At 64.7% G+C, this 115,343-nt stretch carries 106 protein-coding genes, 1 tRNA gene, 1 rRNA gene and 1 riboswitch (1 of these 109 running past the window's edge); of the genes, 61 read left to right on the forward strand and 47 right to left on the reverse strand.

The genetic code is table 11. The features are described 5' to 3' along the window. The 19 genes from rrf to CH306_RS20870 form a co-directional block, all read left to right on the forward strand. Positions 1-97, forward strand: a 5S ribosomal RNA gene (rrf, locus tag CH306_RS20780); the annotation flags it as partial. 72 nt (positions 98-169) lie between these two features. Continuing rightward, a complete protein-coding gene (locus CH306_RS29365; RefSeq protein ID WP_094647851.1) occupies positions 170-1,051 on the forward strand; it encodes a hypothetical protein in 882 nt (293 codons plus the stop codon). Continuing rightward, entirely contained in the window at positions 1,048-2,037 is a 990-nt protein-coding gene (locus tag CH306_RS29370; protein ID WP_045195017.1) for an HAD-IIA family hydrolase, read from the forward strand. The genes CH306_RS29365 and CH306_RS29370 overlap by 4 nt, the downstream gene beginning before the upstream one ends. Positions 2,038-2,114: 77 nt before the next feature. Further along, on the forward strand, positions 2,115-2,357 hold the full coding sequence (locus CH306_RS20795) for a hypothetical protein (protein WP_032398198.1): 243 nt from the start codon (positions 2,115-2,117) through the stop codon (positions 2,355-2,357). A 1-nt stretch (position 2,358) separates the two neighbouring features. After that, a complete protein-coding gene (locus CH306_RS20800; protein WP_032398197.1) occupies positions 2,359-3,180 on the forward strand; it encodes a TlyA family RNA methyltransferase in 822 nt (273 codons plus the stop codon). Beyond that, positions 3,177-4,142, forward strand: a complete 966-nt coding sequence (locus tag CH306_RS20805) for an NAD kinase (protein WP_045195018.1) — start codon at positions 3,177-3,179, stop codon at positions 4,140-4,142. Before CH306_RS20800 ends, CH306_RS20805 begins: the two co-directional genes overlap by 4 nt. Positions 4,143-4,144: 2 nt before the next feature. Then, positions 4,145-5,914, forward strand: coding sequence for a DNA repair protein RecN (recN, locus tag CH306_RS20810; RefSeq protein ID WP_179272730.1), 1,770 nt, complete (start codon positions 4,145-4,147; stop codon positions 5,912-5,914). A gap of 84 nt (positions 5,915-5,998) precedes the next feature. Then, complete coding sequence (gene steA, locus CH306_RS20815; RefSeq protein WP_032398510.1) at positions 5,999-7,183, forward strand: putative cytokinetic ring protein SteA; 1,185 nt, start codon at positions 5,999-6,001, stop codon at positions 7,181-7,183. Next, on the forward strand, positions 7,180-8,127 hold the full coding sequence (locus tag CH306_RS20820) for a copper transporter (RefSeq protein WP_032398509.1): 948 nt from the start codon (positions 7,180-7,182) through the stop codon (positions 8,125-8,127). The genes steA and CH306_RS20820 overlap by 4 nt, the downstream gene beginning before the upstream one ends. Before the next feature lie 150 nt (positions 8,128-8,277). After that, positions 8,278-10,011, forward strand: a complete 1,734-nt coding sequence (locus tag CH306_RS20825) for a CTP synthase (RefSeq protein WP_032398195.1) — start codon at positions 8,278-8,280, stop codon at positions 10,009-10,011. Further along, complete coding sequence (locus tag CH306_RS20830; protein ID WP_032398194.1) at positions 10,008-10,640, forward strand: NUDIX domain-containing protein; 633 nt, start codon at positions 10,008-10,010, stop codon at positions 10,638-10,640. The genes CH306_RS20825 and CH306_RS20830 overlap by 4 nt, the downstream gene beginning before the upstream one ends. 5 nt (positions 10,641-10,645) lie before the next feature. Then, positions 10,646-11,560: a site-specific tyrosine recombinase XerD gene (gene xerD, locus CH306_RS20835; RefSeq protein WP_032398193.1), complete on the forward strand. Its 915-nt coding sequence runs from the start codon at positions 10,646-10,648 to the stop codon at positions 11,558-11,560. Between the two features lie 146 nt (positions 11,561-11,706). Continuing rightward, positions 11,707-12,633: a ParA family protein gene (locus tag CH306_RS20840; protein WP_371828399.1), complete on the forward strand. Its 927-nt coding sequence runs from the start codon at positions 11,707-11,709 to the stop codon at positions 12,631-12,633. Beyond that, positions 12,630-13,466, forward strand: coding sequence for a segregation and condensation protein A (locus CH306_RS20845; RefSeq protein WP_032398191.1), 837 nt, complete (start codon positions 12,630-12,632; stop codon positions 13,464-13,466). The genes CH306_RS20840 and CH306_RS20845 overlap by 4 nt, the downstream gene beginning before the upstream one ends. Beyond that, positions 13,463-14,146, forward strand: a complete 684-nt coding sequence (gene scpB, locus CH306_RS20850) for an SMC-Scp complex subunit ScpB (RefSeq protein WP_045195024.1) — start codon at positions 13,463-13,465, stop codon at positions 14,144-14,146. Before CH306_RS20845 ends, scpB begins: the two co-directional genes overlap by 4 nt. Positions 14,147-14,158: 12 nt before the next feature. Further along, entirely contained in the window at positions 14,159-15,352 is a 1,194-nt protein-coding gene (locus tag CH306_RS20855) for a pseudouridine synthase (protein ID WP_094629403.1), read from the forward strand. Continuing rightward, positions 15,352-16,035: a (d)CMP kinase gene (cmk, locus tag CH306_RS20860; RefSeq protein WP_094629404.1), complete on the forward strand. Its 684-nt coding sequence runs from the start codon at positions 15,352-15,354 to the stop codon at positions 16,033-16,035. The genes CH306_RS20855 and cmk overlap by 1 nt, the downstream gene beginning before the upstream one ends. Further along, positions 16,032-17,480, forward strand: coding sequence for a ribosome biogenesis GTPase Der (gene der, locus CH306_RS20865; RefSeq protein ID WP_032398188.1), 1,449 nt, complete (start codon positions 16,032-16,034; stop codon positions 17,478-17,480). The genes cmk and der overlap by 4 nt, the downstream gene beginning before the upstream one ends. A gap of 85 nt (positions 17,481-17,565) precedes the next feature. Beyond that, a tRNA-Pro gene (locus CH306_RS20870) sits at positions 17,566-17,639 on the forward strand. A gap of 338 nt (positions 17,640-17,977) precedes the next feature. Here the strand turns inward: CH306_RS20870 and CH306_RS20875 are convergent. Next, positions 17,978-19,252 carry a GGDEF domain-containing protein gene (locus CH306_RS20875; RefSeq protein WP_032398187.1) on the reverse strand — a complete coding sequence of 425 codons (1,275 nt, stop codon included), beginning with the start codon at positions 19,250-19,252 and terminating at the stop codon, positions 17,978-17,980. Between the two features lie 789 nt (positions 19,253-20,041). Here CH306_RS20875 and CH306_RS20885 point away from each other — a divergent pair. Beyond that, a complete protein-coding gene (locus CH306_RS20885) occupies positions 20,042-20,464 on the forward strand; it encodes a phosphate acetyltransferase (protein WP_094647853.1) in 423 nt (140 codons plus the stop codon). Between the two features lie 50 nt (positions 20,465-20,514). On the opposite strand, the gene hydA is transcribed toward CH306_RS20885, so the two are convergent. Genes hydA through CH306_RS20905 form a run of 4 tightly spaced genes read right to left on the reverse strand, consistent with a single transcriptional unit; the run spans position 20,515 to position 24,400 of the window. Then, the gene (gene hydA / locus CH306_RS20890) at positions 20,515-21,903 is read right to left on the reverse strand and encodes a dihydropyrimidinase (protein ID WP_094647990.1); all 1,389 of its coding nucleotides are present in this window, start codon (positions 21,901-21,903) and stop codon (positions 20,515-20,517) included. Then, positions 21,900-22,286, reverse strand: a complete 387-nt coding sequence (locus CH306_RS20895; protein WP_094647854.1) for an allophanate hydrolase-related protein — start codon at positions 22,284-22,286, stop codon at positions 21,900-21,902. Before CH306_RS20895 ends, hydA begins: the two co-directional genes overlap by 4 nt. A gap of 13 nt (positions 22,287-22,299) precedes the next feature. Continuing rightward, positions 22,300-23,448 carry an NAD(P)/FAD-dependent oxidoreductase gene (locus CH306_RS20900; RefSeq protein ID WP_094647855.1) on the reverse strand — a complete coding sequence of 383 codons (1,149 nt, stop codon included), beginning with the start codon at positions 23,446-23,448 and terminating at the stop codon, positions 22,300-22,302. Next, on the reverse strand, positions 23,438-24,400 hold the full coding sequence (locus tag CH306_RS20905) for a dihydrodipicolinate synthase family protein (RefSeq protein ID WP_032398170.1): 963 nt from the start codon (positions 24,398-24,400) through the stop codon (positions 23,438-23,440). The genes CH306_RS20900 and CH306_RS20905 overlap by 11 nt, the downstream gene beginning before the upstream one ends. Positions 24,401-24,572: 172 nt before the next feature. Here CH306_RS20905 and CH306_RS20910 point away from each other — a divergent pair, with 172 nt between their 5' ends. The 5 genes from CH306_RS20910 (at position 24,573) to CH306_RS20930 (ending at position 30,324) form a co-directional block, all read left to right on the forward strand. Further along, entirely contained in the window at positions 24,573-25,577 is a 1,005-nt protein-coding gene (locus CH306_RS20910) for a LacI family DNA-binding transcriptional regulator (RefSeq protein WP_094647991.1), read from the forward strand. 206 nt (positions 25,578-25,783) lie between these two features. Next, positions 25,784-26,644, forward strand: coding sequence for an ABC transporter substrate-binding protein (locus CH306_RS20915; RefSeq protein WP_094629409.1), 861 nt, complete (start codon positions 25,784-25,786; stop codon positions 26,642-26,644). A 30-nt stretch (positions 26,645-26,674) separates the two neighbouring features. Beyond that, on the forward strand, positions 26,675-27,415 hold the full coding sequence (locus CH306_RS20920; protein ID WP_094629410.1) for an amino acid ABC transporter permease: 741 nt from the start codon (positions 26,675-26,677) through the stop codon (positions 27,413-27,415). Then, positions 27,412-28,200 carry an amino acid ABC transporter ATP-binding protein gene (locus CH306_RS20925; RefSeq protein ID WP_303396066.1) on the forward strand — a complete coding sequence of 263 codons (789 nt, stop codon included), beginning with the start codon at positions 27,412-27,414 and terminating at the stop codon, positions 28,198-28,200. Before CH306_RS20920 ends, CH306_RS20925 begins: the two co-directional genes overlap by 4 nt. Positions 28,201-28,332: 132 nt before the next feature. Then, complete coding sequence (locus CH306_RS20930) at positions 28,333-30,324, forward strand: TerD family protein (protein WP_094647856.1); 1,992 nt, start codon at positions 28,333-28,335, stop codon at positions 30,322-30,324. 57 nt (positions 30,325-30,381) lie between these two features. On the opposite strand, the gene CH306_RS20935 is transcribed toward CH306_RS20930, so the two are convergent. Further along, entirely contained in the window at positions 30,382-30,792 is a 411-nt protein-coding gene (locus tag CH306_RS20935) for a RidA family protein (protein ID WP_094629412.1), read from the reverse strand. A gap of 79 nt (positions 30,793-30,871) precedes the next feature. On the opposite strand from CH306_RS20935, the gene CH306_RS20940 reads away from it, so the two are divergent. Both CH306_RS20940 and CH306_RS20945 read left to right on the forward strand, forming a co-directional pair. Continuing rightward, positions 30,872-31,240, forward strand: a complete 369-nt coding sequence (locus CH306_RS20940) for a winged helix-turn-helix transcriptional regulator (protein WP_094629413.1) — start codon at positions 30,872-30,874, stop codon at positions 31,238-31,240. Between the two features lie 92 nt (positions 31,241-31,332). Continuing rightward, on the forward strand, positions 31,333-31,797 hold the full coding sequence (locus tag CH306_RS20945; protein WP_032398164.1) for an SRPBCC family protein: 465 nt from the start codon (positions 31,333-31,335) through the stop codon (positions 31,795-31,797). 21 nt (positions 31,798-31,818) lie between these two features. Here CH306_RS20945 and CH306_RS20950 read toward each other — a convergent pair whose 3' ends face one another. From CH306_RS20950 to CH306_RS20990, 10 genes are all read right to left on the reverse strand, one after another. Then, on the reverse strand, positions 31,819-32,391 hold the full coding sequence (locus tag CH306_RS20950; RefSeq protein WP_143545351.1) for a hypothetical protein: 573 nt from the start codon (positions 32,389-32,391) through the stop codon (positions 31,819-31,821). Beyond that, positions 32,391-34,238, reverse strand: a complete 1,848-nt coding sequence (locus tag CH306_RS20955; protein ID WP_256981225.1) for a DEAD/DEAH box helicase — start codon at positions 34,236-34,238, stop codon at positions 32,391-32,393. The genes CH306_RS20950 and CH306_RS20955 overlap by 1 nt, the downstream gene beginning before the upstream one ends. 154 nt (positions 34,239-34,392) lie before the next feature. After that, entirely contained in the window at positions 34,393-35,211 is an 819-nt protein-coding gene (locus tag CH306_RS20960; protein WP_094647858.1) for an Fpg/Nei family DNA glycosylase, read from the reverse strand. A 43-nt stretch (positions 35,212-35,254) separates the two neighbouring features. After that, complete coding sequence (locus tag CH306_RS20965; protein WP_094647859.1) at positions 35,255-35,704, reverse strand: carboxymuconolactone decarboxylase family protein; 450 nt, start codon at positions 35,702-35,704, stop codon at positions 35,255-35,257. A gap of 709 nt (positions 35,705-36,413) precedes the next feature. Then, positions 36,414-38,477, reverse strand: coding sequence for an AMP-binding protein (locus CH306_RS20970; protein WP_032398500.1), 2,064 nt, complete (start codon positions 38,475-38,477; stop codon positions 36,414-36,416). Between the two features lie 186 nt (positions 38,478-38,663). After that, positions 38,664-40,268 carry an SLC13 family permease gene (locus CH306_RS20975; protein WP_094647860.1) on the reverse strand — a complete coding sequence of 535 codons (1,605 nt, stop codon included), beginning with the start codon at positions 40,266-40,268 and terminating at the stop codon, positions 38,664-38,666. Positions 40,269-40,352: 84 nt separating this feature from the next. Continuing rightward, positions 40,353-40,706 (reverse strand): alanine:cation symporter family protein, encoded by a 354-nt coding sequence (locus CH306_RS29855; RefSeq protein WP_373453985.1) that lies wholly within the window; start codon positions 40,704-40,706, stop codon positions 40,353-40,355. After that, complete coding sequence (locus tag CH306_RS29860; RefSeq protein ID WP_373453986.1) at positions 40,679-40,927, reverse strand: hypothetical protein; 249 nt, start codon at positions 40,925-40,927, stop codon at positions 40,679-40,681. The genes CH306_RS29855 and CH306_RS29860 overlap by 28 nt, the downstream gene beginning before the upstream one ends. Positions 40,928-40,938: 11 nt before the next feature. Further along, on the reverse strand, positions 40,939-42,273 hold the full coding sequence (locus CH306_RS20985; protein WP_094629418.1) for a flavin monoamine oxidase family protein: 1,335 nt from the start codon (positions 42,271-42,273) through the stop codon (positions 40,939-40,941). A gap of 30 nt (positions 42,274-42,303) precedes the next feature. Continuing rightward, positions 42,304-43,674: a serine/threonine-protein kinase gene (locus CH306_RS20990; protein WP_094647861.1), complete on the reverse strand. Its 1,371-nt coding sequence runs from the start codon at positions 43,672-43,674 to the stop codon at positions 42,304-42,306. A 150-nt stretch (positions 43,675-43,824) separates the two neighbouring features. On the opposite strand from CH306_RS20990, the gene CH306_RS20995 reads away from it, so the two are divergent. From CH306_RS20995 to CH306_RS21010, 4 genes are all read left to right on the forward strand, one after another. Then, entirely contained in the window at positions 43,825-45,078 is a 1,254-nt protein-coding gene (locus CH306_RS20995; protein ID WP_052683715.1) for an EAL domain-containing protein, read from the forward strand. A 92-nt stretch (positions 45,079-45,170) separates the two neighbouring features. Next, positions 45,171-46,715 (forward strand): alanine/glycine:cation symporter family protein, encoded by a 1,545-nt coding sequence (locus CH306_RS21000; protein WP_094647862.1) that lies wholly within the window; start codon positions 45,171-45,173, stop codon positions 46,713-46,715. Positions 46,716-46,835: 120 nt separating this feature from the next. Continuing rightward, positions 46,836-47,471 carry a GyrI-like domain-containing protein gene (locus CH306_RS21005; RefSeq protein ID WP_094647863.1) on the forward strand — a complete coding sequence of 212 codons (636 nt, stop codon included), beginning with the start codon at positions 46,836-46,838 and terminating at the stop codon, positions 47,469-47,471. Between the two features lie 13 nt (positions 47,472-47,484). Further along, positions 47,485-48,756, forward strand: a complete 1,272-nt coding sequence (locus tag CH306_RS21010; RefSeq protein ID WP_094647993.1) for an MFS transporter — start codon at positions 47,485-47,487, stop codon at positions 48,754-48,756. Positions 48,757-48,771: 15 nt separating this feature from the next. Here CH306_RS21010 and CH306_RS21015 read toward each other — a convergent pair whose 3' ends face one another. From CH306_RS21015 to CH306_RS21035, 5 genes are all read right to left on the reverse strand, one after another. Beyond that, the gene (locus CH306_RS21015; protein ID WP_094647864.1) at positions 48,772-49,194 is read right to left on the reverse strand and encodes a VOC family protein; all 423 of its coding nucleotides are present in this window, start codon (positions 49,192-49,194) and stop codon (positions 48,772-48,774) included. A 96-nt stretch (positions 49,195-49,290) separates the two neighbouring features. Then, positions 49,291-49,584, reverse strand: a complete 294-nt coding sequence (locus tag CH306_RS21020) for a transcriptional regulator (RefSeq protein WP_094629422.1) — start codon at positions 49,582-49,584, stop codon at positions 49,291-49,293. Next, entirely contained in the window at positions 49,581-50,000 is a 420-nt protein-coding gene (locus CH306_RS21025) for a hypothetical protein (RefSeq protein WP_094629423.1), read from the reverse strand. Before CH306_RS21025 ends, CH306_RS21020 begins: the two co-directional genes overlap by 4 nt. Positions 50,001-50,050: 50 nt before the next feature. Continuing rightward, the gene (locus CH306_RS21030; protein ID WP_032398153.1) at positions 50,051-50,341 is read right to left on the reverse strand and encodes a hypothetical protein; all 291 of its coding nucleotides are present in this window, start codon (positions 50,339-50,341) and stop codon (positions 50,051-50,053) included. Positions 50,342-50,360: 19 nt separating this feature from the next. Continuing rightward, on the reverse strand, positions 50,361-51,512 hold the full coding sequence (locus tag CH306_RS21035) for an NAD(P)/FAD-dependent oxidoreductase (protein WP_094647865.1): 1,152 nt from the start codon (positions 51,510-51,512) through the stop codon (positions 50,361-50,363). Between the two features lie 79 nt (positions 51,513-51,591). Here CH306_RS21035 and CH306_RS21040 point away from each other — a divergent pair, with 79 nt between their 5' ends. Beyond that, entirely contained in the window at positions 51,592-52,155 is a 564-nt protein-coding gene (locus CH306_RS21040; RefSeq protein ID WP_094647866.1) for a dihydrofolate reductase family protein, read from the forward strand. A gap of 17 nt (positions 52,156-52,172) precedes the next feature. On the opposite strand, the gene CH306_RS21045 is transcribed toward CH306_RS21040, so the two are convergent. Further along, positions 52,173-52,469, reverse strand: a complete 297-nt coding sequence (locus CH306_RS21045) for a DUF503 domain-containing protein (RefSeq protein ID WP_094647867.1) — start codon at positions 52,467-52,469, stop codon at positions 52,173-52,175. A gap of 102 nt (positions 52,470-52,571) precedes the next feature. On the opposite strand from CH306_RS21045, the gene CH306_RS21050 reads away from it, so the two are divergent. From CH306_RS21050 to CH306_RS21065, 4 genes are read left to right on the forward strand one after another with little or no spacing between them, the layout of a single operon-like run. Further along, positions 52,572-53,246, forward strand: coding sequence for a GntR family transcriptional regulator (locus CH306_RS21050; protein ID WP_045195076.1), 675 nt, complete (start codon positions 52,572-52,574; stop codon positions 53,244-53,246). Between the two features lie 57 nt (positions 53,247-53,303). Then, complete coding sequence (gene atzF, locus CH306_RS21055; protein ID WP_094647868.1) at positions 53,304-55,139, forward strand: allophanate hydrolase; 1,836 nt, start codon at positions 53,304-53,306, stop codon at positions 55,137-55,139. Further along, on the forward strand, positions 55,136-55,849 hold the full coding sequence (locus CH306_RS21060; RefSeq protein WP_045195078.1) for a cysteine hydrolase family protein: 714 nt from the start codon (positions 55,136-55,138) through the stop codon (positions 55,847-55,849). Before atzF ends, CH306_RS21060 begins: the two co-directional genes overlap by 4 nt. 8 nt (positions 55,850-55,857) lie before the next feature. Beyond that, positions 55,858-57,438: a regulator gene (locus CH306_RS21065; RefSeq protein WP_094647869.1), complete on the forward strand. Its 1,581-nt coding sequence runs from the start codon at positions 55,858-55,860 to the stop codon at positions 57,436-57,438. A 42-nt stretch (positions 57,439-57,480) separates the two neighbouring features. On the opposite strand, the gene car is transcribed toward CH306_RS21065, so the two are convergent. After that, positions 57,481-61,008 carry a carboxylic acid reductase gene (gene car, locus CH306_RS21070; protein ID WP_094647994.1) on the reverse strand — a complete coding sequence of 1,176 codons (3,528 nt, stop codon included), beginning with the start codon at positions 61,006-61,008 and terminating at the stop codon, positions 57,481-57,483. A gap of 341 nt (positions 61,009-61,349) precedes the next feature. Between car and CH306_RS21075 the strand changes: the two genes are divergently transcribed. Both CH306_RS21075 and CH306_RS21080 read left to right on the forward strand, forming a co-directional pair. Further along, entirely contained in the window at positions 61,350-63,146 is a 1,797-nt protein-coding gene (locus CH306_RS21075) for an acyl-CoA dehydrogenase (protein WP_094647870.1), read from the forward strand. Between the two features lie 27 nt (positions 63,147-63,173). After that, on the forward strand, positions 63,174-63,935 hold the full coding sequence (locus CH306_RS21080; RefSeq protein ID WP_032398146.1) for an SDR family NAD(P)-dependent oxidoreductase: 762 nt from the start codon (positions 63,174-63,176) through the stop codon (positions 63,933-63,935). A 6-nt stretch (positions 63,936-63,941) separates the two neighbouring features. Here the strand turns inward: CH306_RS21080 and CH306_RS21085 are convergent, their stop codons facing one another. From CH306_RS21085 to CH306_RS29170, 3 genes are all read right to left on the reverse strand, one after another. Beyond that, complete coding sequence (locus CH306_RS21085) at positions 63,942-65,204, reverse strand: cupin domain-containing protein (protein ID WP_094647871.1); 1,263 nt, start codon at positions 65,202-65,204, stop codon at positions 63,942-63,944. Next, positions 65,201-65,458, reverse strand: a complete 258-nt coding sequence (locus CH306_RS21090) for a hypothetical protein (protein WP_032398144.1) — start codon at positions 65,456-65,458, stop codon at positions 65,201-65,203. Before CH306_RS21090 ends, CH306_RS21085 begins: the two co-directional genes overlap by 4 nt. 103 nt (positions 65,459-65,561) lie before the next feature. After that, positions 65,562-65,720 carry a hypothetical protein gene (locus CH306_RS29170; protein WP_176459400.1) on the reverse strand — a complete coding sequence of 53 codons (159 nt, stop codon included), beginning with the start codon at positions 65,718-65,720 and terminating at the stop codon, positions 65,562-65,564. A gap of 44 nt (positions 65,721-65,764) precedes the next feature. Here CH306_RS29170 and idi point away from each other — a divergent pair, with 44 nt between their 5' ends. The 12 genes from idi to gcvP all read left to right on the forward strand — a co-directional run bounded on the left by idi (position 65,765) and on the right by gcvP (position 76,322). After that, a complete protein-coding gene (gene idi / locus CH306_RS21095; RefSeq protein WP_094647872.1) occupies positions 65,765-66,373 on the forward strand; it encodes an isopentenyl-diphosphate Delta-isomerase in 609 nt (202 codons plus the stop codon). A 27-nt stretch (positions 66,374-66,400) separates the two neighbouring features. Continuing rightward, on the forward strand, positions 66,401-67,036 hold the full coding sequence (locus tag CH306_RS21100) for an NUDIX hydrolase (protein WP_094638040.1): 636 nt from the start codon (positions 66,401-66,403) through the stop codon (positions 67,034-67,036). A gap of 60 nt (positions 67,037-67,096) precedes the next feature. After that, on the forward strand, positions 67,097-67,699 hold the full coding sequence (locus CH306_RS21105; protein WP_094647873.1) for a CDP-alcohol phosphatidyltransferase family protein: 603 nt from the start codon (positions 67,097-67,099) through the stop codon (positions 67,697-67,699). A gap of 65 nt (positions 67,700-67,764) precedes the next feature. Next, positions 67,765-68,580, forward strand: coding sequence for a DUF881 domain-containing protein (locus CH306_RS21110; RefSeq protein ID WP_256981226.1), 816 nt, complete (start codon positions 67,765-67,767; stop codon positions 68,578-68,580). Continuing rightward, positions 68,577-69,005 (forward strand): small basic family protein, encoded by a 429-nt coding sequence (locus CH306_RS21115; RefSeq protein ID WP_094629434.1) that lies wholly within the window; start codon positions 68,577-68,579, stop codon positions 69,003-69,005. Before CH306_RS21110 ends, CH306_RS21115 begins: the two co-directional genes overlap by 4 nt. A gap of 3 nt (positions 69,006-69,008) precedes the next feature. Further along, positions 69,009-69,758 (forward strand): DUF881 domain-containing protein, encoded by a 750-nt coding sequence (locus tag CH306_RS21120; protein ID WP_094647875.1) that lies wholly within the window; start codon positions 69,009-69,011, stop codon positions 69,756-69,758. Positions 69,759-69,799: 41 nt separating this feature from the next. Then, a complete protein-coding gene (gcvH, locus tag CH306_RS21125; RefSeq protein WP_045195096.1) occupies positions 69,800-70,204 on the forward strand; it encodes a glycine cleavage system protein GcvH in 405 nt (134 codons plus the stop codon). A gap of 213 nt (positions 70,205-70,417) precedes the next feature. Beyond that, positions 70,418-70,915 carry an oxoglutarate dehydrogenase inhibitor Odhl gene (gene odhI / locus CH306_RS21130; RefSeq protein ID WP_032398138.1) on the forward strand — a complete coding sequence of 166 codons (498 nt, stop codon included), beginning with the start codon at positions 70,418-70,420 and terminating at the stop codon, positions 70,913-70,915. Continuing rightward, complete coding sequence (gene ftsR, locus CH306_RS21135) at positions 70,912-71,649, forward strand: transcriptional regulator FtsR (protein WP_032398137.1); 738 nt, start codon at positions 70,912-70,914, stop codon at positions 71,647-71,649. The genes odhI and ftsR overlap by 4 nt, the downstream gene beginning before the upstream one ends. 89 nt (positions 71,650-71,738) lie before the next feature. Then, positions 71,739-72,212, forward strand: a complete 474-nt coding sequence (locus CH306_RS21140; protein WP_045195099.1) for a bifunctional nuclease family protein — start codon at positions 71,739-71,741, stop codon at positions 72,210-72,212. A gap of 397 nt (positions 72,213-72,609) precedes the next feature. Further along, positions 72,610-73,167 carry a MerR family transcriptional regulator gene (locus CH306_RS21145; RefSeq protein WP_052050517.1) on the forward strand — a complete coding sequence of 186 codons (558 nt, stop codon included), beginning with the start codon at positions 72,610-72,612 and terminating at the stop codon, positions 73,165-73,167. An 11-nt stretch (positions 73,168-73,178) separates the two neighbouring features. Then, positions 73,179-73,276, forward strand: a riboswitch (glycine riboswitch). Positions 73,277-73,469: 193 nt separating this feature from the next. After that, complete coding sequence (gene gcvP, locus CH306_RS21150) at positions 73,470-76,322, forward strand: aminomethyl-transferring glycine dehydrogenase (RefSeq protein WP_094647876.1); 2,853 nt, start codon at positions 73,470-73,472, stop codon at positions 76,320-76,322. 60 nt (positions 76,323-76,382) lie between these two features. On the opposite strand, the gene CH306_RS21155 is transcribed toward gcvP, so the two are convergent. From CH306_RS21155 to CH306_RS21200, 9 genes are all read right to left on the reverse strand, one after another. Then, positions 76,383-77,522, reverse strand: a complete 1,140-nt coding sequence (locus CH306_RS21155) for a metallophosphoesterase (protein ID WP_094647877.1) — start codon at positions 77,520-77,522, stop codon at positions 76,383-76,385. A 3-nt stretch (positions 77,523-77,525) separates the two neighbouring features. Beyond that, positions 77,526-79,187, reverse strand: a complete 1,662-nt coding sequence (locus tag CH306_RS21160) for a substrate-binding and VWA domain-containing protein (RefSeq protein WP_141214774.1) — start codon at positions 79,185-79,187, stop codon at positions 77,526-77,528. 67 nt (positions 79,188-79,254) lie between these two features. Beyond that, on the reverse strand, positions 79,255-81,429 hold the full coding sequence (locus tag CH306_RS21165) for a malate synthase G (protein ID WP_094647995.1): 2,175 nt from the start codon (positions 81,427-81,429) through the stop codon (positions 79,255-79,257). Between the two features lie 65 nt (positions 81,430-81,494). Beyond that, the gene (locus CH306_RS21170) at positions 81,495-82,406 is read right to left on the reverse strand and encodes a 3-methyladenine DNA glycosylase (protein ID WP_094629439.1); all 912 of its coding nucleotides are present in this window, start codon (positions 82,404-82,406) and stop codon (positions 81,495-81,497) included. Further along, positions 82,407-83,543 carry a hemolysin family protein gene (locus CH306_RS21175; RefSeq protein WP_045195106.1) on the reverse strand — a complete coding sequence of 379 codons (1,137 nt, stop codon included), beginning with the start codon at positions 83,541-83,543 and terminating at the stop codon, positions 82,407-82,409. It lies immediately after the preceding gene. Continuing rightward, positions 83,536-84,915, reverse strand: coding sequence for a hemolysin family protein (locus CH306_RS21180; RefSeq protein WP_094647878.1), 1,380 nt, complete (start codon positions 84,913-84,915; stop codon positions 83,536-83,538). The genes CH306_RS21175 and CH306_RS21180 overlap by 8 nt, the downstream gene beginning before the upstream one ends. 345 nt (positions 84,916-85,260) lie before the next feature. Beyond that, positions 85,261-86,697 (reverse strand): GuaB1 family IMP dehydrogenase-related protein, encoded by a 1,437-nt coding sequence (locus CH306_RS21190; protein ID WP_094647879.1) that lies wholly within the window; start codon positions 86,695-86,697, stop codon positions 85,261-85,263. Positions 86,698-86,708: 11 nt separating this feature from the next. Then, complete coding sequence (locus CH306_RS21195; protein ID WP_094647880.1) at positions 86,709-87,605, reverse strand: DMT family transporter; 897 nt, start codon at positions 87,603-87,605, stop codon at positions 86,709-86,711. Continuing rightward, positions 87,602-88,906 (reverse strand): DEAD/DEAH box helicase, encoded by a 1,305-nt coding sequence (locus tag CH306_RS21200; protein ID WP_256981227.1) that lies wholly within the window; start codon positions 88,904-88,906, stop codon positions 87,602-87,604. The genes CH306_RS21195 and CH306_RS21200 overlap by 4 nt, the downstream gene beginning before the upstream one ends. Before the next feature lie 145 nt (positions 88,907-89,051). On the opposite strand from CH306_RS21200, the gene CH306_RS21205 reads away from it, so the two are divergent. Further along, positions 89,052-89,522, forward strand: coding sequence for a DUF4262 domain-containing protein (locus tag CH306_RS21205; protein WP_045195115.1), 471 nt, complete (start codon positions 89,052-89,054; stop codon positions 89,520-89,522). A gap of 66 nt (positions 89,523-89,588) precedes the next feature. Here the strand turns inward: CH306_RS21205 and gndA are convergent, their stop codons facing one another. The 4 genes from gndA to CH306_RS21225 form a co-directional block, all read right to left on the reverse strand. Continuing rightward, the gene (gene gndA / locus CH306_RS21210) at positions 89,589-91,040 is read right to left on the reverse strand and encodes an NADP-dependent phosphogluconate dehydrogenase (RefSeq protein ID WP_094629442.1); all 1,452 of its coding nucleotides are present in this window, start codon (positions 91,038-91,040) and stop codon (positions 89,589-89,591) included. A 158-nt stretch (positions 91,041-91,198) separates the two neighbouring features. Then, positions 91,199-92,887 (reverse strand): DEAD/DEAH box helicase, encoded by a 1,689-nt coding sequence (locus CH306_RS21215; RefSeq protein ID WP_094647881.1) that lies wholly within the window; start codon positions 92,885-92,887, stop codon positions 91,199-91,201. 278 nt (positions 92,888-93,165) lie between these two features. Then, positions 93,166-94,122 carry a M56 family metallopeptidase gene (locus tag CH306_RS21220; protein WP_045195121.1) on the reverse strand — a complete coding sequence of 319 codons (957 nt, stop codon included), beginning with the start codon at positions 94,120-94,122 and terminating at the stop codon, positions 93,166-93,168. Positions 94,123-94,145: 23 nt separating this feature from the next. Then, a complete protein-coding gene (locus CH306_RS21225) occupies positions 94,146-94,562 on the reverse strand; it encodes a BlaI/MecI/CopY family transcriptional regulator (protein WP_032398122.1) in 417 nt (138 codons plus the stop codon). 200 nt (positions 94,563-94,762) lie between these two features. Here CH306_RS21225 and CH306_RS21230 point away from each other — a divergent pair, with 200 nt between their 5' ends. After that, positions 94,763-96,064: an alpha/beta hydrolase gene (locus CH306_RS21230; protein ID WP_094647997.1), complete on the forward strand. Its 1,302-nt coding sequence runs from the start codon at positions 94,763-94,765 to the stop codon at positions 96,062-96,064. Between the two features lie 92 nt (positions 96,065-96,156). Beyond that, a complete protein-coding gene (locus CH306_RS21235) occupies positions 96,157-98,724 on the forward strand; it encodes a bifunctional lysylphosphatidylglycerol flippase/synthetase MprF (protein ID WP_094647998.1) in 2,568 nt (855 codons plus the stop codon). Positions 98,725-98,733: 9 nt separating this feature from the next. Here CH306_RS21235 and CH306_RS21240 read toward each other — a convergent pair whose 3' ends face one another. From CH306_RS21240 to CH306_RS21250, 3 genes are all read right to left on the reverse strand, one after another. After that, positions 98,734-99,603, reverse strand: a complete 870-nt coding sequence (locus CH306_RS21240) for an ABC transporter ATP-binding protein (protein WP_094647882.1) — start codon at positions 99,601-99,603, stop codon at positions 98,734-98,736. Beyond that, complete coding sequence (locus tag CH306_RS21245) at positions 99,600-100,610, reverse strand: FecCD family ABC transporter permease (RefSeq protein ID WP_254923966.1); 1,011 nt, start codon at positions 100,608-100,610, stop codon at positions 99,600-99,602. Before CH306_RS21245 ends, CH306_RS21240 begins: the two co-directional genes overlap by 4 nt. Positions 100,611-100,693: 83 nt before the next feature. Beyond that, positions 100,694-102,169: a FecCD family ABC transporter permease gene (locus tag CH306_RS21250; protein ID WP_082322664.1), complete on the reverse strand. Its 1,476-nt coding sequence runs from the start codon at positions 102,167-102,169 to the stop codon at positions 100,694-100,696. Between the two features lie 181 nt (positions 102,170-102,350). On the opposite strand from CH306_RS21250, the gene CH306_RS21255 reads away from it, so the two are divergent. The 8 genes from CH306_RS21255 to CH306_RS21290 all read left to right on the forward strand — a co-directional run bounded on the left by CH306_RS21255 (position 102,351) and on the right by CH306_RS21290 (position 109,598). Further along, entirely contained in the window at positions 102,351-103,112 is a 762-nt protein-coding gene (locus tag CH306_RS21255) for a hypothetical protein (RefSeq protein ID WP_094647883.1), read from the forward strand. 224 nt (positions 103,113-103,336) lie between these two features. Further along, positions 103,337-103,798 (forward strand): PaaI family thioesterase, encoded by a 462-nt coding sequence (locus tag CH306_RS21260; protein WP_032398118.1) that lies wholly within the window; start codon positions 103,337-103,339, stop codon positions 103,796-103,798. A gap of 5 nt (positions 103,799-103,803) precedes the next feature. Beyond that, positions 103,804-105,084 carry a DUF6986 family protein gene (locus tag CH306_RS21265; RefSeq protein ID WP_179272732.1) on the forward strand — a complete coding sequence of 427 codons (1,281 nt, stop codon included), beginning with the start codon at positions 103,804-103,806 and terminating at the stop codon, positions 105,082-105,084. An 85-nt stretch (positions 105,085-105,169) separates the two neighbouring features. Continuing rightward, entirely contained in the window at positions 105,170-105,802 is a 633-nt protein-coding gene (locus CH306_RS21270; RefSeq protein ID WP_045195131.1) for an urease subunit gamma, read from the forward strand. Further along, on the forward strand, positions 105,802-107,523 hold the full coding sequence (locus CH306_RS21275) for an urease subunit alpha (protein WP_045195133.1): 1,722 nt from the start codon (positions 105,802-105,804) through the stop codon (positions 107,521-107,523). Before CH306_RS21270 ends, CH306_RS21275 begins: the two co-directional genes overlap by 1 nt. After that, positions 107,523-108,179, forward strand: coding sequence for an urease accessory protein UreF (locus CH306_RS21280; RefSeq protein WP_094647884.1), 657 nt, complete (start codon positions 107,523-107,525; stop codon positions 108,177-108,179). Before CH306_RS21275 ends, CH306_RS21280 begins: the two co-directional genes overlap by 1 nt. A gap of 39 nt (positions 108,180-108,218) precedes the next feature. Beyond that, a complete protein-coding gene (gene ureG, locus CH306_RS21285; RefSeq protein WP_032398114.1) occupies positions 108,219-108,923 on the forward strand; it encodes an urease accessory protein UreG in 705 nt (234 codons plus the stop codon). Between the two features lie 6 nt (positions 108,924-108,929). Beyond that, a complete protein-coding gene (locus CH306_RS21290) occupies positions 108,930-109,598 on the forward strand; it encodes an urease accessory protein UreD (protein ID WP_094647885.1) in 669 nt (222 codons plus the stop codon). Positions 109,599-109,700: 102 nt separating this feature from the next. Here CH306_RS21290 and CH306_RS21295 read toward each other — a convergent pair whose 3' ends face one another. From CH306_RS21295 to CH306_RS21315, 5 genes are all read right to left on the reverse strand, one after another. Further along, positions 109,701-111,104, reverse strand: coding sequence for an NAD(P)/FAD-dependent oxidoreductase (locus CH306_RS21295; protein ID WP_094647886.1), 1,404 nt, complete (start codon positions 111,102-111,104; stop codon positions 109,701-109,703). Between the two features lie 97 nt (positions 111,105-111,201). Continuing rightward, entirely contained in the window at positions 111,202-112,002 is an 801-nt protein-coding gene (locus CH306_RS21300) for a HugZ family pyridoxamine 5'-phosphate oxidase (protein WP_094647887.1), read from the reverse strand. A 23-nt stretch (positions 112,003-112,025) separates the two neighbouring features. Then, positions 112,026-112,703 carry a GAP family protein gene (locus CH306_RS21305; RefSeq protein WP_094647888.1) on the reverse strand — a complete coding sequence of 226 codons (678 nt, stop codon included), beginning with the start codon at positions 112,701-112,703 and terminating at the stop codon, positions 112,026-112,028. Between the two features lie 7 nt (positions 112,704-112,710). After that, positions 112,711-113,277, reverse strand: a complete 567-nt coding sequence (locus tag CH306_RS21310; protein ID WP_094647889.1) for an isochorismatase family protein — start codon at positions 113,275-113,277, stop codon at positions 112,711-112,713. Positions 113,278-113,281: 4 nt separating this feature from the next. Next, a protein-coding gene (locus CH306_RS21315) for an ATP-binding cassette domain-containing protein (protein WP_094647890.1) crosses the window boundary here: on the reverse strand, positions 113,282-115,343 show its 3' portion. It continues 323 nt past the right edge of the window; only the last 2,062 of its 2,385 coding nucleotides appear in the window; the start codon falls outside the window, past its right edge; it ends in the stop codon at positions 113,282-113,284.

A 115,343-nucleotide genomic window follows, 5' to 3' on the forward strand; every position in this document is an offset into this window, starting at 1 on the left:
GGAAACGCCCGGTCCCATTCCGAACCCGGAAGCTAAGCCCTCCAGCGCCGATGGTACTGCACTCGACAGGGTGTGGGAGAGTAGGACACCGCCGAACACCCGTTGTAAGAAGGGGACCCACCTGGTGGGTCCCCTTCTTGCGTTTGTACCGAAATCCGAAAGGACGCCCGTGTCGGAAGACAACAACGATCGTCGCCCCTCCCGAGGGGACGGCGGCAACCGCCCGAGCGAGTCCCGAGACCGCAACCCCCGCGCTCAGGACCGCCGCGGAGACCCGCGTCGCTCGGACGGTCCTCCTCGCAGGCGCGGCGGTGAAGGTGGATTCTCCGGAGATCGGCGCGGAAACAGCGCATCGTCGGACCGTCGACCGCCGCGTCCGGATGAACCGGATCTGCCCGACGAGGTCGAAGCCGGGCAGCTCGAGCCGGCAGTGCGCCGAGATCTGTTGAGCTTGGACAAGAACAATGCCACTGCTGTGGCCCGTCACCTCGTGATGACCAGCAGACTGCTCGACGACGATCCGCAGTTGGCGCTACTGCACGCGCGCGCTGCTCGTCAGCGTGCCGGTCGTATCGCTGTAGTCCGTGAGACCGCAGGTATCGCGGCGTACCACGCTGGTGAGTGGGCCGAAGCGTTGTCCGAGCTTCGCGCTGCCCGACGCATGGCAGGCGGGCCGGGTCTGATCGCTGTGATGGCCGACTGCGAGCGCGGACTGGGACGTCCCGAGCGCGCTATCGAACTCGGTCGCAGCGACGAGGCGCGTGAGCTGACCGGTGAGGAAGCGGCGGAGCTTCGGATCGTCGTGGCAGGTGCGCGGATGGACCTGAACCAGTACGACCAGGCCGTCGTCACGCTGCAGACCCCGGACCTCGACGCGTCGCGATCCGGAACCGCTGCCGCGCGCCTGTTCTACGTCTACGCCGATGCGCTGGTTGCTGCAGGTCGCGTCGATGAAGGTGTGAAATGGTTCCTCAACGCTGCTGCGGCCGATGTCGATGGTGAGACCGACGCCGAAGAGCGGGTCGAGGAGCTGTCCGGAGGCAGTCAGTGACGTTGCTACGCGACGCCCACGACGTTCTGCTGCTCGACCTCGACGGCACCGTCTACGCCGGCAAGGATCCCATTCCCGGTGCAGTCGAAGCATTGTCGGGTGGGGCCGAGAAGCAGTACTTCGTCACCAACAATGCCAGTCGTGCTCCCGAGGACGTCGCCGAACATCTAGGTAGTCTCGGCTTCGCTACCTCAGCAGAGTTCGTCGTCACCAGTTCCGAGGCGGCCGCTCGGGTACTCGCGGGCAAGGTGGACCCGGGCTCACGGGTGCTCGTCGTCGGCACTGACGCATTGGCGAACGAGATCACCAAGGTCGGTCTGGAGCCGGTCAGGTCTGCCGACGACGATCCCGTGGCCGTGGTGCAGGGGCACTCCGTCGATACAGACTGGAAGATGCTTGCCGAGGCTGTCCTCGCCATCCGGGCGGGTGCGCTGTGGGTGGCTACGAACATCGACGCCACCTTGCCGACCGAGCGAGGACTCGTGTTGGGGAACGGCTCGATGGTCGCGGCGGTTCGCAACGCCACCGATATCGAGCCCATCGTGGCAGGCAAGCCGGCCGCCCCGATCATGCACGACGCCATCGAGCGCAGCGGAGCACGCGCGGCCCTGGTCGTCGGAGACAGGCTCGACACCGACATCGCTGGTGCGAACGAAATCGGTCTGCCGTCGCTGCTGGTGTTGACCGGCGTCAGTACCGCTGCCGAGTTGCTGCATGCGCCTCGGCATCTGCGCCCCACTCACATCGGCCTCGATCTCGGAGTCCTGAACAAGGACGAAGTGGCGTCGAGCGTCGGCAGCAAGACCGGTTGGACGGTCGCCATCGACGACGAGGTGCTCTCGGTGCAGTACGGCGGGGACGGTACGCCCGATGCGTTCGAGGGTGCGCTTGCCACACTGCACGTCGCCTGGTCCGGCTCGGCCTTCTCGGATATTCGCTTCGAGGGGGATGGACTCGGCGATCTGCGTTCGCTGCTCGGGTGCTGATACCGCGTTCGACAGCAGTGTTCCGAGAGCGGCGGCGATCGGGCGTACGTCGGACCCATCCGATAGCGTGAGAGGCGATGAGCGCGTCTATTCCACTACCAGGACAGCACCGGCCGAGCGGTGCAGGCGATGAGTCGTCTGCAGATCCGGACACTGTTCGCACCGAAGTTACCTCGCTGCTGAATCAACTCACGATCGAGTCGACTTCCCACGAGGAATCCGAGGCTGTGGATTCCGACGCCCTTGCGCGCGACGCGAGTCTGCTCGACCGCGCGCACGAGGTACTCGTGCGCGCCCTGACCACCGTCGACAAGACCTGACGTGGCTCGTCGCGCACGGGTCGACGCCGAGCTGGTTCGTCGTGGACTCGCCCGATCTCGCGAGCACGCTTCGGAGCTGATCGAAGCGGGCCGGGTGAAGATCGCCGGGACGGTGGCCTCGAAGCCCGCGACCGCGGTGGAACCGGGCACACCGCTGCTGGTGGCCGAAGAAGACAACGAGGTCTCGTGGGCCTCCCGCGGCGCGCACAAATTGCTCGGCGCTCTCGACGCATTCGAGCCGCTCGGGCTGACCGTCGAGCGTGCACGTTGTCTGGACGCCGGTGCATCCACCGGTGGCTTCACCGACGTGCTTCTCAGTCGAGGTGTGCGTGAAGTGGTCGCCGTCGACGTGGGATACGGGCAGCTGGTGTGGCGTCTGCAATCCGACGACCGCGTTCATGTCATCGACCGCACCAACGTTCGGTCGATCGATGCGGAGACGATCGGTGGACCGGTGGACGTGATCGTCGCAGACCTGTCGTTCATCTCGCTCAAGCTCGTTCTTCCCGCATTCGTTGCCTGCTCGAAGTCGGGTACCGACATGGTGTTGATGGTCAAGCCACAGTTCGAGGTCGGCAAGGATCGAGTGGGTTCCGGAGGTGTGGTGCGCGATCCTGCGCTGCGCGCCGAGGCCGTCGAGGACGTGGCGAAGGCGGCCGTCGCCTCGAATCTCACGGTGCAAGCTGTGGCGGCAAGCCCACTGCCGGGGCCGTCGGGCAATGTCGAGTACTTTTTGTGGCTGAGGGCAGGTGTGGGCGAGGACTCGCCACGCGCCGACATCACGGAACTCGTCCGGCTCGCGATCGAGGAAGGACCACAGTGACTCCGTCCCAGTCAGCACCGGAACGGGAGTCGACTCGAGAGATTCTTCTCGTCGCCCATCCAGGTCGACCGGACATCGCCGAAACCGCGCGTCGGGTGGGCAAGGTCTTCGATGAAGCGGGCATCTGCCTCCGTGTGCTCGTCGACGAGGTCGAGCCATCGAAGATCGAAGCCTCCGATACGGAGGAACACGACCATGTGTTCGTCGCAGACATGAAGCTCAACGTCGTCGAGTTCGGACCGGACGCAGCCGCCGGCTGCGAGATGGTCCTCGTGCTCGGTGGTGACGGGACCTTCCTGCGCGCAGCCGAGCTCGCGCAAGCGGCCTCGATACCGGTGCTCGGCATCAACCTCGGGCACGTCGGGTTCCTGGCCGAGGCCGAGGCCGACCACCTCGAAGGTGCCCTCGCCCGCGTCATCGCCGGGGATTACCGCATCGAACAACGCATGACGTTGGACATTGCGATTCGCGTGGGCGATCAGGTGGTCGATCGGGGCTGGGCACTGAACGAAGCGAGCATCGAGAACGGGTCGCGGCTCGGGGTGCTCGAGGTCGTGCTCGAAGTCGATGGGCGCCCGGTGTCCGCATTCGGGTGCGACGGCGTTCTGATCTCGACGCCGACGGGCTCGACGGCCTACGCGTTCTCGGCTGGTGGGCCTGTGGTCTGGCCGGAACTCGAAGCGATATTGGTCATTCCGAGCAACGCGCACGCTTTGTTCGCGCGGCCGCTCGTCACCAGCCCCGAGTCGATCATCGCGGTCGAGATCGATGCGGGCGGACACGCAGGATTCGTATTCTGCGATGGCAGGCGCACACTGAGCCTGCCGGCAGGTGCTCGCGTCGAGGTGGTGCGGGGAGCGTCACCGATCAAATGGGTTCGACTCGATTCGGCACCGTTCGCCGATCGCATGGTCAAGAAATTCGAACTGCCCGTTACCGGGTGGCGGGGGAGAGCGAGGTAGGAATGCTCGAAGAGATTCGGATCGACAGCCTCGGAGTCATTTCCGGTGCCAGCGCACAGTTTCACGAGGGGCTGACCGTACTCACCGGCGAGACCGGTGCGGGTAAGACCATGGTGGTCACCAGTCTGCACCTGTTGTCGGGTGCCCGCGCCGACGCAGGCCGGGTTCGGCTCGGCGCACAGCGTGCTGTCGTGGAGGGGCGATTCAGTACCGACACCGCGTCGGAGCAGGTGATCGACGACGTCGACAAGGTGCTCGAGTCCTCGGGAGGTCAACGCGACGAGGACAATTCGATCATCGCCGTGCGTACCGTCAACTCGGACGGTCGCTCGCGTGCGCACCTCGGTGGGCGCAGCGTGCCCGCATCGGTGCTGTCGAACTTCACCGACTCGCTGCTGACCGTGCACGGTCAGAACGACCAGCTGCGGCTGCTGCGTCCCGATCAGCAACTCGGCGCGCTGGACAGATTCGCCGGGGACGCGGTGGCGTCCCTGGTGTCGAAGTACCGCACCGCGCGCAAGACGTGGCTCGACGCGCGCAACGAGCTGATCGACCGCACCGAACGCAGCCGCGAGCTGGCGCAGGAAGCCGATCGGCTGCAGTTCGGCCTGCAGGAGATCGACTCTCTGGCACCGGAGCCGGGTGAAGATCGCTCCGTGGCCGAGGATGTGCGTCGGCTGGGGGACCTCGATTCGCTGCGTGAGACCGCGGAAGGTGCCTCGGCAGCACTCGTCGGGAGTACCGAGGAGGCGTCGGACGCGGCGTCCGCGCTGTACCTGCTGGGCGAGGCTCGCTCTCGCCTCGAACATGCCGAGGACGCAGCACTGACCGAGCTGTTGCCGCGACTGAACGACGCGATGGCGATCGTGGGCGACATCGGGGCAGACCTCACCTCGTACTTGACGGATCTGCCGTCCGATCCGGGTGCCCTCGACACGATCCTGAACCGGCAGGCCGAGCTGAAGTCGTTGACGCGTAAGTACGCCGCCGATGTAGACGGTGTCATCGCGTGGGCGGAGGACGCCCGTGAGCGACTCTCGCACATCGACACCTCGGCCGATGCTCTCGCCGAGTTGAGCGCCAAGGTCGACGCGGCTGCGATCGACGTCGCGGCGGCTGCGTCGAAGCTCAGTGCGGCTCGTGCGAAGGCCGCTGTGAAGCTCTCGAAGGCGGTGAGCGTCGAGCTGGCGGGCCTGGCGATGGGAAAGGCCAAGCTGCAGATCGATGTTCGCGCACTTCCGGCCGGGCCGTCCGACACGGCACCGATAGTCGTGGACGGGGCCGAACTTCATGCCGGTGGCAACGGCGTCGACGAGGTCGAGTTTCGTCTGTCCGCGCACGACGGTGCCCAGGCGCTTCCGATCAGCAAGAGTGCATCGGGCGGTGAGCTCTCGCGGGTGATGTTGGCACTGGAAGTGGTGCTGGCGGGCTCGGACAAGGGTGCGACGATGGTCTTCGACGAGGTCGACGCCGGAGTCGGTGGTCGCGCGGCCGTCGAGGTCGGGCGTCGACTCGGCCGGTTGGCTCGCACACACCAGGTCATCGTGGTCACCCACTTGCCGCAGGTCGCTGCGTTCGCCGATACCCACCTGGTGGTCGACAAGACCGACGCCAAGAAGGGCGCGGCGAACAGCGGCGTCAGAACGTTGTCGTCGTCGGAGCGGGTCGTCGAGCTCGCGAGAATGCTCGCGGGGCTGGACGACACGGAGACCGGACGTGCGCATGCCGAGGAGCTGCTGGCCACGGCAAACGCCGATCGAGCCGCGTTGTAACTTTTGGTGCTGATGTGATCAGTGTGGTAGTTGTTTCGGCGCGCCTCCGTCGCCGGGCGTGTCGATCGGGTCATCATGGTCCTCATGAAGATGCCGGCTCTGCTGTCACGTAGTCAGGATTCGCTGCCCGGAATCACCGGTATCGCGCGAGTCGATCGCAACACGGCCAAGCTCCTCAAACGGGTCGGCCCGGGCGACATCGTCGTGCTCGACGAGCTCGACCTCGATCGCCTGACCGCCGATGCGCTCGTGGAGGCGGGGGTGCTGGCGGTGGTCAACGCGTCGCCGTCGATCTCCGGGCGCTATCCCAACCTCGGTCCCGAGGTCATCGTCGCCAACGGAATCACCTTGATCGACTCGGCCGGCACCGAAGTCTTCAAGAAGATCAAGGACGGCACCAAGATCCGCCTCAACGACGGCGGCGTCTACACCGGCGATCGTCGTCTCGCCAAGGGCGAGGAGCAGAGCGAAGCCGAGATCTCCGACAAGATGATCGAGGCCAAGACGGGCCTGGTCGACCATCTCGAAGCGTTCTCGGGCAACACGATCGAGTTCATCCGAACCGAGAGTCCGTTGCTCATCGACGGAGTCGGCGTGCCGGACATCGACATCGACCTCGAGGGCCGTCACGTGGTAATCGTCGCAGACGGACCCGGTCACGCCGAGGATCTGAAGAATCTCAAGCCGTTCATCAAGGAGTACTCGCCCGTCATCATCGGCGTCGGTGCGGGTGCCGACACCGCGATGAAGGCGGGCCATCGCCCCGACCTCATCGTCGGCGATCCCGAGGACGTCACTGCGCAGACGCTCAAATGCGGTGCAGAGGTTGTGCTTCCGGCGGATTCCGACGGACACGCGCAGGGTCTCGAGCGCATTCAGGATCTCGGTATCGGTGCCATGACGTTCCCGGCCACCGGTGCCGCTGCCGACCTCGCGCTGTTGTTGGCCGATCATCACGGGGCCTCGCTCATCGTGTCGGTGGGTAGCCCGGCCAGCCTGGACGAGTTCTTCGATCGTGGTCGACGCAACACCAATCCGGCCGCATTCATGACGCGTCTGAAGGTCGGTGCCAAGTTGGTCGACGCCAAAGCTGTTGCGACGCTGTACCGCAGCCGTGTGTCCGGCGGTGCGATCGCGCTGTTGATTCTGGCAGCGCTCGTTGCCGTGATCGTGGCGTTGGCCGTGTCCAACATCGGCGGTGAAGCGTTGGATTGGGCAATCGATCTGTGGAACCGGTTCGCTCTGTGGTTCCAGGGGTTGCTTTCGTGATTTCGCTTCGCCAACATGCCATTTCGCTGGCAGCGGTCTTCGTGGCCCTGGCCATCGGCATCGTGCTCGGTTCGGGTCTGCTCTCGAGCGGTCTGGTGTCGGGCCTTCGAGACGACAAGACCGGCCTCGAAACTCAGGTGGACGATCTGGAGGCGACCAACAATCGCCTGGGTGAGCAGCTCAACTCGGCCGACGGCTTCGACGCCGCGGTTTCGGGCCGAGTGTTGCGGGATACGTTGGTCGATCGCAGCGTCGTGGTGATCACCACCCCGGACGCCGACCCCGGGGACGTGGACGGAGTCACGCGGTCGATCGGAGCCTCGGGCGCCACCGTCACCGGTCGGGTGTCGCTGACCGATTCGTTCGTCTCCGCTGCGAACGGCGACGATCTTCGGACGCGTCTGACCAACGTCATTCCGGCCGGCGTGCAGTTGCGCACCGGCGCGGTGGACCAGGGCAGTCTCGCGGGGGACCTGCTGGGTTCGGTGTTGCTGCTGAACGCCGAGACCGCCCAGCCGCAGTCGACTCCCGAGGAGCTCTCGCTGGCACTGGAGACGCTGCGCAGCGGCGGGTTCATCGCGTACGACAACGGTGCCGTCGCACCCGCACAGTTGGCTGTGGTCGTCACCGGTTCCGGTACCTCGGACGTGGAGGACGGCAATCGCGGGGCCATCGTCGCCCGCTTCGCGGGAGCCCTCGATTCACGTGGTGCAGGCGCGGTACTGGCCGGTCGCTCCGGTGCGGCCGAGGGCAACGGTTCCATCGCTGTCGTGCGAGCCGATTCGGCGCTGTCGTCCGCTCTCAGCACGGTCGACAACGTCGACCGTGAAGCAGGACGGATCACCACCGTTCTCGCCTTGGCGGAGCAGCTGGACGGCGCGTCCGGCCGTTACGGCACCGGAGCCAATGCCAACGCCGTGACCGTCGGAGCGCCGGCGAGCTGATCGTCGTACGAACGCGCGTGTCGTTGGCGGTGAGGTAGGTACTGGTGTTACCGTGAAGTCCCGTGGGTAGCAGGCCCAATTTCCACGCTTCACCTCTCTTATCAGCCCCCTGATAGGAGCAAGCCCTGCAGACTCGTCACGGGAGCCTCATTGTCACGCCTTCAGTCGCGTTCCGACACCAAGCACATTTTCGTCAGCGGGGGCGTCGCGTCCTCGCTCGGAAAAGGCCTGACGGCATCGAGCCTCGGCCAGCTACTGACCGCACGCGGACTGCGCGTGACCATGCAGAAGCTCGATCCTTACCTCAACGTCGATCCCGGCACGATGAACCCGTTCCAGCACGGTGAGGTCTTCGTCACCGAAGACGGATCCGAGACGGACCTCGACGTCGGACACTACGAGCGGTTCCTCGACCGTGATCTGTCCGGTTTCGCCAATGTCACCACCGGCCAGGTCTACTCGACGGTCATCGCCAAGGAACGCCGCGGTGAGTATCTGGGCGACACCGTTCAGGTCATCCCGCACATCACCGACGAGATCAAGCGTCGCATTCTCGCGATGAACGGCCCCGACCTACAGGGTCACCAGCCGGACGTCGTGATCACCGAAATCGGCGGCACCGTCGGCGATATCGAGTCGCAGCCGTTCCTCGAAGCCGCGCGTCAGGTGCGCCACGACGTCGGCCGAAACAATGTGTTCTTTCTGCACGTGTCGCTGGTTCCGTTCCTGGCTCCGTCCGGTGAACTCAAGACCAAACCAACCCAGCACTCCGTCGCGGCGCTGCGCAGCATCGGTATTCAGCCCGACGCATTGATCCTGCGTTGCGATCGCGACGTACCGCCAGGATTGAAGAACAAGATCGCGCTGATGTGCGACGTCGACGTCGACGGCTGCATCTCCACGCCCGACGCGCCGTCGATCTACGACATTCCCAAGGTGCTGCACAAGGAAGGCCTCGACGCGTACGTCGTTCGTCAGCTCGGTCTGCCGTTCCGTGATGTGGACTGGACCATCTGGGGTGGACTGCTCGAGCGTGTTCACCAGCCGCGTGAGACCGTGCGCGTCGGTCTGGTCGGCAAGTACGTGGACCTGCCCGACGCGTACCTGTCGGTCACCGAGGCGCTGCGTGCAGGCGGATTCGCTCATCGCGCGAAGGTCGAGATCAAGTGGGTCCCATCCGACGAGTGCTCGACGCCCGCCGGCGCGCAGGCCGCGTTGGGCGATGTCGATGCCGTGCTCATTCCCGGTGGCTTCGGTATCCGCGGTATCGAGGGCAAGCTCGGGGCCATCGAGTTCGCACGTACGCGCAAGATTCCGTTGCTGGGGTTGTGCCTCGGGTTGCAGTGTGTCGTCATCGAGGCGGCTCGTTCGGTCGGTCTGACGGACGCCAACTCCGCCGAGTTCGACCCGGACACCAAGGATCCGGTGATCTCCACGATGGCCGATCAGGAAGATGCCGTCGCCGGTGACGCCGATCTGGGCGGCACGATGCGTCTCGGTGCCTACCCGGCAACCCTGCAGAAGGGTTCGGTCGTCGCGGCGTCGTACGGCACCGAAAGCGTTTCCGAGCGTCACCGTCATCGCTACGAGGTCAACAACGACTACCGGGATCGAATTGCCAAGAGCGGCTTGGTGTTCAGCGGTACTTCTCCGGACGGCCACCTGGTCGAGTTCGTCGAGCTGCCTGCCTCCGTGCACCCGTTCTTCGTGGCCACTCAGGCGCATCCGGAGCTCAAGAGCCGGCCCACCCGTCCGCATCCACTCTTCGCGTCGTTGATCAATGCCGCGCTGAAGTACAAGGCCGCGGAACGTCTGCCGGTCGACGTGCACGGAGATACGGGTCAGACGGAGGAATCGGACGTCGCCGCCGAGACCGTCGGATGAGCGAGCCTCGGCACGAGTTCACCACCCTCGATTCGTCGGTGCCGTACTCCGGCGCAATTCTCGCGCTCCGGCTCGACCAGGTGGCGATGCCGAACGGTCGTCAGGCCGAGCGCGAGGTGATCGAGCATCACGGCGCGGTCGGGATCCTGGCCGTCGACGACCGGGATCGTGTGGTGATGATCGAGCAGTACCGGCATCCCGTAGGTCGTCGATTGTGGGAGTTGCCCGCCGGTCTGCTGGACGAGCCGGGGGAGCAGCCGGTGGTTGCGGCTCAGCGTGAGCTCGCCGAGGAGACCGGGCTCGCCGCGCAGACGTGGTCGGTTCTGGTCGATGTGCTTGCCTCGCCCGGGTTCACCGACGAGGCCGTGCGGATCTTCCTCGCGCAGGGCCTGACCGAGGTCGATCGGCCCGAGGCACACGACGAGGAAGCCGACATCGAGCTGTCCTACGTTCCGGTGGACGAGGCCGTCCGTCGTGCGCTGTCGGGCGAGATCGTCAACGCATCCGCCGTCGCGGGCGTTCTCGCGTTCGCCGCGGCGCGCGCTACCGGTACCGAACTGCGTTCGGCCGATGCGCCGTGGGCGGATCTGCCGACTGCCTTCGAGAAGCGAAAGAGTTCGCGAAAGTAGCCACCGTGATCGGCCAGCAGATTCAGACGTACCTCGACCATCTGGTGGTCGAGCGCGGGTCGGCACCGAACACGGTGTCGTCCTACCGTCGCGATCTGGTGCGGTACGAGCGGTTCCTCAGCGGCTACGGCATCACCGATCTGGCGAAGGTCGCCGAGAACGACATCACCGAGTTCGTGCTCTATCTACGGCGCGGTGACGACGAATTCCCGGCACTCGCAGCGAGTTCGGCGGCCCGGACGTTGATCGCGGTGCGCGGTCTGCACAGGTTTGCGCTCGCGGAGGGGATGGTCGAGCGCAACGTCGCGAGCGAGGTCAAGCCGCCGCAGCCGGCCAAGCGGTTGCCGAAGTCGCTGCCCGTCGATCAGGTGGTTGCACTGCTCGAATCGGCGTCGATCGCCGGTCCCGATGCCCCACGCGGACTGCGGGATCGGGCTCTGCTGGAACTGCTCTATTCCACCGGGGCTCGTATATCCGAGGCAGTCGGGCTCGACGTCGACGACATCGACACCGAGGCTCGCTCGGTGCTGCTGCGCGGCAAAGGCGGCAAGCATCGCATCGTGCCGGTCGGGCGACCCGCTGTCGAGGCCGTCGACGCCTACCTGGTGCGCGGCCGGCCGGGGCTGGTCTCCCGCTCGAATCCTGCCCTATTCCTCAACGTTCGGGGCGGCAGGTTGTCTCGACAGAGTGCGTGGCAGGTGTTGCAGGATTCGGCCGTGCGGGCCGGGATCACCGCGGGGGTATCACCGCACGTCCTTCGGCATTCGTTCGCCACTCACCTGCTGGACGGCGGCGCCGACGTCCGCGTCGTGCAGGAGCTGTTGGGGCATGCGTCGGTGACGACGACGCAGATCTACACCCTCGTCACCGTCAACACTCTGCGTGAAGTGTGGGCAGGAGCGCATCCACGGGCCCGGTAGCACGAGGCCGGCTGTCGTGCGTCAGCGTGTCCGGTGACGATGCGCGAGCGTCAAGCGGTAGCGTTTGCGTGAACTACTCGAAGACGGACGGGACAGGGGAGCGCTGGAACGTGTCGACACCGCAGCCGCCAGCGGCGGAGTCAGGCTTGAATCATCCGCATCTCGACGGTGCCCTGTTCCAGACGCGTCAACCGGAATCCAGTCGGGAGACACACGACATCATTCCCGCGCCGAACGAGCTCGGGCCCACCGGTCGCAAGACCAGGGCCGTCCCCGATCCGCAACCGCTGGCCAGTCACGGCCCGGCCAAGATCATCGCGATGTGCAACCAGAAGGGTGGCGTCGGCAAGACGACGTCGACCATCAATCTCGGTGCCTCGTTGGCCGGCTACGGCCGCCGCGTGCTGCTCGTGGATCTCGACCCGCAGGGCGCACTGTCTGCGGGATTGGGCGTCGCACATCACGAGCTCGATCTGACGGTCTACAACCTCCTCGTCGAAGCGAAGGTCTCCGCCGACGACATCATCATGCGCACTCGCGTCGAGAACCTCGATCTGATGCCCAGCAACATCGATCTCTCCGCAGCCGAGATTCAGTTGGTCACCGAGGTCGGCCGGGAGCAGACACTCGGGCGGGTGCTGCATCCGATTCTCGATCGCTACGACTACGTCCTCATCGATTGCCAGCCGTCGCTCGGTCTGTTGACGGTCAACGCGCTCACGTGTGCCGACGAAGTGCTGATCCCCATGGAGTGCGAGTACTTCAGTCTGCGCGGACTGGCGTTGTTGAACGACACCGTCGAGAAGGTGCGCGATCGGCTCAACCCGCGGCTCACGTTGGCCGGCATCGTGGTGACGATGTTCGACGCCCGCACATTGCACTCGCGTGAGGTGATGACGCGAGTGGTCGAGGTGTTCGGCGACGTCGTCTACGACACGGTGATCACCCGTACCGTCCGATTCCCGGAAACCAGTGTGGCCGGTGAGCCGATCACCACGTGGGCTCCGAAATCCGGCGGCGCACAGGCGTACCGCGCCCTCGCGCGCGAGGTGATCTACCGGTCGGGTCCGTGACCGTCGACGCTGCCGACGAGGCCCCGATCGAGGTTCCGGCCGACGCGGATCCGTCGAAATTCCGGGTGCGGTTGCTCAACTTCGAGGGTCCGTTCGATCTGCTGCTGTCGTTGATCAGTCAGCATCGAATGGACGTCACCGAAGTGGCGTTGCACACCGTCACCGACGATTTCATCTCGTTCACCAAGTCGCTCGGTGCCGATGTCGGCCTCGACCAGACGACGGAATTCCTCGTCGTCGCCGCGACGCTGCTCGACCTCAAGGCAGCACGGTTGCTGCCCTCGGGCGATGTGGAGGACGCCGAGGATCTTGCGCTGCTCGAAGTTCGAGATCTACTGTTCGCCCGGCTACTTCAATACCGGGCCTACAAGCAGGTCGCTCTGCTGTTCGGTGAACTGGAAGCTGCTGCGCTGCGACGTTATCCGCGATCGGTGTCGGTGGAGGACAGGTACGCCGATCTGATTCCCGAGGTGCTGCTCGGCGTCGACCCGGCCACATTCGCCGACATCGCCGCTGCGGCATTTCGCCCCAAACCGATTCCGCAGGTGGGGCTCGATCACATCCATCAGCACGCGGTCTCGATCCCGGAGCAGGCGGCGTGGCTGCTCGACAATCTGCAGGGCCGAGGCCTCAACGAGTGGGCATCGTTCTCGGAGTTGGTGCAGGACTGCGAGGTGCAGGTCGAAATAATCGCGCGATTCCTGGCGTTGCTGGAGCTGTTCCGCCAACAGGTGATCGCGTTCGAGCAGCCCGAGCCGCTCGGCGATCTCCGAGTGAGTTGGACCGGTAAGGACGAAGGACCCATCGTGGTCACGGAAGAGGACTACGCATGAGTGTCGACCCGGAGCTCGAGCTAGAGGACGGCGAGAATTCCGAGGAGCTCGACGACGCCACCCTCGCCTCGGCTCTGGAAGCTGTGTTGCTGATCGTCGATACCCCTGCCTCGGACGAGCAACTCGCCTCGGCGGTGGGTGCGTCGGTAGCGCGCGTGCGCGCAACCCTGAACGAGATGGCTGCCGCACTGACCGAACGAACCAGCGGAATAGACCTTCGCTACGCCGGTGACGGATGGCGTTTCTACACCCGAACCGCCTATGCGCCGTACGTCGAACGGCTGCTTCTGGACGGGGCTCGGTCCAAGCTCACACGCGCGGCATTGGAAACCCTGGCCGTGATCGCATATCGTCAACCGTTGACCCGCGCACGAGTCAGCGCCGTACGTGGAGTCAATGTCGATGGAGTGATGCGTACGTTGCTCGCCCGTGGACTGATCTCCGAAGCAGGAACGGACCCGGAGACGAACGGCACGATGTACTGCACCACCGAGTTGTTCCTCGAACGGCTCGGGCTCGCATCGCTCGGTGATCTACCCGAACTGGCACCGCTGTTGCCGGGTGTGGACCTGATCGACGAGATCAGTGACAGCATGGACACCGACCCGAGAACGACCCGCTCCACCAAGAACCGCGGATCGAAACCCGATCCGGCAGCCGAGCTCGACTCGGACGACTGATAGGTAAGACAAGTGAACAAGCCCGCTCGCCGTGATGGCACACCGGACCGTAACAAGAGACAAGATCCGCGCAGGAAGCCGACCGCAGGTAGGTCGGACACTGCGCGTGACGCGCGCCGCGGAGATCGCACCCGCGACGCGGCGCCCCGTGACGGCGCTCCCCGCACCGGAGCCCCTCGCGCTGGTGCCCCTCGTACCGGGGGACCCCGTGCTGGTGCACCCCGCACCGGAGCTCCTCGTGCAGGAGCCCGGCCGGCCCCGCGCAAGGGCGTCGAGCAGGAATCCTTCGATTACAAGCCTGTCGAGACCGGCATCAACGACCGCAGCAACGACGCCGTTCCTCGCAAGAAGCCCTCGCGTCCCAAGCCGCCGAAGCCGCAGAAGAAGCAGGTTCCGTCGACCACGATCAGCAACGCCAAACCGGCGAAGCATCAGCACACCGATTCCTCACCGCGCAAGCACGTACCCGCCGGTGAAGGCGTTCGGTTGCAGAAGGTGCTCGCGCAGGCAGGCGTCGCATCGCGTCGTGCCGCCGAGGAACTGATCGCCGACGGCCGCGTCGAGGTCGACGGACGCATCGTCACCGAACAGGGCATCCGCATCGATCCCAACATCGCTGTGGTCCGCGTCGACGGCACTCGCGTGGTCGTGAAGGAAGAGCTGGTTCACCTCGCGATGAACAAGCCGCGTGGATGGCAGTGCACCATGTCCGACGATCTGGGACGCCCGTGCGTCGGCGACATCGTCTCCGAGCGCGTGCAGGCGGGGCAGCGACTGTTCCACGTCGGACGCCTCGATGCCGACACCGAGGGGCTGTTGCTCTTCACCAACGACGGTGATCTTGCTCACCGTCTGATGCACCCGTCGTTCGAGGTCTCCAAGACCTACCTCGCGACGCTGTTCGGCACCATTCCCCGCACTCTGGGTAAGCAGCTGCGTGAAGGCGTGACCCTCGACGACGGCCCGGTGAAGGTCGACGGCTTCCAGCTGCTCGACATCTCGGACGGCAAGTCTCTCGTCAAGGTGACGCTCCACGAGGGCCGCAAGCACATCGTGCGTCGGTTGTTCGACAAGGTCGGCTTCCCCGTCGGACGTCTCGTGCGTACCGATGTCGGCAACATCGTGCTCGGCGATCAGCGTCCAGGAACACTGCGTGTCCTCGGACGCGGCGAGATCGGCAAGCTCTACGAATCCGTGGGCCTGTGATGAGCGCGCTCGTCGTGGCGATGGACGGGCCTTCGGGCACCGGCAAATCGTCGGTATCGCGCAGGCTCGCATCGGCACTCGAAGCAAGCTACCTCGACACCGGTGCGATGTACCGCGTGGCGACGGTGTGGGTGCTGCGCTCGGGCGTCGAGCCCACCGATGCAGACGCTGTCGCGAAAGCTGTTGCAGCACTTCCCCTCGAGATCGGCAAGGACCCGCTGTCCGAGACCGTTCTGCTCGACGGTGAGGACGTCAGCGGCGAAATCCGCGGCGATGCGGTCACCAAGGCCGTCTCGGCCGTCTCCGCAGTGCCTGCGGTGCGTGAGCTCTTGGTGCAGATGCAGCGCGACCTTGCGAGTTCGTCGACGCGAATCGTGGTGGAGGGCCGCGACATCGGCACCGTCGTTCTTCCCGACGCCGACGTGAAGGTGTTCCTGACTGCCTCACCGGAAGCGCGGGCACAGCGTCGCAACAAACAGAACATCGAAGAGGGTCGCGACGACGACTACGAATCCGTGCTCGCGGACGTGCAACGCCGCGATCACGCAGATTCGACGAGAGCAGTGTCACCGCTTCGTCCCGCCGAGGATTCGGTGATCGTCGATACCAGCGAGCTGGATCTCGACGGCGTGATCGAGCGTTTGCTGCTCGTGGTGAACGACAGAAGTGGAGCAGTCCAGTGAGTGAAGAATTCTTCTCCGGCGCAGCGGAAACCGCGGGCGACGGAACATGGAGTGACGAGGGCGAGTGGGAGTACGTCGACCTCAACGAAGGTGAAGACGGCGAAGATGCCGTAGCCGTACCGACTCTCGCCGTGGTGGGCCGACCGAACGTCGGTAAGTCGACGCTCGTCAACCGCATCATCGGACGACGCGAAGCAGTGGTCGAGGACGTCCCAGGCGTCACCCGTGACCGGGTGTCGTACGAGGCGAACTGGAGTGGTCGACGCTTCCTGGTGCAGGACACCGGCGGTTGGGAACCCGACGCGAAGGGTCTGCAGCAATCCGTTGCGCGCCAGGCCGAGTTGGCGATGAACACCGCCGACGCGATCCTGTTGGTCGTCGACGCGCGAGTCGGTTCGACGACGACGGACGAGGCAGTGGCGCGAGTACTGCGTCGCTCGAAGACTCCGGTTCTGTTGGTGGCCAACAAGGTCGACGACGGCCGCACCGAGTCCGAGGTTGCCGCGCTGTGGTCGCTGGGTCTGGGGGAGCCGCTGTCGGTCTCGGCCACCCATGGCCGCGGTACCGGTGATCTGCTGGATCGCGTGCTCGAGGCCTTGCCCGAGACGCCGCGTGAGGGAATTCCCGGTGGGGGACCCAGGCGTGTCGCTCTGGTCGGTAAGCCGAACGTTGGCAAGTCCTCGTTGATCAACAAGCTGTCGGGCGACGAGCGCTCGGTGGTGCACGATGTTGCCGGCACCACCGTCGATCCTGTCGACTCGTTGGTCGAATTGGGCGGCAAGACTTGGCGATTCGTCGATACCGCAGGACTGCGTAAGCGCGTCAGCCATGCCAGCGGTGCCGAGTTCTACGCGTCGCTGCGCACCAAGTCCGCCATCGAGGCCGCCGAGGTCGCGATTCTGCTTCTCGATGCCTCACAGGTGATCTCGGAGCAGGACATGCGTGTGCTGAGCATGGTCTCCGATGCCGGCCGCGCGTTGGTGTTGGCGTTCAACAAGTGGGATCTGGTGGACGATGATCGTCGTCAGCAGCTCGAGAAGGAGATCGATCGTGATCTCGCTCGGGTGCCGTGGGCGCAGCGTGTGAACATCTCGGCACAGACGGGCCGTGCGGTACAGAAGCTCGTGCCTGCACTCGAGACGGCTCTGGAGTCGTGGGACAAGCGAGTGCCCACCGGACGCCTCAACACGTGGCTCAAGGAAGTCGTGGCGGCCACACCGCCGCCGATGCGTGGCGGACGTCTGCCGCGCATCATGTTCGCAACGCAGGCCAGCACGCGGCCGCCGACGTTCGTGCTGTTCACCACGGGCTTCCTCGAGGCCGGCTATCGCCGATTCATCGAGCGGCGTCTGCGTGAGGAGTTCAACTTCGACGGCAGCCCCGTGCGAGTGTCGGTGCGTATCCGCGAGAAGCGGGAACGGCCGGGCAAGGGCAACAACCGCTGACGTAGTCCGGTACCGCCCCTGAGCAGGCGATTTCCTCTCAGGGGTAGGGCTGGGGTAATCTCAGCAAGCGCCTTTCGAGGCGCGGCGGGCTGTGGCGCAGCTTGGTAGCGCACTTGACTGGGGGTCAAGTGGTCGCAGGTTCAAATCCTGTCAGCCCGACAGTTAGATGCAGGTCAGAGGCGGTTTCGGAGAGATCCGGGGCCGTCTTTTTCGTGTGCGTGCCGCGGGGGTGTCACTACTCAATGCTTACACGGTCGAACTCGGCGCTGAGGCGCTGTCCAGGTGTATCCGCTGGTGTCCGGCGATCTGCGTGCGTCGGTCGAATGGACCTGAGCGGACGGAGCCACTTTGTTCAGCTGGTTTGCTCCTCGTGGAGCTACTGGGTCCATAGGGGTCCGTGTCGAGCTGCAGCTCGGACGAATCGGTGGCTCCGGTTCTTGTTTCGTCCAGATCCGCTGTAGCGCTGCCGCAGGGGTTCGATCCGGTTCCGTCAGCGGTCAGTGCTGATGCTTTGTCGGGCGAGGGACGTCGATGCGGGAAATGTTGGTTTTGTGTTCGTACAGAGCGAGGTCGGCTCGGGTGAGCATGTCCTCGAGAGTCGACTCGCCTGTGTTGTGTGCGATTCCGACGCTCAATTCGATCGAGAGGGTGGAGTCGTTCAAGTCGATGGGCGCGCGGGCTGCACGGCGTAGTCGTCGGCGGAGTTGTTCGGGCTCGTTCGTCGTCAGTGGTTCGTCATCGTCGAACATCGCTATGACGAATTCGTCGCCCCCGATCCGGCCGAGGACAGTGTTGGAATTGCACAGGTCGGCGAGTCGGGCGGCGGTGATGCGTAGAACGTGGTCGCCGACGAGATGGCCGTGGGTGTCGTTGATGGTCTTGAAGTTGTCGACGTCGATGAACAATATTGCTGTGGGGAGCGATATTTCGGCGCTGACCCTCTCGATTCGTTCGAACAGAGCAGATCGGTTCAGCACTCCTGTGAGGTCGTCGAGTCGAGATTTGGCGAGAAGTTCTCGGTATGCGTCGAGTAGTCGTGTGGCTCTGTGAACTGCATCGGTGATGTTGCGGAAACTGACTGCGACAACGTCCTCGACGTAGTTGGCGGTCACCTCCATGATCGTGTCGGGGCGAAAGAGTGCGGGTGCTTCGATGCTGACCTCGCCGCAGGTGAGCAACGCGTCGCGGTGAAGGTTGTCGAAGTAGGAGCCCTGGGTATCGGGGAGCGCGTCGTGCAGATGTCGTCCGATGAGCTGATCCCGGGCGATGCCGAGGTGCCGTTCGGTTTGCGTGTTGACGTAACGGATTATCATGTCGCGGTCGAGGATCGCGAAGCCCAGCGAGACGGAGTCCAGAACTGTACCGAGGCGTTCGCTCGTATCGATAAGCGGTCGGACCTGTGAAACCACTCCGGTCAGAACCGTCGGATGGCCATCGGGCGCGGTTTCCACGGCGACACTTCGAGTGAGAATGTGGCGAACGGTGCCGTCGGAGAGAACAACCCGGTAGATACACTCCGCACCGACGTCGGCGCTTGCGTCCTCGTAGAGTTGGACCAGCAGGTGCGCGTCGTCCGGGTGCACACGTTCGTGCCAGATCTCGATTGCAGGCCGGGGATCGAGGCCCGCCTCGAAGATGTCGGCGGCACGAGCATCCCATTCGAGCCGCCCGGTGTCGATGAAGTATCGGGTGATGCCTATCGATGCGTTCGGCGTCTCGATCCCCGAAACGTGATCGGGCCCCAGGTTGTCCTCACGATGTCGATCGCCCACGACAGCACGTCCGTTCCAGCTGCAACTGATCCGATAGGGAGTCTGCTCCGTTCGTCCCGATCGTGCCCGAGCTTTCGAGCGATCGGCCTCAGCCAGAGCTCGGAGGCTGGACGCGTAGGTTGTAGCTTCGTCCCTTCAGCGGGGTGTCCTCGCTGTCTGGATACGAGGCCGTGTCGGGTCGGTGGTTCGATCACTTTTCGCAGCGGTGTATCGGTGTGGTGCGTGGGGCTTTCGGTGGATCCGCGTGGAGCAATCGATGTTCGAGCGTGTCCCTACTCGGTTCGACCGAGGGCGGATTGACCTGGACCGATCCGGGCGAGAGCGCCTGGTCAGCAGCTGTGTGTTGCGTCCGGGTGGGTCCATCGATGTAACGGTCGATCCAGCTGGGGGTCAAGTGGTCGCAGGTTCGAATCCTGTCAGCCCGACACATTGCAGGTCGAAGACGGTTTCGGAGAAATCCGGGGCCGTCTTTTTTCGTCTGTATGCCGAGTGACTGTCACCGCCCGGCCTGTGGCGGTGAGCGGTGAGCGGTGTGGCCAGATGCTCTCGTGCGGCAGCGAATGCGCAGTCGACGAATGCGAGCGTGAAGACGGGCACGACTACATCGGTGGAAGTTGCAGGTGGTGCGGGCAACCGTTCGGGGATCTCCGCCTCGTTAGCGGTCCATGACATCGCCGGTAGGCATCTGGACTGTGTGCTTGCTCAGGTTGAGCCCGAGGTGTACAGGCACCGACATCCTGCGGTCGGGTGCTGGTTCGAGAGATCACTGCTCTAGGGCATCATGGGCCTATGAGCGATCCCGAATACCTCGCCACTTTGCTTTCTGCGATCGATGCGGAGATCGCGCGAATCTCTGCCGCCGAATCGGGCTCCGACGAACAGGCATCGGCCATCGACGACGCGGCCGATGCCGTCTTCCGGTTGCGCGAGAAGGTCAAGGCCGGGTACCCCGGCAAGAAGGCCTATTACATCGCGGCGTCGACCGATCCGAATGGGATCAGGGTCGAGGGTATTTCGGCGCTACCCAGCAAACGCGCCCACGAACTGGTTCGAGACGGTGGTTGGATGCACGCGGATTCCAGTACCGTCCTCGAAGCTCTCGATGACGACCGGCTCAGTCGGTACCACGCCATCGCCGGACGCGGTGTTGCGCAAACATTTCGAGACTCACGCGAATATTTGGCAGAGGCAACGGGACTTGCCGACAAGTAGACCTATCGGATCGTCCGTGGACGAAGAGCGAGATCGCTCGTGTACGAGGATCACATACTGAATGCCCCGCTGAAGTCGAGGGGTGAGGCCTCGAGGTGTCGACCGCGGGGAGTGGCGTCGATGAGTTCGCCGTCGTGGACAACAATCTCGCCGCGCACGATCACGGTGACCGGCTTTCCTCGAAGTCGGTGTCCCTCGTACGGGGTGTAGTCGGTCGCCATGTGGAGTGATTCGGTGGTCACCGTCCATTCCAGTTCGGGATCCCAGATCGCGATGTCGGCGTCGGACCCCGGCATCAGTGAGCCCTTGCGTGGATAGAGGCCATTGGTGCGCGCTGGATTCGCCGAGGTCAACTCCACGAATCTGCTGGCCGTCAGACCCAATCCGTCCACGTAGTGCGAGTAGATCACCGGGAGACGCGTCTCGACTCCGGGGAGTCCGTTGGGCATATGCCGCACGTCGTGGCTGTGCACCTGCTTCTGTGCGGTGTCGTAGCAGCAATGGTCGGAACCGATGGTAGTGACGTGCCCGGTGAACAGGTGACGCCCGAGTTCCTCGACCACCTCGGCCGAGCGCAGCGGTGGGCAGCAGACGAATCCTTCCGGTTGCTCACCCTCGTAGGCCGAGTCGTCGAGGATCAGATGGTGGGCGACCGATTCGGTGAAGGCAACAAGTCCTCGTTTGCGAGCGTCCGCGACCAGTTCGACGGCAGCCGGAGTGGACTGATGCACGAAGTAGACCGGTGCACTCTGTGATTCGGCGATCGCGAGAATGGCTGCGACCGAGGCGGTCTCGGCGAGCTCCGGCCGTGTTTGCGACATGTGTGCGGCATCGACACCGTCCGATGCCGCCGCGAGGTTCTGCGCATCGGTGACGATCGCGTCGGATTCGCAGTGGATGATGACCATTCCGCCGAGGTCGCGAGTGGTCTGCATCGTGTTGAGGATGGTGTGTTCGTTGGCCATCGTCTCACCGGCATAGGTGGTGAACATCTTGACAGTTCGGATGCCGGCGTCGGCCAGCGTCTTCAGTTGGTCGGCCGTAGTGTCGGTCCACTCGACGACGCAGGCGTGCAGAGCCGAATCGCACAGTCCGCTCGACGCTTTCGCGCGCTGTACCTCGGCGGCGTCCAGCGGCTGTTGACCTGGACGGGGGATAGCGAAGTCGATGATCGTGGTGGTGCCGCCGAACACGGCCGCCGTCGTGCACTCCAAATACGAATCGAGCGAGGTGAATTCGCCGGAGGTGAACCCGACGTGGCAGTGTGGATCGACTCCACCCGGCATCACCAGCTTCCCGGTTGCATCGATGACCTCTGCTGCCGCGTCGACCTTGCTCCCTGGGGTGAGCACCGCAACGACTCTGCCGTCGTCGATGAGCAGGTCTGCCGGAGCGGCCCAGTGGGATTCGACGACCATCCCACCGCGCACGACCTTCATCGTGTGCTCGCGAGGTAGGCCAGCCATCCGCCGCGGTCACTGATGTCGGTGACACCGGCGGCCGTCAGATGGCTCTCGCGCATTCGCATCGACAGGGAGCCCGAGCCATCCGCCAACTCGATGACCCCGAGTTCGAGTTCCTTCGGTTCCCGGGGAAGGAGCTCGTCGCGCAATACGTCGTACTCGACCTCGTAGAGCTCGCCCGGTACCACATATCCATCGGTTGTCACCGGGTGCAAACCGGGAAATTCGTCACGCACGGAGAAGAATCGGTATTTCGGTGCGGTATCGATTTTCCCCACGAATCGCGCCTTGTGCAACGCGTCGTTCAGGGTGCCGCCGGACATCGCCTGTCCGTTGACGAACATCGTGACCAGTGCCATTCAAAGCCTTCTTTCAGTGAGCTTGGATTCGGACGAGTCGGTTCGGAGAGAACGCTGTTACGTCGAGTTCTGGTTTCCTACCGTGCACCAGCTCGGTGAGGATGTGTCCCCAGAGCGGTGCGAAGGTGAAGGAGTAGGTGCCGCCTGCCACGAATAGTCCCGGGGCGCCGGCGAGTTCGCCGATGACCGGCATTTCGTCGGGCGTGGTGACCACGGGCCCGGTCCATGTATCGAGGAGCGCATTGTGGCTCAGCGCAGGCAGAAGCCGTCGAACCTGCTCCAGGTTTCCCGTGGTGCTGTCGGATCTGCTCGGGGCCGGCTCGCTGTCGTGGAACGCACCTGCAGGCCAGCCGCCGCCGAGGACGAGGCGTCCCGATCGATTCTGCTTGATCGACATTCCTTCCCCGACGTGCTGTACGAGCACTTCGAGCGTCCGGGGCGCGGCTTTCAGCGCGTGCATTTGCAACGACGTCGGGACGAGTTCGAGCGATATCCCCGCCAGCGCGGCGATCGGTGCCATCCACGGACCTGCAACGTCTATCACCACAGGTGCAATCCACGTGCCACCGTTGGTGTCGACGGTCCAGACGTCACCGTCGTGGGTCAGTCCGATCACCGGTGTCGACGGGTGTACAGACGCTCCCTCGGCCGCGACCTGTCGCAACAGGGCAGGGCCTGCGAGGTCGGGTTCGGCGAATCCGTCCCACGGGCACCAGGTTGCGGCCTGAATGCTCGGGCCGAGCAGAGGTAGCGCCTGCCGCGCTTCGTCACCGCTCAGTACCTCCGTCGGAATCCCCGCATCGCGTTCCCATCGGTGCTTCGTGATGAGGGCGTGGACCTGCTCTTCGGTCTCGGCCACCATGAAGCCGCCGCACCGGTTCAGCCCGAGACCAGGCACGGTCTCGTCCAGCGTGTTCCACAATGTGCTCGTCGACTTCTGCAACGGAAGTAGCTGTTCGACGTCGACGGCTCGGCCCTGCCCAGGCCTTCGGGTGTGAATCGTCTGGATGTGCAGGTTGCCCGCGGTCGTACCCGAGCCGGCGGTGTTGGGCAGGGTGCGATCGAGTACAGCGACGCGGGATCCCGCGCGGGTGAGGGCGAGAGCCGTTGCTGCGCCGACGATTCCGGCTCCGATGACAACGACGTCGACTTCAGTTCGCATGCACAGCTCCTAAGGTCGCGTAGGCATCGTCGATACCCGATTCGACGATGACCGATTGCAGCGAGGCAAGCGTGTCGGCGTCGGTGACCGGAAGCAGTGGTTCTCGCACAGTGCCTCCTGGTTGACCGAGAAGGTTCATCACGGCCTTCAACTGAGGGATGGGGGAGGCGTAGACGCCGCTGTAGTCCGAGGCGATGAGCCGGCCCGAAAACGCGCGGTAACGATCGACCCACATGCGCGCGGTGTCGGCGTCCCGTGCAGCAACGGCCTCGTAGAACGGCACCGCGAAGGGCGCGCCCACCCCACCTCCGTCGATGTTGCCGTCCCCGCCCAGCTCGAGCAGCGTGGCAAGGCCGCGTCGATGCAGAAAACTCCCGAATACACGGACGCGGTCTGACACGGCCTCGACGGTGTCGAGCATGGCGAGCCAATCACCGGTGCTGTCTTTGATCGCGACGACGTTGTCCAGGTCGGCCAGTCGAGAGAACAAGTCGGGTGAGGTTCCCATGTCGACCGCAACGCCCCGTGGCCAGTTGTAGGCCATGAACGGCAGTGATGTTGCGGTGCTGACGCTTCGGTAGTACTGGAATGTCTCTTCCGCCGAGGTGTGTACGTAGGGCGGAGGCGTCGCCAGTATGCCGTCCGCGCCGACGGAAGCAGCGTGCTTCGCGAGCGCGGAGGACTGCGCAGCTGTGTACGCGCTGACACCGATCACGACAGGGAAGCGGCCTGCGACTGCATCGATCGATGCTTCCGTTACGGTCTTTCGTTCGTGGTCGCTCTGGCTGAACCACTCGCCTGTGCTGCCGTTCACGAGTACACCGTGAACTCCCGTCTGCGCGTAGAGATTCATCAAGTCGAAAATTGCCTCGGTATCGACGGCACCCGACTGCGTGAACGGTGTGGGGGCAGCGGGCCAGTAGCCGGACCACGCGACATCATCGCGATTCATGGGAGTGCCTTTCGGGCTCGGGACGATCGACGACGCGTCGTACCCGCATCTATGGGATCGATTGCATAGACTGCCTTCGGGGTGGTCGAGTCGTCAAGCCGGAAACGTACTTGTAACGCGACCACGGTCGAATATGTCTGTCCTAGGCGTGAAGCAAGAGAACGGAGAACCGATGGCGGTCACCTTGATCGACGTTGCGAGCGCTGCTGGGGTTTCGCGCAGCACGGCATCACGCGCGTTGAGTGGATCGTCGCTGATCTCGGCGGAGACACGGGCAGCGGTGGAGGATGCGGCCCGGGTTCTCGGGTATCGGCCGAACAGGGCCGCGAGCGCGCTGCGCTCCAACCGGTCGCATTTGATCGGTCTGGTCATGAACAACCTGCTCAACGCGACCTTTCACACTGTCGCCGAGGTCGTCCAAAAGAGGGCAGCAGCCAGTGGATTTCAGGTACTGCTCTGCATCACCGATGCCGATCCGGCGCGCGAGGACGACGTACTGGCCATGCTGGGCGAGCACGGCGTCGACGGAACCATCGTGATCGGCAGCGGTCGAAGTGCTGCGGCGTCGAATGCGCTTCTGGAGCAGGGCCGAGCGGTGGTCAACCTGATCCGTTCGGTGAAGGGGAGCTCTGCGTCGACGGTGCTGGCAGATGACGTAACGGGTGCTCGCGACGCGACAGCGCACCTGATCGAGCTCGGGCACAGTCGTATCGGGTATGTCGGTGGACACGAGGATGCGACGTCCGGACGTGAGCGCTACGAGGGCTATCGACTGGCGCTGGCCGACGCAGGCATTCCGGTCGACGAGACGATCGTCCGGAAAGGCCCGTTCACCACGGAGTTCGGCGCCGAAGCGATCAATTCGTTACTGGATGCACCCCAGGCGATGACTGCTCTCTACGCGGCCAACCATGAGGCTGTCTTCGGCATCCTGCCCACGCTCGTCGGCAGAGGAGTGTCGGTGCCGGACGAGTTGTCGCTGATCTGCCACGAGGACATGCCGTGGCTCGCGATGTGGCAGCCGGCAATCACAGTCGTCGACAACGGTGCCGCTCAGTTGGCGAATGTGGCAATGGACCTGCTGTTCCAGCAGATCAAGGATTCGCTCGAACCCGATGGGCGCACGTATCGAATCGGTGCTCGTCTGGTGGAGCGGTCGTCGTGTGCCGCACTGTGATCGGTGAGCGCGAGCACCTGCGAACGGTTAACAGTTGATGTACCGCGTGTCGGCAGTGTTAACCGCGTTGACGCCTCCGAATTCGTCTGCGACGCTTGATGCAATCGATCCCAAAAGATCGATTCTTCTCGAACAACTCCCTCATCGTCGCTGCCGCCCCGTCCTCGAACGTGTAGTGCTGCAGTCGATATGGAAAGGCTCGCTCAATGCGTAAGTTAACAGGAATCGCCGCTATCGCTGTCGTGGTGGCCGGCCTCACTGCCTGTAGTTCCTCGGACGATTCCGTAGCCGCGCCGACGGACTGCACACCCACGCTCGGTGCTTCGGACCTTGCCGAAGAAGGCGTACTGACGATGGCCACCAACGCGACTCTTCCGCCGATGCAGTACGTCGATCCGAACGGCGACGTGATCGGCATGCGTGTCGACCTCGGTAAGGAGATCGCCAAGCGCCTGTGTTTGACGCCGAAGTTCGTCAACATCGAGTTCGAGGCACAGATTCCCGGTGTGCAGGCCGGCCGTTGGGACATGATCGACACCGGAATGTTCTACACGCCTGCACGTGCCGAGACCATCGATCTCGTTCCGTACGAGGTGCAGGCAGTCTCGATCTCGGTGCCGTCGGGCAACCCCGAATCGATCTCCAGCGTGGACGACCTGGCGGGCAAGACCATCGGGGTCGAAGCGCCCGGATACGAATTCGACACGCTGACCGCCATGGCCGAGCAGTTTGCGGCCGAAGGAAAGCCGGCGCTGACAGTGCAGACATTCAAAACCAATGCCGATGCCTATCAAGCGCTTTCGGCAGGCCAGCTCGACGGCACGTCCATCGTCGAGTCGGTCACGTCGTTCTACCAGGAAGACGGACGATTCGAGACAGCCGTCGGTGGAATCAACGAGGCACCTCTGGCCATGGGATTCGCGAAGGACAGCAAATCCTCCGCAGAGGTGGCGCGTGTGCTGTCGGAGATGAGGAGCGACGGATATCTGCCCGACCTGTTCGAGCAGTACGACGTCACCGGATACGACGGCGATATTGCCGTGAGCACCGGTCCTCTCGACAGCTGATCCGACCAACGTAAGTCGAAAGGCACCCACATGTGGTCCTGGGACGCATTCTTCTCCATCCTGACGAGCACCCAGCTGCTCGAGGGCGCGTGGGTCACGATCTGGCTCACCGTAGTCAGCATGATCCTCGGACTCGCTCTCGCAGTGGTGGTCGCCTCCGCGCGATCATCCAAGCTCGCACCCCTGCGGATAGTCGCCGGGTTCTACGTGTGGCTGATGCGCGGCACGCCTCTACTGGTGCAGTTGGTGATCATCTATACCGGACTTCCTCAGGTCGGCATCAAATTGGGCGTGATCGAGGCGGCACTCGTGGGCCTGGTTCTCAACGAAGCCGCATACCTGTCGGAAATAGTCCGTTCCGGATTGCTCTCGGTTCCGACCGGACAGACCGAAGCGGCACGAGCCCTCGGCATGTCGCCCACGAAGGTCTTCCGCGTGGTGGTTCTCCCACAGGCGCTGCGGGTGATGATTCCTCCACTCGGCAACAGCTTCAACGGGTTGCTCAAGACCACAACTCTGGTGTCGGTCATCTCCGTACAGGAATTGCTGAGACGGACCCAGTTCCTGGTGCAGGTGAATTTCCGAGTGCTGGAAGGGCTCTGCGCCGCAGCGTTGTACTTCCTGGTGCTGACGACTCTGTGGGGGTTGATTCAGAAGATGATCGAAGTACGGGTAGGGCGTGGATACGACCGCAATTACCGCCGTAAGGGCGGTCCGTCGAGTCCGAAGCTCGACGACAGCGCAATGAAAGCCGAGGCCGTGAACCGATGACCAGTGCGACGTCTACTACCAGGAAGGCCACGACGATGGTCGAGGTCAGGAACATGACCAAGGCCTACAACGATCTCGTCGTCCTCGACGACATCGATTTCACGGTGGACAAAGGGGAAGTGGTCCTGCTGCTCGGGCCGTCGGGAAGTGGAAAGAGCACCTTGCTGCGCACGCTCAACTGTCTCGAGACCATTGAATCCGGGACCGTCCGAGTGTGCGGCGAGATGATGGGCTTCTCGGAAGGGGTCAAGCGAACGCCGCTGTCGGAGGCGCAGATCGCCAAGCAGCGGCACCACACAGGAATGGTGTTCCAGAGCTTCAACCTGTTTCCCATGATGACGGCGCTGGACAACGTCGCATCGGGCCCACGTCATGTCCTCGGCACGCAGAAGGACAAGGCGCGCAGGCAAGCTCAGGAACTACTCGACCTCGTCGGCCTTGCAGACAAGGGAGAGAACTATCCGTCACAACTGTCCGGTGGTCAGCAGCAACGCGTGGCGATCGCACGAGCGTTGGCAATGAAGCCCGAAGTGATGTTGTTCGACGAGCCCACCTCTGCCCTCGATCCCGAGATGGTCAACGAGGTGCTCGACGTCATGCTTCGACTCCGCGACGAGGGTATGACGATGGTGGTGGTGAGCCACGAAATGGGCTTCGCGAAAGCGGCCGCAGACCGAGTCGTTTTCATGAGCGACGGGAAGATCGTGGAGGAAGCACCTCCGCGCGAGTTCTTCGACAATCCAAAAAATGCTCGTACACAACAGTTCTTGAGTCGTATCCTCTGACCGGCCTAAGCGGGGCCAACCATGCGTGCCGTAGGCCGAATGAATGAATGTCGGGCGTCTTCGACTCACACCGTCACGCTGTGAATAGGGTGAGCAGTCGGAGTCCGATTTGTCCGACAGGAGCGTGTCAGCGTGAGTTCACCCATTCTCGTCAAGGGTCAGAACATTTCTCTGCCGGACGACGTGACCGAACTGGATGTCATCGTGTCCTGGGTAGACCCGGAGCGAGATCTCGATGCGTCTGCATTGCTGGTGAATTCGAGCGGGCACGTTCGGTCCGATGCAGACTTCGTCTTCTACAACCAGCCGGAGTCCGCGGACGCGACCGTACGCTACCGCGGGAGCAGTAGCACCGACGAAGGCAAACAGGAACGAGTGTCGATCCATCTCGATTCTCTCGCAGCCGAAGTCGAGAAGGTGGTCATCGCGGGTAGCTCCGACGATGTTCCATTGGGTGACTTCGGGAAACTGTCGATGCAGGTGCGGGATCAAGCAGGTTCGGTGCTCGGGGAGTTCCTCACTGCCGATGCGTCGTCGGAACGAGCATTGGTGTTCGGGGAGGTGTACCGACGGAACGGCGTGTGGAAACTACGCGCGGTCGGTCAGGGCTGGGAATCCGGATTGGGTGGTTTGGCCCAGGACTTCGGCGTCGACGTCGACGACGGCGAGCCCGAAGCTTCGGCGAATGAAGTTGTCGTGGTCGAGGTCGCCGACTCGCACGTGCTGGCCGTCGATACGACCGGTGAGATCGTCGACGTCTCGGTTGTCGATGTCGAACCGCCGAAACGCGGCGTTCGCACCAAGAAGCCCGTTGCCAAGAAGGTCGCGCCGCCTCAGTTCACCCTGGCCGGGGGAGAGGGGTGGCAGACGGCTCGCCTGTTCTCCGTGTCCGGTGTCGGATCCGGTGAGGAGCAGGAGAAGAGGGCCACCTCGGCGCTGATCGCGACGATGCAGGCGGTTCGTCCGTTCGCTCGCGCAATCTGCGCACATGCCGGAGCGCCGTCCGGTCCCTTCGAGGGCTACCTCGAAGTGCAGTTCGTCAAGGGCGAGGGCAAGGTCATCCCCGACGGTGTGTTTCGAGTATCGCGCGCGGGCCAAGTGTGGACAGCGTTGCTGGAAGTGAAAACCGGCACCGGCAAGCTACAGAAAGAGCAGCTCGAGAATTACCTCGATGTCGCAAAACGACATAAATACGAGACCGTTCTGAGTTTGTCCAACGACATTCCGGCCTCCGCCGGTGAGCTCCCGGTCCAGGTGAACAAGACCAAGCTGAACAAGGTCTCCCTGCGGCATATCTCCTGGTCCGAGGTCATTCACGAGGCTCGAATGTTGTTGTCGCACGGCGACCTTGCGGAGCCACTGCAAGCATGGATTCTGAGCGAATTCGTCCGGTATCTGACGCACCCGAAGTCAGGCGCGACGGAGTTCGTCGACATGGGTCGCCACTGGGTTGCAGTTCGCGACTCGGTCACCGCAGGAACGCTTCGCTCCGGCGATGTGAAGGCCTTGTCGGTGGCGAATACATGGGCGTCGCTGTCCAGGCACCTGGCCTTGCGGATGACTGCCGATCTCGGCGTTCCGGTGAAGCATCACCTCCCGAGGAAGTTCAGCGGAGATCCCCAGGCGCGCAACGAGTACATCGTCGAGCAACTCGTTGCCTCCGGTTGTCTCTCGGCCACATTGCGCATTCCTGATGCCGCCGGAGATGTCACTGTCGAAGCGGACCTGCGTACCAACAAGATTCAGTGCAGCACCGCTATCGACGCTCCGACCGACGGGACCGCGCTCCGACGAGCATCATGGCTGCTCAAGCAATTGAAGAACGCTCCTGCCGACATCCTGGTCGAAGCCGTGTTCGCAGACCCAGGCGAAATATCCTGCGAGAACTTGGCGACAGTGCGCTCGGACACCAAATCGTTGACCGCAGGCCGGATCAGCGAACTGCAGTACTTCACGCTGACGTCACCGACCAAGATGGGTAGCAAGCGCTCGGGCTCTGCGGCCAGCTTCATCGGAAGTGTGACCGACGGCCTCGATTCCTTCTACCGCGACGTCGTGCAACCGCTGAAGCCATGGGTCCCGTCGGCCCCGGAATCGTCGTCCACCGACACTGCGGTCGACTGATTGCGCGACTGTACGAGTTGCCCCGACGTCGTCACTGATCCGGGCCCGCAGTGAAATTCAGTCGAGTATCGCCGTCGCCTCGACCTCCACGAGTACGTCCGGTTCGAAGAGGTAGTCGACTCCGATGAGCGAGGCGGGCGGCATGGGAGTCGGAAGTCCTATGTCGACTGCGACCTGTTCGACACCTGTCATGAACTCGCCGATCTTCTCCGGTGCCCAATGGGTGACATAGAAGGTCAATCGCACCACGTCGCTGAATGTCGCACCCGCACCTGCCAATCCGATGGCAGTATTTCTCAGCGCGTGTGCAACCTGACCCGCAAGGTCGCCAGGGGCCACCGGGGCACCGTCGACGCGGCGTGCGATCTGGCCACTGACGTGTACGTGGCGCGTTCCGGTACCTACGGCTACATGGTGGTACGGCACGTGCTGAGTCATGCCTTCCGGGCTGGAATAGATGACGGACATTGGCTTCTCCTCGATGGTTGCGGCTAGGTATATTATTGATACCTGGTGCACGAAAGTAACTTCAAGGAGACGTGGTTTCATGACCGATACCCCGGCCGTGCAGGGCGAACTCACCATCAGCGCGCCCCATCGCGAGTTGCTCGATCAGGTACTCGACAAATGGTCGCTGGCGGTGCTCGACGTACTCTGTGAACAACCCTCCCGCTTCAACGAACTGCGTCGCGCCATACCGAACGTGACACAGAAATCGCTCACCGCGACATTGCGCAAACTCGAACGAAACGGGGTCGTCGAAAGGGTCCTGCTCAGTTCGCGTCCCGTCGCCGTCGAGTACCGAATCACGCGACTGGGGAAGACCCTTCGGATGCCGATCGACGCCATCTTGCAATGGGCTACCGACCACATGCCGGAGATCGAACGAGCTCGCGCGGACTTCGACCTCCTGTGACGACGGTCCGAGTCGGCAACTCGAGATGCAGTGTCACTCGAACTCGAGATGGCCGAAGATTGAAGCTGGCGAATTCTGGGCAAGCGGTAGTCATGACAGAGAATTCCAAGGTCACAGTCGAACGCACCATCGAAGCACCCGTCGACGCGGTATTCGATGTGCTGTCCAATCCCGAGCGGCATCAAGCTCTCGATGGATCCGGGTTCGTCCGGAGCGTGGACCACGCCGACCGCATTCAGAAGGTCGGCGAGAAATTCACGATGAACATGCAGGGCGATCACATGGGCGGCGAGTACCAGACCGACAATGTGGTGAGCGGCTACATCAAAGACAAGCTGCTCGCGTGGAAGACGGCGCCCGCCGGCAACGAGCCTCCCGGCTGGGAATGGCTGTGGGAGCTCGAATCTCAGGGCCCCAACGAGACGCTGGTCCGCCACACCTACGACTGGTCCAAGGTCACGGACAAGAAGTTGCTCCAGCAGATCAAGTTTCCGCTGGTGACCGAAGATCAGTTGAACGACACACTCGCTCGACTGGCAGTCGAAGCGACGTCCTGATCTCGAGCCGCAGGTCTCAGGTCAGCCGAAGAACGCTGTGCTGTCGAGATTTTCGATCGGCATCCAACGTCGAGGAACATCCTCCGCCGTAGTCGCTGCCGAAAGATCGACTCCACGGACGGCCAATGCGGACGTCGGCATCTGATCGACGATCAGACTGATGGCGTACGTAGCGGCCGTTACGTGGAGGCACGGATCGATTCTTCCGGAGCAGGTACAGAACGCTCCGGTGGCGTCGGGGACCGGCGACAACTTTTCCGCTACAAGTTCGGCGTGAACCTCATCGGGGAGGTCACCGCTGCTCGCACCTCCGCGCGTGTGGCGGGCGAGAATGCGCATCACCGACTTTCGTTCCGTCGCCGTGTATCGGGGCAGTGAGAGCACAGCCGTCTCACTCTTCGTGCCCGCGGACACGACGCAGCGAAACTCGCCGATGTTGTTGTGGTCCAGGGACACTGCATCGTTGCGCACCAGGCTTCGTGCCCGCGGGAGCATCGGGTTCGGCCGGGTGACAGCGATGGGCTCGACGCGCCGGATCCACTCTTTCCCCCACGGAGTCGACCCGAATACCGCGGCCCGAGGTGTGGTGGCCATCAGCGCGACACCGTCCTCAGTGACAGCGTCTCGCGCAAAGTCGAATCATCGAGTGCCGCCAGGGCCAACTCGTTGTTGCTCTCGGTCAAACCGGCTATCGCCTTCTTGCGGGTATGGAGTGATGCGATGTGCTCCTCCAGAGTTCCCTCCGTCGTCAGTGCCATGACCGTCACCGGCGACTTCTGTCCGATTCGGTGCACTCGGTCGGTGGCTTGTGCTTCGACCGCGGGGTTCCACCATCGGTCGTAGTGAATCACCGTGTCGGCGCGGGTGAGATTGAGGCCGTACCCCGCCGCGCGCAGACTGAGAACCATGACGGGGGATCGGTTGCCGTTCTGAAACTGCTCGACCATCTCGTCGCGCTTGTCTACGTCGAGTCCGCCGTGGAAGAACGGAATCGGAGCTCCGGTGAGGTTCTCGAGGTGCTCGGCCAGTATTTCCCCGGTTCGGCGGTACTGCGTGAACACGAGCGCAGCTCGCGAGGACTCGGTGAGCTCCTCGACGATGTCGGTGAGCCTGTCGAGTTTGCCGGAGCGATCGGCCAGGCGACTCACATCGCCCTTGACGAGCCCAGGATGGTTGCAGATCAGTTTGAGCTGGGTGAGCAGCGCCAGTACTGCCGTTCCCCGTCCACGGTCGGTGCCGAAACCGGTGTCGAATGCTTCCTCGACGGCCGAGTTGTACAGCAGCGCCTGCTCATTCGAGATCGGACACAGAACGTCGATGTGGTGCTTCGGCGGCAGATCCGTTGCAACCTCGGCCTTGGTCCGGCGGAGGACGACCGGCGCGATCGCGCTCGACAGTTGTGCGAGTGCGGTCGCCGAACCTCCTTGCTCGATGGGTGCCGAGAATCGTCGGGTGAACCGAGCCCGGGTTCCGAGCAGTCCGGGATTGGTGAGATCGATCAGTGCCCAGAGTTCGTCCATTCGGTTTTCGACGGGAGTGCCGGTCAGGGCTATCCGCGTGGTGGACTTTAGCCGACGCGCTGCGCGAGCAATCTTGGTTCGCGAGTTCTTCATCACGTGCGCCTCATCGAAGAACACAGTGCTCCAGGATATTTCGCTCAATCGATCTGTGTCGGTGCGCAGGGTGGGGTACCCGGTGACGGTCACCGAACCCGCGTCGGCGCAGTGCTCGAGGGTGCGGGACGGTCCGCGGTACACGTTGACGACCAATTCGCCGTCGGAGAAGTTCTCGATCTCACGGCGCCAGTTGCTGATCAGCGACGTCGGGCAGGCGACCAGGTAGCTGCCCTCGCCTCGCCGCGCTCCGACGATCATGTGCGAAATCGCCTGGAGCGTCTTGCCCAGCCCCATCTCGTCGGCGAGGATTCCGCCGCCGCCGATCTCCTGAACCGTCGGCACCCAGGACGCACCGTGCAGTTGATAGGGCCTCGGAGTGAAGGTCGACGCACTCTCGGTCAGATCGTCTTGCATGCGCAGGCTGGCGCGGAGCGCGTCAACGGCACCATGTGCAGTCAGCACGCTGGAGCCGCCGGCATTGGGAACAGCGTGCGCAGCAGGCGGAAGTGCATCGACGAGCTCTCGTGGAACCCCGCTCGCGTCGGGATTGTGCTCGACGTGGTTCAGGATCGCCAACCATCCGCGTGCCGACATGCCTTCCGCAGAGCCGGCTGCAGTTCGGAGCTCGCCACCGTTCGCCGCCACGAGGTGCGCGTCCACAGTGCGCACGGCAACGGTGCCGTCCGCGCCGGGAACCGCGAGCTCGACGGGAGTGGACTCATCTCCAAGCGTCGCCCCCGGTGTGCTGCGCCAGACGGCGAAACAATGACGCTGCGGCAGATAGGTGACGTGCGGAGCGGGGTCCATGTCGGCGGTCGAAAGCATGCACCCTCCGGCGGAGTTCACTGCCTCGGCTGGGTCCGAAGCTGCCAACACCGTACGCCGTCCGGTGACATTGTGCCGCATCCGGAAATGGCTTGACTTTTCCCAAAATTACTGTCCTACAGTGCCATCGGATAAGACCCCGCGATGGATCGGATCAGGATTGCTCGCCAGAACACCACCACGTCGTGCGGCCGCCCACCGTTCCGCGGGCCATCGGCGCACCACATCGAGGGCACGCCGCATCCGTTTTTCGGAACGGAATGATCTCCCCGGTGTGTACGCCACCCTTCTTTATCGCTGATCTGATCGCGCGGCGCAGAACAACGCGGAGCTCGTCGAGTTCCTCCGTCGTGAGTGTCTTGGCGCGCCTGGACGGGGATTGCTCGCTCTGCCACAGCACCTCGTCGGCCAGTAGATTGCCGACGCCTGCAATGGCGGACTGATCGAGTAGTCGGGCTTTGAGAGGTGCACCACTGGAACCGATTCGGTGACGGAAGTCGTCGCGGGTGATCTCCGCGGCATCCGGGCCGAGAGCGTCGATATCGGGTTCGAGTCGAACCCGGCCGAGGCGGCGTTTGTCGAAGAGTCGAAGCTGTCCACCGTCGTCGAACGTCATGGAGAAGCGCGTCCACTCGGGCTTGTCGGTCGGGCGCTCACCGACATGAGGGTCGCCACCCCCGTACTGCGACGTGCGTTCACCGTCGGGAGCGGTGACGATGACGCGTCCACCCATCCCCAGGTGGATGCCCAGGGTCGGACCGCCCGAGCCGTCGGCCGTGACGGTTTCGCACCACATGGCCTTGCCTCGTCGACGCGCCTCGGTGAGTTTCCCGCCCTTCAGTGCGCGGGCGATATCGCCTGGCATGTGCGGTCGGCACTCAAAGGAGTCGCTGTCGTCGATGTCGACGATGACGCGATCGAGGGCTTTTTCGACGACCTGTCGGGCGTTTTCCACTTCGGGTAGTTCCGGCATGGATCCGGTGTACCCGATTCGCGGGCGCTATGCGCGGGTGCCGTCATCGGTCTTTCGACTCGTTCGTGTCCACTTCGGGCACCAGCGGTCCCAGTTCGGCGTCGAGGACCTTCTGCACGACGCGCATCGCCGCCAGCGCGGCCGGTGCTCCGCAGTAGCCCGCTGTATGAATCACCGTCTCGGTGATTTCCGTTCTGGTGAGGCCGTTGCGCAGCGCCCCTCGTACGTGGCCTGCGAGTTCCTCGTGGGCGCGCAGCGCGATGAGGATCCCGAGATTGAGCAGGCTGCGGCTGCGGTGGTCGAGGCCGGGCCGCGTCCACACCCCGCCCCACACGGTGTCGGTGACGAAGTCTTGCAGTGCAGCGGAGTCGGTGTTCGCGGCATGGGCAAACGCCTTCGCGACGTACTCGTCTCCCATTACATTTCGGCGGACCTCGAGTCCGTCCTCGAATCGCGGGCCCCTGCTCCGATTCGTGGCTTCGTCGTCGATCATGGTGTTTCCTCTCCCTCGTGCGCGGTGTCGACAGATCATGGCAGGGGGCTGGTGGGGGAATTGCCGGCGGAGGCGAACTCGGCCACGGTCTGTCAGCGCAGAGAGGCCGGCCCACCGCTACGGTCGTCGCGCGAAGGCTGTGTGTCGTCGGAGACACGCTCTGCGCGAGTCGCTTCGAGAAACAGCTCGAGAAACGAAGAATGCGCGCCACGTTCCTGCGCCGTTCTTCCCTCTCGGGGGTCTTTCGATGCCTTCGACATAGCGATTCGCGTTCCTCCCGTGTCAGCGAACAACAATCTCAGATTCTGAATAGTCAAGCAACTGAGACAGTGAGTACAACGCGCGGCACGAAGTGAACGATCGAGGAAAAAGTTGCGATCGAGCAACTCACAACGGTGTGGATCAGTGGCGAGGATGCCCGGAAGCTGCACCGCATCGGCAGCGGGGCTGTTCGGTTCGGTGTGACAGACACCCGGGGTCTGACCGTCGGTAATCCGGAACCGTCGGTTTCCGCCTCGTCAGCGTGCTGGCGATCGACTGTCTGCCGGTAGGCGCGATGAGAACCTTGTTGTCGACACGCGTCGCCGACACAGCCCGAATTTCGGTCACGGCGTCGGTTGTGACGCAGGTCCGTTCGCGATCCAGCTCGCGGCTGTCGGCATCGAGAGCGACCGAGCGTGCATCGCCGGCCGTGCCTTCGAACGGAACGTCACATCCCAGCGGCGGTGGGCGGCTCGATCAGCATTCTCTTGATCACCTTGCCGGTCGCGGTTCGGGGCAGTTCGTCGAGGAACGTGATGTCGCGGGGAACGCAGAAGCGGCTCAACCGATTTCGAATGTAGGCGCGCACCATGTCCGCATCGAGGCCGGCCGATCCGCGGCCGACGACGAATGCGGCCAAACGCTGCCCGTATTCGGGGTCGGGCACACCGACGACCGCGACCTCGCCGACCTGCGGCAGATTGGCGATGGCATCCTCGACGGGGCCCGGAAAGACGTTCTCGCCTCCGGAGATGATCATCTCGTCGTCCCTGCCGCAGACGAACAGCCGTCCGTTGCAGTCGATGTACCCGAGATCGCCGGTGTCCATCAGGGCAGCTCCGCGGGCGGACGCCGTCGACGGCGGCGCGGCGTTGGTGTACCCGTCGAACAGCATGTCGTTGCCGACGAATATTCGGCCGAGGGTTCCCATTGGAACAGCAGTACCGTCCGCGTCGAGTACCGCCACAGTCGTACCAAGGGGAGGGCGTCCGGCGGTCGCCGGCGCAGCGCGAAGGTCTTCGGGAGTCGCGATCGTGGCCCACGAGACCTCGGTGGACCCGTAGAAGTTGTAGAGGACGTCACCGAAGACGTCCATGAAGCGGCTGACGGTCGATCCTGTCAATGCCGATCCACTGCACGCGACGACCCGGAGGCTCGAGGTGTCGTAACGTGAGCGCACCTCGTCGGGCAGGTCGAGTATCCGCTGCAGCATGATCGGAACCGCGATCAACGAGGTACATCTGTGCGCCTCGATCGCCCGCAGGCAGTCCTCCGGATCGAATCGGTCCAGGAGGACCACAGTGGCACGCAGGGGAGTACTGATCTGCAATGCCGCCAGCCCCCAGCTGTGAAACATCGGTGCCGCGATCAACATCCTCTCGTTCATCCGAAGGGGCATGCGAGACAGCATGGCTGCCACGGTTCCGAAGCCCTTCGGCGTGGGACGAACCGCCCCCTTCGGTGAGCCGCTGGTACCGGAGGTCAACACGACAACCGACCCGGGGCGGTCCGGCCTGGTGAACGTGGCGGACGGGGCTGCGACGAAATGCTCGAGGGTGCGTCGACGCGGAACGGCGGTATGGGAAGACAGACTCACCCGAGTCACGTGGTCGGGCAGATAGCGCACCATCGAATCGAACTCGTCGTCGACGAACAGCATTCGGAGCTGGTGGCGGGCGGCGATCGTCTCGATCTGTCGGGCAGCGAGACCGGTGTTGAGAAGCACCACCTCGACTCCGAGCATGCCGCACGCGACGGTGCACTCGATCATCGCCGAGTGGTTTCGAGCCAGAATCCCGACGGTGCTTCCGGGACTGATTCCGGACGCGTCGAGACCCGCTGCGATGCGGTGCGATCGGTGGTGGATCTCCGCGAAAGTACGGGTTCCTCGGTCGTCTATCAAGGCGATCTCGTTCGGCGACTTCGCTGCAGCGGCCGCGAAACCACCGCCGAGGGTGAAACCCCATTTGGCCAGCGAGTTCAGCTGTCGGTACGCGCGGTCGGGACGTGCAGCACGAATGACACCGGTTCCCACCATCGTCTTCATGATCGCCAGCGGTAGCGACCGCGAATCGCCGGTGTTGGTCACGATCGACGTCGAAGTGCCGGAAAGGGAGTTCTCGAGACGGCGAAGACCACCCATCACCCAATCGACCACTGCGCGGTTGTTCTCGGGCTGGGGTGAGTAGGACCCGCCGAGCCCCGCCCTGAAGACGGTGACATCGATCTTGGTCTCACCGGCCGCGCGCGCAGTCAGGGTGAATCTGACGAATCCGCCGGACTCGACATGCTCGATGGTGATGATCGGCCGGTTGCGTCTGTCCACCACCAGGTCGAGGGCGTGCTCGACACCATTGACTCCGCACAGGTAGCCGGCCGTGGACTCACGGAGTGTGCAGTGGTCGAGCCCGGGGAAGTAGCGTGGAAACAACTCGACCGCGCTCAGGACACCGCATACCTGCTCGATGTCGTGCTCGAAGACCATGTTGCAGTCGATGACGTCCGAGACCATGCTCCACCCCCGTGCCTTGCCGAGTCGACGGCAACGCCGACGCAGCACCGACCAGGGGATGGCGGCGCGCACCTGGAACGGGTCATCCGCCTGGATGAAGTCGTCATCGTAAACCCGGTGCACGGTTGTGCGGGCGAAATCGGCCGAAGTCGATCTCGAATCGTTCGACTTCTTCTGTAGAGACCGTCAGAACTGAATGCCGAGCGACCACGCGAACACCGTGTACGCGGCGATGGTGATCAATGAGATGGCAATCAGATTGAGCCAGAAGCCGCCTCGCATCATCTGGCCGATCGTGATGTAGCCACTGGCGTAGGACACCGCGTTCGGTGGAGTCGCCACGGGCAACATGAACGCGCAGGTGGCCGCGAGCGCTACCGGGACGGTCAGAACCAGAATGTCGATGTTCATGCCCATCGCGACGCCACCTGCCACCGGAAGGAACGTCGCGGCCGTCGCGGTGTTGCTGGTGATCTCGGTCAGGAAGATGATCGCGGCCGTGGCGACGACGACCAACATGACCACCGGAATGGTGTCGAGGCCACCTGCGACGCTGCCGATCCAGTCCGTCAGGCCGCTCGACTCGAACTGGGCCGACAGGGCGAGCCCGCCGCCGAACAGCAGCAACACGCCCCAGGGCAGCTTGACAGCGGTCTCCCAGTCGATCAGGCGGACGCCCTTCTTGCTTCCGCTGGGTAGCAGGAACAGCAGCAGTGCTGCTGTCATGGCGATCCCGGTGTCGGAGATCGGGGCATCGTCGAAGATCAGCGGAACGGCCACCCACGACACTGCCGCCAGGGAGAAGACGATCGCGACCCGGATCTCACCCTGCGACATCCTGCCCAGGGCGTCGAGTTCGCCTCTGATCAGCTGCTTGCCGCCGGGTATGTCGTCGATCTCCGGCTTGAACATCACGTGGGTCAACAGGAACCAGGCGATCACGAGCAGGATCACGGCGAGCGGAACACCGGCGATCATCCACTGGAGGAACCCGATGGTGATTCCCTGCCCCTCCAGGTAGCCCACCAGCAGGGTGTTGGGTGGAGTGCCGATGATGGTTCCGAGCGAGCCTATCGACGCGGCATAGGCGATGCCGAGCATCAGAGCGGTCCCGAAGTTGCTCTTGATGACGGCCTGGGTGATGGTGTCGTCGTCGGGGGCGGAGTCAGCACCGGTGCTGGGCACCGCTCCGGACTTCTTGCCGATGTCGAGAACCAGAACCAGCACCGATACACCGATCGGAATCATCATGACGGCGGTGGCCGTGTTGGACACCCACATCGACAGAAAGCCTGTCGCGATCATGAACCCGGCGATCACCATCGTCGGTTTGGTGCCCATCGCGTCGACGGTCAACAGGGCTATGCGTCGGTGCAGGTTCCACCGTTGCATGGCCAACGCCAGGAGGAATCCGCCCATGAACAGGAAGATGATGTTGTTGCCGTAGGAGGCTCCGACATCGTTGACGGCGACATCGGAATCGAAGACCGGAAAGATGACCAGGGGAAGCAGTGCGGTTGCCGGGATGGGCACCGCCTCCGTCATCCACCAGATACCCATCAAGACGGCGGTGCCTGCGGTCAGCCGCGCTGGATGCGCTACGTCATCGGGGAGAATCAGGTACACGAGGATGGCCAACAGGATGCCTGCGCCGAGGCCGACCCATTGACGCTTGCGGCGACCGGGCTGCACTTCGGCTTCTCGTTCTCCGGCCGATCTCTGATCCACCTCGTCGAAGTCGTGGCCTTCGGATGAGCGCCCGGCCTTCTCCTCGTCGCCGACCTGCGTCATGGATCCTCCTCGGTGTGGACGTTTCATCACCCTAACGCGTGAAATGTCCGAAAGGTCCGACTTGGCTGGGGCCGGTGTCGACGCTTACCGCGCGACGTCGGGCTTGTTCATCGTCGGGTCGTTGTCGAGCACCGGATCCCACACGTCGCCGGGAATGTCGCCCGGCAGATGACTGTTGCCGCGTCCGACGAATTTGTCTTCGCGACCCTCGCGCCGCATGGCCTCGAAGTCCGCCAGCGCACCGAAGGCCCATTTACCCAAGGCCGGGCCACCACGAAAGCTGCCATAGGGATTGCGCACCTTGTACATCTGCGCCAGAGTCGCCTCGACGAACGCAGTCGCCATGCCGACCACCGCAACCAGCCACATCCAGAAGATCGCGCCCGGTCCACCGAGAGTGATGGCGATGGCTACGCCGGCGATGTTTCCCGTACCCACCCGAGATGCCAGACCGACGCAGAATGCCTGGAACGCGGAGATTCCGCCCTCGGCTTCGATCGAGATCCGCCGATCGACTCGAACATCGACGGCAGCAACCGGACCTGGACGAACGTGGTGCGGACGGTGAAGTACAGCCCGACGCCGATCAACAGATAGATGTGAAAAACGCTGTAGAGACGGTCTGCCGAGAAATCCACAACTGAACTGACGGTATCCACGGTGCCATCCGTCACTCCTCGGTAGCACCCCAGATATCTCGGTAGGGAATCGGACGCCCCAGAATCCGTTCTGCTGCACGATGTCCCGACTTCAACGCCGCGGTGACCGTTGCCGGATCATCGGTCCACGTTGCTTCACCGGCGAGGTGAAGTACATCGCCGATCGGAGTGGCCAGTTCGTCGTGATCGCGCGTACGTGAACCCACCGTCATGTACGAGTACGAACCGTGGGAGAACGGATCGTCCTGCCAGCGAGTGACATACACGCTGTCCGGCGTAGCGACACGGTCACCGTACAGGCCACGTAGTGCCTCGAGAACCGAGTCCGCGATGCGCTCGTCCGACCAGTGCCGGATCTGCTGAGCGCACGCGCCCGCTGCGAACGTCAGAAGCGTCGGACGCCCCGGCGGCATGGTGACGTCGTACCAGGAGTGCCACCAGCGCCCGGCTTCGCCCTGCTGCCGCACGGCGTAGACGTTCTCGTCCCAGAACTTGGTGGGGAACCGGATGAACACCTTCTCGAAGGCATTCATCTCCAATCGTTCCAGGGCACCCGAAACGGGTTCCGGCAGAGGAGGTTCCACCGTGAACGCCGGAGACTTCAGTACGCCGATCGGCACCGTCACCACAGCGCGCTCGGCCGAGAACCTCCCGGACCCGGTATCGACCAGAACTCCGTCTCGACCCCACCGGACCTGCGTCACAACATGTTCGAGTCGAACATCGAGCCCCTCGGCCAGCCGAACGGCCAATTCGTCGTAACCATCCGGGAACACGACTTCGTCGCCCTCGATGGCGTCGTCGTCCAAACCGTGCGCGTCGAGGAGATCCTTTCCTACCCCCAACTGTTCCTCGGCTCGATGTCCCAGGAACTCACGAACTCGTTCGAGTCGATCGTCGTCCCAATCCAGTTGCGTCAGAGTTGCTTCCACCGCGTCACCGAACGACGTTCCGGGGGGCGAATTCGCGATGGTCGTCGCGAACAGTTCGTCGAAGTGGTGAACGTCGGCACCGAACTGGGCGGCGGCCGCATCGCTCAACCTGGTCCCGGTAGGGGAGTAGTACGCGATGGGCCTGCCGTCCGGCTGGTAGCTACCGACGGTGAATTCGACGGTCCGCATTCCGAAAGCGTGTACTGCATCGGCGAGGGGGTTGTCGTCTGTTCCGTGAATCCAGGACGCTCCGACGTCGAGGGTGCCTTCGTCGGTGCGCAGTGTCCGGACGCGACCGCCTACGCGATCTCTGGCCTCGAGAACGACGACGCGCTGACCGGCGCGATGCAGGAGTGTCGCAGCGACCAAGCCGGAAATACCTGCTCCCACCACGAGGGTATCGACGTGTGTCACCGTCACTCCTGTCTGTCGACGGCCGCGGGGTCAGTTCCCTCGGCCGGAATTGCCGTTGCCGTTGCCACTGTTTCCGTTGCTGTTCCCGTTCGCGTTGCCGTTTCCCGAATTGCCGGGGCTCTTGTTGCCCTTCTCCGAGTTCCCGTTGCCGTTCCCCGAGCTTCCTTTGTCGTCACCCGGCGGTAGCGGAGCCGGCGCAGCGGGCTCGGTCGGAAGCGAATTCGTCGTGGGTCCGGGAGTAGGCTCAGGTGGGTTCGAGAGCACTGGAATCGGGCTCGCAGGTGCGGGCGCGGGCATTGTGGGCGCCGCCGCGGGCGACTGCACAAGCGTCGGCGTCGGCGTCGACGGTGACAGGGGCTCCGGCTCCTCGCCCGTGCCGACTGCGACCCAGAGGATCGCTGCGCCCAGCGAGACGAACAGAGCCGCTGCTCCAGGAACGATCCATCGACGGCGTGGAGGTTCCGCTTCGGTCGACGCTGAAACTGCTGGGGGCGCAACCGTGTTCACAGTTTCCATTGGAATCGCGGCGGTGCGGGGAAGAGATGTCGTGCTTCGCGAGAGCCCACGCAACCGGTGGGCGACCGCAGCTGCGGCCGGTCGATCCTCCGGCCGTCTCGATGTCATCTCCGTCAACAACGCGTGCCAGTCCGATCCGAGCCCCTCGGGAACGGCGGGATCGCGGTGTAGACGCGCCACCGCCGCTGCAACCGCGCTTCCCTCGAATGCCATTGTGCCGGTCAGGCATTCGATGAGAACCAGCCCGAGCGTGTAGATGTCCGTCGGGGGACCTGCAGAGGTACCTGTCGCCTGCTCCGGGCTGAGGTAGTGCGCAGTACCGACTGTGGTGCCGTGCTCGGTGAGTCGTTCGGCGTCGACGATACGAGCGATGCCGAAGTCGGCAAGTTTGGCGCACTGTCCCATCGATACGTCCGGAGCATGCGCAAGGAGGATGTTGGCCGGTTTGATGTCGCGATGCACCACACCCTGACCGTGGATGTAGGCGAGAGCCTCCGCCAGCTCGTATCCGATCCGAGCGACGTGGGCGGTGTCCATCGTTCGGCTCCGGCGATACGCGCTCAGAGTCGGACCGTCGACCAGCTCCATCACCAGGTACGGCACGGGCACCCCGCTCGGATCGAGCGCAGTGCCCGCGTCGTACAGCGTCACCAGACCCGGGTGCGACAGCGACGCGAGAGTCCGTATTTCTGCATCGATGCGTTGGGCGGTGTCGGGGGGCTCGCCGTGGCGGAATATCTTCACCGCTACGGATCGGCCGAGAACGTGGTCGTCGGCGTGCACGACGTCGGCCATTCCGCCGCGCCCCAGGATCGTGCCCAGTCGGTATCGACCCGCGAAGAGGCGGTCGTGAGGGGTATGAGGACGTGAGTCCGCTCCCACCATCGGTCACCGCCGTTCCTCGAGTCCTCGGAGCACCATATAACCAACGAACAGACGCGCAGACCGCAGTCGGGTGTCGACATCAGGGTGCGGTCGGGCATGATGATGCCCCGGGTGGGGACCGATCGATCAGTATCGAGGGAGGGTCCACCCATGCATCGATCCTCGGCGAGTGCGGAGATTTCGCCGATGTCGGTCCGGATCACGTCGGTCTACCAGCCGATCGTGACGCTGGACGGACGCGCCGTCGTGGGGTACGAAGCCTTGGTGCGGACCTGCGGAGGCGGTGCGCCGATTTCGCCGCCGGAACTGTTGGGCGTGGCGCGGGCACAGGGCGTCACTGCCGATTTCGATTGGCGCTGCCGAATCAGCGCGTTGCGCGGTGCCTTCGAGTCCGGCTATCCCGACCAGCTCGCACTGTTCGTCAATGCCGAACCCATCGCCCTCGATGCACCGCCTCCACGGGACTATCTACCGATTCTCGAGGACGCGTCGCGGCTGTCCATCATCGTCGAAATCACCGAGCGAGACCTGATGGGTGATCCGGCCGGTCTGCTGAGGGCGGCCGAACACGCTCGAAACCTGGGGTGGCGAGTCGCCATCGACGATGTGGGGGCGGATTCTTCCAGCCTCGCCCTGATCCCACTGCTGCGTCCCGACGTGATCAAGCTGGACATGGAACTCGTACAGGGGCGCTCGAGCAACGAGACCGCCGCCATCGTTGCCGCTGTCGCCGCCGAGGCCGAGCGCACCGGTGCCCTGGTTCTGGCCGAAGGGATCGAGACCGAGCATCACGAGAGTTGTGCGCTCGCCATGGGTGCCGTGCTGGGGCAGGGATATCTCTACGGGGCACCGGAGGCTCTTCCGGATTTCGGCGAGGTGCAGGGGCCGGTCCGATCGCTCGATCCGACTGGAACGCTGACCGTGCGTGCCCCCGTTGCGGTCACGCCCTACGGGCTCACCCATGCTCTCGGCGCCCGCAGGCACGCGGATTCGACACTGCTCGACGCCATCGAGAACAGCCTGTTGCACAGTGCGTACGGCACCGGTTCCTCGACCGTCGTACTGGCGACCGTCAGTGCGTCCACCGGCCTGACGCCTGCGCGCGAGGCGATCTTCGAGGACCTCGCCGCACGTACTGCGCTGATGGCCGTCTTCGACTCGAATGCCGCGTCGCCGGAATCAGGTTTCCGGAAAGTGTTCGTGGACGCGGACGAACCGTTGGCACTGGAACGTTCGATCGTGATCGTGGCTCCGATGTCGAGCGTGGCGCTCATCGCGGTCGAGCGAGGAGCGGCCGAGGACGGCACCCCGATGTACGACTACCGCCTCACCTACGACCGTCATGTCGTACTGGATGCTGCAACGGTGCTTCTGAGACGGATACCGGCCAGATCTGCGATGTGAGTCCGCGGGCTCCTCGTCAAGATCAAGTAAATTGTTGCCCGAAATTCGGTAAATCACGTCTTCGGCCGTCCCCGTGCTGTTCACTCGAAGCCATGAGCTCTCACCCCCTCGCAACCGATTTATTGGCCGCGGACGGAGGCACGATCAGCTCCATCGAGACGGCGATCAACAATGCCTTCGATCCGATCTCCGCTGCCGTGTCGAATGTCGTCTTCTTCACCGTGAATATCGGTGGAGCCGCTGTTCCATTGATCGTCCTGTGGCTCATCGTCGGAGCCGTCATCTTCACGGTGGCGTTCAAGTTCATCCAGGTCCGCGGAATCAAGAGAGCGTTGATTCTGGTCAGCGGCAAGGAGGACGAGGCAGACGCGCCAGGAGAAGTCAGTCACTTCAGAGCCCTCACCGCCGCGGTGTCCGGAACCGTCGGGCTCGGCAACATCGCCGGTGTCGCCGTCGCAGTGACGCTCGGTGGCCCCGGCGCGACCCTGTGGATGATCCTCGCCGGCTTGCTGGGTATGGCATCGAAGTTCGTCGAGTGCACGCTCGGTGTGAAGTACCGAGACATCAACGAGGACGGCACCGTCTCCGGTGGGCCGATGAAATACCTGACCAAGGGTCTCGCGGAGCGGGGACTCGCCAAGGTCGGCAAGGTCATGGCCGTCTTCTACGCCATCGTCATCACGTTCTTCGCCATCAGCGGCGGCAACATGTTCCAGGCCAATCAGACCTACGCGCAGGTCCGTTCGGTCACCGGTGGTGAGGACGGATTCCTCGGCTCCGACGGAGCAAAAGCCGTATTCGGTATCGTCGTCGCACTGATCATCGGACTGGTCATCATCGGCGGCATGAAATCGATCTCGGCGGTGACCGCCAAGCTCGTACCGACCATGGCGCTGATCTACATCGTGGCGTGCGGCGTCGTCATCGCCGTCAACTTCCGTTCGGTCCCCACGGCATTCACCGCGATCTTCGAAGGTGCGTTCTCACCCGAGGGTGTGGCCGGCGGCGTACTCGGCGTCATGATCATCGGATTCCAGCGCGCCGCGTTCTCGAACGAGGCCGGACTGGGTTCGGCGGCCATCGCGCACTCGGCCGTCAAGACCAGGCATCCGGTCACCGAGGGCTTCGTGGCCATGCTCGAGCCCTTCATCGACACGGTCGTCATCTGTACCGCGACGGCATTGACCATCGTGATCGCCAACACCGTCACCTGGCAGGACCAGCGGGCGATCGTCGCCGAGACAGGTGAGCTTCCCGCCGGAGGCGTCACCCTCACTTCCGACGCTTTCGAGACGGTGCTGCCGTGGTTCCCGTACGTGCTGACTGTCGCGGTGGCACTGTTCGCTCTGTCCACCGCAATCACCTGGGCCTACTACGGACTGCAGGCATGGACGTCGTTGTTCGGACGGAGCCGCTTCTCGCGCACCTTCTTCAACGTGATGTTCTGCATGTTCACCGTCATCGGAACCGTGTTGTCCCTCGGTTCCGTGCTCGATTTCGCCGATGCGACGCTGTTCCTGCTGGCGCTGGTCAACATCACGGGCCTGTACCTGCTCTTGCCGGTGGTCAAGCGCGAACTCTCCGATTACCTGGCGATGCGCCGAGGCGAGCCGGACAAGGTCGACGCCGGGGTGTGACAGATCGGACGAACCGACATCGACGAGACCGGGCGGGATCGGTCTCGTCGATGTCCGTTGTCGGGTATCTCTTGGACCGATGTTTCGCAGTATTCGACAGTGGTGGTAACCGGGGGCCGAATGACGAAAGTCGATTTCAAGAAAACGTTCGACGCATACTCTGCGCAGCACAACATCTTTCGTACCCTTGTCGTTCCGCCAATGACCTACCTGATGATCGACGGACACGGCGATCCGAACACCGCTCCGCAGTACACCGAAGCAATCGGGGCGCTCTACCCCGTGGCCTATGCACTGAAGTTCGCCAGCAAGAACACCCTCGACCGCGACTATGTCGTCCCGCCGCTCGAGGCTCTGTGGTGGGCCGAGAACATGGCCTCGTTCACGACCGCCCGCAACAAGGCCGAGTGGAATTGGACGGCCATGATCATGGTGCCCGACTGGATCGACCGTCGGATGTTCGACGTGGCGAAGGCGTCCGCGGAAGCGAAGAGCACCTCGGATGCGTCGAGCAGAATTCGACTGGAGACTCTCGACGAGGGGCTGTGCGTGCAGACGCTGCATGTCGGGTCCTACGACGACGAGACGCCGGTACTCGACGAACTCCATCACCGATACATTCCCAGTTCTGGAATGACGATGACCGGCAAACATCACGAGATCTATCTCAGCGATCCGCGCAGGATGGAGCCGACGAAGCTGCGCACCATCCTCCGCCAGCCGGTGGCGCGTTCGGCGGAGTCGGCGTCGCTCTGACACGATGACCGGCATGACCAATGCGGTGCGTCCGGCATCGTTCACCGCCGGGACTCTGACTCTCCTGGGTGCGCTCTACTTCGCACAGGGACTGCCGTTCGGATTCTTCACCCAGGCCCTACCTGTCGTCCTCCGGGAGTCGGGCTTCTCCTTGGTGAAGATCAGCGCGACCGGTGTGCTGTTTCTCCCGTGGGCGCTGAAATTTCTCTGGGCTCCGTACGTCGATCGGTACGGATCGAGGCGACGGTGGCTGTTGTCGCTGCAGTGTTCGGCCGCGGCGGTGGCACTGGCGTTGTCGTTCCTCGATCTGTCCTCGACACTGCGTTGGCTGTTCGTCGGAATCTTCGTCATGAATGCTCTCTCGGCGACGCAGGACATCGCGACCGACGGTATCGCGGTGCGTACGCTCAGCGCGGCGCAGCGCGGGTTGGGCAACGGTCTGCAGGTCGGTGCCTACCGCATCGGGATGGTGTGCGGCGGCGGACTGCTGTTGTGGCTGTTCACCTTTGCCGGATGGCGGGTGCTGTTCGTCGCGATGGCACTGCTCATCGTGCTGACGACTGTTCCGGTGTGGTGGATGCGGACGCAACTGGATGCTGCAGACGCCGAATCCGACCGAGCGGCCGAGCCGGAAACGCCGGTGCGGCTGGCGGTTGCCTGGTGGCCCCGACTGCGTAGGCCCGGCATGGTTGCGTTCATCCTGCTTATCATCGGCTTCAAGTTCGGTAACTCGATGGGCTCGGCCCTCGTGGGTCCGTTCCTGTCGGACAGTGGACTGTCATTGCCCCAGATAGCGCTGGTCGAGGGCGGTCTGTCGTCGGTGGCTGCGCTCGGGGGAGCCGCACTGGGGGCATGGTTGTCATTTCGACACGGACGGCGTCGGGCGCTGCTGGTCGGCGGGGTGAGTCAAACGCTCAGCCTTGCCCTGTATGTCGTCGCCTCCCTGGGAGTCGGCGGCTTCCCACTTCTGGTCACCGCCAACATCACCGAACACGTCCTCGGTGGTGCGGCCACGGTGGCGGTGTTCGCCCTGATGATGGACGCGTCCGAGAAGCGTTTCGCGGGAAGCGATTACACGCTGATGGCGTGCGCAATCGTCTTCGCGCAGGGCGCAGCCGGGATCGCAGCCGGTGTGGTCGGCGACCTGTTCGGCTACACGGCGATGTTCGGCTCCGCGCTCGTCCTGTCCGGTATCGGCTGTGCATTGTTGTTGACGGCACTCGATCGAGGCTGGGGGCCCGACGGTCTCCGACAGGTGGTCCCGCCGAAGAACCTCGTCCGGTAGCGGCGGAAGCCGTACTCAGCTCTCGCTGGGGGATCCGGCGATGTTGACCATCCACTGCACACCGAACTTGTCGGTCAACATACCGAAGGTGTCGCCCCACGGGGCCTTGTCGAGACCCATCGTGAACTGCGCGTCGATGGCCAACGCGTTCCAGTAGCTCGTCAGTTCGTCCTCCTCGTCGCCGCTGAGCGAGACGCTCATGGTGTTCCCGGGCGTGTGCTCCATCGACGACGGCGTGTCGGCTCCCATCAGAGTGAACCCGTTCGGGGTGGTCAACTGGCCGTGCATGATCTTGTCCCGGTCAGCGGGATTCTCGCTGGCGTTGGCCTCGCCGAGCGTGGTGACGGTCAGCTCGCCACCGAAGACCGACCGATAGAACTCCATCGCCTCGCGCGCGTTGTCTCGGAACGACAGATAGGGGTTGAGAATGGACATGATCGAAGTCTCCTTCTTCTGATGAACGAGCGGGCTGAACTACGACGGGATCCGTCGAATCAGTAGACCCGCACCGCGGGGGAAAGTCACCGCAGAAGATCAGATGGATGCGTCGGTGTCGGCAACAATGGCGCGCAGTGCGGCCACGTGACGTCGATAGGCCGTTCTACCGTCCTTGGTCAACGACAACCACAGTCGCCGCGAGTCCGTCCGTGATCGCTGCTGCTCGACGTATCCCGCATCGACCAGAGCAGCGACCTGTTTGCTCAGCGCCGATGCGCTCAACCCGCTGTGTTCCTTGACGATCGCCAGTTCCACCGTTGTCGCAGCGGCCAGAAGGGCACAGATTCGGAGCCGGTGGGCCGGGTGAATGATCGGATCGAGATCGCTCATCGACGCGTACTGCGGTAGTGCAGAATCGATCCGATCGAGTAGATCGACGCGGCTGCTGCCGCCAGCAGAAAAACCGGCCAGGCCGGTCCGCTGGGATCACCGACAGCCTGCGCCAGCGCGACGGAGAAACCCGACAGCGCGACACAGGTGAGGAAGCCGCGGTCGGTGGGTAGGGCCCACGGCGTCCCCATCCGATATCCGGTGACGACGTTGACCGCGATGATCACCGCGGCGACACCCAGGAACGCGACCCGGCTGTCGAGAAGGGCGGTCAGTGCGAACATCGCGAGCAGCGCGGCGTTGACCGGATACAGCCATACCGGCCACGGAGTGTCTCGTACTGCGCGCTGAACTCGATCGATGTCGTCGAGAGCCGTTCGGGCTTCGGCAGGTGTGGGTTCTCCGATGCTTTCCATAGTGGAAACTGTATTGGATAGTTTCCACTATGGCAACCATCAGGCGGATGTCAGGTGTCGGACGGCCTCGCCACTTCCGATTCCCATCGGGCCCGTCGCTCGTCGTCCGACTGCTCCCACCACGGGGTTCCTCGCTCGCCGAGGGCGACTTTGGTGGCCTGCACGCCTGCGCGAGATTCCGGTGCACCCGACGTGCGTTTGACCTCCCTGCGCCACGCCATCAGAATCGACCGCAATTCGGCATTGCGATCTTCCGGGATATCAGGATCCGTTGCGCGCCAACGGCGACCCTTGATCACGATGTAGTGACCGTCCTCGGTGTGTTCCGGTTCTTCGGCCATGGGTCCAGACTGCCATGCGTCAGCTGCTCAGATACTGCGGTACTGGACTTGCGTCGAGACCGAGCGCCACGGCGGCGCGAGCGGTGACCGGTCCGACCAGATTGCCTGTGCCGTTGTAGCCACCGAATGCGATCACGGTGTCGTCGACCCATGTGCACAGCGGCCGACCGTCGGTGGTGAATCCGACGGACGCGGCCCACCGTGCATCGACCGAGACAGGTTCTCCTGCAAACGATGCCGCGACCGACTCGATGTAGTGCTGAACCTGAGCGGTCGGTTCGCCGGACGGTGTCCACTCGTGCTCGGCGAAGAGGTCACGACCGCCCCCGACATACAGCCGTCCAGACGCGTCCTGTTGCGCGTAGTCGTACCCCCATCGTCCGTACACGGGGCACGGCAGTCGCCCCGGGGTGACGGGCGAGGTCGCGAGCATCTGCAGACGGGCGGTCCGAACCCGTCCGTCGAGCTGGGGGAGTACCTGTTCGAGTCGACCGTCGACGGCTACGAGAACCAGGCCGCATCGAACCACTCCATTCGGCGTCGTGACCGCGCCCGGCTCGATGGCGATTGCGGGCGTGTATTCGTACAGTCGAGCGCGTCCCGCGAGAATCGATGCCAGCCCGAGCGCGCGACGCGCAGGATTCATCACCGCATCGTCCGGTAGGAAGATGCCGTTTCCCAACGCGCCGGAATAGTGCTCGACGGCAACGTCGTTCTCGCGCAAGCACTGTGCCAGCGCGTCGCAGTCCTCCGCATCGGCGAGTTCGCTCGGAGAACCGGGGACTCCCGCGAGCCTGATCGATCCGGTGCGTCGGACGACGTCGGGTCCGAGAAGCCCTTCCAGATTGTCGATCTCCGCCAGAGTCGCTCGATACAGATCCACCGCGCACGGACCCCATGTCGCGAGTGCTGTGTGCAGAAAGGTCGCAGGACCACCGAGCAGGAAGCCGCCGTTCCGGCCCGCAGCGCCGGCTGCGACTCGCCCTGCGTCGATTCCGACCACATCGACACCGCGGTCGAGGAGGTCTGCGACGGCGGCCAGACCCGAGCCTCCCAGGCCGACGACGCAGACGTCGGCGGTGCGGTCATGGTCGAGTGCGGGCAGTCCCGACCAGCCGGACACGATCGGATCGTCGTCCCACGCCGGGCGGGACATGTCGCTGGCGATCATCGGTCGATGGTATCGACGGATTCGGCGCGAGGATGGTTTACGATTCCGGCACCCACCCCAGCACCGGTAAGGACCGTCCATGCGCACTGTGATCGTGACCGCGTTCGTGTCGCTCGACGGCGTGATGGAGGGGCCGGGCGGCGAGGTGGGCTATCGCAACTCCGGGTGGACGTTTCAGGGCATCGACTTCGATCCGCCAGCGTACGAGATCAAAGGACGTGAGCAGGAAGAAGCCACTGCGCTGCTGTTGGGCCGCACCTCCTACGAAGCATTTGCGCCGATCTGGCCCACCATGGACGATTTCGCGGGGTACAACGCCATGCCGAGGTATGTGGTGTCGACGACGCTCGAGCAGGACGACTCACGATGGCCTGCAACCGTTCTGCGCAGTATCGACGACGTTGCCGAGCTCAGGAACTCCGAGGGTGGGCCGATCTCGATACACGGCAGCGCCACCCTCGGCCGAAGTCTCGCCGACGCCGGGCTGGTCGATCGGTACCACCTGCTCGTCTTTCCACTCCTGCTCGGTGCGGGAAAGCGACTGTTCAGCGCGGCCGACAAGGACACCACGCATCTCGAACTGATCGAACACGAGGTCTACGGCAACGGAATTCAGAAGCAGGTGTTCGACGTACGTCGATGACCCGGCGGGGCGAGTGTTCAGATGTCGTCGCTTCGGATGGTGCGCCGCCGAACGGAGACGAGTTGCAGCTCGGGCCGCGAGGCCGCGACGCGCTCGATTCGGTCGAGAACATCGGCGACGTGGTCGCGATCGCCTGCTACGACGGACGCGCCTATACCTGCTCGCCTGTGCAACTCGCGATGATCGGTTTCCGCCGCCGATACCGCGAACTTGCGTTGCATTTCGGAGATCACCGGCCGGATCACGGAGCGCTTCTCTTTGAGTGAGTGAACATCTCCGAGAAGGAAGTCGAATTCTATCCATCCAATCCACATAGGCGTGCCAGTCTAACGCCGGGGTGGGCGAGCGGCCCCCGACTCGGCCCGGCAATACCGTGGATGCACGCCATTCGGCGCGCATGTTCGTACACTGGCGTCATGGCTGCACCGGCGGGACACGGTTCCTTGCCGCCGAGCCTTGTCGAAATGGCGACTCGCCAGGTCCGATCCGAGGTGCTCAGCGGTGCGCTCGAGCCCGGATCGCGCGTGGTCGAGGAAACACTGTGCGCGCGACTCGGGATCAGCCGAGCACCCGTGCGTGAGGCGTTGCGCCTGTTGGCTCAGCAGGGTCTGGTCGAGCATCTCCCACGTCGCGGGTTTCGAGTGACGGTGTGGTCGGCGGAGGACATTCTCGAACTTTTCGAGCTGCGTCAGGTTCTCGAACGACATGCGCTCGAGCGTGCGCTCCCACTCGCGTCGCCTCCCGACAGTGCTTTCGCGCCGGTGAGAGCGGCGCTCGACGAGATGCGCGACGCCGATGCGCGGGGGGACACTCTCGAGAAGGACGACGCTCACCGGCGTTTCCACGAGGCAATCGTGGCGTTGGCCGGAAGCCGCCAGCTCGATGTGGCCTATGCGCCGATCCTGTTGAAGTTACAGCTACCGATGGCCCGCAACCTCAGGGAAGAAGCCCGAGTCGCCAATCCGATCGATGGGATCAGGCGTCACGAGTGGTTGCTCGACGCCATCGAATCGAACGACCTCTCGGTCGCGCTCGCTGCGTTGAAGGAGCATGGCGAGCTGACCTACCTGCATCTCGAGAGTATTTCCTAACAGACTCGAAACACGGCAACAACCTGCATTAACAGAAAACTGTCGACAATCGACGGTATGACTTCAGACCTGGGACCGGCACTCGGCCCGACCGTCACCGAGATGCTCGCGTCGTACAGAAACGGCACATCGACTCCCACTGCAACGGTGGAGGCGTTCTCGACCGCCGTGGCTGCACGCGGCGACGACGGAACATGGATCACCGTTGTCGGCCGTTCGGAATTGCTCGCGGCCGCCGCTGCACTCGAAGCGCGACCCGACGCAGTGTCGCTACCCCTGTACGGAATTCCCTTCGGAGTCAAGGACAGCATCGATGTGGCGGGATACCCGACCACGCTCGCCTGTCCCGACTACGCCTACACGTCGGATTCGACGGCCCCGGCAGTGCAGGCACTGGTCGACGCGGGCGCCATTTTCGTCGGCAAGACCAGCCTCGACCAGTTCGCGACCGGGCTGAACGGAACTCGCACGCCCCATGCGATTCCGCGGAGCGTCTACGGCAACGACATGATCTCCGGTGGCTCCAGTTCCGGATCGGCACTGGCCGTCGCCCTCGGGCAGGTGCCGTTCTGTGTGGCCACCGACACCGCAGGATCGGGTCGTGTGCCTGCCGCGCTCAACGGGATCGTCGGCTACAAGCCGTCGCGCGGCCTGATCAGCACCGTCGGCCTCGTCCCCGCGTGCAAGTCGCTGGACTGCATCACCCTGATGGCGTCCACCGTCGAGGACCTCGAACTCGTCTTCGACATCATGTGCGCCGAGGATCCAGCGGACGGTTGGTCACGTCCGCGCGGAGAAGAGTACGACGGGCGTGACATCACCGTCGGGCTACCGGACCTGCAGCAGCTGGACTTCTTCGGCGACGCGGCCATGTTCGATGCGCATTCGGTGGCGCGCCTGTCGCTTCCCGATCATGGGTTACGGACCACCACAGTCGATCTCACACCCTTCCTCGACGCCGGCTCGCTGCTGTATCAAGGACCGTGGGTCGCCGAGCGACTGGTCGAATTCGACGAATTCCTGAGCGAGAAGCCCGATTCCATCGTCCCGGTCGTCCGCGAGATCTTTCTGGGAGGGCGGAACTACACCGCTGTCGATGCCTTCCGTGCTCTGCAGAGATTGCAAGACCTTCGCGCTCGTGTCTCTCGGCTCTGGACGTCGATGGACGTGATGATCGTGCCGACCATCGGCACCACCTTCACCGTGCCGGAGGTACTCGCAGACCCCGTCGCGTGCAATACGAAGCTCGGTCACTACACCCACTTCGGAAACCTTCTCGATCTGACGGCCGTAGCGGTTCCCGTCGGGCTCACCCAGGACGGTCGACCGGTCAGCCTCATGGTGATCGGGCCTGCGCTGGCCGACGATATGATCCTCGCGGTCGCGGCCCGGTTGCTCGGAGAACGGCGTGCCGTTCCACCGCATCCCGCAGCAGCCGAAGGGTCGACCCTCGAGACCATCGACATCGTCGTTGCCGGGCACCACCTGTCGGGGGAGCGCGCCAACCCGCAGCTGCTCGAGCTCGGTGGGGCCCTGGTCGAGGCGACGTCCACCGCGCCGACGTACACACTGCTTCGGATCGGAACCACCGACCCGACACCCGGACTGTTGCGAGTTCCTCTCGGCGGCAGCGCAATCGACGTGGAGAGGTGGCGTCTGCCCGCCGCTTCTCTTGCGGTACTCGCGGGCAGAATGCCAGCGGTGCTCGCTCTGGGACGAGTACTGCTGGCCGACGGTTCCGACGTTCTCGGCTACGTCTGCGACGCGACTGTCCAGACCGGCGCGCATCGGCACACCGTCGACGACATCAGCGAGTTCGGTGGCTGGCGGGCATATTCCCGGGCGATCAATTCTGCTCACGATACTTCCATTGCAGCACAGGAGATCTCATGACCTCAGCACAGACACCGGAAACGTCGATACCGTCGGCGTCTCCGTCGGAGTTCACCATCGATCCCACGACGACGGCACTGCTCGTGATCGACATGCAGAGGGATTTTCTGCTCCCCGGAGGGTTCGGGGAGAGCCTCGGCAACGATGTCGGCCTGCTCCGATCCGTGATCGAACCACTCGCAGGTCTCATCGCAGTGGCCAGGGAAGCGGGGATACCCGTGATCCACACCAGGGAGGGGCACCTACCGGACCTTTCGGACTGCCCGCCGGCGAAATTACGCCGCGGCACACCATCGCAGCGCATCGGCGATCCGGGAGCGTTCGGTCGCATCCTCGTTCGCGGTGAGTACGGTCACGACATAGTCGACGAACTGGCGCCACTCGAAGGTGAGACCGTCATCGACAAGCCCGGCAAAGGGGCGTTCTACGCCACCGAGCTCTCCGAGATCCTCACGAGCGCCGGAATCACCACCCTGCTCGTCACCGGTGTGACGACCGAGGTGTGCGTGCACACCACGGTTCGCGAGGCCAACGATCGAGGATACGAATGCCTCGTCGTGACGGACTGTGTCGGTTCGTACTTCCCGGAGTTTCAGCGCGTGGGCCTCGAGATGATCTCGGCTCAAGGCGGCATTTTCGGTTGGACCGCGCCGTCGGAGGACGTCGAGGCCGCGTTGGTTGCACTCGTCCCCACCTCGGCAAGTCGATAGGACCGAACATGACCATGGACGTGAAAGACTCACCCGCTGCAGGCTCTTCGTCCTCGTTCACCCTCCCGTGGTGGACGAAGGGCGACACCAACGCATTCTTCGGACTCGGCTTCAACATTCTCGTCAACGTGCTCACCCTGACCACCCTGAGCATCGCGGTGGTCGGAATTCCAGGAACCGACGTCCTCGGGACCCTGCTGCCTGCCCTCGGGATCGCCCTGATCCTGGGGAACCTCTACTACATGGTTCTCGCTCGTCGGCTCGCCAAGCGCGAGAACCGAACCGATGTGACGGCGCTTCCGTACGGTCCGAGCGTTCCGCACATGTTCATCGTCGTGTTCGTGGTCATGCTCCCGGTCTACCTGGCGACGGGTGACGCGGTGCAGGCCTGGGCGGCGGGGCTCGCCTGGGCCTTCATGATCGGCATCATCGTCATGATCGGAGCGTTCGTCGGACCCTACATTCGCAGGATCACCCCCCGCGCGGCGATGCTCGGCACACTGGCCGGCATCTCGATCACGTTCATCGCGATGCGCCCGGCCGCGCAGATGTGGGAGGCCGCCTGGATCGGGTTGCCCGTTCTCGCAATCATTCTCATCGGCTTCTTCACGGACGTGAAACTGCCCGGCAACATTCCGGTCGGTCTCGCCGCGCTTCTGGTAGGCACGGCTATCGGCTGGATCGGCGGATACATGTCGGTGCCGGACGTGACCGAGGCTGCCGGCAATATCGCACTCGGGCTTCCCGATCTGCGCCTCGATCTGCTTCTCGACGGTCTCGGTAACCTGGCTCCGCTGCTCGCGACCGCAATTCCTCTGGGTGTCTACAACTTCACCGAGGCGATGAGCAACGTCGAGAGCGCGTCCGCTGCGGGAGACAACTACAACCTCCGCAGTGTGCTGCTCGCAGACGGATTCGGAGCGGTCGTCGGATCTGCCTTCGGATCGCCGTTCCCGCCCGCTGTCTACATCGGCCATCCGGGCTGGAAAGACGCAGGCGGACGGACCGGCTACTCGCTCGCGTCGGGCATCGCGATCGGCCTGATGTGTTTTCTCGGGCTCTTCGGTCTACTGGCCACGCTGCTTCCGATACCCGCGATCGTCCCGATTCTGCTGTACATCGGCCTGCTGATCGGTGCCCAGGCATTTCAGTCGGTGCCGAAGCTGCACGCCATCGCGGTGGTGGTGGCACTGCTACCCAACCTCGCGGAGTGGGCGGTAGGCCTGATCGACAACGCGCTCAGCGCCGCAGGTACATCGGCGACGGAAGTGGGGAGCGAGGCACTGGGTCAGGCGGGTGTCGTGTACGACGGGCTGAAGACGTTCGGATCCGGCGCGGTACTCGCCGGACTGATGCTGGGCACCATCGTCACGTTCGTTCTCGACAAACGGTTTCTCGCTGCCGCCGCAGCAGGTGGGGTGGCCGCGGCACTGTCGTGGGTCGGTCTGATTCATTCACACGAGGTGGGGTGGGCAGCCAATCCCCAAGTCGCCCTGGGCTATCTGTTCTTCGGACTGGTGTGTCTGGCGTACTCGCGGCTGACTCCGGCTTCGAAGCCGACGGGCGAGCCGCAACCGGTCGGCGAGTAGTGCTTCCCGGTGCGGGCCGTACGGCCCGCACCGGGAACTGCTCTAGCGTGTGCTCACGAGCTCGAGCGCCACCAGATCGGAGAGATATTTCTCGATCAGTTCGCGTCCGAGATGCGGAATGTCCCCGACGGCGGAGGCGAACTCGTCGGCAGGCAGAATCGCTCCTGACGACGGGTGTTGCGGACGTGCGTACGAGTCGATCAACGGGAGCAGCGAGTGCGAACGCTGCTTCTCCGGCAGAGCCTCGACTGCAGCGTTGAAACGCTCGAACCATTCGTCGTAGTTCTCGACGATCTCGATGTCGCGACCTGCATCCCGGATCCAGTCGACGAACGTATCGAGTGAGATGCCGTCGTCGTGTGGGTTGAGGATGTCGAAGGTTCGGTAGCCCGAGGTATCACCACCTGCGATCGACGTGATGGCCGACGCACTGAAATCGGCCGGCAGCCCGTCGTAGTGGGCCAGCGGGCGCCCCTTCTCGTCGGTGGGCGCGCCGGTGTCGGTGGCGTAGAACGTGTGTGGGGCCAGACCGGTTGCAACGACCGACAGGATCAGACGCGTGAACACGTCCGGCACGTTGAGCTGGCCCGTCCATGTGCTGTGCGCCAGAATCATGTCCGAGCGGAAGACCGAGACGGGCAGTCCGAATTCGTCGAACGCATTGCGCAACAGCACTTCACCGGCCCACTTGGAGTTGCCGTAGCCGTTGGCGTACGAATCGTCCACCGCCCGCGATGGGCTGTCGACGCGTATGTCGCCGTTCTCTCGGAATTCCTCGACGCCCGCTGCGACGGCCACCGTCGACAGATAGGTCACGGGCTTGACATGGTCGGTCAGCGCCAGCCGGATGATCTCGGCCGTGCCGACGACGTTGGGTCCGAAGAGGTGCTCGTACGGCAGGGCATGGTTGACGAGCGCGGCCGGGTGGACGATGCGATCCACCCGTTCGGCCAGTGCCTCGAACACGTCGCGGTCCAGGCCGAAGTGAGGTGTCCCGAGATCGCCCGCCACGACCTCGAGTGCGGCGTCGGCCAAGGTTCGATAGCGCTCCGACAGTCGTGCGTCTCCACTGTCGAACGCCGCATCGAGTCGAGCTCGCGCGTCGGAATCGGAGCGCCCGCGCACCAGACAGATCACCTTTCCGCCGGTCTCGGCCATGCGCCCCAACCATTCCAGGCAAAGGAAACGACCGAGGTATCCGTTGGCGCCGGTGAGCAAGACCGTGCCGGTCCGTTCTCTCGGGCCGGCAATTCGGTGTGCGGCGTCGAGAAGGGCATCGTCGAGAAAAGCCGACAGACGCAGGTCGGAGGCTCGTGCCACAGCGGCACCGCGGCCGTGCACCGAGGCGAACGTCGCTGTGTCGGAATCGTTGTCCCGGGCCGATGAGATGTACTCGGCCAGCGCTGCCAGGTCCATGGCAGGCCCGGTGATCACTCCGACCGGAACATCGACATCGTAGATCTCACGGAGAAGCGTGGAGAACGTCAACGCCGACAACGAATCTCCGCCCAAGTCGCTGAAGTGCGCGTCGGGTCGGATATCGGACCCGGCGCATCCCAGCAGGGCCTGGGCCGCGTCGCCGACGGTGGTCAGAACGGGGGCATCGGCACCGGTACGCCTGAGTTCGCGTAGGCGATCGTTCTGACCGGTCTCGAGTTCCGCGTAGCGACGTTCGAGTTCTTTTCCGTAGCGCTCGACGAGTTTGGGTCGCAGTTGCTTACCTGCCCCGGACAAGAGTCCGTTCTCCTGCGTGAACGGGTCGTGTTCGATGACTACTTCACGTGGAATCTCGTACGAATTCAGCGCTTCCGTGCGTGCGATCTGCTGCAACGATTCGATGACCGAACCCGCAGTCGTGTCCGGGTCGGCCGGTACGACAACTGCCAGAAGGTATGCCCGCTGGCTGTTGCCGTACACGAATATCTGATTCACCAGCTCGCTGGTACCGAACAGGGCTTCCAGGCGCGCCAGCGCGACGAACTCGCCCTGAGCCAGTTTCAGAACGTTCTTGCGTCGGTCGACGTAGGCGAGTCGGTCCGGCTCGATCTCGGCGACGACGTCCCCGGTGCGATAGAAGCCCTCGGAGTCGAAGACGTCGGCCGTGACGTCCGGGCGCTTGTAGTAACCGGGAATGATGGAGGTCGTCTTGAGCAGGAGCTCACCGCGCGGATGCGGTGTGTCGGTGGAGAAGTAGCCGAGTTCGGGTACGTCGTCGAGCTTGTATTCGATCACCGGCGGCCGCTGGACGACGCCGTCGTGCAACACCATTCCGGCTTCTGTGGAGCCGTAGTTGTCGCGCACCCGAATATCGAGCAGCTCGGAGACGAAGTCCTTCACTTCGTCGGCAATCGGCGCGGTACCGACCATCGCTGCGAGGACGCGACCGCCGAACTGTTCGATCCTGGTGCGCTCCAGCACTTCTCGTCGCGTCCTGTCGGCGTCGCCACCGGCAGTGCGTTCGGTTTCCCGGTCGATCTCGGCGAGAACGTTGTGCCGAATCATCTCGCAGACCCGCGGGATCAACAGTGCCATCGTGGGCCGAGCGAGCGCGAAATCCTCGAACAGGGTGGACAGGTCGCTCGCCCCGGCGAAGTGGACGGTGCCGCCTGCTGCAAGAGTCGAGAAGACGAGGCCACGGCCGGCCAGGTGACTCATCGGAAGATAGTCGAGAGTGATGACCGGGAAGGCAGGCCCGTCCGTGGACTCGGAGGATGCTCCGGTGTGGTGCCAGGCGCCGGTCCAGGCTCCGCACACGATTCGCTCGGTGTGCATAGCTCCCTTGGGGGTTCCGGTGCTGCCGGAGGTGTAGATCAGTGTCGCGAGTCGGTCGGGATCCTCGGCATCGGGTAGGGGAACCGACGGTAGTTGCGCCCCGTCGCGAACCAACTCGGTGAGCGGACGAACGAAGACTCCCGCCTGTTCGGCATCGCTGCGCGCGGTCTCCATGATCTGTGTGTGCGCGTCGATCGCACCGTCGTAATCGAGGACGACGATTCGTCGGATGGATCGACAATGCGTGGCAACCTGGACCGCGACGGACAGATTGTCGACATCGGCTGCCAGGACGACGGGCTCGACTTCCGCGGCGATGGCCGAGAGTTGGCCCGCGGTGGCACCGGCCTGCAGCGGAACGGCGATTGCGCCGAGCCGAATCGTGGCCAATTCCGCGACGACGTAGTCGGCACTCGCGAATCCCAGGGTTGCGAAGAAGTCTCCCGAAGCGATACCGAATGCGTCGTGCGTCAATGCCGATGCCAGTGCACCTGCGTCGTTCCAGGCTCGGCCGTAGGTGACGGTTTCGAAGCGCGGGAGCAGGCGGAGAGTGGTCGTGTCGTCGACTCGTGCGATCTCCCGGGCCCGGCGGCCGAGTGCCGGCCGATCGGAGTAGCGCGTCATGATCTCGGCAACCACGCGGGCCAGGTTGGGCGACAACTCCTGGGCGGCGTCGGCCACTGCGCTGTCCGGTTCGGCGGCTCGGAACTCGTCATCGATCCGGTGGAGCTCGGTGAAGCGATCGCGCCCTCTGATCTCTCGCTCACGTTCGCTGTCGACGGCCAGTGTGTGCGTCATGCTCGACTCCCCTCCGACGATGCGCACCGGAACAGCCGGGCGCTGTCGATTGCTCGATCAAATATCGTTATCAAAGGTAAGCATATGTCGATGTGGCTTTTTTGAATCGTGATGCTGCTCATAGTCCGATTCGCCGTAAATGTCTGCCCGGCTGCGGCTTTCGACATTGCCCCGGTCGACCGCCCGCAGCCAGGACCGTTTGTCGCGACGCTCGGCGTGGCCGTCGCAACGCGACTTGTATGGTGAGGAAAGTAGTCACGTGCGTCACAGCGCTCACGCAGGAGTGGAACCTTCGGAACGACCCATGCGGTGGCGGTGCCCCCTCTCGATCGGAGAAGTGAATGTCGGACGTCCTCTCGCGACGCGACCTGGATTTTCTGCTGTACGAATGGTTGGACGTGGCGGCACTGACTGCTCGACCTCGGTTCGCAGAGCACTCGAAGGAGACCTTCGACGCGGTCCTCGATCTCAGCGCGGATATCGCCCGCAAGCACTTCGCGCCGCACAACAAGAAGGCGGACGCGCAGGAGCCGACGATGAACGCGGACGGTTCGGTGGAGCTGATACCGGAAGTGAAGGCAGCGCTCGATGTCTATGCGTCGGCGGGTTTGATCGCCGGGCAGTTCGACGAGTCGATCGGCGGCATGCAACTGCCAGCGACTGTCTCCCGGGCAGCGATGGCGTTCTTCCAGGCCGCCAACGCCGGGACCTCCTCGTACCCGTTTCTCACCATGGCCAACGCCAACCTGATCGCGACGTACGGCACGCCGGATCAGGTGCGAGATTACGTCCGTCCGATGCTGGACGGGCGCTGGTTCGGCACCATGTGTTTGTCGGAACCGCAGGCCGGCTCGTCACTGGCCGACATCACGACCAAAGCAGTACCGCAGGGCGACGGTAGCTTCCGAATCACCGGCACCAAGATGTGGATTTCGGGTGGAGATCACGAACTGACCGAGAACATCGTTCACCTGGTGCTCGCCAAGACGCCGGGCGGACCGCCGGGGGTCAAGGGAATCTCCCTGTTCATCGTTCCCAAATTCCTTCCCGATGGCAACGGGGGTACGGGCGAGCGCAACGACATCGTGCTCACCGGACTCAATCACAAGATGGGCAACCGCGGCACCACGAACACGCTGTTGGCGTTCGGCGACGGAACCCACTCTCCCGGTGGGCAACCCGGAGCGGTCGGCTTCCTCGTCGCCGAGGAGAACCGCGGATTGTCGTACATGTTCCACATGATGAACGAAGCGCGGATCGGCGTCGGATTCCTTGCGATAGCCCTCGGCTACGTCGGCTACCTGAAGTCGGTGGAGTATGCGAAGACCCGTACGCAGGGCCGACCACTCGGCGCCAAGGATCCGGCTGCACCTGCGGTCGCGCTGATCGAACACGCCGACGTTCGGCGAATGTTGTTGGCGCAGAAGTCCTACGTCGAAGGGGCGCTGGCGCTCGGACTCTACTGTTCGCGCCTGGTCGATCATCAGGACTCTGCGTCCGACGACGCCGAAGCAGCACGATCGACGTTGCTGCTCGACGTACTGACGCCGATCGCCAAGAGCTGGCCGTCGCAGTGGTGCCTCGAAGCCAACAGTCTGGCCATTCAGGTGCACGGCGGCTACGGATACACCCGCGACTACGACGTCGAACAGCACTACCGCGACAATCGACTCAACCCGATTCACGAAGGCACACACGGTATTCAAGGTCTGGATCTGCTCGGGCGGAAGGTGATCATGCAGGGCGGCGCTGGATTGGCTCTGCTGGCCGAACACATCGGACAGACAGTCGATCGGGCGCACTCGGAAGGCGGTGACGCTGCTCGTTACGCGGACGAACTGCACGCACGCGTCGGCAGAATCGTCGAGGTCACCGCTGCGGTGTGGGGCACCGGCGATGCCGCTGTGGCACTGGCGAACTCCACGGCGTACCTGGAGGCGATGGGGCACACGGTCATCGCCTGGATGTGGCTCGAGCAGTTGCTGGCCGTCGGCACGAAGACCGGAGACTTCTACGACGGAAAGCGTTCCGCAGCAAAATACTTCTACGTCTACGAACTGCCGAAGGTGGACGTCCAACTCGACCTGTTGGCGAAGCTGGACCGCACCACCCTCGATATGTCGCCCGCTTGGTTCTGATCAACAGTCACAAGGAGATTCACACATATGTCGATCTTGGACAAATTCCGCCTGGACGGTCGCGTCGTCATCGTCACCGGTGCATCCTCCGGACTGGGCGTGGCCTTCGCCAAAGCAGCCGCCGAGGCGGGAGCGGATGTGGTGCTCGCCGCACGGAGAGTGGACAAGTTGGCGCAGACCGCCGAGTTGATCGACAGCGTCGGAGGGCGCTCGATCACGGTCGCCACCGACGTGGTCGACCCGGATCAGTGCACCGCGATGGTCGAGTCCGCGATGGCGGAGTTCGGGAAGGTGGACGTGCTGATCAACAACGCCGGAGTCGGCACGGCCTATCCGGCAACTCGTGAGACGCCCGAGCAGTTCCGCTCGGTGATCGACATCAACCTGAACGGTTCGTACTGGGCAGCTCAGGCCTGTGGACGGGTGATGGCACCCGGCAGTTCGATCGTGAACATCTCGAGCATTCTGGGGCTGACGACGGCGGGCCTACCGCAGGCGGCCTACAGCGCCAGCAAAGCGGCCATCGTCGGCCTCACCCGCGATCTCGCACAGCAGTGGGGCGCACGTAAAGGCATCAGGGTCAACGCGATTGCGCCAGGATTCTTCCAGAGCGAGATGACGGACTCGTACCGGCCTGGATACCTCGACTCGATGGCTCCGCGAATGATCCTCGGACGCAAGGGTGATCCAGAGGAGCTGGCCGCAACCGCGATCTGGCTCGCCTCGGACGCCGGGGGATACGTGACGGGTCAGACCATCGCGGTCGACGGCGGGATCACGATCACCTGACCGCCGCTACGACGTTGCCGTCACCGCGATCCCTTCGCGGATCAGTCTGCGCGCAACCACGCATGCGTCCTCGGTGTCGAGGCCCGGCATCGAATCGAGGCGGCACGGAGCGCCCTTCATCAGGCTCTCGATCGCGTCGGCGCACTGAGACGGCAGCGTGATCGTTTTGTTCCTGAGCACCATCGATACGCCGTCGTTCGTGTGCGAGATCCGCGCGAAGATGCCGGGCCGCAATCGAATCGAGTTGTCGCCCCGCAGCGCACCCATCGCTGCGACGCTCGCCAGTGGACGGACCGGTTCCGGTCTGACGAGGTCGTCGTGACGATCTGCGACGCGTTCGGCGAGACGACGTACCGCGTCGGGGTCTCGGTCGATCTCGTCGAGCGCGGCGCGCATGGCGTCCACAACTCGGTGTACATGCGGGACGATGGACTCCGGGTCGGAGTGGTCGAGGCCGGCAGGGAGGGGAGCACGCAGACTCTCGACGTCGCCGAGCGCCTTCAGCACGTGGTGGGCGAGGTCGTAGTCGTTGTACGACGCGACGCCGATGGTCAAGTGCACGGAGGTGTCGCCGAGCGCTTGCGCAGAATGGATCCACCCGCGCGGCAGATAGAGCACGTCGCCGGGCTCGAGGACGACGTCCAGTTCGGGAGTGTTCGATGCATAGTCTTCGACGGCCGACCGTCGATCCGACCACGGTTGATTGTTGAGCGGATGCACGTGCACCGGCGAGTGAATGCTCCACCGCTTGGTCCCCGCGATCTGGACGACGAACACATCGTGCACGTCGTAGTGCGGTGAGAAGCCCTGGGACGCAGCCGGTGTGACGTACGAGTTCACCTGCACCGGATGACCCAGCTCGCGAACGAGATCGCCGACGAAATGAATCAGCGGTGGCCACAGCCGGTGGAGGCCCTGCAGAACCAGCGTGTTCCCGGCAGCGAACGCAGCCAGCACCGCACCCGAATCCACCTGATCGGTCACCTCTGCTCCGAACCCGCCGGAGGCCGTGAACTGCGTTTTGTCCAGCAAACGGCCGTCCTTGGCCATCCGCACGAACGGGGTACGCACACCGCGTTCGGCTATCAGCTCGTCCACTGCGTCGAGTGTCATCAGATCGTCGAACGACCCCGGCAGTTCGGCGGATCGGGTGAGTTTGGGTGCGACTCCCCAGAACCGGTCTGCGAACTCCCCGAAATCGGTACCGGTGAGACGACCGAGCGCGGACCGGTTTCCCGATCCGCGCTCGCCGCTCGGCTCAGTGCTCAAGCGGTGCCGTCCGCACCGCCGTCGTGCCCATTGGGGTTGGATCCGCCGTCGGCCGGGCCCTCGCCCGCACCGGCGGGGCCGTCTGCTCCGCCGTCGTGTCCGTCAGGATTGGATCCACCGTCGGCCGGCCCTTCACCGGCTCCGGCGGGGCCGTCTGCTCCGCCGTCATGACCACCGGGGTTCGATCCGCCGTCTGCGGGTCCCTCGCCTGCGGCTCCGCCCGTGGTGGTGATGTCGTCGTCGTTGATGCTCATCGAAGTCCTTCCGGTCGTAACGGTTCGTGTACCCGCGCAGCGCGAGAACACCAGGGGTATTGACGCAAACTCTGCTTCTCAAACAGCGGTCGCGCCGTGAATCTCAGGCAGAGTCGTCGGCGATCTCGGGCGCGTTCTCCCGCGTCGCCATCCCGCCTCCGCCGCCGCCGTCGACGGGCCCTGGTCGGCCGCCCTTCGGCGTATCCGAGGTCTTCTCGGACTCGGTCGGGTTCTCGTTGTCGGTGTTCTCGTCGCGTCCCATGGTTCGACAGTAGACCGCCGCCAAGGCCGTGGGACCATGGAACGATGGATCGATCCCGAGCGCAGCACGTGGTGCTGCTCGACGACGAAGGCCGTGCCGTCGGCACACACGACAAGACCACCGTTCACACGCTGGACACGCCACTTCACCTGGCATTTTCCAGCTACGTGGTGAGAGCGGACGGCGCTGTTCTTCTCACGCGTAGGGCGTCGAGCAAGACGACGTGGCCAGGGGTGCTGACCAATACGTGTTGTGGCCACCCGGCTCCGGGAGAGAAGCTCGACGATGCCGTACTGCGCCGGATCGGTGAAGAACTCGGCCTTCGTGCGGAATCCGCCGAGTTGGTACTGCCGCACTTCCGGTACCGGGCCGTCATGGACAACGGAATCGTCGAGAACGAGATATGTCCGGTGTACCGAGTGCAAGTCGACGAGCACGCGACACTCGCTCCGGATCCGGCCGAGGTGGACGAGACTCGGTGGGTGTCGTGGCGTGAGTTCTCCGCAGGGGTGCTCGGCGGCACGATCGATGTATCACCCTGGTGCCGAACGCAGGTGGAGCAGTTGGCCGCTCTGGCCGACGAGCCACTCGGCTGGCCTGCGTCGCCGGACGACCTGCTACCACCCGCCGCCCGACCCGCCGACACCCGCTGATCTCGTCGGGCCTCTAGGGTTCGTACTGTGACTGACGACGATTCGGGTAGGCCGAACGAGGACCTGCTCGATCGAGCGTCCATCGCGCGCGAACTCGGCCGTTTCTCTCATCGCACCGCCGAATCCGGCGGACTGCGCGCCGCTGCCGTCGCCGTTGCGGTCGGTGGACCGCCGGGGGACAGGCGCATGCTCTTGACGAGGCGGCCGGATCGGTTGCGCGCGCATCCGGGCCAGTACGCGTTGCCCGGCGGCGGTGTGGACCCGGGCGAATCCACGATGCAGGCCTGTTTGCGGGAACTGGCCGAGGAGTTGGGGATTCGAGCCGAGGAGACCGACGTTCTCGGAAGGTTGGACGACTACGTCACTCGATCCGGGTATGTCATCACTCCGTTCGTGGTGTGGGTCGGCGACTACTCGTCCACGTTGTTGCCCAGTGAGGACGAGGTGGCCGAGGTGTTCGAGGTGACGGTCGACGAACTCGACGTCGACGCCCAGTTCGTGTCGATTCCGGAATCGACACGTCCGGTCATTCGCTGGCCGTACCGAACCGGGGCCATCCATGCTCCGACCGGTGCGATCGTCCACCAGTTTCGTGAGGTGGCGCTGCACGGTCGACACACCCGAGTCGCGGACTTCGAGCAGCCGGTGTTCGCGTGGCGCTAACGTGGCCGCAGGCCCGGTGCGCACACCGCGGCGAGCAGGACGACAAGGAGGTGATCGCCGATGACGAACGACCGTGAGCTCGAGGTATCGGATCGCATCGCGACCATTCCCAACCTGCTCAGCGCAATCCGTCTGTTGGGCGTTCCGCTGTTCCTCTACCTGATGCTGGGCCCCGAGGCCGATGGGTGGGCGTTGGTGATACTGCTCGTCAGCGGTGGAACCGATTGGCTCGACGGCAAATTGGCTCGCATGCTCGGCCAGGCATCGAAGCTCGGTGCCATTCTCGATCCGCTGGTCGACCGGCTCTACGTCGTCAGCACTCTGGTGGCGTTCGTTCTGCGCGGCATCATTCCCTGGTGGGTTGCGGCCATACTCATCGGGCGCGACGCCGTGCTCGGATTGACGATGTTCGTCTACTGCCGCCGGTCTCTTCCGCCTCCGGACGTCATCTATCTCGGTAAGGCCGCCACGTTCGTGGTGATGATCGCGCTGCCGGTCCTGCTGGTATCGGCCGGCAGCAATTCGGTGGCGGACGCCGCGGGACCGCTCGGATACGCGTTGCTGATCTGGGGCACGGCGCTGTACACCTGGACCGGTCTGCTGTATCTCGGCAAAGCGATCGCCGTCGCCAGGGCAATCGATCCGACTGTTGCCGGCACCTGACGGTGGAGCCCGCGGAACGACCAGGGCGGTCGAGTTCACAGGTCAGGAGGAATCCGGTCCCGTCGTTGTTGACGTCGTTGCTGACCGACCATCTGGACCCGGGATACGACGCCGCGGCCGCCGAACGTACTGCGCAGCACACCCGCAAGCCGCGAGTTCCTGCGGCGTTCTGGTTGTTGGGGGGTGCCGTCGTCGTCGGGGTGATCTTCGGCATCGCGTTCTCGCAACTGGCGTCCGGTGCAGCCGATGTCGACCGTGCGGGTGCCGATGCGTCGGCTGCTGTTCGAGCCGCGCAGGATCGCAGCGCCGATTTGGAAGTGACGCAGCAGGCCCTGGCCGAAGAAGTGTCCTCGGAGCGTGAGAGAGCCCTTCGGTCCGATGTCTCGGGCAGTGCGCTGCTGGAACGGTTGAGTGCTGTCGAGTCCGCTGCTGGCATCGATCGGGTGTCCGGACCTGGGCTCTCGGTCGTCGTCACCGAACCGGTTGTCGAGGACGACACGTCGGATCGGTCGGTTCGCCGGGGTTCGGGCGCAGCCGTGCTCGATCGGGACATCGCTGCGATCGTCAATTCGTTGTGGGCGAGCGGGGCGGAGGCGATATCGGTGGACGGTGTTCGAGTCGGACCGAACGTCACCATCCGGCAGGCGGGTGGGGCGATGCTGCTGGACAACCGCCCGATCGACTCACCGTACGAGATCGACGCGATCGGGCCGCCGCAGCGTATTCAGGTCCAGTTCGTCGTCAGCGACGCCTATCTGCGGATGAGTACGGTGGCGCAGTTGTACGGCGTCGGATTCACGGTGCGCCCGGCCACCGATCTCGAACTCGGTCCCGCTGCTGTGAGAGAGTCGTTCGAGGCAGAGGAGGCAGGCCCACGATGACGGAGCACGATCCACCGAATGCCGTACCGGCCGAGTCCGAGGTGCAGGTGCCGTCCGATGCGCCGATCACTCCGACCCACGGTGTCTATGCCCTCGCAGCGATCGCCGCACTGGTGGTCGGCGTCGTCATCGGGACGGTCGCGGGTCCTCAGGTTCCCGCTGTGGTTGCGCCGTATCTGCCGATCGCCGTCGTCGCGGCCATCGACGCAGTGTTCGGTGGTGTACGGGCTTTCCTCGACGGAATCTTCGACGCCAAGGTGTTCGTGATTTCGTTCGTGTTCAACGTCCTGGTCGCGGCCTTGATCGTGTGGCTCGGTGACCAGCTCGGAGTGGGAACTCAGCTGTCCACGGCAATCGTCGTCGTCCTCGGAATTCGTATCTTCGGCAATGCTGCCGCACTACGCCGACGTCTGTTCGGTGCCTGAACCATGACGGCAGGCGGCGGTCGACACGGATGGCGTGCGCGGCGTCCCGAGGCAGAAGGGCGAAGGCGCGGAGCGGTATTCGGTTTACTGGCGCTCGCGCTTCTGTGCGTCCTGGGAATCGGCCTGGCAACGCAGGTACGAGAGACGAGCACGACCGATGGCCTGGAGAACTCCCGGCCCGAGGACCTTCTGGTCGTCCTGGACACCCTGACCCGACGCGAGGCGTCCATCCGGGACGAGATCGGCACCCTGCAGGCCACCCTGGCGACACTGCGTCAGTCCGGTTCGGGATCGGAGGCAGCAGTGGCGGAAGCGCAGGAGCGACTGTCCGCGTTGTCGATTCAAGTCGGCACCGTCGCGGCCCAGGGGCCAGGCGTGACAGTGGTGATCGAGGACCCGAACTCGGGCGTGGGATCGGACGTGCTGCTCGACGCGATGCAGGAGTTGCGCGCGGCCGGTGCCGAAGCACTCCAGCTCGAGGGCGGCGGCAATTCCGTGCGCATCGGTGTCGACTCGTGGATCGCCGGTTCTGCGGGTCGGGTGGTGATCGACGGGCGAGAACTGCGTGCCCCGTACACCTTCACTGCCATCGGAGACCCGCCGACTCTCGCATCGGCACTGAACATTCCCGGAGGGGTCGTGGACACGGTGACTCGCAACGGTGCAACGACGAACATCGCGCAGTCGGACCAGGTCACGGTGTCCGCCTTGCGGGACCCGCGCCCGCGTCAATACGCTCAGCCCGGAAACTGACCGCCTGATTGCCCCGGGCCACGATCGAAGGGAATGCCGCGTTGAGCGACATCGACACACCAGCTGATCTGTACTACACCCCCGAGCACGAGTGGGTGCAGCGCACGGGGCCTGCAACGGTGCGGATCGGTATCACCGATTTCGCGCAGTCGCAGTTGGGCGACGTGGTGTTCGTTCAGCTTCCCTCCATCGGCGACACCGTCACCGCGGGCGAGTCTCTCGGCGAGGTCGAATCCACCAAGAGTGTCTCCGACGTGTTCAGCCCTCTGACCGCGAAAGTGGTTGCCGTGAACCAGGATCTGGACGGCGAACCGGAGAAGGTGAATTCGGGCCCCTACACCGGAGGCTGGCTGATCGACCTCGAGGTTTCGACACCGGAGGAGTTGGACGCGGCACTGGCGCAGATGCTCGATGCCGCCGGATATGCTCTCATCACGGCCGAGTGATCGGCCGGCTGTCGACACCGGCCAACAGGCCACACGGCCCGCGCCGCGCAGGGTACGGTCGACACCGAGCGAATACCCTGTCGGGGCGAAGGTCCAGCAAGCTGTACGACGCTACGCACCACCGAACGCCAAGCAACACCCGATGTGAAGACCATGTACTGCGTTACCCGCGGCGATCGCTGCCTCGGGTGAACGGACTGAGAAGGAGTAACGGTGAGCCAGAACGACAACGACAGCAACTACGGGGAGTCACCGGCAGAGACCACCTCGGTCTTCCGCGCAGATTTCCTGCAGGAGCTGGACAACTCCGCGGCCACCCAGAGCACCGAAGCTCCGGTATCGGGTGTCGAGGGGTTGCCTGTCGGTGCCGCGCTGCTCGTCGTCAAGCGGGGACCCAACGCCGGGTCACGGTTCCTGCTCGACCAGCCGACCACTTCGGCCGGTCGGCACCCCGACAGTGACATCTTCCTCGACGATGTCACCGTCAGCCGTCGGCACGCCGAGTTCCGGCAGGACGAGGACGACTTCCAGGTCGTGGACGTCGGCAGCCTCAACGGCACGTACGTCAACCGGGAGCCGGTCGACTCGGCCGTGCTGGCAAACGGTGACGAGGTCCAGATCGGCAAGTTCCGGCTGGTGTTCCTCACCGGACCGCGCGGTGGCAACGGATCTCAGGTCGGCGACACGTCTGCGGGTGCAGGAAGCCAGTGACCGCCGTCGGGCAGCAGTCCAACGGGGGGATGTCGATTGGCTCCGTCCTCGATCGACTTCGGCCCGACTTTCCTGATGTCACCATCTCGAAGATCAGATTCCTCGAAGCCGAGGGTCTGATTTCGCCGGAGCGCACACCCTCGGGGTACCGACGGTTCTCCATCGCGGACTGCGAGCGTCTGCGCTTCGTACTGACCGCGCAGCGCGATCAGTACCTGCCGCTCAAGGTCATCAAGGAACAGCTCGAAGCCATCGACCACGGGGTCGCCACCGTGGAACGGGCCGACGCGACGGTCAAGCGTCCGCGGTCGCTCACGGTCGCTGCCGGTGAGGTGTCGCCCGAGGAGTTTCTGCCCGATCGAGAGGTTCGTATCGCCAAGGCAGACCTCCTCGCTCAGGCGGGCATCGACGATGCGTTTCTGACCGAGCTGCTGCGAGCCGGTTTGATCACTCCCGGGCAGGCCGGTTTCTACGACGACGGAGCGGTGACGCTCGCCCGAACCGCACACGCGATGTTGCAGTTCGGTCTCGAAGTGCGCCACCTTCGAGCGTTCAAGCTCGCGGCGGACCGCGAAGCCGGGTTGGTTGCGCAGATCGCCGGACCCGTTGCCAAGGGCCGAGACGCCGGTGCGCGCGATCGCGCGGAGGAAATGATCCGTGAGTTGGCCGCACTGTCCTTGACCTTGCACACCTGTCTCGTCAAAGCGGCGGTGCGCGGTGCGCTCGACCGGTGACGCGCTCTCGTGTCGTTTCGAATTCCAATAGACTGGGCTGAGCCGGTCTTCAGCGCAGTCCGGATTTCTCGAGTTGAGAGGCAGACACGATGAGTGAGATGCGTGTGGTCGGTATTCGTGTCGAACAACCGCAGAACCAGCCCGTGTTGCTGTTGCGTGAGGCCGACGGCGACCGGTACCTCCCGATCTGGATCGGTCAAACAGAGGCTGCTGCAATCGCTTTGGAGCAGCAGGGCGTCCAACCTGCTCGGCCCCTCACCCACGATCTCGTCAAGGACTTGATCTCGGCACTGGGGCACCAGCTCAAGGAGGTGCGCATCGTCGATCTGCAGGAGGGCACCTTCTACGCCGATCTCGTGTTCGACAAGGACATCAGAGTCTCCGCTCGGCCGTCGGATTCGGTTGCCATCGCACTTCGGGCCGGGGTGCCGATCTTCGCCGAGGAGCCCGTGTTGGCCGAAGCCGGGTTGATCATGCCCGACGAGCGCGAGGACGAGGTCGAGAAGTTCAAGGAGTTCCTCGAATCCGTGTCTCCCGACGACTTCAAAGCCACCGACGGGTAACAGAAGAGTCTCAACCTCAACTTTAGGTTCAGGTTTACGGCGCGTTGCGTTGAATCTGCACGATCGTCCCCATAACGTTCGTGCCAGTGAAGTTCATCGCCGCTGCTGGTCCGATCCGGTGCAGTTCACGCCTCTTCGACAGCTGCCGAGGCGTACTCTGGCCTGGTACACGGTATGACTTCACGCGAGTACACCGAGACATCTCCAGTGTCTCGGACGGATCGCAGTACTGACTCGATCCGAACGCAGTGAGACATCCGAGAGGGAGCAGTCAGTGGGAGATCAGCCGCAGCAGCATCACGGCAGTCGAGAGTCCGCAGCCGCAGGCCGGACCGAGGACACGCCCGTCGGTGCCGATGCTCGGGTCGACACCTCCGACCAGGCGTCGAACGCCCGAATCGAAGCGCCCCAGGACATTCAACCGGGATTGTTCCCCGACGACTCCGTGCCCGACGAACTCGTGGGCTACCGCGTGCCGAGTGCCTGCCAGATCGCCGGCATCACGTACCGCCAGCTCGATTACTGGGCCCGCACCGGGCTGGTCGTGCCATCCATCCGCGGCGCAGCGGGGTCGGGAAGCCAGCGGCTGTATTCGTTCAAGGACATGCTCGTCCTCAAGATCGTCAAGCGCCTGCTCGATACCGGGATCTCGCTGCAGAACATCCGCGTCGCCGTCGACCACCTTCGCCAGCGCGGTGTGGGCGACCTCGCCAACATCACGCTGTTCTCGGACGGCACCACCGTGTACGAGTGCACGTCGGCAGAAGAAGTGGTCGACCTCCTCCAAGGCGGGCAGGGCGTGTTCGGTATCGCCGTGAACGGCGCGATGCGCGAGCTCACCGGCACCATCGCCGACTTCCCGGCCGAACGAGCCGACGGCGGTGAAAGCCAGTCGAGCCCCGAGGACGAGCTGGCGTCGCGCCGCAAGAATCGCGCGAGCCGCAAGACCGGCTAGACTTTCCTCGTCGCGCCCGCGCGGGAGAGTTCCGAGGCACCCAGTCTCGGACGCCGAAGGAGCAACACCTCCCCGTCAATCTCTCAGGCACACGGACCGTGTGGGCTTCGACAACTCTGGAAAGTGGTGGGAGCACCCACCCGCCCAAGGGGAAAGGTGCCGGCGCGCTTGTCTGGCGCGCCGTGTCCGACCGAATCTCTCAGGCGCGCGCGTCAGCGGGCACACGACAGAGGGGGAGGAGCGGCCGGAGCGCATGCCTCGGTCGTCCGACGCCTCGTCTTTCCGGCACCTGGGAGCACATCGTGACCGACCGAACCGCCTCGTCCGCACACACTTTCGTCGACCGCCACATCGGCCCCGACGCCACCGAGTTGGTCCGCATCCTCGACACGATCGGCGTCGACAGTCTCGACGAGCTGGCCCGCAAGGCCGTTCCGTCGTCCATCCTCGACACCGTGGTCGACGGCGTTCCCGAGGGCATGGCAACACTGCCGCCTGCCCTGAGCGAGCACGAGGTACTCGCCGCACTGGCCGAGCTCGCCGGGCAGAACACCGTGGCGACGTCGATGATCGGCCTCGGGTACTACGACACGTTGACCCCGCCGGTGCTGACCCGGGGAATTCTGGAGAATCCGGCCTGGTACACCGCGTACACGCCGTATCAGCCCGAAATCAGCCAGGGGCGGCTGGAAGCACTGCTGAACTTCCAGACCATGGTCGCCGACCTCACCGGCATGGACGTGGCGAATGCGTCGATGCTCGACGAGTCGACGGCCGCCGCCGAATCCATGACCTTGATGCGGCGCGCGAACAGAGCTTCCAAGTCCCCTCGGCTACTGGTCGATTCCGACATCTTTCCGCAGACCGAGGCCGTATTGGCCACTCGCGCCGAGCCGTTGGGGATCGAACTGGTCTACGCCGATCTGGCCGACGGCCTGCCCGACGGGGAATTTTTTGGTGTGCTGGCGCAGCTGCCGGGAGCATCGGGCCGTCTGGTCGATCACACGGCGACCATCGAGGCCGCGCACGAACGTGGCGCGTTGGTTGCCGTGGGAGTGGACCTGCTGGCCGCCACCGTGGTGACTCCGCCCGGTGAGATCGGCGCGGACGTCTGTTTCGGAACCACCCAGCGGTTCGGTGTCCCGATGGGCTACGGCGGACCGCACGCCGGCTACCTCGCAGTGCGGTCAGGTCATTCCCGTCAGCTACCCGGCCGACTGGTCGGGGTCTCGCTCGACGCGGACGGTCACCGCGCCTACCGTCTGGCGCTGCAGACCCGCGAGCAGCACATCCGCCGCGAGAAGGCGACCTCCAACATCTGTACCGCTCAGGTCCTGCTGGCCATCGTCGCCGCGATGTACGCCAGCTACCACGGCGCAGACGGATTGCGGGCCATAGCGACTCGGGTGAATGTGCATGCTCGAAACGTGGCCGCAGGTCTGCGAGAGGCAGGCATCGACGTGGTGCACTCGGAATTCTTCGACACCGTCCTCGCGTCGATCCCGGGCAGGGCCGAGGCCGTCGTCGACGATGCCAAGCAACGCGGCATCAATCTGCGGTTGGTCGACGCCGACCACGTCGCCGTAGCGTGCGACGAGGCGACGACACCCGAGCACATCGCGAACGCACTCGCAGCGTTCGGTGCAGAAACCGCCGGTGCCGGAGCCGAGTCGTTGCCGGCGAACATGACGCGCACCTCGGAATACCTCACGCACCCGGCATTCACCCGGTACCGGACCGAGACGGCCATGCTGCGCTACCTGCGCGCGTTGTCCGACAAGGACATCGCTCTCGATCGCAGCATGATTCCACTCGGTTCGTGCACGATGAAGCTGAACGCAACCGCGGAGATGGAGTCCATCACCTGGCCGCAGTTCGCCCGTCAGCACCCCTTCGCTCCGTCCTCGGACGTGCCCGGTCTGCTGAGGGTGATCGCCGACCTGGAACGGTGGCTCGTGGACATCACCGGCTACGACGCGGTCAGCCTGCAGCCGAATGCAGGCAGCCAAGGCGAATATGCGGGACTGCTCGCCATACGTCGCTACCACCTCGGCAACGGCGATGCCGAACGCACCGTCTGCCTGATCCCGTCGAGTGCCCACGGCACCAACGCAGCCTCGGCGGTGATGGTGGGTATGCGCGTCGTCGTCGTGGCCTGCCGTCCCAACGGTGACGTCGACGTCGACGACCTGCGCGCCAAGATCGCCGAGCACACCGACACCCTCGCCGCGATCATGATCACCTATCCCTCCACCCACGGCGTGTACGAGCACGAGATCTCCGAGATCTGTGCAGCGGTCCACGACGCAGGCGGTCAGGTGTACGTCGACGGTGCCAACCTCAACGCCCTCGTCGGTCTGGCGCGCCCCGGCCGATTCGGCGGCGACGTCAGCCACCTGAACCTGCACAAGACATTCTGCATCCCGCACGGAGGCGGCGGGCCCGGTGTGGGACCGATCGGTGTGCGGTCGCATCTGCAGCCGTACCTGCCGGGGCATCCACTGGCCCCACAGCTCGGTTCGGGACCGACGGTGTCCGGTGCCCCCTACGGCAGTGCCTCGATCCTGACGATCACCTGGGCCTACATCGCGATGATGGGTGCGACGGGACTTCGGCAGGCGACGTTGACTGCCATCGCGTCGGCCAACTACATCGCCCGCCGCCTCGACGAGTACTTCCCGGTTCTGTACACCGGCGACAACGGCATGGTCGCCCACGAGTGCATTCTCGATCTGCGAGGGTTGACCAAGGACACCGGAGTCACTGTCGACGACGTTGCGAAAAGATTGGCGGACTACGGTTTCCACGCGCCCACGATGAGCTTCCCGGTGCCCGGAACTCTGATGGTCGAGCCGACCGAGAGCGAGAACCTCGAGGAGATCGACGCGTTCTGCGATGCCCTGATCGCCATCAGGGGAGAGATCGATCGCGTCGGATCGGGCGAATGGACGGTCGAGGACAACCCACTTCGAGGCGCACCGCACACCGCTCGGAGCCTGGCCGCCGAATGGGATCACCCGTATTCACGGGAACTCGCTGCTTACCCCGCGGGCTACGACCGTCCGAAGGTATGGCCCGCGGTGCGACGCATCGACGGTGCACACGGTGATCGCAACCTGGTGTGCTCGTGCCCACCGATCGAGGCGTTCGCCTGAGCCTGCAACAGAGCCCGCCACGTCGACGTGGCGGGCTCTGCTCTACGCGTGTCGCAGGCTTCAGCCCCGGGTGAGTTCGAGCATCGCGATCTCGGGCGGAGCGGCGACGCGAACCGGTGGACCCCACGCGCCCGCACCCCTGGTGGTGTACAGCGTGGTGTTGCCGATCGTGTCCAGCCCTTCGACACTCGGCTGCTGGAGCGGCACCAGGTACCGAATCGGCCAGATCTGACCCCCGTGCGTGTGCCCGGACACCTGCATGTCGACTCCGAAGTCGGACGCCTCCACCGCCTGCAACGGCTGATGCGCCATCAACAATACGAATCGATCCGGGTCGATCCCGTCCAATGCCGCGGCGAGATCGGGTTCGTACGGTGCCGGTGCGGTGGCGTCGTTGATGCCGGCGATATCGATCGCGGCGTCACCACGAGTGATCGTCGTGCGCTCGTTGCGTAGAACGTCGATGCCGAGCGTGGACCAGAAGTCGAGCCATTCGCCGCCGTCACCCGCATAGAACTCGTGGTTGCCGCTGACGGCGAACACACCGAGCGGGGCGTCGAGGTCGCGGAGCGGCTCCAGGTCTTCTCCCACCAGAGCAACCGTGCCGTCGATGAGATCGCCGTCGAGCAGCACGACATCAGGATTTCGAGCGTTGATCGAATCGACGACCTTCCGTACGAACCCCGCACCGCGGGAGGGGCCCGCGTGCAGGTCCGATACCAATGCCACTCGGACGCCGTCGAATTCGGCCGGTAGCCTGTCGAGCGTAACGGCGGTGTTCGTCACGCGCGGAGTTGCCGCCTCGACGAGTCCGTACCCCACTGCGACCACGCTGACGAGTGACACCGCCGCTGAGCCGATCCTCGACACACGGAGTCGAGCCGCGGACGAATCGCGATGCCGCGCCGCGAAAACCACTCTCACGACGGTGCAGATCACGGCCACCAGTACGGTTCCCAGGAACAGGTACAGCACCACGGCGAGCCATGTGAGCCCGACGAACGCGGGGCCCCGTGCCCAGGACGGATCGAATGCGACGCCGCTGCCGAAGCCGATCACCGCACACAGCCACAACAGCGCCAGCACAGCATCGACAGCCCTCTTGGGACGTGTCGGCATTCCGGTGACGGAGAGGAATCGCCAGTGTAGGAACAGGGTGACGAGGAGCAAGAAGACACCGACGAAAATTACGCGAGACATGTTCTAGTACAACAACTTTCCGAGTAGATCGAAAAAATCCGGAGAATCCGACGTCGGCACGGTCGTCGCGGTGCCGCCCGTCCGGGCCGAGATGTCGGTGAACGCGGTCGCGTCGGTGTTGTCGCCGATCATCACCACGTTCACTGCGACCGGACGTTCGGCATCGGATGCCGAGTTCAGGTCGGTGAGCAGGTCTTGGGTGGACAGCGACGGGTCGTCGTTGGGACCGTCGGTGATCAGCACCACGGAATTGACGCGTCCGGGGACGAACCCGGCCACGGCATCGCGATAGGCGGCCAGCAACGACCGGGCGGAATACGACGCGGATTCCGGTGTCAACGCCACTGCACCGGAATTCAGCGCGTCGCGCCTGGAAGCCGCCGCGACCTGAGCCGCCATCGGGCCGGTCGGAACGTCGACGCGATAGGGGAGCGAGTCGTCCAGATCCTCGCTGAAGCTCCACAGGCCCAGCTCGGTGGAGTCGGGTACTCGCTGGAACTGCTCGCCGAGGGCGCGAACCGAGTTCTGCAGCCGAGTCGCACTGCCCTCGCTCGTGCCCATCGACTCGGACACGTCGAGCAGTACGGTGGCTCGACGCGGCAGGACCGGATTTCGCAGCACGTCCAGCAGCGCGTCGGCAACCGGTCCGGAGGGAGCAGCGACGGTGCCGGAGTTCTGTGTTTCGCCGACGCCGAAGCCCGCATCCGTGAGCAGCTGCGCGCCGTCCGGCTGGCGGACGAAATCGACGAATGCGCCGGCCGCCCTGGTCGAGGTCTCGTCGCCGGAGAGTACGGCCGCGGGATGATCGGCGACGGGAGTGAAGCCCTGAGGTCGAACGGCGGTCAACGTCGACGAATCGGTCGACGCCAGTTGCTGTTCGGTGACCGGAACAGCGTGGACGGGGGCGTCGGGGCCGGGCGAGCTCTCCAGGGCGGCGAGTGAGTCGTAGGTTGTGGATGCAGACGTTGCGGAGGCTCCGGTGTCGGTGACGGCAAGCTCCGACACGGCCGAGACCAGTTCTCTCGACGAGACCTGGTCGAGGGTCAGTGCGGTGGCCGGATCGCCGCGTACCCCGGCAGCGATGGCGGCGAGCGCGAGTGTGGTTGCGCCGGCATCGGATCCGGTCGGCAGTGCGAGACGGAGTGCGCCCCACTCGCCGAGGCCGAGTGCCTGTGGGTCGCGTTGCAGGCGGACCAGGTCGGCCCAACTCACCGACGTGAGAGAGTCGGCCAGGGCGGACGGCACCGCGAGTACCACCGGACTCGCCGCGAGTGGCCGCGGGGTGCCGTCGAGGGCTCCTCGGTCGGTCACGGCCGCGACGTCGCCCGACGATTGAGGTATCCACAGGCCCGGCCGAGCGCCGAGTGCTCCGACGTCCCAGTTGTCGATACCGGCGTTCAATGCCATCCGGACGGCATCGGATGCCGTGGCTCGAACCTGCACCGTCACACAGTGATCACGGACCACCGGTGCGGTGTCGTTGAACCGAGCAGCCAATTGTTCCACCGGCCCGGAGATGTCGGGATCGGCGGCGACAGTGAGCACCGCCGATCCCTCCACACAGGTGTCGGCAGCTTCGACCCCTTGATCGAGGATTCGATCCCGCAGTTGAAACCATCCGAACACGGCCGCGGCGAGCACCGCGATCGTGATCACGACGATCACGGGTCCGGCGGCTATCGAACGCCCGCGCCCTGTGTTCCGATGTTCACCCACGTGATCGACAAGTCCGTCAGGCGTTGACGGCCTTGTACTCCCGTCGGCGACGATGCAGGATCGGCTCGGTGTAGCCGTTGGGCTGGCTGGTGCCCTGGAAGATCAGGTCGCTGGCAGCCTGGAAAGCGATGTTGGTGTCGAAGTCGGGAGCCAACGGCTTGTACGTCGGATCGGATTCGTTCTGACGGTCCACCACCGGGGCCATCCGCTTCAGCGACTCGCGCACCTGATCTTCGGTGACGATGCCGTGGCGCAACCAGTTCGCGATAAACTGACTCGAAATGCGCAGCGTCGCACGGTCTTCCATGAGTGCGATGTCGTTGATGTCGGGAACCTTCGAGCAGCCGACGCCGTGGTCGATCCACCGCACGACGTAGCCCAGGATCGACTGCGAGTTGTTGTCGAGTTCGTTCTGCTTCTCCTCGTCGGTCCAGTCGGTGGACGGTGCGAGAGGAATTTCGAGAATGTCGTCGACGGTGGCGCGCTTGGCCTGTGCTATCTCGTGCTGACGGGCGAAGACATCGACCTTGTGGTAGTGCAGGGCGTGCAAGGTCGCAGCGGTGGGCGAGGGAACCCACGCAGTGTTGGCCCCGGCCTTGGGGTGGCCGATCTTCTGCTCGAGCATGTCGTGCATCAGATCGGGCATGGCCCACATACCCTTACCGATCTGCGCCTTGCCCTCGAGGCCTGCGGCGAGACCGGTGTCGACGTTGAAATCCTCGTAGGCGGCAATCCACTTCTCGCCCTTCATCGCTCCCTTGCGTACGACGGGACCTGCCTCCATCGAGGTGTGGATCTCGTCGCCGGTGCGGTCGAGGAAGCCGGTGTTGATGAACACGACTCGTTCGGACGCAGCCTGGATGCACGCCTTGAGGTTGACCGTCGTGCGGCGTTCCTCGTCCATGATGCCGACCTTGAGTGTGTTGGCCGGCAGGGAGAGAACCTGCTCGACACGGCCGAACAGCTCCGCGGTGAACGCGACCTCGTCCGGTCCGTGCATCTTGGGCTTGACGATGTACAGCGAACCGGTGCGCGAGTTCGACAGCACATTGTCCGAGGTCAGCGAGTGCATGCCGGCGAGCGAGGTGAACAGAGCATCGAGAATTCCCTCGGGCACCTCGTTGCCGTCGGCATCGAGGATCGCATCCGAGGTCATCAGGTGACCGACGTTGCGGACGAACAGCAGCGAGCGACCGTGCAGCGTCAGTTCCGAACCGTCGACCGAGGTGTACGTGCGGTCCTTGTTCATCGCACGGGTGAAGGTCTTGCCTCCCTTGGAGACTTCCTCGGTCAGATCGCCCTTCATCAGACCGAGCCAGTTGCGATACCCCAGAACCTTGTCGTCTGCGTCGACGGCCGCGACGGAGTCCTCGAAGTCCATGATGGTGGTGACAGCGGACTCGAGCAGCACGTCCTTGACGCCTGCCCCGTCGGTCTCGCCGATCGGGCTCTCGGGATCGATCTGGATCTCGAAGTGCAAGCCGTTGTGCACGAACAGGATTGCCGACGGTGCGTCCGGGGTGCCCTGGTAGCCGAGCAGCTGTGCCGGATCTTTCAGCCCGACCGTGCTGCCGTCGGCGAGGGTCACCGTGAGCGAGGCGGCATCGACGACGTACCCGGTGGTACCGACGTGCGAGCCGGAGCTCAGGGGCAGCGCCTCGTCCAGGAAGTTCCGCGCGAAGGCGATGACCTTGTCGCCGCGGACCCTGTTGTAGCTGGTGCCCTTCTCGGCACCGTCGGTCTCGGGGATGGCGTCGGTTCCGTAGAGAGCGTCGTACAGCGAGCCCCACCGTGCATTGGACGCGTTGATCGCGAACCTGGCATTGAGGACCGGCACCACCAGCTGCGGGCCTGCCGTGGTGGTGATCTCGGTGTCCACACCGGACGTGCTGATCTGGAAGTCTGCCGGCTCGTCGAGCAGGTAGCCGATCTCCTTCAGGAATGCCTTGTAGGCGGCGCGATCGTAGTTCGGGCCCGCGTGTTCGCCGTGCCAGGCGTCGACCTTGCCCTGGATCTCGTCGCGGACCGCCAGCAGTGCCTTGTTCTTGGGAGCGAGATCGGCGATCACCGACGCGGCACCGGCCCAGAAGGCATCGGACTCTACGTCGGTACCCGGCAGCGCCTCCTTCTCGACGAAATCGAATAGGACCTTGGCGACCTGAAGTCCACCAGCCTGCACACGATCGGTCATGAATTCCTCACTCTTTCCGGTCACGGACACCGGTGACCGGTGTCCCCACGACAACGCTGTCGATGTTACTCGGCGGTAGGTCCGACGCCGAACTCGCCGCCGACCAGTAAATTCTGGCATCGAGCGATCAACGCCGAGCGCAGAGGTGCCGCTTCGCTCGACAGTTCTCCCTGCGCGCGCACGTATTCGGCTCGTCCGGCCGGTGTCTCGATCCGAATGGGTTCGAGATCGAAGCCGCTCAGGTCGTACGGACTCGCGCGCATGTCGATCGTTCGCGCGTGCAGGGCCAGCTCGAAGCAGTCGGTGAGAAACTCGGAATCGATCAGTGGCCCCAGCTTGTAGCACCACTTGTAGAGATCCATCGAGGCATGAATACAACCGGGTTGCTCGGATGTCAGACGCGACTGCGATGACAGCGGAAGAGTGTTGCGCGGCGCTGCATCGGGGGTGAAGAACCGGAAGGCGTCGTAGTGTGTGCAGCGCAACGTCATCGAATCGACCACGGCGTCGGTTCCCTCGTGCCCCAGGCGCAGTGGCACCTGCTCGTGCCGCTGTGCCGAGGTGCCCCCGCGGTAGACCATCGCCCACTCGTGCAGTCCGAAACAGCCGAGCACCGGTTGCCTGTCTCGGGTTGCGGCGAGCAGGCCGAGAATGAATTCGATGCTCGAACGTCGACGCTCCACCAGATCCGACCGCACCCGAAAGCCCGGTCCGTCGTCGGTGTCGACCTGCTCGTAGGACGCGAACGCCGCGAAATCCTGCGCGCGATCACCGGTGAGGACGACGCCGTGACCTGGATTCCATCGACGCAGCTGACCCGGGCGGTGGCTGTAGTAGGTGAACAGGAAGTCGAGTACCGGATGCACGCCGCCGTGGCCCCGGTCCGTCAGATAGTCACCGACGAGGTCCTCCACCCGTGCCGCGTGCGCGGCACGGCGGGAGGTCCACTGTCCTTCGCTCAACGTCGAGTCGGGCATTCACACGTTCCGTGGGGGAGCGGCCGCAGACTTGAAGCTGGACGACGATTGACCCGGACGCGGACCGGCCACCCGGTGCGTGCCGTCCCGAACCGTTCCGACGAACTCCTCGACCAGGTCCTCGAGCGCGACGATGCCGACCGTGGCACCCGTCGCGTCGTGCACGGCACCGAGATGGCTGCTGGCCCGACGCAACTTGGTCAGTGCGTCGTCGAGCACGGTGTCGATGGAGACCACCGGTAGTGCTCGCACGTCGCTGCGCGGAATGACCGTGTCCGGTCCTGCCGATTCGTCGGCCATGGCTTCGAGTACGTCCTTCAGATGCAGGTAGCCCACGAGTGCCCCCGAGGCGTCGCGGACCGGATAACGAGAGAATCCCGTTTCGATGACGGCGCGTTCGACGGAGCCCAGTGTGGGTCCGAGGGTGTGGTCGGGTCCGGACAACTCGATGCTGCGAACCTGGTGAGAGGGAATCAGGACCTCGGCCACGGTCCGTCCGGACGTCTCGAGGGCTTGCCGCAGTCGTCGATGCTCCTCGGCATCGATCAGTCCCTCGGATCGTGATTCGCCGATCATCTGCGACAACTCGACCGCAGACACCGAGGAACTCAGCTCGTCCTTGGGTTCGATCCGCAGCAGCCGAAGGGTCAGGTTGGCGCACATGTTGTAGAACGAGATCAGCGGCAGTGCCACCTTGATGAACAGCAGATGGATGGGCACCAGAACCATGGCAGTGCTCTCCGGACCCGCGATGGCGATGTTCTTGGGCACCATCTCGCCGATGAGAATGTGCAGAACGACCACGAGCGTCAACGCGATGGCGAAGGCGATCGGGTGCAGGAAGGACTCGGGAATACCGACTGCCTCGAGCGGCACCTCGATCAAGTGTGCCACCGCAGGCTCCGCCACGCGTCCGAGAAGAATCGAGCAGATCGTGATGCCGAGCTGGGCCGCCGCAAGCATCTGCGACAGGTTCTGACCGGCCTCGATGACGCTCTGCGCACGCTTCTTGCCTTGCGCGAGTAAGGCTTCGAGGCGGTCCCGCCGGGCCGAGATCAGGGCGAACTCGGCCCCGACGAAGAATGCGTTGCCGGCGAGCAACAGGACGGCTAGACCGACGCCGAGGAAATCACCCATCGATCTCACCCTCCGACCTCATCCGAGCCACCGCAGCTGCGTCGACGGGCAGAAGAACCACCCGGTCGATGCGGCGGCCGTCCATCCGAAGCACCCGGGCCACCCAGCCGCCGTCTCGTTCGAGTGGATCCTCGTTCGCCGGGGAGGGCAACAGAACTGCATCCCCCTCGGTCGGAATACGACCCAACTCCGTCAGCACGAGACCGCCGATGGTTTCGTACTCGCCCTCGGGTGCCGAATACCCCGTGGCCGACGCGACCTCGTCGATACGCAGCAGCCCTGCACAGTCCCATCCGTCGCCCGATCTGGAGACATCGAGTTCCGGCTCGTCGTGTTCGTCGCGCACGTCACCGACGATCTCCTCGATGAGATCCTCCATGGTGACCATGCCCGCGGTGCCGCCGTACTCGTCGACGACGAGCGCGACCTGCATACCGTCGGCGCGTACCCGCTCCATCACTGCGTCGCCGTCGAGACTGGACGGTACGACGGGAACGTCGCGGGCCAGGGATTCGACCGTCGTCGACCGTCGGTGCGCCCCGGCGACGGTGAACGCGTGCTTGATGTGAACGACGCCGACGGTGTCGTCCAGGTCGCCGTCGACCACCGGAAAACGTGAGAAGCCGGTCCGCGCAGCCGTTTCGATCAGATCGGCCACGGTCGCGTCGGTGGCGAGTGTTTCGATCTTCACTCGCGGCGTCATCAGTTCCTCGGCCGTGCGATCGCCGAACTGCAACGACCGGTCCACCAGTCGGGCGGTGTTCTCGTCGATCGACCCCTGCCGCGCCGACGTGCGGACCAGCGAACCCAGCTCCTGCGGCGACCGAGCGGATCTCAGTTCCTCCGCCGGTTCGATTCCGAGCCGGCGCACCAGCCAGTTCGCCGAGCCGTTGAGTCCGTTGATGGCCCACTTGAAGACCAGTGAGAACCCGGCCATCGCACCGGCGGTGACGCGAGCGGTCGACATCGGTTTCGCGATGGCGATGTTCTTGGGAACCAGCTCACCGAAGATCATCGAGAACGAGGTCGCCAGGATCAGCGCCACTGCGAGCGAGATGCCGGTGGCGAGGGTCTCGGATGCGCCCAGTGCGTCGGCCACCGGCCGAATGAAACCGGCCAGCACCGGTTCGGCGAGATAACCGGTGATCAGCGTGGTGATGGTGATGCCGAGTTGGGCACCGGACAGCTGAAACGACAGTGTCTTGTGGGCGTGCAGAACTTGGCGTGAGCGGAGGTCACCGTTGTCGGCCTGTGACTCGACCGCACTGCGTTCGAGGGCAGTGAGGGAGAACTCGGCCGCGACGAACAGCGCGGTGCCGGCCGTCAGGGCCACGAAACCGAGCAGGCTGGCGATGGTGATGAGAAGTTCCACGCGTCAACTCCGCCTGAGCCGAGGCCGTCGAAGCTGGGACAGGAGCATTGCGCCGCCGGAGTGCACGTGGCTGCCGAAATCGTGTTCGCCGGGTTTCTCTCCCGGCTCGATAGAGGATCCCTCCGAAGTGGAACCGTCGTCGTGTTGTTCTGCGGTTGCCGTGACGGCAACCGAGATAGTGGGTGCCTCGGGCACCTGATTCCCTTCTGTCGGTTCGCGTTGCGGTCCCTTCATGGGGAGCCGACGTCAGGCCACACGCCGAGAATCGATTGCTCGAATTGTCGACGAGTGACGAGCGCGAACAACTGTGTCTGCTGTAGGCGAGAGTCTAACCGTGTGCGATCGTCACCACCCGGAGGGCAGGGGCCGCCCCTCGGCGAATCCGGCGGCGGACTGGACTCCCAGAACGGCTCGTTCGGCCAACTCCGGCAGCGAACGGGCTCCCGCGTACGTACAGGTACTGCGAACTCCGGCGCAGATGTGATCGATCAGATCCTCGACACCCGGCCGATCGGGATCGAGGCGCATCCGCGAACTGGAAATGCCCTCCTCGAACAAGGCTTTCCGGGCCCGGTCGAACGCGCCGTCGGTGGCGGTGCGGGCGGCAACGGCTCGCTTGGACGCCATGCCGAAGCTCTCCTTGTACCGATTGCCGGATGCGTCGACTCGCAGGTCGCCGGGCGACTCGTAGGTGCCGGCGAACCACGAGCCGATCATGACGTTCGCAGCACCGGCGGCCAGCGCGAGAGCAACGTCACGGGGATGGCGCACACCGCCGTCGGCCCACACCGAAGCTCCGAGTGTTGCTGCCGCAGCCGAACAATCGGCCACAGCCGAGAACTGGGGGCGTCCGACGCCGGTCATCATTCGCGTCGTGCACATCGCGCCCGGTCCTACGCCGACCTTGACGATGTCCGCGCCGGCCTGCACCAGATCGCGCGTCCCCTGGGCGGACACCACGTTGCCGGCCGCCAGGGGAACGCCGAGATCGAGAGAGCGCACAGCAGCGAGGGCTTCGAGCATCTTCTGCTGATGGCCGTGCGCGGTGTCCATGACGAGCACATCGGCACCGGCCTCGACCAGTGCGGTCGCCTTCTCGGCCACATTGCCGTTGATGCCGACGGCGGCAGCGATGCGCAGGCGTCCCGCCGCGTCGACCGCGGGCGCGTAGATACCGGTCCGAACGGCACCGGTCCTGGTCACGACACCGGCCAGGGAGCCGTCGTTCTCGACGACAACGGCGAGATGGGCATGTGCCGCTTCCATCAGCTCGAAGACTTCCTGGGGCGACGCATGGCGAGGAGCGCGCACGAAATCGGCCGACGCCACGGAACTGAGTCGAGCGAATCGGTCGACGTCGGCACAGGCGCTCTCGGTCACCACTCCGATCGGTTTGCCGTGTTCGACGATCACGACCGACCCGTGTGCGCGCTTGTGCACCAGCGCCAAGGCGTCGGACACGGACGCATTGGGGCCGAGGACGACAGGTGTGTCCGCGATCAGGTCACGGCTCTTGACGAATGCGACGGTCTCGGCAACGGCCTCGGTGGGCAGGTCCTGCGGGATCACGGCGATCGCTCCGCGACGTGCGACGGTCTCTGCCATCCGCCGTCCCGACACCGCGGTCATGTTCGACACGACGATCGGGATGGTGGTGCCCGAACCGTCGACCGTGCTCAGGTCGACGTCGAACCTGGACGTGACGTCGGTTCGGTTGGGGACGAGGAAGACGTCGTCGTAGGTGAGATCGTAGGGCGGAAGGTGACCATCGAGGAACTGCACGTTGATCGAGACTACCGGTCGGGCGCATTCGGGGCCGAAGCCACGTCCCCTGTCTCCGTTTCGATGCGGGTCGACGCCTGGGTCCGAGACAGTCGAATCGTCGTCACCACCATGACGAACACCGCTACGGCGATGACGGCGAGGGACGTCCCGTCGGTTCTGATTCGCTCGTCCAGGACCGTGATGCCGATGAACGCAGCGCCGAGTGGTTCGCCGATCGTGACCGCCGGTAGTGACGCGGACAGCGGACCGGCCTGGAAGGCTCGCTGCTGCAGATAGAACCCGAGAACTCCGGATCCCACCAGCGCGTAGGTCTGCCAGGCTGCCAGGGCTCCGAGCAGGTCGCTCTCCACCAGATCGGTGACGAACTTCGTCAGAGCCGCAGCCAGACCGAACAGCAGCCCTCCCGCGGCTCCGAGCAGCAGAGCCCGCGCGCCGGGCGCTCTCAGTACGAGCCCGCCCACCGCGGCGCCACCGATCACGACCGCGGCGATGATCAGCGGAATGATCCAATCGGCCAGCGGGGCGTCGGTATTGCCTTCGCTGGGATCGCCGACCACGATGAACACCGCAAGAGCGGTGGCCAGGAGAACGGCGAGTGCCCACGTCGAAACCGGGAGTGCCCGGCCCGCCAATTTTGCCGACATCGGGAGTGCGAACAGCAGGGCGGTGACGAGCAACGGTTGCACGACCAGCACCGAACCGACCCACAATGCAGCGATCTGAACCGCGTAGCCGCCGCCGTCCCCGAGTACGCCCACCCACCATCTCGGGCTTCGGATCAGAGCCGAGAGCAGCGATGTTCCCTCCGGAACCGACGCGGCGGCGCTCTGCTGTGCCACCGACGCAGAGGCGAACAGGAATGCCGACACCAGCGCGAGCAGGATCGACAACCAGGGGGCGGTCACCCGCGTCGTCCTCGGGTGCCGCCTCGCCTGCCTCCGGAACGCCCGGGTCGCTCGTGTCGGGCGGGTGCGGCACCACGCCGCGAACTACGAGGGGCGGGTGAATCCGCCGCCTCGGCCGGGAGCGGTCGGCCGATGGGGGTACGCGCCCCCGTCAACCGACGCCACGAGGTGGGATCGGTCTCGGTGTCGATCACCGTCGCCGAGACACCGGCGTCGCCGGCCATCGCACGCACGTGATCGAGCTGATCGGCGGTGACCAACGTCACGACGGTTCCGCTGGCTCCGGCGCGCGCAGTGCGGCCCGCGCGGTGCACGTAGTCCTTGGAGTCCAACGGTGGGTCGACGTGAACCACGAGGGTGACGTCGTCGACGTGAACCCCCCGTGCTGCGACATCGGTGGCGATCAGCGCGGTCGACTCGCCGTCGCCGAAAGCGGCCAGCGAGCGTGTGCGGTGAGCCTGAGTCTTGTTGCCGTGCAACGACGATACCGATACACCCAGACGGCGACAGTCGTCGGTGAGTCGGTCGACCGCGTGAGTGGTCCGGACGAACAGCAGCGTGCGACCGTCCCTGTTGGCAAGTGCGGCAGCTACTTCGGTCTTGCGGGCAGCGTCGACCCTGAACACGTAGTGCGCGATGTCGGGCTCGCCGACCGACTCCGCCGTCGAATGTTCGGCCGGATCGTTCAAGAACTTCTCAACCAGGCGGTCGACGTCCTCGTCCAGGGTCGCCGAGAACAGCAGTCGCTGCCCGCCGGCCGGTGTCGCGGCGAGGAGCGAATCGACCTGGGGCAGAAATCCCATGTCCACCATGCGATCCGCCTCGTCGATCACGGTCACCTCCACGCGATTCAACGTGATCGAGCGTCGGGCGAGCAGGTCGTTGAGGCGCCCGGGGGTGGCAACCACGATGTCGATTCCGCGCTGGATCTCTCGGACATTGCGCTCGAGCGGGACGCCGCCGACCACACCGACGCTGCGTAGGCCGAACGTCGCACCGTGGATGTCGAGGACTTCCTGGATCTGGAGCGCGAGTTCGCGAGTGGGGGCAAGCACGAGCCCACGCGGAGCACCGGGCTCACTGCGACGGCCGGCAAGCCGCACGAGCAACGGAAGCCCGAACGCGAGAGTCTTTCCCGATCCGGTCGGAGCACGGCCGAGTACATCGCGGCCCTCGAGCGCATCGGGCAGGGCCGCGGACTGGATCGGAAACGGCTCCGAGACACCCGCTTTCCTGAGCGAGTGGACGAGAACCACGGGCAGTCCCAGTTCTGCGAACGATCGAACGGATTGACCCGGCATGGCTGTGACCCTACCGCTGCGTCGACCACGCGTCGGAATCTTCTTGTCGGTGCCCCGCGCAATACTTCGAGTAGAACGCACGTTCGATCGGCGTTCGGCACCGTGATCGCCGAGGGGGCGATCGCACGCAGAGTGTGGGGGAGCTATGTGCAAGATGTGTCAGGGCTACAGCGTCGACGAGTACATCGAAGGTGTGAAACGCACCATCGACAGGTGTGGGTGGGCCTTGCAGTACGTGGAATCGGAAATCGATCTCGACGGTATCCATCCGGCGTTCTGCTACACGGTCGGTCTGACGAATTTCGGCAGCCCGGAGATCGTCATGACCGGACGCGGGCCACATGAGTCCTCGCGAATTCTCAATTCGCTCGGCGCCTCGGTGGCCTCGGGAATGCTCGAGCTCGAATCCGGAATCGGTTGCACTGCAGCAGGATTCGAGCTGTTCACTATCGACGTACCGGACTGTGCGGAAATTCTGTACGCAGCCTCCGACGTCTACGGCCAGGGGTGCTTCAGTGCGGTGCAGGCGGTGTGGAAGGACCTCGAAGGTGCTCTGCCGTGGGAAGGAATCCCGTCGACGGTGGTCCAACCGATTCTCGGGCCGGTACCCGGCTGACCGGTTCCCGTGCTGTACCGGTGGCGCTGCGTGGTGAACGCAGCGCCACCGGCGGAAGCTTCTCGGTCAGGCTTCGATCTCGGAACGATCGCCGCTCCACAGAGTGTGGAACTTTCCTTCCGAGTCGGTTCGCTCGTAGGTGTGCGCCCCGAAGAAGTCCCGCTGACCCTGTGTCAGAGCGGCAGGTAGACGCTCTGCCCGCAACGCGTCGTAGTAGGAGAGCGAGGACGCGAACGCGGGGACCGGAATGCCCAGTGAAGCCGCGGTGATGACCACTCGACGCCAGCTGTCGATGGCGTTCTCGATGGCATCACGGAAATACGGGGCCAGGATCAAACTGGGCAGTTCGGCGTTGTCGTCGTACGCGTCCTTGATGCGATCGAGGAACCGAGCGCGAATGATGCAGCCACCACGCCAGATCGTGGCGAGGTCACCGGGATGCAGATTCCAGTCGTATTCGGTGCTGCCCGCGGCGATCTGATCGAAGCCCTGTGCGTAGGCGACGATCTTGGACGCGTACAGAGCCCGACTGATGTCGTGCGTGAACTGCTCTGCGTCGGTCGGCTTGTCGGCGAGTGTTCCGGAGGCGAGTCCGACGGCTGCCTTGCGCTGAGCGCGTGACCCCGACAGAGCCCGAGCGAACACGGCCTCGGCGATACCGGTGACGGGAACGCCGAGGTCCAGAGCCGCCTTGACGGTCCAGCGACCGGTGCCCTTCTGCTCCGCAGCGTCGACGATCACGTCGACGAGAGGCTGACCGGTCTTGGCGTCGACCTGGCGGAGAACCTCGGCGGTGATCTCGACGAGGTAGCTCTCGAGGTCTCCGTTGTTCCACTCGGTGAACACGTCCGCTACCTGAGCGGGCGTGTATCCGAGCGCGTCACGGAACAGGTTGTAGGCCTCACCGATGAGTTGCATATCGGCGTATTCGATGCCGTTGTGGACCATCTTGACGAAGTGGCCGGAGCCGTCGGGCCCGATGTGGGTGCAGCACGGCGTGCCGTCGACCTGCGCCGCGATCGATTCCAACAGCGGTCCGAGGGCCTTGTAGGACTCCGCGGGTCCGCCCGGCATGATCGACGGTCCGTTGAGCGCGCCTTCTTCGCCGCCGGAGATACCGGCACCGACGAAGAGCAGTCCACGCTCTTTCATGGCGGCCTCGCGCCGGATGGTGTCGGTGTAGAGGGCATTGCCACCGTCGATGATGATGTCGCCCTCCTCCATCGCGCCTGCAAGTTCCTCGATCACGGCGTCGGTCGGGTCGCCTGCCTTGACCATGATGAGCACTCGGCGCGGCTTCGCGAGGGCGGCGACGAACTCCTCGATGGTCTCGGTGCGGATGAAGTTGCCCTCGGTGCCGTGCTCGGCGATCAGGGCATCGGTCTTGGCCACGCTGCGGTTGTGCAATGCGACGGTGTGACCGTGATGGGCGAAGTTGCGGGCGATGTTGGAGCCCATGACGGCGAGTCCGGTGACTCCGATCTGAGCCAGTTCTGTCGGTTCTGCTGCTGAGGTCATACAGACAGCTTTCCTTGCCGCGAGATTTCGCGCGAGCCAACCCCCCGGCCGGTGTCGAAGCCTGCCACCGCCAACGACGAAGGGTGCCGCATTCGCGAAGAATGCGGCACCCGTTCGTGCATTTCGGGTCGGATCACGACCTCACGGTGACGAACCGATCAGTGGCTGCGAGCCGGACCGTCGAAACCGTCGTACGAACGCCGTTCCGTGCGGCTGCGGAAGCCGCCGGACCGGTGCTCGTCCTGGCGGGGACCGGATGCCGGACGGCGATTGTCGGAGCCACGGCCTTCGTATCCGCGACCCTCGGAGCCGCGGTATGAGCTCGAATCGGAGCGACGCGGACGATCGCCCTGGTAGCCCTCGCTGCTGCGGGGGTTGGATCCCTGGTATCCGCCACCGCTGCGCGGGTTGGAGCCCTGGTAGCCGGTGCGGGGACGGTCGCCCTGGTAGCCCTCGCTGCTGCGGGGGTTGGAGCCCTGGTATCCGCCACCGCTGCGGGGGTTGGAGCCCTGGTATCCGCCGCCGCTGCGGGGGTTGGAGCCCTGGTAGCCGGGACGGCTGTTCCGGTCGCGGGGAGCGGACTCGGCGCGCAGGGGCTCACCGGTCGGCTTCTTCGCTCCGGTGATGCTGTTCAGCTCGGCCGAACCGGGCGAGACGTTGACGGCGGTGGCCTTGACGCCGGCCATCCCGGTCAGACGCAGAACCTGACGACGCTGGTTGGGCAGCACGATCGCGACAACGGTGCCCTTCTCTCCCGCGCGTGCCGTACGTCCCGCGCGGTGCAGGTAGTCCTTGTGGTCTGCGGGCGGATCGACGTGGACGACCAGGTCGATACCGTCGACGTGGATTCCACGAGCAGCAACGTCGGTGGCGACGAGGACGGGTGTACGGCCGTTCTTGAAGCGCTCGAGAACGCGGGTGCGCTGATTCTGAGCCTTGCCACCGTGCAGTGACTCCGCGGCGATACCGAGCGCACGCAGGCGGTCGGTGATTCCGTCGCAGCCCAGCTTGGTACGCGCGAACATGATGGTGCGACCGCCTTCGCGGGCACCGATCTCGGACAGAACGAGATCCTTCTGACCCCGGTCGACCATGAGCACGTAGTGATCCATGGTGCGGACGCTGGCTTTGCCGTCCTGGGTGGAGTGCTCGACGTGATCGGGCAGGAATTGGCGTACAAGCGACTGAACCTCACGGTCGAGGGTGGCCGAGAACAGCATGCGCTGTCCGTCTGCCGGAGTGTCGGCGAGGACGGCACGAACCTCGGGCAGGAAGCCCATGTCGGCCATCTGATCGGCCTCGTCGAGCGCGGTGATCTCGATGGAGTCCAGGATGCAGGTGCCCTGACGCAGATGGTCGGCGAGGCGACCCGGGGTGGCGACGAGGACGTCGACTCCACGTCGGAGCTGCTCGACCTGCTTGTTGAACGGGGTGCCGCCGACGGCGGGCATGACGCGCAGGCCCTGCGCATTGGCGTAGGGAGCGAGGGATTCGACAACCTGGAAAGCGAGCTCGCGGGTGGGGACCAGCACGAGCGAACGGGGGCGCTTGGCCGCCGGGCGGTCGGTGTGCAACGACAGGCGCTGCAGGATCGGCAGGCCGAAGGCGAGGGTCTTGCCCGAGCCGGTCTGCGCACGGCCGAGGACGTTCTTACCGGCGATGGCGTCGGGGAGTGCCTTCTCCTGGATGGGGGAGGGCACGGTGATCGAGTTGCGCGCCAATGCGGCGACGACTGCCTCGGGCAGTCCGAGATCGGCGAACGTGAATGCCGGTGCCGCTGCGGGCGTCGGGACTGCCGTGGTGTCGGAAGCGGTGGAAACGGGTGTGTTGGAAACAGCGTGGGTCACGCAGTAAAGCCTCTCCGGATTGCGGGCACGCCAATAAGCCCGAAGCTGAGAGCACCCGAAGAACCGGGAAACACGAAAAACAGCCAGAACACATTGATACGAGCCAGGGCACTGTCACCTGGCCATCAGAATGCAGACGAGAACTGCATAAAGTGGGGCTGTTTGTGCCATTTCGATTGCTAGGCCGCGATGGCGACCGGTCTCTACTGTACGGGACGTACCGCCGATTGTTCGACTCGAGTCGATGTGACCTGTGCGACCCCGATCGCCCGCGGGACTCACCCGACGAGCTTGCTCAATTCCTCCAGCCACGGCATGGCGACGTAGATCGTGGGAAGAACGAGGATCACCACGGCCGCAGCGTAGGCAGCCGCAGCGATGCGCACATCGGCACCCGGGCCGCTCAAGCGCTGGACACGGATGAGGGTGTGCGGCCCTCCGGCCGCCATCGCACCACGCGGTGCAGTCGACCCGGCGCAGGTGACCAGGGCTCTGGCCAACGGCGTCGGTCCGGTGACCTTGACCGCCGAGTCGTCGGCGAGCAGCTCGACCAGCAGCTGCACGCTGCCGAGCGCCGACTTGCTGCGGACGATCCGAGGGAACGCTTCGTTCACGGCGGTGAATGCTTCGAGGACCAGGTCGTGGCGGGCGCGCAGGTGTGAGCGCTCGTGACTGAGGATGGCGGTGACCTCCGCCTCGGAAAGACTGGCCAACGTTCCACGGCTGAGCACCACCCGCTGACGCAGACCCGGTAGGCAGTACGCGATCGGTTCCGCCGCGTCGAGCACGCGGATGTCTGCATCGCGGAGACCACGGAAAGGGTTCTCGCCCCGATCGCTTCGATCCAGCAGATCGACGAGCACCCGATGCCTGGAACGTCGACGACGGGTTCTGACCGCTACCTGAACGACGGAGAACATGAGCTTGGCACCGATGCCGAGCGTGATGGCGAGGACGACGACGTAGAGGATCCACAGGGGCAGGCCGAGAGCGTCGATCTCGTCGGTCGGTGCCGTCGTGGGCCGACCGTCCGGACCGGGGACCAGCAGCAGTCCGCCGATCGCGAGGCCCGAGCTGAAGGCCGAGAGCACAGCAGCGAGGGCAATTGCCTGCCAGAGCACCAGAGCCGCGCGTGGTGACCGGTACGGCCAGCTCGCGCGGGCGAGCACTGCCGGAACCGGCCCAGCCAGGATCAGCGCGAGTACTGCGAATACCAGCGCAGTCGTCGAGTTCATGTCCTCACTTACTGCCGCGAGCGTCAGTCCGTCGGACGGCCATCTCCAGCCGAAGGGGACTTCGATGTCGATTGTGCCACTTCCAGAGCGGCGAGCGCCTCACGGAGGGCGGCGGCTTCGTCGGCCCCGACCTGTCCGACGAAGTGGACGAGTGCCGCTGCGCGTCCACCCGATGCCGGTGCCTGCGACAGCGCGTCGACCATCAGGCTCGCGACCAGCTCGTCGCGGCCGTGCAACGGGGCATAGCGATGCGCTCTGTCGTCGCGTTGCTGCACGACCAACTTCTTCTTCGCCAGCCGCTGCAGCACCGTCATCACTGTCGTGTACGCGAGTTCGCGATGCGTCGCCAGCGCCTCGTGCACCTGTCGAACGGTCTGGGGATCCGACGACTCCCACAGATGGTCCATCACTGCACGCTCTAGTTCACCAAGACCAGCCATTCGTCCGAGTCTACGGCTACTCCGACGCGGATGCGTACTACTCGTGGTAGTACCGACCTGTCGGCAGGTGTGGGATCGGTCATAGGCGGTGTCGCGACGAATCGGCGGGTCTCGACCGCGGGAATCCCGCGGCGAATATTCTGTGCTGTGATCGTGCCGCCCCTCGGCCCGACTTTCGAGAAGTGAGCGGAGACGAAGGCGTGGACTGGTTCGATTCCCTGTCGTTGATCGACGGCCCGGTACCGGTGATCGTGTCCGTTCTCGGTGCCCTCGGTGGTCTGTGGCTGCTCTTGTCGAGATCGCGGCGATACGCCACGCGTGCGCTGCCGATCGCCGCGACGGCATCGATCGTTGCCACGACGATCGGCTACGTGGTGGTCGAGAAGGTGTGGCGACCGTTCCCGGACCCGATAGAGACCGCGATCTACGTGTGGATCGGCGTCGGTCTCGCTGCGTTGTTCACGATGGTTCCCAGGTCTTTGGCCGCTCGAGGGGTGCTGGGCACCTCGGCGTCCGTGCTGGCGACGGCGTTCGTGGTGGCGGCGTCGGCCCTGCACGTCAACCTGGAGTTCGACGCATACCCCACCGTGGGCAACGCTCTCGGGGCCGAGTCCGCGGCGCGCATTCAGTTCTCGGATGTGCCCGCTGCGGTGGCACAAACCGTCACCGGCACGCCGCTCGACTCGGTCTGGACCGCGCCCGCCGACCTGGCGTCCGCCGGGAGAATCACCTCCGCCTCCATTCCAGCCACTGCGTCGAACTTCTCCGCACGAGATGCGCAGATCTACCTGCCGCCCGCCTACTTCGCCGATCCTCGTCCGCTCCTTCCGGTCCTCGTGCTGCTCGCCGGTCAGCCGGGAGCACCCGAGGATTGGCTCAACGGTGGGAAGCTCGCCGAGACCATGGACAACTTCGCTCGCGATCACGCGGGCCTCGCGCCGGTCGTCGTCGTCGCGGACGGAACCGGGTCGTCGATGGCCAACCCGCTCTGTGTCGACTCACCCCTGGGCAACGTTGACACGTATCTCTCCCGCGACGTTCCCGACTGGATCGACACTGCGCTGCAGGTCGATCCGAATCGCGCGCACTGGGCGATCGGTGGATTGTCCTACGGCGGTACGTGTTCGATACAGATGGCGACCAATCATCCCGATGTCTATCCCACGTTTCTCGACCTGTCCGGTCAGCGTGAGCCGACTCTCGGCGATCGAGACCGAACGGTGCAGCAGGCCTTCGGAGGAAACTCCGCGGCGTTCACTGCCGTCAATCCGCTCGACCTGCTGAAATCACGTCGGTACCCCGACTCGGCCGGTATTTTCGTCGTGGGGTCGGACGACAACGACTACAAACCGGGCCAACAGGAAATGTACGACGCGGCGAAGGCCGCCGGAATGGATGTGCAGTACGTGGAGGTACCGGGCGGACACAGCTTCGCTGTGTGGTCGGAAGGCCTCCGACGTGAGCTCCCATGGTTGGCGACGAGGACAGGGTTGATTTCGTGAACGTGACCGATCCGGAACGACCGTCCGCGGCCGACGCCGAGGCACCGACTTCGGGTGTGGCAGGCGCGCACGATCCCGGCGAACCGTCCTGGATGCGCACGCGCACCGAGTCTCTGAGGTCGGGTGCGTCTGCGGTGATGCGCCAGCTTCGCCGGCTGTGGTCGCTCATCGTGTTCGGTGCCGTGGGAGCACCGGTCAGTTTCGCGTTGCTCGCCGTCGTCTGGGTGATGGGCATCGTCGCCGCTGTCGTGGACGACCGGGGCGAGATGGACAGGTACTTCGCTGTGGGCATCATGCCCTTCGAGCACTGGCACCTGTGGACCCCGCTCACCTCGGGTCTGGCGGCACCCAACATCGCGGGATGCGTGGTGGCCACTATCGGGGTGTTGGTCGCCGCCGCTCCGATCGAGCGCCGGATCGGATCCCGTCGCTTCGCCGTCGCGGCCTTGGTGACCCAGGTGGCCGGTTCGCTGTTCGGCCTCGGTCTTGCGGTCCTGGCCAAGACCTTCGACGCGGATTGGGGGTTCCGGTTGCACGTCGGAACCGCTGTGGGTCCGACGACCTGGATCTTCGGCGTCGTCCTGGTCGCGACCTCGCGGATGGATACGTTGTGGCGCAGGCGTATTCGTGTCGGTGTGCTGGCCCTGTTGGTGACGTTGGCTCTGTTCGGTGGGCACCTGCAGGACGTCGTTCGGCTCGCCGCGGCGGTGATCGGTCTGATCGTGGGCCCGTGGATCGTCGGTCGGTCGGCGCGTGGCCCGCGATTGGCCGGTACCCAACGCGAGGGTCGGGTCCTGGTTGCGTTGATCGTCGCCGCGAGTGCCCTCGGCCCGGTGCTGGCGGCACTGAGCCCCAACGCTGTCGGGCCGTTCGCGGTACTGCGAGATGTGGTGCGGGGGGTTCCGTACACGGCGGCCGAGGTGCGCGAGATCTGCGCCGACGCGACCACCGACCCGGTCGAATGCCGTCGTGGTCTGCTCGATCTCAGACTCGGGGGAGTCGGCCCGACCATCCTGAGCATCATGCCGTCGCTGTTCCTGCTGGTGGTCAGTGACGGCCTGCGCCGAGGAAGGCGATTCGCGTGGGCGATGGCGGTGGTCTCGCAGGGAATTCTGCTCGCGCTGTCGGTGGCCAACTTCGCGATCCGGTTCCTCGAGTCCGGTGACGACCAGTCCCTGTTCTACGGTTTGGAATCGCCGACGGCGTACCGCACTGCGGTGCCGTTCCTGCTGCCGCTGATCGTGTTGTTGGTCCTGTTCGTCACCCGGAAGTTCTTCGACGTGTCGGCACCTTCGGGAACCTATCGGCGATGGGCGGCCTCGGTGGTCGGGGTGGCGGTCGTACTCGCTCTGATCTACTCGATCGGTGGGTATCTGGCCCGAGGCGGATTCGCCGATTCGCCATCGTTCGGCGGCTTGCTGGCGGACTTCCCGCAACGGTTGATTCCCCCGGTCTACCTGCAGTGGCTCGAGCCCTCCCTGCTACCGCAGAACACGCCGACCACTCTGCTCTTCGAGTGGACCGGCGTGGTGTTCTGGGTGGTGGTCTGTGTGCTCGCCGCCAGCACGTTCCTCACCCCGGTGTACGGCACCGAGACCGACGCCACCGAACGCGCTCGCGGATTGCTCATGTCGAGCAGTGGGTCTGCTCTGTCGTGGATGACGACCTGGCGCGGCAACAAGTACTGGTTCGGTCCGGACGGTCGCAGCTACGTCGCCTACCGGGTCATCTCCGGCGTGGCGCTGACCACCGGCGATCCGGTCGGTCCGCGGGAGTCCTTGCGGGACAACGTCGTCGACTTCGCCGAGTTCGCGTCCGAGAACGGCTGGATCCCGTGCTTCTACTCGGTCACTCCCGAGGTCCGCCGCATCACCGACTCCCTCGGTTGGGGTGGAATCCAGGTCGGTGAGGAAACGGTTCTCGACCTGGACGGAATTGCGTTCACCGGCAAGCGATTCCAGGACGTGCGGACTGCACTGAACAGAGCGAAGAAGGCCGGCGTCGTCGCCGAGTGGATTCGTTTTCCTTCTGCTCCGCTGGCGATCACGGACCAGATCACTGCGATCTCGGAGGAATGGGTCGCGGACAAGGGCATGCCCGAGATGGGCTTCACCCTCGGCGGTCTCGAGGAGGTCGACGACGAGAACGTGCGGTGCCTGATCGCCGTCGACGAGCACCGGACCGTGCACGGCGTGACTTCGTGGATGCCGGTGTACGAGGACGGCGTCATCGTCGGATGGACGCTCGACTTCATGAGACGCAGATCCGAGGGCTTCCGGCCCACGATGGAGTTCCTCATCGCATCGGCCGCTCTGCTGCTCGAGCAGGAGGGGGCCCGATTCCTCAGTCTCTCGGGCGCACCCCTGGCCAAGGTCGACGAGAAGCAACCCGAACACGTCTCCAGTGTCGAGCAGTCGACGCTGTCGGGGCTGCTCGAGCGGCTGCTGGACGTTCTCGGACGCACGCTCGAACCCGTCTACGGATTCCGTTCCCTACTGGCGTTCAAGTCGAAGTTCCAGCCTCGCTACGAGCCGATGCACATGACCTTCGCGGATCCGGCCGCACTGCCCAGCATCGGCAATGCGATCGGCCGGGCATATCTGCCGGACGTGTCGATCGGTCAGGGTGTCAAGCTGGTGCGCACGATGATCGAGCGGTGAGACTGCGCGCTACCGCTCGGTGGAAGCACCTGCGGTGGTGTGGCTCTCGGACCGTACGGGTCCACCGACCGACCCGTACACGTGCCGGGTGCCGATCGGAACGATGAGGGGACGATCGGACATCGGATCGTCGATCACGGCGGCTTCGAGGCCGAACACGTCGAGGAGCAGTTCCTCGGAGATGACGTCCTGTGGCCTGCCGGACGTGACGATCCGGCCCTGCTTCATCACGATCAACCGGTCGCTGTAGCGAATCGCCAGATTCAGATCGTGCAGGACCATGACGATGGTGCGGCCCAGTTCGTCGTGCAGGCGGTCGACGAGATCGAGGACCTCGATGGAGTGCGCCAGATCGAGGTAGGTGGTCGGCTCGTCGAGCAGAAGGATGTCGGTGCCCTGGGCCAGCGCCATCGAGATCCACGCGCGTTGCCGTTGGCCACCGGACAGTTCGTCGACGGGTCGGTCGGCGAGGTCACCGACCCCGGTCAGTTCGAGTGCGTTCGCCACCTCGGCCTCGTCGTCCGAGCTCCACTGCCTGATCCACGACTGGTGCGGGTGACGACCTCGTGACACGAGATCTGCGACGGTCAGTCCTTCGGGAGCGGTCGGCGCCTGAGGCAGCATTCCGAGGGTGCGGGCGACCTCCTTGGTCTTCATCGACGAGATCGCTCGTCCGTCGAGCATCACACTGCCGGCCTTGGGTTTGAGCAGGCGGCCGAGTGAGCGCAGCAGCGTGGACTTTCCGCAGCCGTTGGGTCCGATGACCGTGGTGATGACACCGGTGTGGATTTCGAGGTCCAGGTGTTCGACGATGGTGCGGTCGCCGTAACCGAGGCTCAGATCGTTCGCGATCAGACGCGAGGTGTGGCTGGTTGTCATACGGAGGCCTTTCGATTACTGCGAACGAGTAGGTAGAGCAGGAACGGTCCGCCGAGAGCCGAGGTGACGATGCCGACCGGGAGCTCGACGGGCAGAATCGTGCGAGCGATCAGATCGCTTCCCACGACGAGCAATCCGCCGAGCAGTGCCGACGCGATGATCGGGGGGCCGGGCGTTCGCAGCACCCTCAGCGCTATCTGGGGAGCGGCGAGCGCCACGAACCCGATGGGTCCCGCGGCGGCGGTGGCGATCGCGGCGAGTGCGACGGCAGCGAGCAGCATCATCGCCTGACTGTGTTGCAGTCGAATTCCGAGAGATCGTGCGTTGTCGTCTCCGAGTCGCAGGGCACCGAGCGTGAACGTCGCGACGACGGTGCCGCCACCGACCAGGACGACGGCAATGGCAACCGGCCAGACCGCGGCCCAGTCCGCTCCGTTGAGCGACCCGTTGAGCCAGACCTGAGCGCGGGAGACGTCGTTGATGTCGGCGCTGATCAGCAGCCAGCCGATCACGGCGGTGAGCATCGCGTTGACGGCGATGCCGACCAGAATGAGGCGGAACCCGTCGACGCCCTTTCGCCAGGCGAGGGCGTAGATGGCGATCGCGGTGAGCAGCCCGCCGATCAGTGCAGCGAGAGGAAGACCGAGGGTGGCCAGCAGCCCGCTGAAGCTGCCTCCGCCGAGCACGATCAGCGCGACGGCCGCGGCACTGGAACCGGCGGTGATTCCCAGGATGTCGGGGCTGGCAAGGGCATTGCGAGAGATCGATTGTGTGATCGCGCCGGAGATACCGAGGGCGGCCCCGACCAACAGCCCGGTCAGTGAACGGGGCAGTCGCAGGTCCATCACGATGAACCGTTCGATTCTCGAACCGCCGCCGAGCAGCACGTCGAGGACCGCCGTGATCGACAGCGGGAAGTCGCCTCGTCCGATGTTCACACACATGACCAGCAAGAGCGCCGCAGCCAGGAGGACGGTCGTCAGGACCATCACCGGCCGTCGGACCATGGAGATCGGACCGAGGCGGAACGCAGGCCGGGTGCGAACGACGCCGGGGCCGGGTGCCGGTGTGGGGGACTGCAGGTCGGCGGTCACAGGCTGACCAACTTCCGGCGTCGAACGAGAGCGATGAAGAAGGGTGCCCCGATCAGTGCCAGAACGATGCCCACCTGAAGCTCGCCCGGGCGCACCACGACCCGACCGATGACGTCGGCGATCATGAGCATCACTCCGCCCATGAGGCCCGCGTAGGGCACGAGCCAGCGGTAGTCGGGTCCGGTCACCGCGCGGGCGATGTGTGGAACGACGAGGCCGACGAATGCAATGGGCCCGCACGCTGCCGTCGCGGCACCGGTGAGCAGGGTGATGGCGAGGATCCCGACGGTGCGGGTGATCGCGACGTTGGTCCCGAGCGATCGCGCGACGTCCTCGCCGAGGCTCATGACGTTCAGGCCGGGTGTGCTCGCCAATGCGATGAGCACGCCGATGACCAGGAAGGGCAAGACCTGCCACAGTACGTCGAGGCCGCGTCCTGCAACGGATCCGACCACCCAGAAGCGGTACCCGTCCAAGCTGGTCTGATCGAGCAGTACGACGGCGTTCGTCATGGCCGAGAGAAAGAATGCGACGCCTGCCCCGGCCAAGGCGAGATTGACCGGACTCGATCTGCCCGACCCGATCGAGGAGAGACCGAACACGACGATGCTCGCCACCGCCGAACCGGCGAATGCGAACCACAGGTACTGACTCGGCGAGGTGAACCGGAACAGGTAGATGGCCATCACCACGAAGAACGCTGCCCCGGAGTTGAGGCCGAGCAGACTGGCGTCGGCCAACGGATTGCGGGTGTGCCCCTGGATGAGAGCACCTGCGATACCGAGCGCGATGCCCACGACCAATGCGAGCACCGTCCGGGGAACTCGCAGTGTGCGCACGATGATGTCGGTGTCGGTGCCCGTCGAATTCAGCAGTGCATGGGCGATTTCGGCGAACGTCAGTGGCCGTGCGCCGATGGCGATGCTGGCGAGTACTCCGGCGACGAGAGCGGCGACCAGGACGGCCAGACCGAGCAACCGTCGCCGCCGAATGGCCGCGACCGAAACGTCTTTGGGGATGGGCTCGAATCCTGCTGCGACAGCGGCCTTTTCGCGCACCACCTCGGACGATGCCGCGCCGATCCGGAATTGTCGGCGCAGGGCGCGACGAGCACCGATCGGACCCTGCGTTGCGCTGTCCCGCAGTGTCAGACCCATCCAGCGTCGACCGGTGCTCTGGCCTTCGTTGCCGTCGCGGTAGCCGCGATTCCAGACGAACAGAGCCAGGGCGACACACACCGCGATGGTGCCGAACACGAATCGGTCCGCTTGGCCGCCACCGTTGTCGTCGCGAAGCGCGTCGACGATCGACCAGCCGACGAACAAGGGGACCAGCACGATCAGTGCGTCGATAGCGGCTGCAGCGATGCGAGAGCCACGCGGCGGCGGACCCGTGGGCACGTCCTCGATCCCGTAGGACTCGTCGGAAGACCGGCGTGCGCCGTGAGGGCCGAGTAGCGGAGCTGTGGTCACAGTGCTCGTGACTCCTCGCTGGTTCGAAGGGACTCGGTTTAGGTTACGGAACCCTTGCTCGACACGTGAGGTGAGGTAAGGGTAGCGGAGCCTGACCCGCTTTACGATCTGGTTAGGCTAACCTACATTGATTGCAAGGGGTGCGACGTGAGCACCCGCCGAGAACCCAAGGAGCGATCAGGTGTCAGTTGCAACAGCGTCATACACGGGCTGGGCCGATGTGCATCGATTCTCGAACCGATCCGGCGGGGCGGCGCTGTTGACCGACTCGTGCGCGACCCTGCGTGCACTCAACCCCGACTACCCGCGGATGTACGCGGTGGCAGCCATGGCGAACGAGGGCAAACGCCGTTGGTGGCAGTTGGCGGTGGGACTCGACGACGGCCGCGTCGAGCAGATGTACCGACGATCGCTCGAGGATCTCGACGTTCCCGAGGCCGCGGCGGTGCAGGTTGCCACGGCCCTGATCCATGCCGTCGTCGGACGCGTGGCCGCGCTGCTGGTCCTGGAGGCACGAGCCTGGGATCCGGGCATCGACAACCTGTGGATCCACATGGACAGCGACGGCGGGATCGATTGGGCGGGAGTGGCATCGCCGATCCTGCGAGTGCTTCCCGAGGACCTTGCCGCGGGTGAGCCCGGCACGGTCACACTGCCGTGTGAACGAGCACTGTTGGTCTGGACTGCGCATCGCTGCACGACCTCGCTCGGCGCGGTGTTCCGTGCGATCGCCGAACGCGCACCGTTGGATGCGCGTGTCTTCTGGGCTCTGGTCGGTGATGCCATCCTCGGGGCCTCGACATACGTGCCGATTCTGGCGGGAGCGAGCGCGTCGGCAGGTGCCCGCCGGGGACAGATGCTGCTCGACGCCATGGTCGCGGCCGGGGCTCCCGTCCGCGCGCGAGTCGGGGTTCCGGGGCGAGCGAGACTCCGGGCATCGTGACGGTCTTGCGCCGAAACTAAGGTATGCCTATGCTGACTTCGTACCAACGGACCGCGCCGGAGTCCTGAGGGCTGCAGTGACTCCCGGTCCTTGCCACGGTGGGCCTCTCGTTCTCGACGAACGAGAGGCCCACCGATTTTCGTGGGTCGATCGTCGTGTATCTCTGAACGAGAGTCGACAGCCGAGTCGGCCGGACCATCTCGACGCAACCGGAAGGCACAGCTATGACGGACTCGAACGGCACCACGGGGGAGAGCACCTTCGACACCATGACGCCGGAACAGCTCACCGAATTGTGTGCACGAGGGTTCGACGGGGTTCTCGGCCTGCGGTACCTCGAGGTGACCGGCGACGAGGTGCGCGCGGAATGGACCGTCACCCCGCAGCTCCATCAACCGGCCGGAATCATGCACGGGGGTGTGCTGTGTTCGGTGGTCGAGTCGGTGGCGAGTATCGGTGGATCGGCGTGGTTCGGCTCGCGCGGCCACGTCGTCGGAACCAACAACAACACCGACTTCCTGCGCGCGACTCGGTCGGGAACCCTGAGCGCGCACGGACATCCGATTCATCGGGGACGGACGCAGCAGCTCTGGCAGGTCGACATGACGGACGAGAACGGACGCCTGGTTGCTCAGGGCAAGGTCCGGCTGGCGAATATCGAAAACACGGCGCATCTGGGACAGTGATGCCCATGACGGGACACAGCGACAGCGCCGACTCTTCCCTACGGTCGACGGAGACCGCACTGACTTCCGACGCGTTCGATCGCCTCGAATCACTGTTCGGTCCCATCGACGACGAACTCGCACAGCATTATCCGGGTGACCGAGTCGGCGGCCAGCCCTCTCACACCGTCTACGTATCGGCCTCGGATACGTCGGCCTCCGTGCCCGCCGAATGGGGTGCCGCCGCCCTGGCAATCCTGGACGCTCAGCCCGAGGCGTTCGCCGAACTCGACACCGAGGACGCACTACCCCTGGTGCGAGACCGGCTCGGCAGTGCGCCGATCCAGGACCTCAGATTCGACTTCGAGGACGGCTACGGGTGGCGATCGGATGCCGTCGAGGACAGCCATGCGAGGGCGGTCGGCGCGGCACTGTCCGCCTTGGCAGAGGATGCGGCCGGTCCGACGTGGCTGGGGATTCGTGCCAAAGGGCTTGCCGCACATGAGCGTCGACGCGGAATCCGCACCCTGGAGCTGGTCCTGGACGGGGCCGGGGGAGTGCCCGACGGCTTCGTGTTCACCGTGCCCAAGCTCCGTGCCGCGGCGCAGGTAGCTGCTGTCGTCGCCCTGTGCGAAGAACTCGAGCGTGCGCACGGGCTTCCCGATCGAGCCCTGCGATTCGAGCTGCAGATCGAGAGCCCGCAGGCGGTCATCGGGGCGGACGGAACGGTGACACTCGCGCGTGCGATCACCAGGGCGGACGGTCGTTGCACGTCCCTGCACTACGGGACCTACGACTACAGTGCCGCCTGCGGAATCACCTCTGCGCAGCAATCATTGGCCCATCCGGTGGCGGACCACGCGAAGAACGTGATGTTGGTGGCAGCGGCACAGACCGGGGTGTGGGTGTGCGACGGTTCGACCCAGGTGGTGCCGACCGGTGATCCCACACAGGTGGCGGCATCCGCGCGTCGACACTTCGAGCTGGTGACCAGATCGCTCGAACGGGGCTTCTATCAGGGCTGGGACATGCATCCCGGGCATCTGGTGACGCGATGGCTTGCCACCTTCGGCTTCTTCCGTCAGGCCATGCCGGTCGCTGCTGCTCGGCTGGGCAGCTATCTCGATCGCCAGGGTGGTGAGGTGATGGACGAACCGGCGACGGCGCAGGCGTTGGCAGGCGTTGTGGTCCGAGGCCTGGATTCGGGCGCGTTCGGCATCACCGAGCTGCAGAACGTCGCTGCCGGCATCGACCGAGACGTGCTGCGGGGACTGCTCGATCGATCGGTGACCGTGCCGCTCGGATGAGAGACGTCGGCGCGCTCCGCTGCCGACGGGTCGCAAGCGTGTCAGAATTGCCGAGCACCATCACCGATCGGGACGGAGAACTCCAATGCGGTTGTCTCCGCACGAGCAGGACCGACTGCTCGTCAGCTACGCGGCCGAACTCGCTCGGCGTCGCCAGGCACGCGGCCTCAAACTCAATCACCCCGAGGCGATCGCGGTCATCACCGATCACCTCCTCGAGGGTGCCCGCGACGGACGATCCGTCGCCGACCTGATGTCCTCGGGACGCGAGATTCTCGGTGCCGACGACGTGCTCGACGGTGTGCCCGAGTTGCTCCCCGAGGTGATGGTGGAAGCGACTTTCCCCGATGGTACGAAGCTGATCACCGTGCACGAGCCGATCTCCCCCAAGCGGGGTGACGGTCACCTGATTCCGGGCGAGATCATCACCGTCGCAGGCGACATCGAGATCAACGAAGGTGCCGAGGTGATATCCATGGCCGTCGTCAACGCGGGAGATCGCCCGGTGCAGGTGGGTAGTCACGTACATTTCCCGCAGTCCAACGCTGCGCTGCAGTTCGACCGCGAGAGGGCGCACGGTTGCCGCCTCGACATACCCGCGGGCACGGCAGTGCGTTTCGAGCCAGGAATCGAACAGACGATTCGGCTCGTGCCACTCGGTGGCACGCGCGAGGTCCACGGATTGAGCATGACACCTCCCGGAAAGTTGGACAGCTGATGGCGCGCATGAGCCGCAGTCGATACGCCCAGTTGTTCGGCCCGACTACGGGCGATCGAATCCGCTTGGCAGACACCGATCTTCTGATCGAGGTGACCGAGGACCGCAGTGGTGGACCAGGCACAGCCGGTGAGGAAGCCGTGTTCGGCGGCGGCAAAGTCATCCGTGAATCGATGGGGCAGTCCCGAGCCACCCGCGCGGACGGCGCTCCCGACACGGTGATCACGGGAGTGGTCGTCGTCGACTACTGGGGAATCATCAAGGCCGATCTCGGTATTCGCGACGGACGGATCGTGGCACTGGGCAAGGCGGGCAATCCCGACACCATGACCGGGGTGCATCCCGATCTCGTCATCGGCCCGTCCACCGAAATCATCGCGGGCAACGGGAAGATCGTCACGGCCGGCGGCATCGACTGTCACGTCCACCTGATCTGCCCGCAGATCAAGGAGGAGGCTCTCGGTGGCGGCATCACCACCGTGATCGCAGGCGGTACCGGACCCGCCGAGGGCAGCAAGGCCACCACCGTCACCCCGGGTGCATGGCACCTGTCCCGGATGCTCGAGTCGCTGGACGATTGGCCGATGAACATCGTGCTGCTCGGGAAGGGCAACACGGTCAATCCCGACTCGATGTGGGAGCAATTGCGCGCAGGCGCATCGGGATTCAAGCTGCACGAGGACTGGGGGTCGACTCCCGCCGCGATCGACGCGTGCTTGCGCGTGTGCGAGGACGCAGGTGTTCAAGCTGCTCTGCACTCGGACACCCTGAACGAGGCCGGATTCGTCGAGACCACTCTCGATGCGATCAAGGGACGCGGAATCCACGCGTATCACACCGAGGGTGCTGGCGGCGGGCACGCACCCGACATCATCACCGTGGCGGCGCAGCCGCACGTGCTCCCCAGCTCGACCAACCCGACCCGGCCCCACACCGTCAACACCCTCGACGAACATCTCGACATGCTCATGGTGTGCCATCACCTCAGTCCATCGATTCCGGAGGACCTGGCTTTCGCCGAGAGTCGAATTCGTCCGTCGACGATCGCAGCCGAGGATCTGCTGCACGACATGGGTGCGATCTCGATGATCGGCAGCGATGCTCAGGCCATGGGCCGGATAGGTGAGGTCGTCCTGCGTACGTGGCAGACGGCGCACGTGATGAAATCTCGTCGCGGATTCCTGGCCGGCGACAACGGAGCCGACAACAACCGCGTCATGCGCTACGTCGCGAAATACACCATCTGCCCAGCCGTCGCACACGGCCTCGACGACGAGATCGGTTCGATCGAACCGGGCAAACTCGCCGACCTGGTGCTGTGGGATCCGGCCTTCTTCGGCGTCCGTCCACACATGGTCGTCAAGGGCGGCATGATCGCGTGGGCAGCCATGGGCGATGCGAACGCGTCCATCCCGACCCCGCAACCGGAACTACCTCGTCCGATGTTCGGGGCGTCACCCAAGGCTGCGGCCGCGACATCGTTGCATTTCGTTGCCCCGCAGGCGATCGAGGACGGACTGGCCGGGCGTCTGAACTGCGATCGCCGGCTCGTTCCGGTCAAGAACGTGCGCGGTGTCAGGAAGTCGGACATGGCACTGAACGACGCTCTACCCGATATCCGAGTGGATCCCGACACCTTCACCGTCCGCATCGACGGTGACGTGTGGACCGAGCAGCCGGCAACCGAACTGCCGATGGCGCAGCGATACTTCCTTTTCTGATGCCCGATGCCCGCCTCCAGGTGACGACGCTTCTCTCGCTTGCCGATTCCCGCCTCCCCACCGGTGGGCACGTGCACTCGGGCGGCGTCGAGGAAGCGATCGCCTCGGGGTTCGTTCGAGACATCACGACGCTCGAAGCATTTCTGCGACGCCGTATCCGAACCTCCGGAGCGACGACGGCGTCCATTGCCGCATCGCTGGTGCACGGGTCGTCGAGCACGGACCGGGCCGATGCCGAATCCGACGCACGAACCCCGTCTCCGGCCGCCAGATCTGCCTCCCGCGCTCAGGGTCGCGGACTGCTCCGGCTGGCCAAGTCCGCCTGGCCGCACCATGATTGGTCGTCGATCGGACGGAAGCCGCACCTCGCTGTTGCCGCAGGGCATGTCGGACTCGCGGCGGGTCTGTCGGTGGCGGACACGGCCGCGGTGCAGGTCTACATCACCATGACCGGGTCGGCGATCGCCGCGCAGCGTCTGCTCGCCCTCGACCCGGCCGAAGTAGCGGCGACCACCATCCGGTTGGGTGACTTCTGCGACGACGTGACCGCCGCGGTGTGCGACTTCCTGCCCGAGCTGATGGAGTTGTCGGATCCCTTGCTGGACATGTTCGCCGAAGCCCACGCCATCCGCGATCGGCCGTTGTTCGTATCCTGAACACGGATCCTTTTTTCCTCTAGTGACAAGGAGTTCGACATGCCCCCGCACCTGATCGACGGTGAGCCCCACGACCACGGTTTGGATCGCCCCAAGCGCGCACGGGCGGCAGGCGACGCGCTGAGAGTCGGAATCGGTGGGCCCGTCGGCTCCGGCAAGACGGCGTTGGTGGCCGCGTTGTGCCGCCAGCTGCGCGACGAGCTCTCACTCGGCGTGCTCACCAACGACATCTACACCACCGAGGATGCGGACTTCCTGCGTCGGCACGCGGTGTTGCCCGACGAGCGGATCACCGCAGTACAGACCGGTGGCTGCCCGCACACGGCGATTCGTGACGACATCACGGCCAACCTCGACGCCATCGACGATCTGATCGAGAACAACCCGCCCCTCGATCTGATTCTCGTGGAATCCGGTGGCGACAATCTGACGGCGACGTTCTCGTCCGGTCTGATCGACGTTCAGATATTCGTCGTCGACGTGGCCGGGGGAGACAAGGTGCCACGCAAGGGCGGTCCCGGTGTGACGTTCTCCGACCTGCTGGTCGTCAACAAGACCGACCTCGCCCCGTACGTCGGAGCCGATCTCGGTGTCATGGAACGGGACGCGGCCCAGGTGCGCGAGGGGCGGCCGACTGCGCTGATCTCTCTCACCGACGATCCCGCGGCGACCACCGTGCTCGAGTGGGTGCGAGAGCAGCTGAAGGTGATCGCCGACGCCGACGCGCATGCCCACACGCACTGAGCGTCGATGCACACAGAGCTCTGCATCGACGCGAGCCGCAGCCGGAGCCCTCGTATCACCTCGGTGGGCGGACTCGCAGGCCGCCAGACGGGACCGGACACAGTTCACCTGATCGGTACGGCGGCAACTCCTCTCGGCGGTGACACCATCGTGGTGAGAATCTCGGTGGCGGCCGGGGCGCATCTGGAGGTGCGCAGTGTCGCAGCCTCGTTGGCGATGCCGGGTGGGGTGCACCGTCACTCGTCCGCGCAGTGGCACTTCGAGGTCGGTGCAGGCGCGTCGCTGATCTTCGATCCCGAACCGATGGTCGTCGTCTCCGACGCCTCGCATTCGGTGATCAACACCGTTGTACTGGAACAGGATTCGACCCTACGGCTGCGTGAGCGTACCCAGATCGGCCGCTTCGAGGAAGCGTCGGGGCACTGGAGCAGTGCGATTCGATGCGATGTCGGGGGTAGCCCGCTCCTACGCCATCGAGTGGAACTGGGCGCGGGATCGGTTGCGCACGACGCGTTGTCGGCCCCGCTGTCGATGTCCAGTACTCTGCGCTATCCCGATACCCGGGCGTCCGAGGTCGATCTGGCCGACGGCACCGTCCGGCTGGCGTTGGCCGGCGGCGGCTCGCTGAGTACCTCGGTGGGGCGTCGTCTGCTGCCCGTCGAACCGGGGATGTGAGACCGGCCGCTCGGACAACGAGCAACGCATCGGTCGACGGTATCCCGTCGGCCGATGCGTTGTGTCAGAGCTTGTTTCGGTCGATTCCCGGTTCGGGGTCGATCAGCCTGCCGCCTTCTCGCGTTCCTGCTCCGACTCGTCCGCGGCTGCCTCGACGGCCCCCGCACGCTCGAGGGAATTGAGTTGCTCGATGGCCAGTCGCGCGAACACCTGCTGCTCGGTCGACGCCATCTGCGCGCGGCCCTTGCCGAGGAACGTCACGAACCACGAGATGACGGTCGTGATGCGGCTGCGGTAGCCCACGAGGTAGTACAGGTGCAGAGCGAGCCACATGAGCCAGGCGATGAATCCGCCGAATTCGAGTTTGCCGACCTTGGCGACCGCGTTGAATCGCGACACCGTTGCCATCGAACCCTTGTCGAAGTACTTGAACGGGGCCCGCTGGGCGGGATCGTCCTGGCCCTTGACCGATGCCTTGATCAGCTTGGCAGCGTAGGTCGCGCCCTGAATGGCACCCTGCGCCATGCCCGGAACGTCCTTGACCGACATCAGGTCGCCGATCACGAACACGTTCGGGTGGCCCTTGACGGTGAGGTCCGGTTCCACCAGCACACGTCCGGCGCGGTCGGTCTCCGATCCCGACTGGTCGGCGAGCTGCTTGCCGAGCGGGCTGCCCTGCACGCCTGCGGACCAGACCTTGCACTGCGCCTCGATGCGACGCGTGGTGCCGTCCTTCTCCTTGACCGTCAGGCCGTCGTTGTCGACGTCGGTGACCATCGCGTTGAGCTGGATCTCGACGCCGAGCTTCTCGAGCCGTTCGGCGGCCTTGCGGCCGAGCTTCTCGCCCATCGGCGGCAGTACGGCGGGGGCGGCGTCGAGCAGGATGACGCGGGCGTCGCGGGGATCGATGTTGCGGAAGGCACCGTCGAGGGTGCGATCGGCGAGCTCGGCGATCTGCCCGGCGAGCTCGACGCCGGTGGGGCCCGCGCCGACGACCACGAAGGTCATGAGACGGTCCTTCTCCTCCTGATCGTCTGAGAGTTCGGCCTGCTCGAACGCACCGAGGATGCGTCCACGCAGCTCGAGTGCATCGTCGATGGTCTTCATGCCGGGTGCGAACTCAGCAAAGTGATCGTTGCCGAAGTAGGACTGCTGCGCGCCCGCTGCGACGATCAGGCTGTCGAACGGGGTGACGGTGATGCGTTCGAGAAGTTTGGACGTCACCGTCTTGGCCTCGAGATCGATGTTCAGCACGTCTCCGAGCAGCACCTCTGCGTTCTTCTGCTTGCGCAGAATGACGCGGGTGGTGGGAGCGATCTCGCCGACGGACAGGATGCCTGTCGCGACCTGATAGAGGAGAGGTTGGAAAAGGTGGTGTGTCGTCTTGGCGACGAGGGTGATGTCGACGTCGGCTTTCTTGAGGGCCTTGACGCCGAACAGACCTCCGAACCCGGAACCGATGACGACGACGCGGTGACGCTTCGATTCGAGCGGTTGGATGCTCATTACCTGCTCCCTAACGATTGCGGTGTGAGGTCAACGGTAGTCGCCATCCATCGCGACGTCTCGACAAGGTCGTCGTGTCCGTGATGGCAGTGCACACCTATCGGGCGGCTGCTGCGCGCTTCGCAAGTTCCACGGTCGCGGCCCGCAGTTCGGTGGCCGAGTCGATCGGAGTCGCATAACCGACCCGTGTGTACGCGATTCCGCGCGGAGTGAACACCTTCAGATCCAGTCCGTAGCGGTCCGCGGCCGTGCACTCGGCGGACGTGGCATCGGGAAAGCCGCCCAGTTCGCGGGCCATCGCAGTCAAGGACGACGAGTGGTCGGCGTTGAGGTGCTCTATCGCGTACCCCGAGGTCGGCGACACCGGATCGGGCGCAGCCTGGGAATACGCCTCGGCAGTTGCCGAATCCATTCGGCCGTATCCGCCGACCCACCGGACACGATGCACGCGCATGATCCACAGCGTGAAGTCGCTGTAGTCCAGGTAGTACTTCGCCGCCGGTACGCCGTCGAGATGCGCTGCGCGGGCCGCGGCCAATTCGTCACCCTCGGGCCGCTCGACCACGCCTGCCAGCGTGATTCGGCCCGATGCCAGCGGATCGGTCTGCGATTGCGGTGCCACGATCGACAGGCTCATTCGTTGATCGCCTGCGAGGTTGCGTCCGTGCTCGGCCATGCGCGAGACACACAGAACCGGCGCGCCGTCGAGCAATCCGTAGGTCACGAACGAGGCCCAGGGATCGCCGTCCGCGGTCAGGCTCGCAAGAGTTGCGGTGTTGGTGGACGCAGCGATCGTGCGCGCTTCTTCGGCTGCTGAGGGACGACGGTCGTCGACGACCGGGGCCAGGGGAGGGGGAACGGACGGGGCGTCACCGGGATCGCCGTGATCGAGTGCCATGCGCAGAAGCTTACGACGGCGACCTACAGGAGGTCTCCGGCATGAATCAGGGCGTCGGCGACGAGTGCGACGCCGAGCACGACGAAGATGACGCGCACCGTCGGAGGGCCGTACCGCATCAGGGCTCGGACGGTCGCGGTGAACGCGCGCCTGGAGCGTCGACTCTTCCTCGACGCCAGAATCAGAACGAGGACGGGCGGTAGGAGCCCGATCAGGCAGTAGACGACCACGATGGCCGGCCACCACGGCGGACGCGGATCGTAGGTCGAGAGCATCGTCAGCCCCGCGAGGTACGGCACTGCCGTCGGGCCCTGCACCAGACCGATCGTCAGTCCGGTCAAGGCGACGACGGGGATGCTGGAGCCGGCTCGAGCCGCCCACTCCGGTGGGCGGCGCTCGGTGGTGCGCAGAGCACCGAGTGTGATCAGTACCAGCCCGACCGCGAGTTCCGTGCGATACCGCACCGTGGGAGTGATGGTGATGTCGAACAGATCGGTGAAGAAGTCGATGCCGAGAACGGTGAGGATGCCGAATGTGGTCGTCGCCGTGAACACTCCGCCGACGAAGGCCAGCCCGGCTCGGAACGGGGACCGGCGGGTGGTTCTCGCGTGCACTGCGATGGCTGCGGTCACGCCGATCAACAACACGTCGAGCGAATCGAGTATCGCGAATCCGACGAGAGCGAGCAGCAAGGTCACCATGGAGGGTTCAGGGTATCGATCGGGTGAAATCGACCTTCTCGGTGACGACGGCCTCGGCGGTCCGGCCGGGAGCGGTCTGGTTGTCCCAGTACATGTTCGTGTGCGCGATGACCTGGGCAGGTGGCGGCGCGCCCCACTCGGTCAGGTCCTCGGCGGTGTGGGCATCGCTCACCAGCGTCACGTCGTATCCGCGGACCAAGGCTCCGTGCAGCGTGGACCTGATGCAGAAGTCCGTGTGCGCGCCGGCGATGACGACGTGCCCCACGCCGAACGAAGCGAGGTCGGCTTCGAGACCGGTGTCCTCGAAGGCGTCGCCGTGCTTCTTGTGGACGATTCGATCGCCTGGAACCACGGGCAGAGCGTCGAGAAGCTTCCACCCGTCCGTCCCGAAGCGCAGCTCCTTCTCGGCGGAGTGCTGCACCCAGATCACCGGCGTGCTCGTCTCTCGGGCTCGCGATACCAGGGTCACGATGTTGTCGACGACGGGCTGCCGGTCGTGGACGGCGACCATCACGTCGTTCTGGACGTCGACGATGACCAGTGCGGTGGCGTTCCGGTGGGCCAGGGTGGTCACGAACTCAGCTCCCTACGTACGCGGCCAGGTGCCGGCCGGTCAGGGTCGAACCGTCTGCCACCAGATCGGAAGGTGTTCCCTCGAACACGACGAGGCCTCCGTCGTGGCCGGCACCCGGTCCGAGATCGATGATCCAGTCGGCGTGGGCCATGACGGCCTGATGGTGCTCGATCACGATCACCGACTTGCCGGAGTCGACCAGCCGGTCGAGCAACCCGAGCAGCTTGTCGACATCGGCGAGATGCAGCCCGGTGGTGGGCTCGTCGAGCACGTAGATCCCGCCCTTGTCGGCCATGTGCGTCGCCAGCTTGAGGCGTTGGCGTTCGCCACCCGACAGTGTGGTCAACGGCTGGCCGATCTCGAGGTATCCGAGCCCGACGTCGTTCAAGCGCTGCAGAATCTTGTGCGCCGGTAGCAGTTTGGCCGCGCCGTCGGCGAAGAACTCCTCGGCCTCGGCGACCGACATCGACAGCACCTCGTCGATGTTGCGTCCGCCGAAGTGGTACTCGAGTACCGATGCTTGGAATCGCTTGCCCTCGCACTCCTCGCACACCGTGGCGACGCCGGCCATCATCGCGAGGTCGCTGTAAATGACGCCCGCGCCGTTGCACGTCGGGCACGCGCCTTCGGAGTTCGAGCTGAACAGCGCGGGTTTGACGGCGTTCTCCTTGGCGAACGCCTTGCGGATCGGTTCGAGCAAGCCCGTGTACGTCGCGGGGTTGCTTCGCCGCGATCCACGTATCGCCCCCTGATCGACCGAGACCACGTCGTCTGTCCCCGAGAGCGATCCGTGAATGAGCGAACTCTTGCCCGAGCCTGCGACGCCGGTGACGACGACCAGCACACCGAGTGGAACGTCGACGTCCACTTCGCGGAGATTGTGGGAGTCCGCGCCGCGAATTTCGAGCACCTCGGAGAATTCGCGTACGGATTTCTTCAGCGCTGCCCGATCGTCGAAATGCCGACCGGTGACGGTGTCGCTCCGCCGTAAACCGTCGACGGTGCCCTCGAAACAGACGTGCCCGCCTGCGCTTCCCGCACCGGGACCCAGATCGACGACGTGGTCTGCGATGGAGATCGTCTCGGGCTTGTGCTCCACTACCAGCACGGTGTTTCCCTTGTCCCGCAGCTGAAGCAGCAGATTGTTCATTCGCTCGATGTCGTGGGGATGCAGGCCGGTGGTGGGCTCGTCGAACACGTACGTCACGTCGGTCAACGACGATCCCAGGTGACGAATCATCTTGGTGCGCTGAGCCTCTCCACCGGACAGTGTTCCCGAGGGACGATCGAGGCTCAGGTAACCGAGCCCGATCTCGACGAACGAGTCGAGGGTCTCACCGAGTGTGGTCAGCAGTGGTGCCACCGACGGCTCCTTCAGGCCGCCGACCCACTTCGCCAGGTCGCTGATCTGCATGGAACATGCGTCGGCGATGTTGATGCCCTCGATCTTCGACGACCGAGCGCCCTCGTTGAGTCGGGTGCCGTTGCAGTCGGGACATGTCGTGAAGGTGATCGCGCGTTCGACGAATGCGCGGATATGCGGCTGCATTGCGTCGACGTCCTTGGACAGGAACGATTTCTGGATCTGAGGCACGAGACCCGAGTAGGTCAGATTGATGCCCTCGACCTTGATCTTCGTCGGCTCGCGATAGAGCAGATCGTCGAGTTCCTTCTTCGTGTATTTCGAGATGGGCTTGTCCGGGTCGAAATACCCACAGCCGCGGAAAATGCGCCCGTACCAGCCTTCCATGCTGTAACCGGGGATCGTGATCGCACTCTCGTTCAATGACTTGTTCGCGTCGTAGAGCGCGGTGAGGTCGAAGTCGCTGACGGCGCCTCTGCCCTCGCAGCGCGGGCACATGCCACCGGTCACGGAAAAGGACTTCTTCTCGGTGGTCTGTCTGCCGCCCTTGTCCACTTTGTACGCGCCTGCACCGGACACCGATGCGACGTTGAACGAAAAAGCCTGTGCGGAGCCGATGTACGGCTTTCCGATTCGGCTGAACAGGATCCGGAGCATGGCGTTGGCGTCGGTCGCAGTGCCGACGGTGGAATGGGGATTGGCG

Source organism: Rhodococcus sp. 15-725-2-2b, assembly GCF_002259075.1.
Taxonomy (GTDB): Bacteria; Actinomycetota; Actinomycetes; order Mycobacteriales; family Mycobacteriaceae; genus Rhodococcoides.

Coding starts and splice junctions, on each gene's coding strand:
- ureG (WP_032398114.1), top strand. CDS start 108,219: ATGCCCCCGCACCTGATCGACGGTGAGCCCCACGACCACGGTTTGGAT.
- CH306_RS21155 (WP_094647877.1), bottom strand. CDS start 77,522: ATGTCTCGCGTAATTTTCGTCGGTGTCTTCTTGCTCCTCGTCACCCTG.
- recN (WP_179272730.1), top strand. CDS start 4,145: ATGCTCGAAGAGATTCGGATCGACAGCCTCGGAGTCATTTCCGGTGCC.
- car (WP_094647994.1), bottom strand. CDS start 61,008: ATGACGCACACACTGGCCGTCGACAGCGAACGTGAGCGAGAGATCAGA.
- CH306_RS21040 (WP_094647866.1), top strand. CDS start 51,592: ATGCGCACTGTGATCGTGACCGCGTTCGTGTCGCTCGACGGCGTGATG.
- CH306_RS20960 (WP_094647858.1), bottom strand. CDS start 35,211: ATGCCGGAACTACCCGAAGTGGAAAACGCCCGACAGGTCGTCGAAAAA.
- CH306_RS21005 (WP_094647863.1), top strand. CDS start 46,836: ATGACGAAAGTCGATTTCAAGAAAACGTTCGACGCATACTCTGCGCAG.
- CH306_RS20965 (WP_094647859.1), bottom strand. CDS start 35,704: ATGATCGACGACGAAGCCACGAATCGGAGCAGGGGCCCGCGATTCGAG.
- CH306_RS21090 (WP_032398144.1), bottom strand. CDS start 65,458: ATGAGCATCAACGACGACGACATCACCACCACGGGCGGAGCCGCAGGC.
- CH306_RS21080 (WP_032398146.1), top strand. CDS start 63,174: ATGTCGATCTTGGACAAATTCCGCCTGGACGGTCGCGTCGTCATCGTC.
- CH306_RS21030 (WP_032398153.1), bottom strand. CDS start 50,341: ATGGCCGAAGAACCGGAACACACCGAGGACGGTCACTACATCGTGATC.
- CH306_RS21035 (WP_094647865.1), bottom strand. CDS start 51,512: ATGATCGCCAGCGACATGTCCCGCCCGGCGTGGGACGACGATCCGATC.
- CH306_RS20910 (WP_094647991.1), top strand. CDS start 24,573: ATGGCGGTCACCTTGATCGACGTTGCGAGCGCTGCTGGGGTTTCGCGC.
- CH306_RS21245 (WP_254923966.1), bottom strand. CDS start 100,610: ATGGTCCGACGGCCGGTGATGGTCCTGACGACCGTCCTCCTGGCTGCG.
- CH306_RS20975 (WP_094647860.1), bottom strand. CDS start 40,268: ATGACGCAGGTCGGCGACGAGGAGAAGGCCGGGCGCTCATCCGAAGGC.
- CH306_RS21260 (WP_032398118.1), top strand. CDS start 103,337: ATGACGGACTCGAACGGCACCACGGGGGAGAGCACCTTCGACACCATG.
- CH306_RS20995 (WP_052683715.1), top strand. CDS start 43,825: ATGCATCGATCCTCGGCGAGTGCGGAGATTTCGCCGATGTCGGTCCGG.
- CH306_RS21305 (WP_094647888.1), bottom strand. CDS start 112,703: ATGGTGACCTTGCTGCTCGCTCTCGTCGGATTCGCGATACTCGATTCG.
- CH306_RS21165 (WP_094647995.1), bottom strand. CDS start 81,429: ATGACCGATCGTGTGCAGGCTGGTGGACTTCAGGTCGCCAAGGTCCTA.
- scpB (WP_045195024.1), top strand. CDS start 13,463: ATGAGTGTCGACCCGGAGCTCGAGCTAGAGGACGGCGAGAATTCCGAG.
- CH306_RS21270 (WP_045195131.1), top strand. CDS start 105,170: ATGCGGTTGTCTCCGCACGAGCAGGACCGACTGCTCGTCAGCTACGCG.
- CH306_RS20920 (WP_094629410.1), top strand. CDS start 26,675: ATGTGGTCCTGGGACGCATTCTTCTCCATCCTGACGAGCACCCAGCTG.
- cmk (WP_094629404.1), top strand. CDS start 15,352: ATGAGCGCGCTCGTCGTGGCGATGGACGGGCCTTCGGGCACCGGCAAA.
- CH306_RS21025 (WP_094629423.1), bottom strand. CDS start 50,000: ATGGAAAGCATCGGAGAACCCACACCTGCCGAAGCCCGAACGGCTCTC.
- CH306_RS21010 (WP_094647993.1), top strand. CDS start 47,485: ATGACCAATGCGGTGCGTCCGGCATCGTTCACCGCCGGGACTCTGACT.
- CH306_RS20915 (WP_094629409.1), top strand. CDS start 25,784: ATGCGTAAGTTAACAGGAATCGCCGCTATCGCTGTCGTGGTGGCCGGC.
- CH306_RS21020 (WP_094629422.1), bottom strand. CDS start 49,584: ATGAGCGATCTCGATCCGATCATTCACCCGGCCCACCGGCTCCGAATC.
- CH306_RS20905 (WP_032398170.1), bottom strand. CDS start 24,400: ATGAATCGCGATGATGTCGCGTGGTCCGGCTACTGGCCCGCTGCCCCC.
- CH306_RS21200 (WP_256981227.1), bottom strand. CDS start 88,906: ATGCCGGGTCAATCCGTTCGATCGTTCGCAGAACTGGGACTGCCCGTG.
- CH306_RS20925 (WP_303396066.1), top strand. CDS start 27,412: ATGACCAGTGCGACGTCTACTACCAGGAAGGCCACGACGATGGTCGAG.
- gndA (WP_094629442.1), bottom strand. CDS start 91,040: ATGACCTCAGCAGCAGAACCGACAGAACTGGCTCAGATCGGAGTCACC.
- CH306_RS21060 (WP_045195078.1), top strand. CDS start 55,136: ATGACCTCAGCACAGACACCGGAAACGTCGATACCGTCGGCGTCTCCG.
- CH306_RS21280 (WP_094647884.1), top strand. CDS start 107,523: ATGCCCGATGCCCGCCTCCAGGTGACGACGCTTCTCTCGCTTGCCGAT.
- steA (WP_032398510.1), top strand. CDS start 5,999: ATGAAGATGCCGGCTCTGCTGTCACGTAGTCAGGATTCGCTGCCCGGA.
- CH306_RS21265 (WP_179272732.1), top strand. CDS start 103,804: ATGACGGGACACAGCGACAGCGCCGACTCTTCCCTACGGTCGACGGAG.
- CH306_RS21295 (WP_094647886.1), bottom strand. CDS start 111,104: ATGAGCATCCAACCGCTCGAATCGAAGCGTCACCGCGTCGTCGTCATC.
- CH306_RS21115 (WP_094629434.1), top strand. CDS start 68,577: ATGACGGAGCACGATCCACCGAATGCCGTACCGGCCGAGTCCGAGGTG.
- atzF (WP_094647868.1), top strand. CDS start 53,304: ATGACTTCAGACCTGGGACCGGCACTCGGCCCGACCGTCACCGAGATG.
- CH306_RS21140 (WP_045195099.1), top strand. CDS start 71,739: ATGAGTGAGATGCGTGTGGTCGGTATTCGTGTCGAACAACCGCAGAAC.
- CH306_RS21120 (WP_094647875.1), top strand. CDS start 69,009: ATGACGGCAGGCGGCGGTCGACACGGATGGCGTGCGCGGCGTCCCGAG.
- CH306_RS21290 (WP_094647885.1), top strand. CDS start 108,930: ATGCACACAGAGCTCTGCATCGACGCGAGCCGCAGCCGGAGCCCTCGT.
- CH306_RS21275 (WP_045195133.1), top strand. CDS start 105,802: ATGGCGCGCATGAGCCGCAGTCGATACGCCCAGTTGTTCGGCCCGACT.
- CH306_RS21225 (WP_032398122.1), bottom strand. CDS start 94,562: ATGGCTGGTCTTGGTGAACTAGAGCGTGCAGTGATGGACCATCTGTGG.
- CH306_RS20950 (WP_143545351.1), bottom strand. CDS start 32,391: ATGGCCACCACACCTCGGGCCGCGGTATTCGGGTCGACTCCGTGGGGG.
- CH306_RS21075 (WP_094647870.1), top strand. CDS start 61,350: ATGTCGGACGTCCTCTCGCGACGCGACCTGGATTTTCTGCTGTACGAA.
- CH306_RS20945 (WP_032398164.1), top strand. CDS start 31,333: ATGACAGAGAATTCCAAGGTCACAGTCGAACGCACCATCGAAGCACCC.
- CH306_RS20935 (WP_094629412.1), bottom strand. CDS start 30,792: ATGTCCGTCATCTATTCCAGCCCGGAAGGCATGACTCAGCACGTGCCG.
- CH306_RS21170 (WP_094629439.1), bottom strand. CDS start 82,406: ATGCCCGACTCGACGTTGAGCGAAGGACAGTGGACCTCCCGCCGTGCC.
- CH306_RS21205 (WP_045195115.1), top strand. CDS start 89,052: ATGTGCAAGATGTGTCAGGGCTACAGCGTCGACGAGTACATCGAAGGT.
- CH306_RS21000 (WP_094647862.1), top strand. CDS start 45,171: ATGAGCTCTCACCCCCTCGCAACCGATTTATTGGCCGCGGACGGAGGC.
- idi (WP_094647872.1), top strand. CDS start 65,765: ATGGATCGATCCCGAGCGCAGCACGTGGTGCTGCTCGACGACGAAGGC.
- CH306_RS20955 (WP_256981225.1), bottom strand. CDS start 34,238: ATGCTTTCGACCGCCGACATGGACCCCGCTCCGCACGTCACCTATCTG.
- hydA (WP_094647990.1), bottom strand. CDS start 21,903: ATGAAGGTCGTGCGCGGTGGGATGGTCGTCGAATCCCACTGGGCCGCT.
- CH306_RS21220 (WP_045195121.1), bottom strand. CDS start 94,122: ATGAACTCGACGACTGCGCTGGTATTCGCAGTACTCGCGCTGATCCTG.
- CH306_RS20895 (WP_094647854.1), bottom strand. CDS start 22,286: ATGGCACTGGTCACGATGTTCGTCAACGGACAGGCGATGTCCGGCGGC.
- CH306_RS20940 (WP_094629413.1), top strand. CDS start 30,872: ATGACCGATACCCCGGCCGTGCAGGGCGAACTCACCATCAGCGCGCCC.
- CH306_RS20970 (WP_032398500.1), bottom strand. CDS start 38,477: ATGGTCTCGGACGTCATCGACTGCAACATGGTCTTCGAGCACGACATC.
- CH306_RS21065 (WP_094647869.1), top strand. CDS start 55,858: ATGACCATGGACGTGAAAGACTCACCCGCTGCAGGCTCTTCGTCCTCG.
- CH306_RS20795 (WP_032398198.1), top strand. CDS start 2,115: ATGAGCGCGTCTATTCCACTACCAGGACAGCACCGGCCGAGCGGTGCA.
- CH306_RS21300 (WP_094647887.1), bottom strand. CDS start 112,002: ATGGCACTCGATCACGGCGATCCCGGTGACGCCCCGTCCGTTCCCCCT.
- CH306_RS21235 (WP_094647998.1), top strand. CDS start 96,157: ATGCGCACGCGCACCGAGTCTCTGAGGTCGGGTGCGTCTGCGGTGATG.
- CH306_RS21175 (WP_045195106.1), bottom strand. CDS start 83,543: ATGGGTGATTTCCTCGGCGTCGGTCTAGCCGTCCTGTTGCTCGCCGGC.
- CH306_RS20885 (WP_094647853.1), top strand. CDS start 20,042: ATGAGCGATCCCGAATACCTCGCCACTTTGCTTTCTGCGATCGATGCG.
- CH306_RS29170 (WP_176459400.1), bottom strand. CDS start 65,720: ATGGGACGCGACGAGAACACCGACAACGAGAACCCGACCGAGTCCGAG.
- CH306_RS21105 (WP_094647873.1), top strand. CDS start 67,097: ATGACGAACGACCGTGAGCTCGAGGTATCGGATCGCATCGCGACCATT.
- CH306_RS21045 (WP_094647867.1), bottom strand. CDS start 52,469: ATGTGGATTGGATGGATAGAATTCGACTTCCTTCTCGGAGATGTTCAC.
- CH306_RS20990 (WP_094647861.1), bottom strand. CDS start 43,674: ATGGTGGGAGCGGACTCACGTCCTCATACCCCTCACGACCGCCTCTTC.
- CH306_RS21050 (WP_045195076.1), top strand. CDS start 52,572: ATGGCTGCACCGGCGGGACACGGTTCCTTGCCGCCGAGCCTTGTCGAA.
- CH306_RS20830 (WP_032398194.1), top strand. CDS start 10,008: ATGAGCGAGCCTCGGCACGAGTTCACCACCCTCGATTCGTCGGTGCCG.
- CH306_RS21240 (WP_094647882.1), bottom strand. CDS start 99,603: ATGACAACCAGCCACACCTCGCGTCTGATCGCGAACGATCTGAGCCTC.
- CH306_RS20900 (WP_094647855.1), bottom strand. CDS start 23,448: ATGCGAACTGAAGTCGACGTCGTTGTCATCGGAGCCGGAATCGTCGGC.